Consider the following 98,599-nt stretch of genomic DNA (forward strand, 5'->3'; position numbering starts at 1 on the left):
AACTGGGATCCGCAGCTTCTTTTCAATAATGCCGGCTTCAAACGAGGGAGCTCCAGGATTTTCCCAGGGCTCAACGGGCCGATGTCCCAGCTGCTAAAGAGTATTGTCGACGAAGACGAAGTCTACGATCACCCGGTTCTTCTGCCCGAGGTTAAACGGTCTGGTCCGATGCGCTCGGCTATCGGTCCAGCAAGGGTGCCAGCAGTGCACACATGCCGCGCCAGTGCGAACCCTCCCAGTAAATCCGTTGGCAGGCGTCGCAGCGCAGAAAGCGCGAATAGAGGGCTCCAACCCGTGGAGGCACCTTCAGCCGGGCCAGGTCGGGGCTGATCTCGTGCAGCGGCAGGTTGCAATGCAGGCACAGGCTGAATGGCCGCGCGCTACGCGCCAGGTCGAGGCGCTCATACAATTCGCGCAGCTGCAGCGACGGTTTCAGGGCATGCACGTAACAGCCGTGGCTGATGATCCGCCGCTTGAGCAGCTCGCGGTCGCGGGTTAGCACGATGCGTCCTTGCTGCGCAGCGATCTCAGCGATCTCGCCATCCTCGAAGCCATTGTCGTAGAGGGTGTCGAAGCCGCTCATGCGCAGCAGACTGGCCAGCCCGCCCAGGTGTGCATCAGCGACGAAGCGCAGCACCCGTAAAGGTTGTGCTCGAACCTTTAGCAGCGGGCTGATGTCCAGCGCTTCGAACTTGGGATATACCGCCAGCCGGTCATCGTCGAAGATCATCCGCTCGAAGCCCACCGACTCGCCGTTTAGCAACACCAGTTCGACCTCAGTGTGCGGTATCCCGAGCGCCTCGATCATGTGCTTGACGGTCGCCCCCTGCGCGCACTTGCAGGTGAATGACTGCCGCCGCCGTTCGGCCGGCAGGAAATCGTTGAGCTCCTCGTAGAAGCGGAAAGTTGCACTGGTCATGCTGAACAGTATGGCTCTTTTGGGGCCGCTGCGTGGTCCGGAGGGAGCAAGCTCCCTCGCCACAGGAATGCGTTTGATGCGGGATTACTCAGGGGCTCCAGACCACCAGGATCAAAAGAGCGCGGCATGTGTATCGCAGTGTATCCAGAGCCGCTGTACAGATGCTGATGTACAAATGCCCCTCGATCCGGATACATCCGGGATACACGGATGCAGTCAAATAACCTGGCCTTAGCGAGAAAGCAAACGCACCTCGCACCACGGCTTACCGCCCTGGTGGCATGACCCTAAACGGCCTCACCGCACACCGTATCCGGAGTAATAACCATGTCCCGTCTCTCGAACAAATCCCGTATTGGCCTGATGGCTGTTTCGCTGGTTGGCTGCATGAACCTCGCGTCGTCCGCTTTCGCTGCTGAAGCACTGCCTCAAGGCTACCAACTCGCCGCAGCGGAAAAGACCAGTGAAGGCAAGTGTGGCGAAGGCAAGTGCGGTGCCAGCGAAACCGGCGCCAAGGCTGGTGAAGGCAAGTGTGGCGAAGGCAAGTGCGGCGCCAGTGAAACCGGCGCCAAGGTCACCAAGGCTGGTGAAGGCAAGTGCGGTGAAGGCAAATGCGGCGACGCTTCCTTTGCACGTACAGACACCGATCACGACGGCCGTGTTTCCCTGAAAGAATTGCTGGCTGTGGCCCCGAAAGGCGGTGAGGAATTCAAGGCGATGGATACCAACAACGACGGCTTCCTCTCTGAAGGCGAGGTCTACAAATTCCGCACTAACCAGTTCACCTCCAATGGCAAGAAAGTGCCGACCGAGCTGTTCACTAAAATGAGCAAAGCGCAGAACTGATAGCGGGTACTGCCGACTGCTACGACGCCGGTGTGGCGAGATAGAGTTTTCCCTATCTCGCCACACCGGCGTTTATTTGTTATTCAAAGGAATGCTCAAGCAAGGATCAGGGGTGACTCAGGCAGGCTGCAGGTTTTGCCGGGAATGCCTCGCCGGCGGCCTTGTCGCAGACGCTGATGACAATGGAAGGCGTCATTGCCTTTACTGCTCAGACCGTCAATCGCGATGCCGAACTCCTGCAACGTCGCAAGGCTGCGCGGCAGAACCTGCCCCTTGAGGAAGCTACTGAAGTGGTCCAACTCAATCTAGAGCAAACTCCACGACACCCCGACATACACGCCCAAACCTTCACCCGGCGTAGATCGTGCTGCGTCCAGCCCTTTGTCGTCATAGCCCGGAGTGACGGTGACGGCATAGTGCTTGTCAGTCAGATTGCGTATATCCAGCCAGGTCTGCCAGTCGCCCTTGACCGCGTTGTAACCCAGAGTCGCGCCGAACAGCGTATAGGGATCGGCGTAATAGCTGTTGGCGTAATCCACCGCAACTTTGGACACCCACTGCGTGTTGAGCGCGGCGAAAAAGCCTTGCGGCCAGTCGTAGCGCAGCTCGCCCTGGTTGTAGTGCATCGGCAGGCCCGGCAGACGGTTGTCACCGAAGCGGTCGTCATCGCGGTAGTGGAAATCACTGAAGGTGTAGCTCTGGCGCAGGCTCAGTTGGCCGCCATCGTCCCGCGACCACAGGGTGCTTTGCAGGCTGGCTTCCACGCCCTGGTGCACGGTGGGGCTGGCGTTGAGCTCGTAAGGCGTGGTGGCGGTGGCGTCGGGGAGCACCGAGAGCAACTCGTGGCGCACTTGGGCGAAGTACCAGGCCAGGCTCCATTGCCCCATCGCGCTGTCGCCACGGCCGCCAATTTCCAGGGTGGTCGCGGTCTGGTTTTGCAGCTTGATCGGGTCGCGCTGCGCACCTGTGGCGACGCCACTGCCTGCCGGGAATCGAATGTTGGAACTGTAGATCAGCGACCAAGGGTGTGGCGCTTCGACCGAGCGGCTGAGATTGCCGAACAGTTGCAAATCAGGCGTCAATTGATAGCGCAAGCCTAAACGTGGGGCGTAGTCCCAGTCGTTCAGGCTGGTCTTGCCGCCTCCTTGCGGATAGGTCACGGCACTTTCGCGGCGGGTGTAGATCGCGGCAAGACCGGTCGTCAGCCACAGGTCGTTGGCAATCTCCAGGTCGTTGCTTATATGCAGGACGGTGTCCGAGCCCTGATAGGTGAAATTGCGAATGTGTGTGCCTGGCGTGTAGCGGGCGGTGTTGCCGGTGGGGATGCGCACCCATTCACTCGCGCCGGCATTGGGCAGGTGCTTGGTCACTCGCAGGCCCAGAGTACTGCGGCTTTCCATACCCCAGAGTGTGTCGCGACGCTTGTAGTCGAACGTGCCGCTGACATCCGTGTACGCGACCTTCAGGCGGTTGGGCCCCTCGCGCAAGTCCATGGGATAGTCGTGGTAGACAAGGCCGGTCTGGATGCTCGAATCGTCATCGATATAGTAAGTGGTCTTGTTGCCGATGAAGGTACTGCCCGGCTGCTCGCGGCTGTCATCCCGCGACACGTAAGCGGGGTTGGCCGCCCGTGAGTCGTGCTCGATGGAGCGCTTGGTCACCCGCCCGGCGAGCTCGTTGTCGGTCTGGCGATAGCGCAGGTAGAAACGCGTTTCCAGGTTCGGGTTGAAGCGATAACCGAAGTTCGCGATGACGCCCTGGCTCTCGCTGGCGGTGTGGTCCTGGTAGCCATCGGAACTCGCGTCGGTCATGGACACGTAGTAATCGAAATCGCCCAGCACCTGACCGGAGCTGACCTGGCGTTGCTGATAACCGTGGCTGCCCATGGCGTAGCGCACCTGCAACCGCGGTGCGTTGTAGCCGGTGTGGCTGACGTAATCGATCGCGCCACCCAAGGCCAGGGCGCCCCGGTCGAAACCGTTGGCGCCGCGCAGCACTTCCACGTGGTCGAGCCACAGCGGTTCCAGCAATTCGTAGGGCGTGCCGCCCGGGCCGGTCAGCGGCAGACCGTCGAGCATGCTGTACAAACCCGAAGCATGGGCGCCTGGTGCACGGTTGATCCCCGACCCGCGGATCGAGATTTTTACTCCTTCGTTACCCGCAGACTGGGCATAGACGCCCGGCTGATACGCCAGCACATCCTGGTTGCTGGCCACGCGGCCCTGCAAGGGGCGGCGCAGATCAACCACATTGGTCCCACCGGGCACTTCGGCAAGGCGGGCTTCGGCGTCCTCGACTGACGCGTCTTCGCCGCTCCGGTCCTCAGCCCCGATCAGCACTTGTCCGAGCTCCAGGCCCTGGGCTTCGGCAACGGGCGGACAGACAAGGGCCAAGCCCAGCAGCGCAGCGGGCAAGGATTTGGGCGAGGGCATTGAGAAACTCCAGACGGACAGGAACGGGCAGTGAAGAACTGCGACGCATAGAAGAACGAAGGAAACACATGGCAATTTTGTTTTTTGGCCAGGAAACGGGGAGGGCAGGATTCTCCTGCTATCCCGTCATGCGTCGTTGCAGAAATGCGCGCCCCGCGCACATGACCGTACGCCTAGTTTCTGCACTCGGCTAACACCACCTGGCAAGTATCCGGCGTGCCACCGGAGCGGCCGGCATAGCGAATGCAGTTATTCAGGGATTTCTGGCGCGCCATGTTCAAGGTGTCCCCCCAAGCGAGGCCGCCCTCACCGGAAGTGGGCAGCGCTTTGGCATAACAGCTTGAGCCAGCGTTTGAGACCGAATAGCGAGGAGTGGGCGATTTACCTGAACATCCCGCCAGCAACGCGAGGTTGATGGCGAGCAGTGAAGGCAGGATCCATGACGAGCATTGACGTGCTGTTTTTCCGGTCATGGCGTTTACCTGCAAGAGGCGGCTAGCAGCGTGTGTGTAGTCGTGTACTTATCAGATTAGACGGTGGGCTGAGGTTGCGAGCCAAGGGCCGCGACTCCTCACCCACCGCTCGTCGTCGAGACGTCAAATAATCTTCGACACCTTGGGCCTGCCAGACCGGCCCGGCCTATTTCCTGCGGGCCCGACTGACCCTGAGCATGCCGGGTCTGGGACGCACGCGCCCCAACTGTTACTGGTTTTGGCACTTCCGACACCATCGCATACGACGTATAGTTTCAGTCTTGCAAGACTGGCCAAAGAGAATGTCCATGAAAACTACCGACAAGACAGCCGCCCTCGACCTGAAGCTTTCCGAATTCCTGTGCTTTGCGGTCTATTCCTCCAACCTCGCCTTCGGCAAGGCTTACAAGCCAATGCTCGAACGGCTGGGACTGACCTATACGCAATACATCACTCTCGTTGCGTTGTGGGAAGAAGACAATCAGACCGTTGGCAGTCTCGGCGAAAAGCTTTTTCTTGAATCCAACACCCTCACGCCAATCCTGAAGAAGCTGGAAGCGATGGGTTATCTGCTGCGCCAGCGCGACCCGGAAGATGAACGCCAGGTGCGGATCAGCCTCACAAAAGAAGGGCGAAAACTGCGTGAAGGCCTCACGGAAGATGGTTTCCCGCAAACCGGTCTTGACCCTGACGATTTCGTGCAAATGCAGAAGGCAATCGTGAAACTACGGGGCAATCTCATCCGTTCGACGAAAAACAGGGAATAAAACATCTGTAGCGGGCTCAAGCCAGCAGTTTGGTGATCCACCGGGCCTGCCGGGCGACGTCCTGCATCTTCTCCTCGGGCACGGCCTGCCGCGCTCGGGCGAAGTGGGTCAGGGTCTGCTGCTTATGACGCAGGATGCGCTGCCACTTGACCAGAAACGCGGGGCTGCGTTTCTTCATCTGCAGCGGGCCGAAGTACAGCTCCTCGGGGGTGTACATCACCGACCCTGTGCGCTCGGCGACGATGATCTCGTAGTCGAAGCGGTTTTCCCGCAGCACCTCCTCGAAGAGGATTCGGTAGCCATTTTCCATCAGCCATTGACGCAGTGGTTGCTCGCCGCCGTTGGGCTGCAGGATCAGGCGCTCCTGGCCGCTCAGGCGCGTCTTGCCGCTGTCGAGGATATCGCGGATGGTCTCGCCGCCCATGCCACAGATGCTGATCGCCGTGATTCCGTCTGCCGGCTCGATCGCCGCCAGGCCATTGCCCAGGCGCACGGTGATCCGCCGGTCCAGGCCGTTCTCGCGCACGGTGCGCTCGGCCGAGCGGAACGGCGTCTCTGCCACTTCGCCGGCCACCGCCGCCGCGATGGCGCCACGGCGCATCAACGCCACCGGCAGGTAACCGTGATCCGAGCCGATATCGGCCAGGCGCGCACCTGCTGGCACCTGCGCCGCCACGCGCTCCAGGCGCATGGACAATGTCTGTTCGTTCAACTGCCGCCCCTTTTCACCACGAACGTCCGGCACCTTTGGCCGGATCGGGACGCGATTCTGCCGAGCTACGCCGTGCATTACAAATGCCTGCTATCGGACCGTTAACCTTTACGCAACTGTGCCGGACTCACGCCAAGGCGTTGCTTGAAGGCAGTCGCCATGTGCGCCTGGGAGTTGAAACCGCAGGAGAGGGCGATCTCCGACAGGCTGGCGGTTGAATCGCGCAGTCGGGCACGGGCCTTGGCGAGGCGTCGGTCGATCAGGTAGCTGTGCGGGCTTTTGCCCGTCGCGTTCTTGAATGCCCGCATGAAATAGCCTTCGGACAATTCAAGCAATCCTGCCATCGCCTGCACACTGAGCGGGCCCTCAAGGCCAGCGTCAATGAACTCATCGAGCAGGCGCATACGGCGGTGGGTGATAGAACCCTGGAGCGGTACCGACAACGCGTCGTGCCCCTTCGCCCGTTCAGCCAGGGCAAGTGCCCAGGCTTCCCAATCGTCATCCACCGAGGCATTCAACAGCACGCTGCGCATTCGTCGCGCGAGGCTCATGGCCTGCGGATCAATACGATTGTTGAAGGCACGATCGCCCATCCATTCCATACCTTCGGTGTGTATGACCCGCAGGTACTCACCGCCGCTGGATGACTCGGACAACACGTCGCAACCGGCCGGTACGAACGCCAGGCTATTGGGCGTGGCGACGAAGGGGTGCACCCGGTCGCTGCCGATCGCGTGCAGGCCGCGCTGGCTGTCGAAGGCAAAACCGATCGCCGCATGGGTCGCTATATATCGGGCGGTGTAGGCGCAGCCGGGCAACAATTCGATCGCCCAGGGGCCGGCCTCGACACGGCGGATCGGTTCAGAAACGAGCGATGGCTGCTGACGGTTTCGATGGCTCATGAACACCATAGTAGTGAAGAGGGCGCACAAAAGTCAGGTCGGTTTTTTGAAAGCCAGCGCAGTGCACCCCTTCCTAGACTGGGAAAAACCTCAGGGAAGCTGCTTCATGAACAGACTGACTCGCGACGATATCGAACAAGCCGCTCGCCACGTATACCAGGTCATGCCCGCCACCGCCCAGTACCCTTGGCCATTGCTGGCGGAGCGGCTGGGTTGCACGGTGTGGGTCAAACATGAAAACCACACGCCGACGGGCGCTTTCAAGGTGCGCGGCGGCATTACCTTCATGCACTGGCTCAAACGCGAGCACCCGGACGTGAAGGGCATTGTTTCAGCGACCCGCGGCAACCATGGCCAGAGTCTGGCGCTGGCGGCAAGCGCGCTGGGTTTGCGGGCGTTGATCGTCGTGCCGGAAGGCAATTCGCCGGAAAAGAACAATGCCATGCGCGGCTTCGGCGGCGAAGTGGTTGAGTACGGCCGCGATTTCGATGAAGCCCGTGAAGAAGCTGCACGTCTGGCACAAGCGCATGGCCTGTACCTGGTGCCGCCATTCCACACCGAGTTGGTCAAAGGCGTGGCCACGTATGCGCTGGAACTGTTCCAGGCGGCGCCGAACCTGGATACCGTCTACGTACCGATTGGCTGTGGCTCGGGGATTTGCGCGGTGATCGCCGCCCGCGACGCGCTGGGCTTGAACACCCAAGTGGTGGGTGTGGTTTCCACAGAGGCTGCGGCTGCAAAGTTATCGTTTGAGGCGGGTGCCCTGTGCGAAACCGCCTCGGCGAATACCTTTGCCGACGGCCTCGCCGTGCGCAAGCCAGTTCCCGAGGCTTTCGCCATCTACGGGGCAGCGGCGGCGCGAATCGTATCCGTCAGCGACAGCCAGATAGCCGAGGCTATGCGCATCTATTACACCGATACCCACAACCTCGCTGAAGGGGCAGGTGCGGCGGCCCTGGCAGCACTTATTCAGGAGCGTGAAACCATGGAGGGCAAAAGGGTCGGGGTGATTCTGTCTGGGGGGAATGTCGACCGAGGGGTGTATGCGAGCGTGATTGCCTCAGGCCCTCATGCGTGAATGGATGCCTGTATCCCACAAATGCGAGGCATCTGTGTCTATCGAGAATGTCGCTGGATGGCTACGGTCTACAGACACTCTTTGATTGATGAGGCAACCATGGATCTGACGGCTGTTCCCTTTGGTACGACCGATTGGTCGACTGTCGAAGCTGTCCAGCATGCCGGACAAACGGGTACCGCCTGGTGGCGAACCTGCCAGTTTGGGTCGACCCGCGTGCGGATGGTTGAATACAGTCCCGGCTATCTGGCCGATCACTGGTGCTGGAGAGGTCATATCCTGTTGTGCCTGGAAGGCGAGTTGCACACGGAACTGGAGGATGGTCGCCAGTTCACGCTCACCGCCGGGATGAGCTATCAAGTGGGTAGCAACGCTGAGGGGCATCGATCGTTCAGCACCACGGGTGCCAGGTTATTCATTGTGGATTGATTCCGGGACTGACCTTTTCGACCCATGGCAGCCTTTTGTGGAAGCCAGGAACGCACTACTCACAGGCATCAATTACAGCTTTCCTGGCGCGTTTGATTTGCAGCTTGATGTCAGTCGTTATTCGCTGTTTTGTGACTTGCTGTTCGAGAAACAGCTGACTCTCCTGGTTTTTCAACTCTGCATCGGCTGCCGCTTCCTGCGCCTCCAGCTCGGCGGCGTGTGCCTCTATGACGGCTTCCACCTCGGCATTATTTTTTGCCGTATCCAACGCCCTGACCAATTTGCCGACCTCAGTATTCTCGGCCTCTGCCAACGCTTCGACAGACAGCCCGGCAACCATCGCCCGGGCTTGGATTTCCAGGTTTTTCATATGCTCCTGTGCAATCTTGCACACGGTATCCTTTCGCTCGCTCTCGATAGACGTCCAGGCCATAAACTCATGCGTCGTCATGATAATCACCGAGATAACGATGGCGGCCCCAATCAATTCGCCTCTCACGTTTCGCAACCTCAACCGCCAAGGGGAACAGAGTTTTCTTGAGTGATTACCCAAGTCCATTCGAGGAATTTAAAGCGTAGCAGGGCTTAGGGCTCTGAAAAGTATGAGAGGGATACCTTGCCATGGGCCTGTTGTTCGAGGGTGACAGGGTTCGTTTCGAGGGCGCGCAGCCCGGCAGCGGAATTTGAACTCCCGATCCAGGGGCTGACTCCAGTGTTTTCAAACAGCCTGGACCCGTAGCTGTTATCGAGACTGCGGCCAGTGATCCTCAATGTCATGCCATGGCGCCTTGGACGTCGCCTCGACATGCTTCTGTTTGTCGCTGGTAAAGGGCGTGTCCAGCGTACCGAGGGCTATGGATATCCAACCGGAGTATTCGCCCTGGCTATTTGACCAGAAGAGCGACGAACCGCAGCGAGTGCAAAACTGGCGCTCGACAGATTCAGAGGACGAGTAAGACTGGATCTCATCGTCACCCCGTACCAGAACAAAGTCGCCACGCAACACACTGCCGTAGCTCGCAAATGCGGCGCCATGGCTTTTGCGGCATTGGCTGCAATGGCAGTGCGAAACTGCTTTGGGGCGTGACCGCAGCTGGTATTGGACGGCACCGCAAAGGCAGCTGCCCTGCAACGTATCAGTCATTTTTAGTGGCGATCCACTGATGAGGGGACGGCACTTTAAGCGGTGGGCAGATGCAGTGTCGAGCGACTGCTCAAGGCGATTGTTCCCCGGTGCAAGAGATCGCTTTTGCCCGAAAGCACGCGCCTGACGTTTCCCTGTCTACTATCGCCCCAATTGCTCCACCAACTCAGGCGTCACGTAATGCGGCCCGTCGAACAGGTAGAGCGGGTAACCGTCATAGGCGGCCAACTGCGGTTTGAGCTCGGCGGCGGTGGCGGAACGGAATCCGCCACCGAAGTTGGGGCGGAAGGCTTCGACGATGATCCGCACCCGGTCTTTGCCCAGACGCTGGCGCAAGGCGTCGGCGTAGGTTCGGGCGACGGGTGCGGTGCGGGCGTAGACACCGACGCCATCCTGGAAAAACACGCCAATGTCATTTGGCAGCCACTGCTTGAGCCATTCGGCGGTGGCGGCGGGGCCGATATTGGCGCCGTCGTAAACGCTGATCCACAAGGGTCGCGGCAGCTTGGCGAGCAGGGCAGGCAGTTCTTTGGCGCGTGTCCAGCTGGGGTCGACTTCAGCAGGGAAATACCAGCCGGTGACGTGCAGCGGCGTCGGCAGTTTGGCGATGCGTTCCGAGACTTTAGCCAGTTGCTCGATGTTGTCCCGCGAGCGATTTTCGCTGAAGTAACCCGCCAGGCCGAGGATCACATCTTGCGCCCACGGCGCCTTGGCGATACGCGCCCAGTCGGGCAGCACTGGCACGCTGGGCAGGCCGGTACCGGGAACAAATGCCTGATCGTCGACGACGGTCCATTGCACCAGCAGTTCACGTGCACCGAGTTTTTCCCAGTGGCCTTTGATGCCGACCGTCTTGTTGTCCGGCTGCCAGACGATGCCGACAATCCCCGGGCTCAGGGCCTTGTTAGTCATGTAGAGCATGCTGATTCCTGCGCTGAGGGTGACGGCAAACAACAGCGCTGCCACGGTTGCGCGGCTGGCGGTGTAGCCAAAAATATTCACGGCAGTGCCTTGTTGATGCGTTGATGCCATTGGCTCAGTGAGGTGACGCCCTTGGCGTTCCAGTTGGCAGTCGCATCGGGGCCAAGGTGGAACTGCCCCTCATTGAATTGCCAGACGATCACTTGCGGCTTGTGTTGGGCAAAATCCGCCGACTCCAGGTATTGCAGCAGCGTAGCCCACGGGCCGACATCGCCGGGGTTCCAGGTCAGTGCGACGGGGCGGTCCAGGGCATTGGAGAGCTTCTGGGTAAAACCCAGGTAAGGCTGGACAAAGCTGTTACCAATGACTTGCACCGGTGCCGGCGCGTCATCGATCAGCAAATCGTTTTCTGCCTGATGGCGAACGGTGTAGATGTCGCGGCCAATCGCCTTGCGTTTGATTGCCGGCAGAAAGTTGCTCGCCAGGTCGCCGAACGCGCGGCGGTCGAACCACTGGCCCAGTGCGGCGCCACTACCGGGTTCGCCTTGTAGCCGGTAGCGTTTGGTAATCAGTTGCGCCGTGGCGTCGGCGGTGTTTTCGGCGCTCCAGGCGGTCCAGTGATAGTCGGCGCGGTAAAACGCGGTTTGTTTGCCTTGCTCGGTGTTTTGCAGGATGGGCTTGATGTTCAGCGTGCTCAGGCCGGCGCGAGAGAGGTCACTTTGCAAGTGGTCGTAACGCTGCATCACCGCCGCGCTGATCGGTTGATCGGCGGGCAGGCGCTGGGCATAGAACGGCGCTTTCATCGGCACCACCAGCACGACCAGCCCGATGTGTTCGCGTTCGAGTTGTTGCTGGAGTTCCTTGACCAGCGCAATGTTGCGGGCAGTGCCGGTGTTGTCGACCTTGCTCAGGCTTTCCCAGGCCGGGAACAGCCACCCGCCGTTGCCCGTGATCACTGCCGATGACGCTTGAACGGCCGTGCCCGAAAGGCTCAGCAGCAGACCCGCAATCACGGTGGAAACTGCCCGGCGAGGGGTAAAGCGATCGTGCTTGAAAGGAGAGGTCATGGCGCGGTCTGGTCCACAAGGCCAATCAATCGTGGCGCCTGGCCGGAGCCGATCAGGAACAGGCTGTAACGGTCGCCGGCCTTGAAGGGTTCCAGCTTCAACGGCAGGCTTTTGTGCTCGTTGCAGCTGGCAACCAGCGTCGCCTGCACCGGGTTGATCGTGCGCTGGGCTTGTCCGTTGAACGGCACCTGACTGAATACCGGAGCGCCATTGGCCAATTGGACGTTGGCCTTTTCGCAACCGCTGCCCAGGTTGTACACGTTGAGTTCGGCGCGCAGGTCTTTACCGCGCTGGGGCGGGTCGATCACCAGGCGTGGTGCACGTGCCGGATCGCTGTCGAGAATCAGCGTGACCCACGCACTTTTGGGTGCGCTCAGGCCCTGTATCTGGCGACCATTGACGGTGACCTGCAACGGCTGCCGCGAGTCGACGACCTGAAAGGGACTGGCCACTGTACTCGGGGCGGAGAGGGTGAGGCTCAGGCCTTGGCCTACCTGTACCTGCATGGCCGTGTCGGATGGATTGACCACCCGCAACCATGCCGAACCCTCGGGCAATTTTGGCGCGTACAACTGGGCAATTTCGGGAGCGGCCTGGGCCCACGACGGGAACAGGCCTAGGCCCAGCCACAAACAAATTCGAACGTTCATGCAAGTCCTCAATAGGAATAAGTCAGGCGACCGAATACGCCTTGAGCGCGGTCATCGCCCAACACCTTCACGCGGTATTGCAGGGAAAAATCCACGTAGGAGCGTGGGGCGTTGTACGTGTCCTCGCGGAACCAGTAGCGGACGTTATTGCCGACACCCACGCCCCCGGCCTTGCCGGACGATGATTCGGTGCTGCCGTCGGCATCGGTCCCGCTGTTCATTTTCGAGTCGTAATCGAACGCGGCCACCACATGGGGGAAACTGACCCAGCGCGAACCCGCGCCGCCAATGGCGTAGCTGCGACCGACCTGCCATTCGCTGTTGAAATAGTCCCGCGAGTCGTTGATGTAATGACCGCCTTCAGCGAAGAACTGCGAGGTCCACCAGCTGGAGGCATCGACCCGTAGATCGGTGCCCACGCTTGCGCCATAACCCAGGCGCACCAGCCAGTCACCATCGACGTCCGATGATCCAATCGGGAATGTGCGTTCGACGGCGGCCATCACGTTCAGCGACGTGAACGGTTTGACCCGGGCTCCGACGGCGCCTTGCAGCGCGTCGAAACCGGTATCCGAATCGCCGTTCTTGCTCCACAGCGTGTCGGTGACGCGGCCGTAGAGTTCGACAAAGCGAGCGTTGCGATAACCCAAAGGGCGCCAGGACAGTTCGGTGCTGTTTTGCAGGCTGTCATTGCTGCTGCTGCCGCTACTGGGCGCTGAACTCAGGCCACTGCTGGAATTGTTGCCGCGATAGCTGGTGGTGCTGGTCAAGCCGATCCTGCGCGACACATCGCCCACCGCTCGGCGGGTGTCGAACAGCTGCTGCGCAGGCATGTCCAGATCACCGGACGCTTGCGCATCGATGACGCGTTTGAAGTAGGCGACGGCTTGCTCGTCGTCATTGACCCGCATGGCGTTATAGGCCGCGTCCTGCGTGGCTGTCGGCGTGAGTCGGGTGACGGCGTCGGACTTGCGAAATGACGCGTGTGCACCGTCGTCATCGCCGGCCTGGACCGACAAATAAGCGATCTGCAAATCGCTCATCGACTCCAGTTCGCCGGTGTCCCGCGCTTGTTGCAATCGTTCGCGCGCGGTCCGGCGCTGGCCGATGGCGGCATACAGGCTGGCCTCTTCGTAAGCGGGCAAACTGCCCAGCGCCAAGGCTTGGGTAAAGTCCTGACGTGCACCGGAATCGTCGCCCGATTGCTGACGCAGGCGACCGCGTTGGGCCAACAGTTGGGCGTCATCGCCGGTGATCTTCAGGCCTTCGCTGGCCGCCGCGATGGCTTCGGGCACACGTTTCTGTTCGCTCAGAGCACTGACCAGCAGACGTCGGTAAGCCGGATTCTGCGGCGCGCGGCGAATGGCTTCACTTGCCAGTGCACCCGCTGTTGCCGGGTCTTTGCGAGCCAGCGCTGCGTAGGCCTGCCCGGCCATCTCGGTTCCGCCGTCACGCTGGTTGCCCGGCCAGATATCGCAGACCAGGCCGAACGCGGTTTCCTGACAGTTCAAGGCCGGTGCCGGGAAGCGGGCCACAGCGTTTGAGCCGTTGACTTTCTGTCGCAACGCCATGCGAGCGGCGGTGCGTCGGCGGGCCACTTCACCGTTGTCATCGTCGGCCAGCGGCTGCAGATGATCGAGCGCTTGTTGCGGCTCGCCGTGGGCCAGTGCGGTGTCGGCGGCGAAGAAACGAATGTCGCGGGTTTCTGTTGCCAGCAGGCCATCGATGGCCAGGGCATGATTCAGGTCCGCCTGGGCCGCCTGGGTTTTGCCCTGTCGATCAAGGGCATAACTGCGCAGAATCCACGGAGCGATTTCCCCATCGTCCTGGGCCAACGCGCCTGACGCGGCCAGCTCGGCGCCACGGTAGTCGTTGGCAGCGAGCAGGGCACTGATCAGCAGTTGCTGATTGGCGCCGATTTCCGGCGCCCAGGCCACGGCTTTCCTGGCCTGGTCCACGGCCAGCTGCACATGGCCTTGCTCCAGGGCGCGATACCCCGCAACCGCCAGTGGCGCCGCCAGTTGCCGACGAATCGCTTCGCGGCGCATCAGCAACGTATCGTCGTTCGGGAACACTGCCAGGGCCTGGATGGTAGCCTGATCTGCGTCTTGCAGATGTTGCTGGCGCTGCAAGGACTCGATCAGCAGCAGTCGATAATCCATGCGTTTGGGTGCCTGCGCGATAGCGTTACGTGCCGCTTGAGCCGCCGCGCCGAAGTCATCGCGATCATAGGCCTTGAAGGCTTTTGCCGCGGCACCGAAGCCGGGGGTCTGTCGGGACTGCGGATAGCGCTTGGGATGGTCACGCAATTCCTTGTCGCGCTGGGCCAGCGTAATCAGCGTATTCAGGCGCGTGATGTCGGCGCGCTGACGCAAGGCTTCGCGGGCCTTGGCGATGGCCAGGTCATAGTCTTTACGCTCATAGGCGCTGTACGCCTCGTTGGCGGTGACATAGGCCGGGCCGGTCAGTGGCAGCGGCAATGTTTCGCCGTGCACAAGCGCGGGCAGCAGGCTCAGCCCCGTGGCCATGAGGGTCAACAAGGGGCGGTTCATGCCGGAAGCTCCGCAGGGTAATGGCTGTGCTGACGTGCCACGGCCTTTTCGATGGTGGCGCGAGACAACACGCCGCTGTCGACCAGATAGTCGCCGATGCGTCCGTGACGCTGCGGGCGGTACTGCAGCATGGCGCGGTTGAACTCGTCGCGATCCAGCAGGCCCATTTCTATCAGCAGGTCACCCAGCAGTGGCGCGCGGGCATCCGGCACGGCCTGGCCATCGCGCACGTTCAGTTGACGCAACTGCGCAACGATTTCGCTTTCCCGGGCAATCAGCTGCACCGGTTCGCTACCCAATACCTCGCTGACCTGTTGCAGGCCGGCAGCCGGCAACGGGCTGGCAACGGCAACTTGTGCGCGGCCGTCGGCATTCAAGCCAAGCGGCACGACGCGCCAGCGCAGGGCGAATTCATCGTCCAGGGTCAGGGTCGACGACTGCGCCTTGCCGGCCACATCGAACACCCGCGGCAGATCGTTCTGGAAGGCGATGGCTTCCGCCAGTGTCTCGTCATCCAGCCAACCGTTGCTGAGCAAAATCCGCCCCAATGGCATGTGCCGGGTTTTCTGTTCGGTGAGGGCGCTTTGCAGATCGGTTTCGTTGATCGCCTGCCAGGACAGCAACACGCTGCCCAGCTTGCGCGGTGCGGCCGCGACCAGGTCGGTGGACGGGAAGTCGTGCATGGTCTTGTCCCACACCAGTTTGCGGTTCATCACCTTGCCGACGATGAACATGCGCCACGCGCGGGAGGCGGCCATGAAGTTGACGAAGTTGCCCACGACCATGCGCGGGATCGACAGCAAGCCATGCTGCCAGCCGTACAGCACGGTGGTGAAATAGCAGCGGTGGGCGATACGCCAGGCCAACGCAATACCGTTGGCCAGCAGCAGGTATTTGATGAAACCGTTGGTCTCGAACGGCGTCGGGAAACTCACGTCCCACAGCCCGCTCTGGCGCAGGATGATCAGGCCCAGCAGTTGCACCAGAATCACATAGGCGATGATGCTGACGAACGCGGTCACCACGCCTTTGCGGTCGCGGAACAGCAAATAGCGGTTGGCCAGCGAGCCGTTCCAGCCCATTTGTTCCCAGCCTTGCAGGCCGATGCCCAGCGTCCAGCGAGCTTTCTGGCGAAAAGCGGTGCGAAAGGTATCGGGAAAGAATTCGCGCACGCACAACGGCATCTTCAGGGTCGATTCGTAAGGCTTGCGAAACCAGGATTTGCGCAGCACGCGAAACTGCACCGGGAAACGCACGAAGATCGCGTTCATGCCGACCTTGGCCAGGCGTGCGCCAACGTCGTAGTCCTCGGTGAGGCTGTCGGTGTTGAATGGCTGGTTCTGGGTTTCCCCGGCCAGCACACGCAGGGCGCGATGGGAGAAACAGGTCCCGACCCCGGCGGACGGCACGGTATCGGTCATGCTTTCACGCACCACCAGATCCTTGCCGTGCCATTCGGCGAATTCATCCATGTAGGTGCCGGCCACCCATTCGTACCAGTTGCGCTCCAGTGACACCACGGGCAACTGAATCATGTCCTTGCGCGGCAGCAGGTAGTTGAACAGGCGCAATTCCATCGGGTGCAGCACGTCTTCGCTGTCGTGCAGAACCACGCCGGCGAAGGTCATGCCGTGGGTTTTTTCGTGCAGGAAGATCGCCTGAATCACCCAGTTCAGGCAGTCAGCCTTGCAGGTCGGCCCGGCATGCGGGACTTCCACGCGATGCAGTTGCTTGTAGCGCCGACGCATGCGCTCCACTTCATCGATGGTGCGCTGGTCGTTGATGTAGGTGCCGACGAAGACCACATAGTTCTGGTAATCCAGGGTCGACACCATGTTCTCGATCATCGGCGCGATGACGTCGTATTCCAGCCAGGCCGGGACCATGATTGCCAGCGGCTGTTCGTCCCGGGCCATCAATTGCTCGGCGGTCAGCGGCCGGTATTTTCGGTCCACGGTGAACTTGCGAAACAGACGGCGAGACCAGTACCACAGGTCAATGAACAGATCGTCCAGGCTGGAGATCAGGATCAGTATCGCGACCACGATGGTCGAGATCTCCAGGAAGCTGTAGTAGTGGGCCAACCAGTAGGGCCAATAAAGCGACGTCATCGAAGGGTTCCGTTACTGGCGATTGCGACGGGCGTTTCGGCCAGCCAGCAACAGGATGAGAACCAACAGGATGCCACCCGGAATCAGCCACAACAGCGACGGCGTGCGCCAGGCGTCGAGACCCTTGGGTTCATCGTTGTCGATCAATTGGCTGCCGCTCGGGTCCTGGGTGTCGAAGGTGGTCAGTGCACCGTTGTCACCGAGGATCGCCACGTCGCCGCGGGCCAGCAGAATCGGTTTGGCGAAGCGTGGCGAGTCAGTGCCCAGCGGTCGATAGACCAGACCGTGCTGTCCGCCGGCATTGACCACTTGCAACGAGGTCAGGTGGTTGAGGGGATGCACGTCCAGCAGCACCTGATCCTTGTGATTGATGCGCAGGCGACCCTGCTCATCCGCTTTTACCGATTCCTTGCTGTCCATGATCGGCAGCTCGAAGGCGAGGAAGGCTTTGTCCGGCGTGACCGATATCTTTGGATCGGCACTGACTTTCAGTTGTGCCCGCAGTGGCGAGACCCCGGCGCCGTCGGCCACCGAAATCACTTGCGGCAAGCTGCTTGCCGGGTGGTCGAGGTAGGCCTGGGGTACGAGGATTTGCGTGTCCATGGCAAAGCGCGCGGCCATGCCGGAGAAGTCATCACCCAGGGCCGTTTTATCCAGCACGATGTGGCTGGTCGGCAGCACCGAGACCGGGAAGGCTTGTGGCGTTTCCAGGCAGCGGTCACTCACTGGCTGGCGCTGGAACGACACGCGCAAGACGTTCGTTGCACCCACCGCATATCGCGGGATACGCGCTTCGATACGTTGCATTTCACCGTTGGCCACGAGCTGTTGCGCGCCAATCAGATAGTCGTTGAGAAACAGCGAGGCCACCGGGGCGGTGTCCGAGGCGCCCGGCGCGGCAGACACATCGATCACAGCCTTGACTGGCAAGCGGCCGTCATAGGCCACGCTGCCCAGAGGGAATGAAGTGCTCCAGTCGGATTTGGCCAGCACGTCGATAGCGCCAGGATTACCGCCCAGGCGCGACAAGGCCACACGGCCGTCGGCGCTCAATGGCAACTGAGCTTCGCTGACCGTCAATTGGCGGCTGCGTGCCAGTGTGTTCCAGGCGGAACTGAACAAGGCCAAGGCCTTGCCGGTGGCTTGCGGCGCGATCATCAGCACCGGGCGTGTGCCCAGTAGCGCCAGGCGCACGTTGTCAGTACCGGTGGCGGCCAGACCTGCGTTGATATGCCGCTCACGCCACTGTGTCAGCGCGTTGGCTGCCGTGGCGTCAAGACCTTGAATCTGGCTCTGCAGCGCGTCCAGAGATGCATTGACGGCCTTGAGCAGTTGCGGGTCGTTGATGGCCAGGTCCGCCTGGACGTTCGGCGTCTGGCCCAGCATCAGCAGGGCGCCGATTTGTGCAGCGTCTGCCAGCGTGTGCGAGCCTTTGCCGTTGAGGCTGGCGAATGCCGGAATGCTCAGCAACTCAGCCGGAATACGCAGGCCGCTGAGGTCAACGCTGTCTTGAATGGCAGGGAAGGGCAGGATGCGGCCGTGCTTGCCGATCCGCTCCAGCGCCACCCCGAGGCGCCACGCCGCATCGTAGCTTTCGGCGGACAAGGTGCCGGACGCGACCATGATGCCCGGTTTGCCCGGCAATGCCGTCCACGCGGCGCCAACGTCCTGCAACTGGCTGGCGTCGTAGCTGTAGGTGAGGCGCGTGTCCGGTTCGATACGCAACACGTTGCCGATGGCGCGTTCGTCTTCGCACAACACGCGGGACACGATGGACGACCAGGCAATGCCCAGGCGCAACGAGCCGCTGTCCCGCGGTTTTTTGTCCACGCCCAGCGTGGTGCTGGCATCGCCCTGAGGTTCGCTGAGCCCTTCGGCGCGCACCGGATAACCGTCCAGCGACAGCAGCAGCGTGTTGCGGCCGCCTTCACCATTGAGATAGCTGGCGTTGAAATTCAGGGTGGCCTCCGTCAGCGGCACACCCGCCGGCACAGGCAGATACAGCTCGCGACGGGCATCGGTGGAGCCGAGGATGATCGGCGCGTCGATCCCCAGATCGCTCAAACGCACCACACGCTCCTGGCGAGTGTCGGCGTTGAGCCGGTTGATCGCCTGGGTGAGCGGGCTGTCCGCGGCCAAGGCAAAGGTCGGCATGAGCGCGAGCAGGCTCACGCCACAGGCAAGGGCGCTGAGCGCGCCCGTATGGATGGCAACGGAAGACTTCATTCAGGTAGATCTCGAGCTGATAAGGGGAGGAGCGGTTCGGTTTAAAGAGAGGTGTTGGCCTAATGTCGATCTGTAGGGGCGAGCTTGCTGGCGATGGTCGTTAACGATGGCGCATATCTACTGGCCGAACGCGGCGTTCTTGAGTCCATCGCGAGCAAGCTCGCTCCTACAGTTCCCAGGGATCCGGGCAGCGCAGGGACCACGATGAAATCATCGACCGGGCGCCCCATCAGGGCGTCGACGATGCGCGCACTGGCCTTGCCATCGCCGTAAGGGTTGGCTGCCAGAGAGCATCGCCGCCACAGCAGATCGTCATCGAACAGCGCGTTGACGCCGGCGATGATCGAGTCCGGCGAGGTGCCAACCAGGCGAACCGTGCCCGCCGCTACCGCTTCCGGGCGTTCCGTTACGTCACGCATGACCAGCACCGGTTTGCCCAGTGACGGCGCTTCTTCCTGCACGCCACCGGAGTCAGTGAGGATCACGTGGGCGCGTTGCATCAGGCGCACGAAGGCCAGGTAATCCAGCGGCTTGATCAGGTGCACGTTGGGCAGGTCGCCCAGTTGCTCGGTGATCGGGCCGATGACATTGGGGTTCAAATGCACCGGATAGACGATCTGGATATCCGCACGCCGGGCCAGATGACTCAGGGCCTTGCAGATATCCAGGAAGCCTTCGCCGAAGTTTTCCCGACGATGCCCTGTGACCAGCAAGACTTTGCGGCCGCTCTGCAGGTACGAAAACTGCTGGTCCAGACTGGCACGCAAGTCGGCGTCCTGCTCAATGCGTTGCGCAGTCATCTGCAACGCGTCGATCACCGTATTGCCGGTCACGAAGGTGCGACCCTGCAGGCGTTCGTCGAGCAGGTTCTGGCGCGACTCGAGGGTCGGCGCGAACAACATGTCTGCACCCAGGTCGATGCAGCGACGGTTCATTTCTTCCGGCCACGGGCTGTAGATGTCCCCGGTTCGCAGCCCGGCCTCCACGTGGCCGACCGGAATGCGTCGATGAAATGCCGCCATCGCGGCGACCATGGCCGAGGTGGTGTCGCCATGCACCAGCACCCGGTCCGGGCGGACCCGTTCCAGCACTGGGTCAATCGCGGCGTATAACGCCGCGGTCAGCGAGTTGAGCGTCTGGTGCGGCGTCATCACATCAAGGGTGCAATCAGCCTTGAGGTCGAACAGATCCAGCACCTGTTTCAGCATGCTTTGATGCTGGCCGGTGACGCAGATCTGCGAATCAATGCCCGGCTCCGCGGCAAGGGCTTTGACTAACGGCGCCATCTTGATGGCTTCCGGACGGGTCCCGAAGATCGAAAGGATTTTAATCTTTTGGCGAGCGATGATGCCTTCCTCGCGCAGTTTTAGTGCGCAACACAACAGCGGCCCAGTTTTATTGGAACTTGAGCAAGCTAGCGGTAATTGGATTTAATTAAGGTCGGGTCATCGGCGTGCGAAGTGAATTGATGTTCACTTCAGGTGAGAGAGTGCGTTGCCTGGAGCCCGGATCGCCGAATTATTAGCATCGAAGAACAGTATTTAAAAGTGTTATATATATTTTTTTATTAAATTCAAAAGTTTGAAACTTTTGAAATTGTGGTCGGTCTTTTATAGTTTTTCGATATTTCAGCACAGTTATTGTTGATTATTTTAGTAAGTGTAAGGCGATGATTTAAAAGTATTTATTTAAAATGGTAGTCCGTTCGTCGGGGCGTATGAATTATCCCGACTGTATAAGGGTCGGGGCCGTGCTGTAAGTCAGCGGCCTTCTGGAGTATAGCGGGTAATAGTCACTTAAGTGACGCCTGTATATTGTCATGGCGTAATAATTTTTATGGATGATTCGTAAGTGTTTTATAAATGTCCTGCTTCAATTGGCAGGGTAAGTGTTTTGGTCGCCGGAATAAAACCTGGGTAATTACTTCGCTTTCCAGTGACCACCGCCCGACTCGCAATCGATCTTCACCTGGCTCAAGTGCTCGGCGTCGTAGTAATACGTCGTCACTTGGGCATTGTCGGGAATGTTGAGCGACTTGGCATTCTTGTCCTTACTGGTGGAATGAGGGTTGGCCAGCGACTCCTGAGTCAAGGTCGCAATACAGGTGGCTTGATAATGCTCGTCGCACTGGTCGACCTTTTTCCTGGTGCTGGTCGTCATTTCCTTGCTTTCATTGCTGCAGGACCAATCGATGGAATTTACCGGCATGCCTTCGTACTCATAACAGCTATGGGATTCGACTACAGGCACGGAAGGGCTTTGGGAGCGGGTCAGTACGTCGCAGCCTTCAGCGAAAACCAAGGTAGGGCCTAGGCTGGCGATCAGAAGCAGAACTCTACTGTTCATCGGGATTTCCTCTCCAGTGGCGCCTTGCCGGATCAGGGGTCAGCGCTGATAAAGTTTCGAAAACACGATGGCGCGAGGGGTTCAATTCGTTTTTGATCGGCGACAGGCTGTCACTGCAAAAAGTCTCGAATCGCTTGAATGGTCTGCGTGGGCGCTTCTTCCATCAGCCAATGTCCTGCTCCTGGAATCACTACTTCCGTGACCTTGTCCGCCGCGTTGCGCATGACGATGGCTTCGTTGTTGCCAAAGGATTTTTCCCCACCGATCGCCAGCACCGGCATGGTCAAGCGCGTCTTCATCGACGCTTCGTTGTCCAGCGCGTCCTGACGAATGCTGCGGAACTGCGCGAACGCCGCATGCATCGCGCCGGGTCGTGCGTAGAGTCTGGCGTAGTGCTGACGGGTTGCCTCGTCGACCTTGGTGGGGTCGCCGGCAAACTCGTTCCAGAAGCGATCCAGGTAGACGCGCTCACGCCCGGCCACCAGGCGCTCGGCATCCGGGCCACCGAAGTCGAAGTGCCACAGCATCGGTGACCGCACGATATCGTTCCACGGCGGGATGCCCGGCACGGGCGCATCCATCACCACCAGGCGATCGGTTTGCTGCGGATAACGCGAGGCGTAGGCGAAGGCGACCATGGTGCCGATGTCGTGGCCGATGACCACCGAGTGTTCGATACCCAACGAGGCCAACACCGCACGCACATCACCCGCTTGCGTCTTCTTGTCGTAACCGCTTTCTGGGATCGACGACAAACCCATGCCGCGCAGGTCCGGCACCACGACGGTGTGATCCCTGGACAGGTCGGCAGCCAGTGGCGCCCACATGTCGCCAGTGTCGCCGAAGCCGTGCAACAGCACCACAGCGGGACCCTTGCCGCCGATGCGGACATGGATTTTCGCGCCTTCTACCGGGATGTCCTGAGTGCGGAAGGAAGTGGGGAAGGGAGGCACGCCGGCATGGGATGGAAGGCTTAGCGCAAGAAGCAGGGTAGCCGTCAGCATAGTGCGAATCATGGCGCTGTCTCCAGATGAACCGATTGGAGGAGCGTAGCCCGTTTTGCGATATCCTGAGGTACCAGAGTCCCTGTCCGTTAACGCAACCGAGTGCCACACACCTTGATCGAACGACGCCAATTCAGCGGAGGCATGAAGGGGAAGAATCTTCGCTATCTGAACGATAACCCCGGCGAGCCTGTTCAAATGACACGGACAGGCTTTTTGCTGCTCGAACATTTCTCGCTGCCTGCTTTTACCCAGGCGCTGGATACGATCGTCACCGCGAATCTGCTACGACCCAAACTGTTTTCGTCCCGCACGTTCGGCTTGAACGACGGGGAAGTCGTCAGCGATCTGGGGCTGGTCATTCGCCCGGATGCGCGCATCGATTGTTCGGTGATTCACGACCTCGATCTGCTGGTCATTTGCGGTGGCTACCGAACCGAGTTGAAAGCGACTGATGAGTTGATCAGCCTGTTGAGAGCGGCCGCCGACCAAGGTGTCAGCCTGGCTGGATTGTGGAATGGCGCATGGTTCCTCGGGATCGCCGGTTTGCTCGACGGTTACCGTTGCGCGATTCACCCCGAACATCGCCCTGCGCTCGCGGAAATTGCCAAGGCCACGCACGTCACCAGCGAGCCTTTTGTCATCGACCGGGACCGGCTCACGGCGTCCAGTCCGTCAGGGGCTTTCCACATGGCGCTGGACTGGATCAAGGGCTTGCACGACAAGGCGCTCGTCGAGGGTATTGAAGACATCCTCGCGTTCGAAGAGTCCCGCTACCGGCGCATCAAACCGACGGAAAATGTCTGTGTGAGCGCTCCCTTGCGCGAGGTGGTGAAGCTGATGGACGCCAACCTCGAAGAGCCGCTGGAGCTGGAACAACTGGCGGTCTATGCAGGGCGTTCTCGTCGACAGCTGGAGCGTTTGTTCAAGGAGCAACTCGGTACCACGCCACAGCGCTATTACATGGAGCTGCGGATTACCGAGGCGCGTCGACTGCTCCAGCACACGGAGCTGTCCCAGGTGGATGTGCTGGTGGCGTGTGGCTTTGTGTCGCCGAGTCATTTCAGCAAGTGCTATAGCTCGTATTTCGGGTACAGGCCGTCGAAGGAAACGCGGCTGGTCAAGTAAGCCTGTAGGAGCGAGCTTGCTCGCGATGGACTTCAGAGCACCGCGTTTAGTCAGATAACACGCGTTTTCGTTAACGACCATCGCGAGCAAGCTCGCTCCTACATAGGCCTATATCGTTACGACATGCGTTGTCGTACGACTATATGATTCCCTAAATGCCCACTGACACTCACCGACGGCTGAATGCTGTCAGGCACCGTAGTCTGCGCCGTTTGGCGAAAATTTCATTTTCAGCGGCGCGCAATGTCGAGACGAACGGCAATTTTCCAGATTGACAGCCGGGTAGGGGACTCGCTATAAAAGGCGAAGTTGTACGATGACATACGATGTTACATCCCTAAAAACAAAAACCGGTTCCCATCATGAATTCAATCCGCTTTCTCGCCTCCCTGCATGGCGCTTCTTATGGGCCGGTCCTGACTGCCTGTCCGTGCGCATTGTCTGTGACAGCTGCGCCAACCCCCTGATTACACGTGCTACTCGTCTGACGCGAGCCGCTGAGCGGCGTGCTGCGTGTAAGAAGTGATCTCGCTTGAAACCGAGAGATCATCACCATAATCCAATAATAAAGTGATGCCATGAATCTGAACGAGCCCATCAATGCGCAACGTGTCGGCCAGGCCGTCGGTAAATACCGCTGGACGATCTGCGCACTGTTGTTTTTTGCCACCACCGTCAACTACCTGGACCGTCAGGTGCTCAGTCTGTTGGCGCCGGATCTGTCGACGCAATTTGGCTGGAGCAACAGCGACTACGCCAACATCGCGTCCGTGTTCCAGTTTGTGTACGCGATTTCCATGCTGTTTGCGGGCCGTTTCGTCGACAAGATCGGCACGAAGAAGGCCTACATCATCGCGATCAGTATCTGGTCGACCGGCGCCATGATGCATGCTTTTTCAGTGCCGATGGGCGAGGGCATCGCAGCGGTGTGTGGCGCGTTCGGACTGGCCGTCATCCCGGTGTCGATCGCAGGCTTCATGCTGTCGCGCGCCGTGCTGGCGATCGGCGAAGCGGGTAACTTTCCGATCGCGATCAAGGCCACTGCCGAATACTTCCCGAAGAAGGAGCGCTCCTTCGCCACCGGCATCTTCAACTCTGGCGCCAACGTCGGTGCGATCCTGGCGCCGATCTGCGTACCGCTGATTGCTGGCCTGTGGGGTTGGGAAGCGGCATTCATCGTGATCGGCATGCTGGGCTTCGTCTGGGTGACCGTGTGGATTGCGCTGTACGAGAAACCAGAAAAGCAAAAACGTCTCTCGGCGCAGGAACTGGCCTACATCCGCAGTGATGCTCAAGTGGTCGTCACCCCGAAACCGGACGTCGCTGATAAAAAAGTATCGTGGTTCAAGTTGCTGACCTACCGTCAGACTTGGGCTTTTGCCTTCGGCAAATTCATGACTGACGGCGTGTGGTGGTTCTTCCTGTTCTGGCTTCCGACGTATCTTTCGGCGCAATACGGCATGAAAGGCCAGGCCATCGTGTGGCCGCTGGCCGTGTTGTACAGCATGACCATGGTGGGCAGCATTGGCGGTGGCTGGTTTCCCAGCTATTTCATGGCGCGTGGCGACGCGCCGTATGACGGTCGTATGAAAGCCATGCTGGTGATCGCTTTCTTCCCGCTGCTGGTACTGCTGGCGCAACCTTTCGGTTACATCAGTTTCTGGGTGCCGGTGCTGTTGATCGGCATAGGCGCGTCGGCGCATCAGGCGTGGTCGTGCAACATCTTCACCACCGTGTCCGACATGTTCCCGCAAAAATCCATCGCTTCGGTGGTCGGTATTGGCGGCCTGGCCGGCGGTATGGGCGGTGTAGCGATGACCAAAGTGGGCGGCTGGGTGTTCGACTACTACAAATCGATCAACGACATTCACACCGGCTACATGATCATGTTCGCCATCTGTGCGGTGGCTTATCTGGTGGCGTGGAGCGTGATGAAACTGCTGGTGCCACGCCATAAGGAAATCACCGACCTGTAAACGGTGGGCCCGACGAGGTTGAACCGGCACGCAACGTGGGTGGTTGCGGTCAGCGGTTCAATGTCGTCGGGCTTCGGCAATCAATGTACCGGGGTGTGTAAGCAAGTCATCAGCGGTTTGTCTGACTGTCGGTGCACGTTTTTTGCCGTTCCCAGGCCAGTTTGATTGCGTCAATGCTCGGCACAAATCGGGACATGTGCCGAATCCCCACGACCGGAATCTTGCGGCTGCCAATGGTTGCAGTGAAGCCATAAGTCGCTCGGTACGAAGACGAGTCAACGTGATCCAGTGCTTCCCCGTTCCCGAATCTCTCCCACAAAATCTTCGCCGCCGAGGGGCTTCCCAGGCCGTTGCTGTAAGCAATGATCAACTCGGGCTCCGCGAGCGACACTGTCACCCGTTCGAAAAAATCCATTGATTTGCGTGTCAGCGATTCCAGACTCGCCGCGGACGATTGCCGCGCAACTTTTTGTATGGACGCTGCATCAGCCGAGCACAGCAGCAACGCATTGGTATAGAGGGTGTCGCGCCAGTCAAAACCAAGCTTGGCAGGCAACTCGGTCAATCGCCGGGGCAGGGGCGTCGAACCCCAGCCGCCTTTCAGGCCATGGGCGACATTGGAAAACTCGGGTTGCTCGTAGCCTGCGTGTACCGCGCCGGCATTGGTGTGGATGTCGTCGGCGAGGGAGCCGTTGAAGCCGATCACGATCAGACGCTTGCGGCTGGGCGGTGCGGCGAGCAATTCGAAGGCGCAGTCGAAGGGACGGGCTGCGAAACCACCGATGCCGAGGTCCTCGAGGACTTCAAGCATATAGTTGCGGGTTTTTAACGGCACAGGTCAGTCCGGTTGGGGATAGCAGCAAAAGGAATCGGCACCCGAGAAAAGCCCAGGTTTTTTGCAGTGGGTCGCAAACTACCGGCCATGCGCAACCGCCGCCAGTTGCTCGGTATCGACGCGCACAAAAATGGAGTCCCCGACAGCCGTGAGCACATCCCCCGCGTAGACCTCGCAGATGACGCGGGTTTTGCGTCCGACTTCACCTTCGACTTTCGCACGCAGGGTCAACGGGACGCCCATTGGCGTCGGCTTGATGAACTTGATGCCCAGGTTGCCAGTGACGCAGTTGATGCGCGGGAGGCTGGCGACTTCGCGGTTTTCCATGCGGTAGTGATAGGCCATCGCCGTCCAGTTCGAATGGCAGTCAACCAGCATCGCGATCAAACCGCCGTAAACCAGATCCGGCCAACCACAATACTTGGCTTCCGGCATGTGCTCGGCGATGACATGCTCGCCGTCCTCATGCCAGAAGCTCTTGATCTGCAGCCCGTGCGGATTGCTGCCGCCGCAGCCGTAACAAACGCCGTCAGGCGCGGCGGTGTCTTGCAGGGAAGTGTCGAGCGTAGGCATACCTGGGTCATCCTCAAGAATGTGAACCGGACCGGGCGGATTTTAACGCTGAACCGATAACGATGGGGGCTGTCATTGCCTCTCCGGCTCGGGCGTCAGATCATTCCCCGGTGAACGCTCTTCATGGCTGGATCGTGTCGGGGGCAGAACAATAGGCTTTAATAGACAGTGGCTCTTCATGTAATGCCCCGGCTCATCGTTCTGCAAAAGTAGCCGATAGCAGTGTATGCAAAGTACTTTTTTCAACGACAGGCGGGAATCCATGCCGAACAGTTTCGCCTCCAATAACCCTTCTTCCTCCCGTCGTTCCAGCGTGGTCCTGGCTCGCGCCTCGCTCTTCAAGTTTGTGGGTCTATTGGCAGGCGTGTTTTTACTGGCCAGCTATTCACTCGTTTACCTTGCAAATGATCTAGACCGGGCGGAGGAGGCTGAAAGCGCGTTCTACACGAAGAAGGCCATCCAGTCTCTGGAAAAATCGCTGCGCTCAACCGTCAAGGATTACGCATTCTGGGGCGACGCCTACAGGCACCTGCATGCCAAAGTGGACCCTGACTGGGCCTTCGTACGACAGAACGTCGGAGCAACGCTTTACGCGGATTTCGGGATCCAGGGGCTGTTTGTCGTCAACGACCTCGATCGCACCGTTTACTCTGTGGTCAAGGGTGAGCTGAAATCCGTAGAAGTCACGGAGTGGCTCAAGCAGTCCATCGCCGGGGTTCTTGATAAGGCGCGTGCAGGAGCGGAAACAGAGACGCCGACAACAGCCTTCATCAATGTGGGGGGAGTGCCCGCCCTCGTCGCGGCAGCAGCCATCACGCCGGGAACCGATCCGACAGTGGTGCCTGATGACCGGCCACCTTCAGTGCTGGTTTTCGTCGATGTATTGAACAGCGCCAAGCTGCAGATGATCGGCGACGATTTCGGGGTCGATCGCCTGCACCTCGCCACCTCTAGTGAAATGGACACTGCGTCGCTCCTTCCTCTGGGCGATGACGGTTCGGCCGGCAGCCTGCAGTGGAGTCCGCAAAGACCAGGCCTGCGGTTGTTGGGAATAGGGTTGCCCTTGATCGGCGTTGCTGCGTTGCTGGTGTGCCTGATGACGTGGGTCATTTTGCGTCGCACGACGGCGGGTGCGCTGGCACTTGACGCCAGCTATGCATCACTGCAAGGCAGTCAGGATGCCCTTGCCACCAGCGAATCACGCTTTCGCGACGTCGTTGAAGCCAGCTCGGACTGGGTATGGGAAATCGATCCCGAATGGCATTTCACCTATTTGTCAGAACGATTCGAAGACGTGACGGGGCTCTCCAGAGAGGCCTGGATTGGTGCGGTGATCGATGATCTGCTGAGCACCGAACTGGGCACGCTGGCTCAGTGGCTCAGCATCCCGAACCGTCGTCCGGATATCAGTATTCAGTGCCGATACGTCGATACCGAAGGCCAGGATCGAATCACTCGTCTTTCGGCTCGAAAAATGGCGGGGGGAGGGTTCCGGGGGACTGCGACGGATGTGACCGAGGAAGTCGAAGCCCGTCGGCGTATCGAATTCCTCTCACAGCATGACGCCTTGACCGGACTGCCGAACAGAACCCGTCTTCAAGAGTTTCTCGACGGCAAACTCAAGGCATTGCCGACGATAGACCAGCCGCTGGTGATGCTCAGCCTGGACCTGGATCGTTTCAAACCGGTGAATGACTTGCTCGGGCATGCTGCAGGTGATGTGGTCCTTAATGAAGTATCGGGGCGCCTGGCAGACTGCGTGCGCCATGGCGACCTGGTTGCTCGGGTCGGCGGGGATGAGTTTGTATTGATCCTGACCGACGTGAGCTCCCAGGACGAAGTCGAGACACTCTGTCGCCGCTTGATCGAGTCCGTCGAGCAGCCAATAACGATCGATGAGCAGGAGGTGTTCATCAGCGCCAGTGTTGGCATCGCGATGGCACCTCATGACGCCTGCGAGGCGACCGAACTGCTTCGCTATGCGGATATCGCACTGTACGAAGCCAAGGCCGGAGGGCGCAACACCTGGCGCTTTTATGCCGGCGACATGAACGCCAGGATCATAGAGCGCCGTCGACTGGAAAGTGACCTGCGCTTTGCGATCAAACATGGAGAGCTGCGGCTGCATTTCCAGCCACGCTATCGTATCGCTGACGGTCAGATGGTGGGGGCCGAAGCGCTGGTCCGGTGGCAACATCCTGAGCGCGGTTTGATACCACCCGACACGTTCATTCCGATTGCCGAGGAATCCGGACTGATACTTTCCCTGAGCAACTGGGTTCTCGATACCGCGTGCCGCTGCGCCGCACGGTGGCCGGAAAATTTGTTCGTATCCGTCAACCTGTCACCGACCGAATTCAAACAAGGCAATCTGGTCGAGCGCATTCAGAAAACACTCGCCGACTCGGGAATCAACCCTGCCCGTGTAGAGCTGGAGATTACCGAAAGCGTCATGCTTGAAGACGCCACCGGTGCAGTTGAGGTGATGCGTACGCTCAAACGCCTTGGCGTTCGGATATCAATGGACGACTTTGGAACGGGGTATTCATCGCTGAGCTACCTTCGTGCATTCCCGTTCGACGGCTTGAAAATTGACCGCAGCTTTTTGAACCGGCTGGCCGATAGCGAGGATGACAAGGCGATCATCCGGGCTATCGTTGGCCTGGGACGTGCGTTATCGCTGACCGTCACGGCTGAGGGCATTGAAACGGCCGACCACCTGAAATTGCTGAAGGCGGTATCGTGCGATGAAGGTCAAGGCTATTTCCTGAGCCGGCCGCTGGATATTGTGGCTTTCAATGAGTTGGTAGGCCTCGTCGAAGAAGTTCGTTAGAGGCCGGCTACCCACCCTGAACAACGGTCGTTCATCCCTGGACGGTTTCCGCAAGTCTGGCGATCACCTTGATCTCGAACTGGAAACCATACAGCCACGTAACGCCAATCCCGGTCAGCGTCGGGTGCGGCGCGTTGCCCCAGAACTCCGGCACGATCTTCCAGATCGTTTCGAACGTCGATTCGGGATCGACGACGAAGACGGTGACATCAATCACGTCGTCGAAGGTACAACCGGCCGCGACCAGGATCGCGTTCAGGTTGGTGAAGGCGAGCCGGACCTGATTCTCCAGGTCCGGCTCGGGCGATCCATCCTCCCTGCTGCCGACTTGCCCGGACACGAACAGAAAGCCATTGGAGCGAATTGCCGGCGAGTAGCGATTTCGCTCGTAAAGTGCCTGGCGTCCGCTCGGAAAAACCACATCACGCGTTGTCATAAAAGACCTCCATCAAAGGGCCAAAGCCGACCCGAACCTAACGTTGAAGGGACTGTAAGGACTTGCGCCGGGGCGATAAACGAGCAACCTTGGTGATCACTGTTTGGGAAACCCAAACAATCTGATCGACACAAGGGGCGGCGATGGACCGTTTTGATGCGATGCAGGCCTTCGCGCGGGTGGTGGAGGCGGGCAGCTTCACCAAGGCTGCAGAAACCCTGCACATGAGCAAAACCACCGTGACTCAACTGGTGCAGCAACTGGAAGCGCGATTGCGCGTCAAGTTGCTCAACCGCACGACCCGCAAAGTCAACGTCACCGCCGATGGCGCCGTTTATTACGAGCGGGTGATCAAACTGCTGGCCGACATCGACGACGCGGAAACCAGTCTGTCCGGCGCCTCGGCATTGCCCCGGGGCCGGCTGCGAGTCGATGTGCCGAGCCCGCTGGCGAGCATGATTCTGATGCCGGCATTGCCCGCGTTTTACGCGCGATATCCGGACATCCAGATCGACATGGGCGTGAGTGATCGCATCGTCGACATGATCGACGAGAACGTCGATTGCGTGGTGCGCGGTGGTGAACTCACGGATCAGTCGCTGATGGCCCGGCGCGTCGCTGACCTGCCGCTCGGCGTATTTGCAGCACCGAGCTATCTGGCTCGGGTCGGCACGCCCTCGCATCCGCGTGAGCTGGAAGAGTCGGATCACCGAATCGTCGGTTTCCTGTGGGCGCGCACCGGCAAACCGCTGCCCTATGCGATGCACAATCACAGTGAAAGTGTGCAGGTCAAAGGTCGCTATGTGTTGGCTGTCGACGATGGCAATGCCTACCTTGCGGCGGGTCTGGCCGGGCTGGGCGTACTCTGGTTGCCGAAGTACATGTCCAAAACCTTTGAGGCGAGCGGCCAGTTGGTGCCGCTGTTCGAAGACTGGCACCTCGATACGATGCCGCTTTACGTGGCGTTTCCGCCGAACCGGCATATCAGCCTCAAGTTGCGCGTGTTCATCGATTGGGTCGTGGAGGTGATGGCACACCATGCGCCGGTGGGCGAGCGAAATGCTTTCGAATCAAAGGCCTGATACGCCACTGAAGGCGCGCGCGGTGTCAGCCGGCGCGCCCGTCAGTCATTTGCTGGCGTCGAGCACGACGCGGTAACGCGCCTTGCCGCTGCGCAGATGCTCGATGGCTTCGTTGACCCGGCTCATGTGGAAGTGCTCGACCTGCGGCAGGATCTGATGCCGTGCGCAGAATTCCAGCATGGTCGCCGTAGTAGCGGGCGAACCGACCGGTGAGGCGGACAGGCTCTTCTGTTGGGGGATCAGGTTGAACACGTGCACGGGAATCGCGCCGGGCACGATGCCGACAAAATGCAGGCGACCCTTGCCGCGCAGGGTGCCGAGCATGGACGGCCAGTCGAGGTCGGCGTTGGCGGTGATCAGGAGAAAATCCAGGGTTCCAGCGATGGCTTTCAGCGCAGCGCTGTCGGTCGAGGCGACGACGTTGTGTGCGCCCAGACGCTTGGCTTCGTCCTGCTTGCCCAGTGACGAAGTGAAGGCCGTGACTTCGCAGCCCCAGGCATTGAGAAAGCGCAATGCCAAGTGGCCTAGACCGCCGATGCCCACCACACCGACCCGGTCAGTCGGCTTGACGTCAAATTCCATCAGCGGGTTGAACACCGTCGAGCCGGCGCAGAACAGAGGGCCGGCCATGGCGGGATCAAGGCCGTCCGGTATTGCCAGCGCCCAGGCCCAGTGCGAACGCACGCGGTCGGCAAAGCCGCCGTTGCTGCCAATGATGGTGGGTTGGGCCGTGCCACACAGGTGATGGGAACCGCCGATACACGAAGAGCAATGCATGCAACTGCCCTTGTACCAGCCGATGCCCACCCGTTGCCCCGTTTCGAGACCGCGTACCTGTGCACCCATTCGCACGATACGGCCGACCACCTCATGGCCGGGGATAAACGGGTATTGGCTGATGCCCCAATCGTTATCGATCAGCGACTGGTCGGAGTGGCAGACGCCGCAATATTCCACGGCCACTTCCACTTCCTCTTCTCCCAATGGGCCGGGATCGTAGCTGTAGCGCTCCAGCGGCGCGCCGGCCGCCGTTGCGGCCCAGCCAGTGAAGGACGTGAGTTCGGTGTCATCGCTCATGGGAAACCTCCAGGTCAGGAGACAGGGATTTGGCTACTTGGCTGTCGCGGCGCAGACAGAAAAGTGTAGCGTAACGCTGACCGTCGTCTCGTCTGCCGACAGAGTGCCAACCTCAACGTGGCGGGCCTGACGACGCAGGCGATTCATGAAGGCATTCGGATGCTTTTGCTGATGATCGCCGAACATTGATGACACCGAGCAGAGCATCGCGGCCCTTCAAAATTATCGGCGCCGCCGGCCAACCTGCACTAACGTTCATGCAGTCGTCGCGAACTGGAACTACGCTGCATGTTTTGCTCGGCCACCGATGAATTCCGCGCCATCTCATTGAGGATTTTCGGGGCACGATGTAAAGCTCGTCTAGATCCTGCGGAGCATACGGATAATGCACGATCTTCGCCCAGACCCAACGCTCAGTCTGAAGTACTCTGCCGAACGCCCGATATTCCTGGACTTCCTGCAGCAGGCGAAGCGTTCGCCTGATGCAATCGCCGTCATCGCTCAAGAGGCGACGTGCAGCTATCGACAACTTGAAGCGATAAGCCGGGGCATTGCGTCTTCCCTGATCAGAGAGGGCGCTAAACCATCCGACCGGGTTGTTATTGTTTCGAGTCGTTGTGTGGGGCTGGTCTATGCAATGCTCGGAGCGTCGCGTGCCGGATTGATGTTCACGGTGGCCGACGTCGCCTACCCGCCAGCGCGTATAGGGCAAATCATTCGGGCGCTCGAGCCTTCCTTCGTGCTGGTGTGCGGCGAGGCGACTGTCGAACTCGAGCGTGAACGCCTTGCGTCAAATCCGCGGGTCGTTCAAATACCGGAATGTCCCGCCGATGTCCTGCAGGCATTCGCCTGTGATCAAACGAGCTTGCCTGAAGTCGACCCGGCCGATCCGGCCTATGTCACCTTCACCTCCGGCAGCACGGGTGAGCCGAAGGGGATTGTGACCCATCACGCGCCTTTGGTTCACTTCATTGAATGGCATACCGAGTGCCATAAGTTATCGCAAGACGATCGCTTTTCCTTGCTGTCCGGTCTGGGCCACGACCCGGTATACCGTGATGTGTTTACGCCGCTGTCCATTGGCGCGAAAGTTGTTGTTCCGGCCCAGTCAATCGTCATTGACCCTTTTGCTCTGGCTGCGTGGATACAAGAGAACGAAATATCCATTATTCATCTGACCCCTCCGCTGGGGAAACTCATTGAGACAGGAGCCAAACCTCGCAAAATTGAATTAGGCACCCTGAGATATCTGTTCTGGGGCGGAGAAGCATTAAGTCATACGCTGTACAAACAAATACGCGTTGTTGCGCCAAATGCCGTGAGCGTGAACTTCTACGGCACGACGGAAACGCCACAGGCGATGGCGTACCATCCTGTCGATCCTGAAGCCGATAACGGAAAAATTCCGCTGGGCAAGGGGATTGAAGGCGCACAACTGCTGGTCGTGAATAAATCAAATCAGCTGGTCAGTGTGGGGGAAGCCGGAGAAATACTGATACGCAGCCCTTATTTGTCGTTGGGTTACTGGAATGACACATCGCAAACCCGAGAAAAGTTTGTGGTGAACCCGTTTACGAATGCCGAGCACGATATTTGTTATAAAACCGGTGACCTTGGCACTTATCTTATCGATGGCAGTGTCAGCTTCCTGGGGCGAGGTGACAGTCAGGTCAAGATTCGCGGCCATCGAATCGAACTGACTGAAATCGAAGGCGCACTGTCACGGCATCCCCGAATCAAGCAGTGCGTGGTGCTCGCCAACCATGCCACGTCGCTCGCCAGGCTGGTTGCCTACTGCGTTGCGACAACGCCGGTTTCATCGAGTGAATTGCGTGACCATGTCGGCAAGGAACTCCCCGACTATATGGTGCCGGCGTTGTTCGTCTTCCTGGATGCCATTCCACTCACACCGAACGGAAAAATAGACAGGCGCGCGTTACCCTCGGTTGATAAGGACGCGTCGATGAGTTCGAGCCAGGACCTGTCACCGCTGGCGGCCGCATGGTCGGAAATACTCGAAGTCCCGCGTATAGATTCAAATTTGTCGTTCGTAGAGCTGGGAGGGGATTCACTCTCGTTTGTACAAGCTTCCATGGCACTTGAAGCGCTGATTGGCCATCTCCCGGATCAGTGGGAAATGATACCGGTACGCCAATTGTGTGAGCTGAGCCATAAAACCCGGCCTTCCCGGTTATCACTTCGGGCAATGGAAGTTCCTGTTCTTCTTCGCGTCATGTCCATTTTGCTCATTGTTATCGGGCATCTTGATCTTTTTTCAAAATTTCTGATTGCCGGCGAGACCAAGGTGTTGTTTGTCGTGTCCGGCATCAGCCTCGCAAGGTTTCAACTTCAGGCCATCAATGAGCGCGGTAACGCGCGTACACTTTTAAAGTCCATTATCAGTATCGCGATACCCACAATCCTGTATGCCATGTTAGTCCAGATGGTCTTCGACAGGGTTCACTGGCAAACGGTGCTGCTTGTTTCGAACTGGTTTCCAGAAAGTGTCGTAGGCAACTTTACCTATTGGTATGTCGAAGTTCTTCTGCAAATGATCCTGATCATTGGATTCGCCCTGTCGTTCGAGCGAATCAGAAAATGGATCATGTCAAATCCGTTTCAACATCTGGTCATGGCCGCCTGCGTATTGGCAGTGGCGGATATTCTGATTGATGCCTATCTGTTTGATGCTGAGGCACTCTATGAAAGAGTGCCGCAGCACTATCTTGCGATCATGGTGCTCGGGATGGCCATTCACTACGCCAATTCGACCTTCCAGAAATGGGTCGTCAGTGCGGTGACCGTCATTGTGCTGGGCGGGCAGGATCTTCTGGTGGTCTATGGACCGCACGAACTGGACATCAGAGGATATACCGATATCGCCGTGCCTGCCGTTCTCGCGGTGATCTGGATCAAATCCGTTCTGGTGCCTGGCATGATCGCGCGAGGGCTCGCCTCGATAGCCTCGTCAACGCTGTATATCTATCTGACGCATTTCCAGTTTCAGTCCCTGGCCCGTCACATCGTTGATGTGCCGGCGCTCGCGGTGGTCATTGCCATAGTCGGTGGTGTCGGGGTTGCTTATGCCTGGAACAAGTTCGTTCGAATTGTCTTGATGCGCTGGTACAGGGGAAAGAAGAAAACCAGTGCGGATACGGTCGAGCGAGTGGCGTGAATGCATCTGGAATTCGATATTCCATGCATTCAGGTGCCGATTGATTTGCAACGCAACGATGATTGAACGTCACTCGGTTTGTTCGGGTTCTTTTGCAAAAACAGTTTTTTGGTACGCGTTGTAAGAAAGCAATCTGTTTTTAATGGTATTGAATTCATTGCCAAGAACGGATTGAGGTGATTTTTCTTGTGGATCGTCTTCGAGATTATATTTTGTCATGGTGTCTGGGCTGTATTCATATATGTATTTGTGGGGATATTCAACGAGTGCTGATGACAACTCGTCAAAAAAAGTCGACATGAAAAATACTCGCTTCCCTTGTTCTCTCAATAAACTGACGCCTTGTATGTTGAGAGAGGAATCAGTCACTCCAAAAAAGTCAGCGATTGTTGGTACGATGTCAGTCTGGTGGCTTGTCGTTGATGTGTTCTTGGATAATACCTTGCCATTTGCCCAGAATATTAAAGGCACCGCGACTTCCTCTTCGTGCATGGAAGAGTTGTGAATAAACAGTCCGTGCTCCCCAAAAGATTCTCCATGATCACCAACAAACACAAATAACGTTGAGTTCAAGATGCCTGATGTGTCGAATTTATCCAGCATTTCACCTATCAGGGTGTCTGTTTTCATTATGCATTCTTCGTATCTTTCTATCGTTGTTTGTGAGGTTGAATGGGGCGTGCAGTTGTAGGGGTAATGCGCTGCGAATGGAAAATACAGCGCAATGAATCCTTTGCCTTTATGGGTGATGTCTTTCAGGTGCGAAACACTTGACGAGAATAGATGTTCATCACTTTCTCCGAAGCTGCTTTGGTGGTGATTTTTAACTGGGCTGATGTCAGAAACTACATACGCGTTCGGTACGCCTACAGATTTTAAAAAACCATCCATGTTTTCAAACTGTAGGAATAATGAGCTGAATGCGACGGCTTCCATGTTTTTTTTATTTTTTAATTCATGAATTATGCTGGGCTGATACAGTTTCATCGCCTCTTTTATTTCGATATCCGGGTATGCATGCAGTCCGGTAAGTATTGAGTAATAACCTTTGGACGAATGTGGGACGGACACATACGATTTGGAAAGCATTCCTTCTCGGGAAAGTTTTGCAAATACGGGGTATTTTTCACCAGTGTTTACACCGGCACCAAAAATACTGTTCCATCGGACCGATTCCAGGACAATCACTACCAGGTTGTTAAAGTCTGGAGTGGGCTGGGGGTTTAGCTTTTGAATCTCGTTGATTGCTGATAGAGGGTAAGCTGGTTGTTCGAATTCCAGTTGGGTTACAGCTTGAGTGGAATTTAAAGAGATGATGCTTTTAAAAGCAGCAATCAAAGGGTTTGTGAAAATATTTGTATTCAGGTCGTAGCGAGCGTCTTTCGTAAAAATTGACCACAAAAACAGGGTTGCCAGGAATGATATAAACAGTGTCCTGTGTTTGGTGTTCTCTTCTATGATTGCTTTTTGATGTTTGTGTGTTTTATAGGTGACCAATCCAACTAGAAGCCAGGTTGTCAGGTAAGCAAGGAAGAGAATAAATACAATGAATCGAAAGGTTAATCCAAAGCCAGAGATCTGTTTGAAAAATATTTCTGCTCCTGAGATTAAATCACTGGCATTTTGCAAACTGTAATTTATTAGTGAAAAATCCAAAGGCTTGAGCCATAGTTCTCGAACCCTCATGTCCAATAGAAGGCATAACAAGATAACCCCTGAGGCAATACTCAGCACGTAAAAATAGAATTTATTCTTGCTTAGTGTGCTTGTTATTATCAGGTATATGATCGCGCAAAGGATCAGGTCTTGTAACAGAAACAAAAAAATACTGGACACCCCGGTATCAATCCATCTCTTGGAAAAAAACTCTATCAAAATAATTTTTGGTACAAGAAAAATAGAAACAGCGAGAAGAGCGGTTATGTTTAGTAAATAGGCTCTTTTCCACATATCGTTCTGCCCCTGAGTTCGTAGAACACGTGCAACGTCGAAACGAGGGGCAGGCAGGAAGTCAGTACCGGCAGGTTCCTCATGACATCAACTTAAGCACCCAGTCTTTGTTTGGGCAAGAAAACCCGGAATTTGAGTGAGCAGTGGTATCGGGGCTCGCATCGGCCCTTACGAAGGGCTTGGGCCCGAGCCAGATTTTTTCGCCTTTTGCGTCGGGACGCATCATGAGGGGCTCGCGCAACCATTCGTTTAATCAATAACCACCATCAATAAACGCAAGTTCTGTTTTTCCGGCAACGGAGGAGGATAGCCACATACCGAATTCGCCTCCGAAGGAACCTGCGCGATGAGAATCTCTACCTTGCTGGCCCTTGTCGCCGTATTGACTGGCAGCGCTGCCGCCACCGTACCGGCCTACGCCGCTGACCAGACCTGCCACTTCTTGCCGGTCGCCGACAGCGCAGCCAGCCTGAAGCCAGCCCAAACGGTGGGCGTGCTGTACAGCGAAAACACCCTAAACACCCTCGAATACCTTGAGCAGTACCACTCGGTTGCGCTGAACGGCGCGAAGAACCCGGCGCTGGATTCACGCATCAGCAACGCTTTCGTAAAAAGCTCCGATCCAAAACTGGCAATCAACTGGCTGATGGGGTCGTTGCACAAGGAATTTGCCTCGGTGACCGTCTACGACAACCTCGATGCCGTAGTGCAAGCGCACCCGGACGTGGTGGTGATGCTGGACACCTACAGCCGTCTGGTGTCGAAGCGCAACAACCAGGTTGAAGCGCGGTTCATGGCGAAATTCTACGACTCGAACCTGCAATACATCGGCAAGGCCGAAGGCGCCCGCGCACAACAACTGTCTTCGGTGTGGGTGCATGGCAAGGCAGCGCCGGAAATCGCCGCGCAGATCGACCAGCAAACCGAGCTGCAAGTGAACGCGTTGAAACAGTTCGACGCCTCGCTGAAGGCGCTGGTGACTTCGGGCACTGTGGCGCAAGTCGCGAGCAACTGACGGTTGTCCATCGCCGCGCCGATTGTGTTTGCGCCTGGGTTTGGCTAATCTCGCACAAACCCGCAAACTCAGGCGTAAACATGCATGATCATTCGGCGGCCGAGCTTCCTCAATTGCGCCGGCAAAAAATCCTCCTGATCCTCGAGCGTGACGGCAAGGTCATGGCTTCCGAGTTGAGCCAGCATTTCGCAGTCTCCGAAGACACCATCCGCCGCGATCTGTCGGAACTGGCCACGGCCGGTCTGGTGCAGCGCGTACACGGCGGGGCGCTGCCTCGGCCCAAGGATACGGGCAAGGACTACTTTACCCGGGTCAGCGAAACCGATGAGGTGAAAACCCGCTTGGCGCAGCTCGCGGCAGGCCGGGTGGAGAATGGCCAGATCGTGATGTTCGATTCCGGCAGCACCACGCTGCAGATCGCGCGTTCGTTGCCGTCGGACATTTCCATCACGGCGATCACGACCTCGCCAATGACCGCAATTACCCTCGCCGAATACAAAGGCATCAAAGTGATTCTGGCGGGTGGGCAACTCAACCTGGCGACGATGTCGGTCAGCGGTCACGAGACCGTGCGCCTGCTGCAGGGCATCAAGGCCGACGTGCTGTTCACCGGGGTCTGCGCGATTCACCCGGAAGTCGGCATCAGCTCACTGCATTTCGACGAGGTGCCCGTGAAACAGGCGCTGATAGACAGTGCTTCGCAAGTGATCGCCGTCACCACAGCGGACAAACTGGGCGCGGTGGAGCCGTTCGTGGTCGCGCCGTGCAACCGCATTCATACACTGATCACTGAGCGTCATGTGGCGTCGGGCGATGTCGGGGATTATCGGAAACTGGGGATTGAGGTGGTTCAGGCGGACACCTGATGACGACACAACGCCACCATTCTCAGCCGCCAGTGACCGGTGGGAAAAAGGCGATCTCGTCAAAGTCTTCGACGGCCTGATCCAGTCGGCACAAGTCCTGGTTCACCGCACACATCAGGTTGATCTCACTGAAAATGTCTGCCCAGACACCGCCGCGCGCGATCAGCCGTTGGCGGATGTCATCGACAGTGTTGAGCGAAGCATCCAGCAGCAGTTTTTCACCGCCAAGGTTCAACTGCTCGCGATAGCGTGCGAAGTAACTGACAAGAATCATTGCGCGTCCTCCAGATTGAATTGCCCTGACCGGCCGCCCTGTTTGCTGAGCAAACGGATGTCGCCAATGACCATGCCGCGGTCGACGGCTTTGCACATGTCGTAGATGGTCAGCGCGGCGACGCTGGCGGCGGTCAGCGCTTCAAGCTCTACGCCTGTCTGGCCTTCGAGGCGGCAGGTGCTGACGATTTTCACGCTGTCGGGCTCGCAGACCTTGAGTTCGATTTGAATCGAACTGAGCAACAAGGCATGGCATAGCGGAATCAGTTCATGGGTTTTTTTCGCCGCCATGATGCCGGCGATGCGGGCGACAGCGAACACATCCCCCTTGGGGTGCCCATCCGTCTGAATCAGCTTCAAGGTCTCCGGACGCATGCGCACCCACGCCTGAGCCTTGGCTTCGCGTTGGGTCAGCGACTTGTCACTGACGTCGACCATGTTCGCGCGGCCCTGGTTGTCGATATGCGTCAATCGGTCGGGTGGGGTATTCAGAAGGTCTGTCATGAGCGACACACCTGATCGAAATGCGGTTGCGGCACGGGTGTGTTTTCGTCCGTTAGTTCAGTGGTTTGTTCAACTTTGCACAACATGATTAAAACCCGCAGCACTGGATTAAGTTCAGGCTACGGATATTCAATTATGGCGTCCAATCGCTTGTTCTGATCCCGTGATTGGTGCTGTCGATCAACGCGTGCGCAAGTTGTTTATCAGGCTACTCATGAACATCAATTAGTTACGTTGAATAACAACCGGGCTTCGGCAAAACATTTCTCGGCGATGGCCGAGCGCGGTTCGGTTTTGCGCATGACCAGGCCCAGCGGCGCGAGAACGCTGGCATCTGGCAGGTCGATGAACGCCAGGTTTTCGATCGGCTCTTCCAGCCCGCTGTGCAGCGGCATGATCGAGCAGCAGAAGCCTTCGTGAATCGCCTGGAGCAACTGGTAGGTCGAGTCGCTTTCCAGGATCGGCTGCGGGTTGAGTCCACGACTGCGGAAGCTCAGGTCGATGGATTTGCGGTAGTGCATGCCATTGCTGATCATCCCCAGCGGCAGTTCGGCGGCGTCCTCCCAACTCATTTCAGTGCCTTCGAAATGGAAGTGACGCGTGTCGTACAGCAGGCCGACGCGTGTCTCGCCGATTTCGAAAAACTCGAAATAATTGGGGTTCACGTGATCCAGGTAGCAGACGCCCAAGTCCAGTTGGTTGTTGCCAAGGCCTTCGATGATCTGGTCCGAGCTCATCGAGGACAGGCTGAACTTGAGCTCGGGAAAGCTGTGGGAAAGGCCCTTGATGTAGCTGACCGGATTGAAACTGCTGAGCGGCACCAGGCCCATTCGCAGGTTGCCGACCAGTTGGCCACGGCAGGCAGCCGCTTCGGCGAACAGCCCGTCATGGGCCGCCAGCAGCGTCCTGGCCCACGCCAGCACGCGCTCGCCAGCCTCGGTAAAACCTTCAAAACGCTGGCCGCGTTTGACCAGCACCAGGTCCAGTTCATCCTCCAGATTACGCAGACGCATGGACAGGGTGGGCTGGGTGATGTGGCAACGCGCGGCGGCTTGCCCGAAGTGACGGGTCTGCTCCAGTGCAATCAGAAACTTGAGTTGTTTGATGTCCACGATGGCACCTGCCGAGAGGGAATGGGGTGTAAGTAGTAGCGTAGGTGCGAAGGGCGCACAGGCTTGGCAGTTAACGTTATGAGCAGACGATCTCACCGTCTCTGTGTTCAGTCCAATCAGTAATATTTAATGAGTCATCGGCGGGCTCTATCAATGAAGTAAACAATAGTCGAAATGCGTGATAGAGGCGCTCGATAAGTTGGTTGGTTAGAGTGATTAGACAGTGGTTGTATAAGCACTTTAGTCTCTGAAGGTTATTTAATTAATGCCTGCCGGAGAACCTTATGAGTGTGAAATCGGATGCACTGTTTGTCCCTTTGAATATTGCCGTGCTGACCGTCAGCGATACCCGGGAATATGCCAACGACACGTCCGGGCAATTGCTGGTCAGTCGTTTGCTGGAAGCCGGCCACACCCTCAGCGAGCGCAATCTGTTGAAGGACGACCTGTACAAGATTCGCGCCCAGGTGGCGACCTGGATCGCCGATGAAGGGATTCAAGTGGTGCTGATTACCGGCGGCACCGGCTTCACGGGCCGCGACAGTACGCCCGAGGCAGTTGCGTGTTTGCTGGACAAACAGATTGACGGTTTTGGTGAGTTGTTCCGGGCAATCTCCATTCTCGACATCGGCACGTCCACAGTACAGAGTCGGGCATTGGCCGGGCTGGCCAACGGGACGCTGGTGTGCTGCCTGCCGGGGTCGACCGGTGCCTGCCGAACCGCGTGGGAAGGCATCCTTGCCGAGCAGCTGGACGCACGTCACAGGCCATGCAACTTCGTACCGCACCTCAAACCGGTGCAGGCGTGCGGGCCTCGGGGATGACTTCATCAGCGCTGATGCCCGTGGAGGAAGCCATTGCCAGACTGCTGGCGATGGCCGAGGCGCAACGACTGCATGACAGCGAGCCGGTCCAGTTGAATGCGGCCCGGCACCGCGTGCTGGCCAATGATCTGGTGGCTGATCTGGACCTTCCGCCGTGGCCCAATAGCGCCATGGATGGTTATGCGTTGAATGTTCACGGCTGGAGCGGGCAACCTTTAGCCGTGTCGCAACAGATTTTTGCCGGCCGCGCCCCCGACGCCTTGTTGCCGGGAACCTGCGCTCGAACCTTCACCGGTGCGCCTGTGCCGGAGGGCGCCAACTGCGTTGAGATGCAAGAGAACGTCGAGGTTCTGGCGGACGGTCAGATACGCTTCAAGCAGCCGTTGACGGCGGGCCAGAATATTCGACCGCAAGGCCAGGAGAATCGGGTGGGCCAGGTTTTGTTGCTGGCGGGTACACGGTTGGGACCGTTCGAACTGGCGGTGGCCGCGGCTCAGGGCATGACCCATGTCGATGTGGTGCGACGGCCACGGGTCGCGCTGCTTTCCACCGGCGATGAACTGGTGGAACCAGGCACGCCGCTGAAGCCCGGCGGCATTTACAACAGCAACCGGACGTTGTTGAGCCACTGGCTGGAAGCACTGGGCTGCGAGGTCATTGATGCCGGGATTCTCCCTGACCAATCACGGCAGACCCGGCTCAAGCTTGAACAGTTGCAGCACGCCGCCGATTTGATTCTGACGACTGGCGGCGTGTCCGCCGGTGATGCCGACTGCCTTGGGCAAGTGTTGCGCGAATGCGGCCGGCCGCTGTTGTGGAAGCTGTCGATCAAACCGGGCAAACCACTGACCGTCGGCCATTTTGGCACGGTGCCGGTGATCGGCCTGCCAGGCAACCCGACTTCGGCGCTGGTGACCTTCGGGTTATTGGCCCGGGCCTACCTGCTGCGGATTCAGGGTGTGGAAGACGTCACGCCATTGAGCTTTGCGGTGAGCGCCGGGTTCGACTGGCCGAAGGCCGGAAGCCGGCAGGAGTACCTGCGGGTCAAACTGGAAGCAGGCCATGCCGTGCTCTATCCGAACCAGAGTTCAGGCGTGTTGCTGGGCGCGTCATGGGCGGATGGACTGGCTGAGATTGCGCAAGGTTGCACGCTGAAGGTCGGTGATCCGGTGCGGTTCATCCCCTTCAGCGAATTGTTCTAGAGCGAGTCGCCCCCCCCTCACCGCTGGGTGAGGGGAGCGTCTCGATCACTCAAGCACGAAATCAACGGGCTCCAGCACCGGAGGAAACTGCGTCACCCCAAGCGCCGACAGGACATCACGTTCGATGATGCGCACCAAGGCATCGGTGGGCAGGTCATTTTCGTCACGACCGAACGGGTCTTCCAGCTCATCGCCGATCGCATCCAGACCGAAAAACGTGTAGCTGACAATGGCCGTGAAAATCGGTGTCAGCCAGCCCAACGGTTCGGCCATGGCAAAGGGCAGCAGGATGCAGAAAAGGTAGATGGTCCTGTGCAGCAACAGCGTGTAGGGAAACGGCAGTGGTGTGTGTTTGATCCTTTCGCAAACGGCCTGGGCCTGGGTCAGGCGGGTCAAATGACTGGCCATGAGCGTATAGCGCCATTCACTGATTGCGCCCGATTCGCTGAGCGTCGAACACTGCTGAGCGACTTGAAGCAAAATTTGCCCACTCAAGTCGGCGGCATTGTTCCTGGGTATCGGGTCGAGCCAGTCACCGCTGGCCGCCAGTTCGTTCTCCGAGCGCAGTTTCGCGTTGAGCGCATGGGCGAAGCCGCACAGGTTGCTGAGGATTTTGTGCCGTTCGCCGGCGTCCTTGACGATCTGGGTTTCGCGAATCATCGAACGAATGTCGACGATCACATCCCCCCACGCCTTGCGTGCTTCATACCAGCGGTCATAACAGGCGTTGTTGCGAAAGCTCATGAAGATCGACAGCGACAAGCCCAACAGGGTGAATGGTGTTGCACTGACCTTGGAGAAATAAGTGGGGTGCAGGGTTTCGATCAGCACGATGGCCGAGGCGAGCAACGTCACCATCAGGCTGCGCCAGGCAATGCGTTTGGCGATCGAACCCTTGAGTGAAGTCAGGACGCCGATCAGGTTGGGTTTGGGTCTCACGATCATGGTTTTCAGCCGCCCGTCATGTTCATGAAGCGAACCACCTGGACGTCATCGTTCACTTCGAAATTGTGCCGATAAGGCTTGAGCTTCATCGCCTCGATAATGGCTTTTTCCAGGCGTTCGGGCTGGCCGGGATGGGCGCGCAACACCGCCTTGAGATCGACGGAATGCTCGTTGCCCAGGCACAGCAGCAGTCGACCTTCCACGGTCAGCCGCACTCGGTTGCAGGTGCCGCAAAAGTTGTGGCTATGGGGGGAAATGAACCCCAGGCGAATCTGCGGTGCCTCGGCCAGACGCCAGTAGCGGGAAGGGCCTTGGGTCGACTCGGCGGAGTCAATCAAAGTGTAGCGCTCGGCAATCCGTTCACGTACCTGGGCGCTGGAATAAAACGATTCCGCGCGGCTGTGCTCATGGATGGTGCCCAAGGGCATTTCTTCGATGAATGAAATGTCTAGCTGGCGGTCGATGGCGAAGCTCACCAGATCGTTGATCTCGTGATCGTTGCGGCCCTTCATGACCACGCAGTTGAGTTTGGTGTTGCGAAACCCGGCTGCGTTGGCGGCGTCGATGCCTTTGATGACCTGCGCCAGGTCGCCGGTGCGCGTCAGCTCGCGAAAGCGCTGCGGGTCCAGGCAGTCGAGGCTGATGTTCAGTCGCTTGACCCCGGCGTCAAACAACGGCTTGGCCAGTTTGCTCAACTGCGAACCATTGGTGGTCATGCACAATTCGCGCAGGCCGGGCAGGGCAGCGATTCGTTGGCACAGTTGCACCACGCCCGGACGAATCAGCGGTTCGCCGCCGGTCAGGCGGATTTTGCGCGTTCCCAGCGCCACGAAGCTTTCGGCTACCTCGTAGATTTCTTCCAGGGTCAGGATCCGTTGGCGGGGCAGAAACTGCATGTCTTCGGCCATGCAGTACACGCAACGGAAATCACAACGATCGGTGACGGACATCCGTAGATAGTCCACACGCCGGGAGAACCCATCGATCAAGACTCGCTCTGACATGACAGCCTCGCTTGGCGGTTTCGGTGGTAATGACCCGCGCACTTTGTGATGGAAATTCCGTCGTCATGCGGAATGGATTGCGGTCTCGCTATTCTGTAGGAGCCGGCTTGCTGGCGATGGCGTCAGTGAAATCGCCATCGCCAGCAAGCCGGCTCCTACAAATTCGTCACAGTCCCGTTATTGGTCCGTTAATTTGCGACATGGACGGAGGTGTGAAGCGCAGGCTAAGAGCAACTTGATAAGGCGTCCAATCACTATTAATGACCGGGTGATCGATGGGCTCTATGACGAACTTTCTTAAACCGTTAAAGTTGCGGGTCAAATACTCAAGCTATTGATATTTAATGAATAAATCCCGTGATAGATGTCTTCGATAATGTGGTCATTAATAGCGATTAGACAATATTTCAACCCCGTTCATATTCTTGCTCCGTACTTTGAAAAGCCTGTGTGCATTGTCACGGAGAAGCATCATGTCTCAAGTCGACCGTTACAAACCTTACAAGGGCGCCGCTGCCGGTTGGGGGGCGCTGATCGCCGTCACCAAAAACTGGCTCGGCAGTGAGAACGCCCTGAAAAACATCCGCGCCATGCTCAAGACCAACCAGAACGGTGGCTTTGACTGCCCGGGTTGCGCCTGGGGGGAGTCGCCGGAAAACGGCATGGTCAAGTTCTGCGAAAACGGCGCCAAGGCAGTCAATTGGGAAGCGACCGGTCGCCTGGTGAACCCGGCTTTTTTCAACAAATACACCGTGTCGACGCTTTCCGAGCAAAGCGATTACTGGCTCGAGTATCAAGGTCGGCTCACCCACCCGATGCGCTACGACGCACAGTCGGACCGTTACGTGGAAACCACCTGGGACGAGGCGTTTGCCCTGATTGCCCGACACCTTAATGCGCTGGAGTCGCCGGATCAGGCCGAGTTCTACACCTCGGGCCGGGCCAGTAACGAGGCAGCTTTTCTGTACCAGTTGTTCGTACGGGCCTACGGCACCAACAATTTCCCGGACTGCTCCAACATGTGCCATGAAGCCAGCGCGGTCAGCATGATCGAAAGCCTGGGCGTGGGCAAAGGCACCGTGGTGTTCGATGACCTGGAGCATGCCGACGCGATTTTCGTCATCGGCCAGAACCCCGGCACCAACCATCCGCGGATGCTTGAACCGCTGCGCGAAGCGGTGAAGCGCGGGGCGCAGGTGATTTGCATCAACCCGCTCAAAGAGCGCGGACTGGAGCGCTTCCAACATCCGCAGCACCCGATCGAGATGTTGCTGAACGGCTCCGAGCCGACCAACACCGCCTACTTCCGCCCGGCACTCGGCGGAGACATGGCGGTGATGCGCGGCATGGTCAAATTCCTCCTGCAGTGGGAGCGCGAAGCCCAGGCCAGCGGTGGTGAACCGGTGTTTGACCACGCCTTCATCGCTGAACATACCTCGGGGTTGGATACTTACCTGGCCGAAGTCGATGCCACCAACTGGGCGCACATCGAGGAACAGTCCGGCATGAGCCTGGCGGATATCGAACTCGCCGCGCGCATGTACGCCAAAGCCAACGCCGTGATCATGTGCTGGGCGATGGGCCTGACCCAGCACACGCACTCGGTGCCGATGCTGCAGGAAGTCATCAACCTGATGCTGCTGCGCGGCAACGTCGGCCGTCCCGGTGCCGGCCTGTCGCCGGTGCGCGGTCACAGTAACGTGCAAGGCGACCGGACCATGGGCATCAACGAACTGGCGCCGGTCGAGCTGCTGGATGCACTGGAAAAACGCTTTTCGTTCAAGCCGCCGCGCGAACACGGCCACAACACCGTGATGGCGATCTCGGCGATGGAGCAGGGCCGTTCGAAAGTGTTTATCGCCCTGGGCGGCAACTTCGCTCAAGCCACGCCGGACACCCCGCGCACTCACGATGCTCTGCGCAAATGCGACCTCACCGTGCACATCGCCACCAAACTCAACCGCAGCCATTTGGTGACCGGACAGGAAGCGCTGATTTTGCCGTGCCTGGGTCGCACCGACATCGACCTGCAGGCCGAGGGACCGCAAGGTGTCACCGTGGAAGACACCTTCAGCATGATCCACATCTCCCATGGCCAGCTGAAACCCAAGTCGGCGCACCTGCGTTCGGAGCCGGCGATCATTGCCGGGATCGCTGCCGCCACGTTGGGCAAGCATCCGATCGACTGGAACTGGGCCATCGGTGACTACGGTCGCATCCGCAACATGATTGCCGACACCATCCCGGGCTTCGAAGACTTCAATCGACGGTTGCTGCACCCGGGCGGTTTCCACATGCCGAACACCGCTTCGAATCGTGTCTGGAAAACCGCGACCGGCAAAGCGCAGTTCACCCCGAGTGCGTTGCCGGCGCATTTGATCAGCGAAGGTGTGCGCAACCTGGCAGAGAAACCGGATCTGATCCTGCAAACCATGCGCTCCCACGATCAATACAACACCACGCTGTACGGTCTGGATGATCGCTATCGCGGGGTTTACGGCATGCGCGACGTGGTGTTCGTCAACGAGCAGGACATCCGCAAACTCGGTTTCGAGCCGGGGCAGAAGGTCGATCTGGTGTCGCTCTGGGACGACGACCGCGAGCGTCGTGTCAGCGGCTTTACCCTGATCGCTTACGACATTCCGCCGGGGCAAGCCGCGGCTTACTACCCGGAAACCAATCCATTGGTTCCGCTGGAAAGCTACGGTGACCGTACGTTCACGCCGACCTCCAAGTTCGTCGCCATCCGGCTCGAACAGGCAGGCGCCAGCAACGTGATCATGTCTTCCATCGCGTAGTTCAAACCGGAGCGGCGCTCCGGTTTCACCCTTTCGACATTAGTTGGCTGTGGGCCGCAAGGCCCGACGGTGGCCCGGCTGTGTGCCGTTTTTAACCCAGCCTCGATGAGGATATTCATCATGTTCAACCTGGAGGCACTGGACCTGGCGCGAATTCAATTCGCGTTCACGGTTTCGTTCCATATCATCTTTCCTGCCATCACCATTGGCCTGGCGAGTTTTCTCGCCGTGCTCGAAGGGCTTTGGCTCAAGACCCACAACGACACCTATCGCGACCTCTACCATTTCTGGTCGAAGATCTTTGCCGTCAACTTCGGCATGGGCGTGGTGTCCGGCCTGGTCATGGCGTATGAGTTCGGCACCAACTGGAGTCGCTTTTCCGACTTCGCCGGCAGCATCACCGGTCCGTTGCTGACCTATGAGGTGCTCACGGCGTTCTTCCTTGAGGCTGGCTTCCTCGGAGTCATGCTGTTCGGCTGGAACCGGGTAGGGCGCGGGCTGCACTTTTTTGCCACGGTGATGGTGGCGATCGGCACATTGATTTCGACCTTCTGGATTCTGGCGTCGAACAGCTGGATGCAAACGCCGCAAGGTTTCCAGATCGTCGATGGTCGGGTGATGCCGATGGATTGGCTGGCGATTGTGTTCAATCCGTCGTTCCCGTACCGGTTGGCGCACATGGCGATTGCCGCGTTCGTCGCTACCGCGTTTTTCGTTGGCTCGTCGGCGGCGTGGCATTTGCTGCGCGGCAATGACACCCGCCAGGTGCGCAAAATGCTCTCGATGGCGCTGTGGATGGCGTTGATCGTGGCGCCGATTCAGGCGGTGGTGGGTGATGCTCACGGCTTGAACACGCTGGAGCATCAACCGGCGAAAATCGCCGCGATTGAAGGGCACTGGGAGAACGCCGACAACGGGCCAACGCCGTTGGTGCTGTTCGGCCTGCCGGACATGCAGGCCGAAAAAACCCGCTACGCCGTGGAAATCCCCTACCTGGGCAGCCTGATCCTGACCCACAGCCTGGACAAACAGATTCCGGCGCTCAAAAGCTTTGCGAAAGAGGACCGCCCCAACGCGACGATTATCTTCTGGAGTTTTCGCGTGATGGCGGGCCTTGGCATGTTGATGATTCTGGCCGGTCTGCTCGGGCTCGCGTTGCGTCGCAGCGGTGGCCTCTATCGGCATCGCGGCTTCCTGCGATTTGTGATGTGGATGGGGCCAAGCGGCCTGGTCGCGATGCTCGCCGGGTGGATCACCACCGAAGTGGGCCGCCAGCCATGGGTGGTGTACGGATTGTTGCGCACGGCCGACGCGGCTTCTCACCATTCGGTGGCGCAGATGAGCGTCTCGTTGGCGCTGTTCGTGGTCATCTACTTTTCGGTGTTCACGGTGGGCATCGGCTACATGATGAAACTGGTGCGCAAAGGGCCGCAGCCGCATCACGAGCATGCCGCGGGGAACACTTTCGGTCAGGTCGTCACGCCACGTCGACCGCTGTCCGCCGACGCCGAAAACCTCGACACCGACGCCCGCGTCAATTGAAGAAGAGGAATTGAGTCATGGGTATTCAAGGTATCGATCTCTCGCTGATCTGGGGCGTGATCATCGCCTTCGGCGTGATGATGTACGTGATCATGGACGGTTTCGATCTGGGGTTGGGCATCCTGTTCCCGTTGATCCCGGATGAACGGGAGCGCGATGTGATGATGAACACCGTGGCACCGGTCTGGGATGGCAACGAGACCTGGCTGGTGCTGGGTGGCGCGGCGCTGTACGGCGCGTTTCCGCTGGCGTATTCGGTGATTCTGGAGGCGCTGTACCTGCCGCTGATATTGATGCTGTGCGGGCTGATTTTTCGCGGTGTCGCGTTTGAGTTTCGCTTCAAGGCCAGCCCGCAAAAGCGTCACATCTGGGACCTGGCGTTTATCGGTGGCTCGCTGTTGGCGACGTTCGCCCAAGGCGTGGTGATCGGTGCTTACATCGCCGGCATCCCGGTGGTTGATCGACAGTTCGCCGGTGGCACGCTGGACTGGCTGGCACCGTTCCCGTTGTTCTGCGGGGTGGGGTTGATCGTCGCTTATGCGCTGCTGGGCAGCACCTGGTTGCTGGTCAAGACCGAAGGCATGCTCGAATCGCGGATGCGCCTGTTCACGCGTCCGTTGGCCTGGTTGCTGTTGGCGGTGATCGGCGTGATCTGTATCTGGACACCGATCCTGCACCCGGACATCGCGACGCGCTGGTTTTCCCACGCTCACCTGGTCGTGTTCGGGGGCCTGGCGCTATTGGCCGCGCTCGCGTTCTTCGGCTTGCTCAGCACCTTGCGCCGGCGCCACACCCACTGGCCTTTTGTTTTTACGCTGGCGCTGGTGTTCCTGGGGTACATCGGTCTGGCGTTCAGTATCTGGCCGAACATCGTGCCGCCCTCCATCAGCTTGTGGGCCGCGGCTTCGCCACCCACCAGTCAGTTGTTCATCCTGATCGGGGCCTTGTTCATTCTGCCGATCATCCTGATGTACACCGTCTGGAGTTACTACGTGTTCCGCGGCAAAGTGAGGATCGGCGATGGCTACCATTAAACCGCGACAATCAGAACCCGCGCGCTGGTATCGGCGCCTCGGCTGGCTGGTGCTGATCTGGCTGGGCAGTGTGCTGGCGTTGGGCGTCGTGGCGGGGGCCTTGCGATTGTTGATGCATGCGGCGGGGATGAACTCGCACTGACCCTTTAAAGAAACAACCCGGATCGCTGTCATGGCGGTCCGGGTTTTTTGCTGTTGCCGGCGCGCGTTTACGGCGTACCGAACATCGCCGTCCAGTAAATCCCCGAATCACTCTTCGGGTCCACCGCATATGCCGCGCCCAGCTCCTGGTATTGCGGGTTCATCAGGTTGGCGCAGTGACCGGGGCTGGCGACCCAGCCATCGACCACCTTGCGCACGGTGTCTTGCCCGGCCGCGATGTTCTCACCGATCTGCTGGCCGCCGTAACCCGCCAGTTCTGCCCGATCACCCGGCGTGCGGCCATCGCGATCCTTGTGGTCGAAATAGTTGTTGTTGGCCATCGACCGCGAATGGGTCTCGGCGGCCGTCGCCAATAGGGCGTTCCAGGTCAGCGGCGTGGCGGCGGCGAAGGATTGCGTGCCGCACTGGCGCGGCCGACCACGTGCGACATTGAGCTCGGCCAGCAGTTTCTGGCCTTCGGCCTGCCAGTCGCCCAGGCGTGCACTCAACAGTGGACGGGCCAGCACAATGCGCCATTCACGGTCCTGGCGGCTGACTCCAATGTCGACGAATTGCGGGTCCAGCACGATCTGGCAAAAGCTCTCCTGGATCGCTTTCATCGCCGAGGCCGCATCACGCGGCCCGGACAGGCTGATCGCCTGCACATTCTTCATCGGATAATTCGCGGCGACCATGGCCTGTTGCAGATTGACCATGCTGGTGGCGGACAACGCCAGCCGCGGATCAACTGCCAGCGGCGGCAGTTCCGCCGATACCTCACCCGCGCAACGCTGCACCTGGCTGCGGTAGTCGTTGATCGAATCGATCAGTTGTTTCTCGTCAGCCGCCAGCGCCTTCGCGGCGAACAGCAAGCCCAATGACAACGTGGCAAGACGCAAAACGGTTGACAGTACACGCATGGAAATCTCCCTTGATCTGACTGCGCCCATGATGCGCGATGACACCCCCGTGAGCGCAATGCCTTTTCGCGCCGAAATACAGGTTGTTGGCCGTCTGTCGGAATGAATTCTGGCAACTACAATCAAGCCATGTCGCCCGAAAGACGTGCTGTACGTCGACATTTTGTTGCTTGAATCCAGTCCACTCAGAAGGGTCGATCATGCGATTAATCCGGATAGCAATCTGCTGTGCAATCACGCTACTCGGCGGCCAGGCATTGGCGACTGAACAGGAACAAAAAAAGGAAGTGGCCGAAAACAAGGCCGAAGTGCTGGAACAGAAAGCGGCGGAGAAGGGCACCGATCTGCCGGTGCCCAAGTCCGAAGCGATTACCACCTCCGAAGTGCAGGCCGTCGATCCGGCCGGTGCGTCACCGCTGGATGATGCAATCACTTGCCTGGCGCGCTCGATCTACTGGGAAGCCAAAGGCAAATCGTCCGCCGACATGGAAGCCGTCGCCAGCGTGGTCATGAATCGCCTGGGTCATGAGGGCTTTCCTGACACGGTGTGCGCGGTGGTCAAACAGGGTTCTGAAACGAAGAACTGCCAGTTTTCCTGGTGGTGCGACGGGCGTTCCGATCAGGTCCAGGAAGAAACCCAGTACGCGATCGCCAAGGAGATCGCGCGCAAGGCGCTCAACAAGCAGCTCAATGATCGAACCAACGGCGCGATGTATTTTCACGACCGCAATGTGAAACCCGATTGGGCCACGAAGTACATCAAGACCACTGAGACCAGCATGTTTCTTTTCTATAAACCCAAGGGTGGAGAGGCTCACTGACGGGTGTCATCTGGATGTCATCGAGCCCATGTAAACATTCCTGCAAACCGTCTTGAACGTTCAGCGGACCTGCGTCGGCTGACAGATGAATTTTGCAAGGAAGACTTCAATGAAAGGAGACGCCTCCCTGTTTGCAGCCATTGACCTGGGCTCCAACGCGTTTCGCATGATGATCGGCCAGTCGGTCAAGCGGAACCAGCAACTGGTGATCCAGGAAGTGAAGACCCTGCGTGAGCCGGTTCGGTTGGCGGAGGGGTTACAGGGCGGCGCACTGGACGAAATGGCGCTGGATCGCGGATGGCAGGCACTCGCGCGATTTGGCAAAAAGCTGCGTGGCTTCGAGCCCGGTCGTGTGCGGGCGGTGGCCACCAGTGCGGTGCGCGAAGCTGACAATGCCCAGCTGTTTCTGGCCAGCGCCGAACGGCACCTGGGTTTCCGCATTGATGTGATATCCGGGCATGAAGAAGCCCGATTGGTATACGCCGGCGTGGCCCATACGGTGCCCGGCATCGAGCGCAAGCGACTGGTTATCGACATCGGCGGCGGCTCCACGGAATTGATTCTGGGGCAGGGCGCTCAACCGCTGTTGACCGAGAGCATCGCCATCGGCAGCGGCACCTTTGGTGCGCGCTACTTTCAAGGCGGCCGCATCACCGCTCCGGCGCTGCTGGAGGCCGAGCGTGTCGCCACACTGCAGTTCGAACGCGTGGCACGCCGTTATCGCACGCTGGGCTGGCAGCAGGTCATCGGTTCTTCAGGCACCGCACGCATGCTGGCCAAAGTCCTCAAGGCCAACGACTTGAACGACGATGGCCACAGCGGTATCACCTACAGCGGCCTGCTGCGCCTGTCGTTGCGCCTGCTGGAAGTGGGGCACGTCAAACAGCTCAGGCTGGCCGGTCTGCAGAGTCATCGCCTGAGCATCCTGCCGGGCGGACTGGTGCTGATGCTGGCGGCGTTCAAGGTCTTTGGCGTTTCGCACATGACACCGTCCGAGCCCGGCTTGCGGTTCGGCGTGTTGCACGGGTTGATGACCAGGCACTAGCGCCTGCAGGATGCCTGAGCGTCCGTTCGACATTGGCCGAAACCTACCACTTATTGTCTCGTAAGCCCGTGCGCTTCAATTCCAGCCCGCTGCACACTCCTTGCCAGGCACAGGATCCCTCCTGTGCATTCAGGGAGAAACCCGATGCCCCACAAAGGAAGCTGCCTCTGCGGACAGATCACCTATGAGATCCGCGGTGAATTGACCGATATCCTCAACTGCCACTGCTCGATGTGCCGCAAACTTCACGCCTCGGCTTTCCGTACCCGTGCAAAGGTGCTGACGAAGGATTGGGTGACGTTGAGCGGGGCTGGACTGCTGACGTTTTACGAGTCGTCGCCCGGTGAGAGAAAAGGCTTTTGCTCGGTCTGTGGATCGAGTCTCTACACGAAGTTCGATGCCAATCCGCAAGTACTGGGTTTTCCGCTGGGTACGCTGGACAGCGACCCCGGCGCGGCGGCGACGCGTCATGTGTTTGTCGCGAGCAAGGCGCCATGGTTCGAGATCACGGATGAGTTGCCACAGCTCGCCGAGTATTGATCTGACTGACGTTTCGTCGGCTCGCGGATACATTTGCGAGGTATTTTCAGACCGGGTGGAGGTGACAGGCGTACAGTGCAAGCTCGGCTGGCCGGAAACCTGTTATGCCACCTTAAAGGTCAAGGGAGGTTGCCACCCGTGCACCAGATCGGTCTCATCGTTTATCCCGAATTTCAGGTATTGGGCCTGGCCATGTGTGCGGCTTTCGAAATGGCCAACGGTGCCGTCGACACGCCGATGTACAACATTACTTTGCTGTCCGAGCACGGCGGCACCGTGCCGACCTCTGCGGGTTTCGGCGTGGAGACCACGGCGTTCGACCCTCGTCCCTTCGACACGCTGCTGGTGATGGGCGACAACCTGATCCGTCCCGTCTCGCCCGGCATGGTGGAGTTTTTGCGCAGCGCCAGTCGGACCACTCGACGCCTGGGTTCCATTTGCACCGGTGCCATCGCGCTGGCCGAAGCCGGTTTGCTGGATGGCCGGCGGGCGACCACGCACTGGTGTCATGCGCCGGCATTGCAGCGGGCATACCCGAAAGTGAAGGTGGAAGAAGACCGGATCTTCATCAACGACGGTAACGTCTGGACCGCGGCGGGCATGAGCGCGTGCGTCGATCTCGCGCTGGCGCTGGTTGAAAATGATCTGGGCGCAGACGTAGCGCGGCGTGTGGCCCGGCAATTGGTGGTTTACCACCGACGTACGGGCGGGCAGTCGCAATTTTCGGTGATGCTCGAACTGGAGCCCAAGACTGACCGCATCCAGTCTGCGCTGATCTATGCCAAGCAGAACCTGAAGTCCGAGCTGTCGGTGGAGGCGCTGGCCAGCGCGGCCAACCTCAGCCCGCGACAGTTCAGTCGTGTGTTCCATGCCGAAACGGGTCAATCACCCGCCAAGGCTATCGAGAACCTGCGGGTGGAGGCCGCGCGTCTGATGATGGAAACCGGCCGGCATGCCATTGATGTGGTGGCGACAGAGACCGGTTTTGGTGATCGGGAACGTATGCGCAGAGCGTTCATTCGCGCCTTCGGCCAACCGCCGCAAGTCATTCAGCGCGCCAATAGGAACTGAACTGTAGGAGCTGGCTTGCTAGCGATGGCGATTTCACGTGCGACATCGTCGGAACGCCGAAAGCCGGCTCCTACCAGGTATCTGCATGGCTTAAAAGGTGGTGTATTCGACATTTAAGTCAGAATATTATTGCCGTAATTTGTATCTCGTAGAAACCCATTCCCCAACGAGATTACCGCCATGACCATCGTCAAAGCCGCCGCCGTCCAGATCGCTCCTGTGCTCTACAGCCGTGAAGGCACTGTAGAAAAGGTCGTCGACAAAATCCGTGAACTCGGCGAGAAGGGCGTGCAGTTCGCCGTTTTCCCGGAAACCATTGTGCCGTACTACCCGTATTTTTCCTTTGTGCAGGCCCCGTTCAAAATGGGCGCCGAGCATTACAAGTTGCTGGACCAGGCCGTTGTAGTGCCTTCCGCAACCACCGATGCGATCGGTAAAGCCGCGAAGGAAGCCAATATGGTGGTGTCCATCGGCGTCAACGAACGCGATGGCAGCACCCTCTACAACACTCAGTTGCTGTTCGATGCGGACGGCACCCTGATTCAGGCACGGCGCAAGATTTCGCCGACCTATCACGAACGCATGATCTGGGGCATGGGCGACGGTTCCGGCCTGCGCGCCACCGACAGCGCCGTTGGCCGAATCGGCCAACTGGCCTGCTGGGAACATTACAACCCGCTGGCGCGTTACGCCTTGATCGAAGACGGTGAACAGATTCACGCCTCAATGTACCCGGGGTCATTTGCCGGCCCGCTGTTCACCCGCCAGATGGAAGTCAGCATCCGCATGCACGCGCTGGAGTCGGCGTGCTTCGTGGTGAACTCGACGGCCTGGTTGTACCCGGAACAGCAGGCGCAAATCATGGCCGACACCGGCTGCGAGATCGGTCCTATCTCCGGCGGTTGCTACACCGCGATCATCGATCCGCAAGGTGAGGTCGTCGGTGCACTGACCGAAGGTGAAGGCGAAGTCATTGCTGACATCGACTTGTTTCAGATCGAAATGCGCAAGCGCCAGATGGATGGCCGCGGTCACTACAGCCGCCCGGAAATCCTGAGCCTCAACATCGACCGCACGCCCCATCGCCATGTGCATGAACGCAACGCTCAACCGACGCTGGCTGGCACTTCACAAGCTGAAGAAGTGTGATCACGGCTTGCCGGCGAAGGCGTCGTTGAAATCGCCTTCACTGGCAAGCCATGCTCCTACGGTTCGGGGAGGTGGATCGAGATCGAGGGCAGACGCCAATCCTGTAGGAACACGGCTTGCCGGCGAAGGCGTCGTTGAAATCGTCTTCGCTGGCAAGCCATGCTCCTACGAAAAGCGGTCAGGTCTTACAGTTCCATACCCAGGAAGATCAACGTATTGCCATGGGCCTCGGCCGCTGCACGCTGGTTGTAGCTGTCGCGATGCGAGCAATTGAAGCCATGTTCGGCTTCCGGGTATACGACGATTTCCACGTTATCGTTGTTGTCGAAGCGCTCGGCGATTTTCTCGACGGCTTCCAGCGGAATGTGGCTGTCCTGTTCACCGAAATGCATCAGCAGCGGCACTTCGATCTCATCGGCACGGTCGAGTTGGTTCTGGATGCCGCCGCCGTAATAGGCGATGGCCACGTCCACCAGGCCGTTGGCGGCGGTGTGGTACGAGAGCAGGCCGCCAAAGCAGTAACCGATGGAAGCGATCCCGCCGTCCAGGCCCGGGTGGGCTTTCAGGGCGTCGATGGCCAGCTCGATGTCCTTTTGCGCCTTGCCGACATCGGTGGCGTTCATCAACTCGACTGCGCGTTTCCAGCCGGCTTCGTCGTAGGTCAGTTCGATACGGTGGCCGCTGCGCCAGAACAGGTCCGGCGCGATCACCAGGTAGCCGTCGGCGGCGTATTGCTCGGCGACGGAGCGGATGTGTTCGTTGACGCCGAAGATCTCCTGGATCAGCACGATACCCGGGCCTTTCCGAGTATGCGGAATGGCCAGGTAAGCGCCGAATTTACCTTCGGCGCTGTCGATCTCGATCCATTGGGTGGTCACGCTCATGGTGGCTCCTGTCTACGCAAGTGAGGTGGGAGGTGCAGCATGCCACATTAACATTTCAGCGATTGTTGCGACGCCAGAAGAATCGGGCCAGCAACGTATCGAGGCTGAGCTTGCCGGCACCCGAGAGCAACAGCGGCATCAGGGCGGCGAGGTAGATCAACGGCAGTTTGAAATTGCCGAACCCCTTGTTGCTGATGGCATAGCCCTGGGCAAGCTCACTCAATGTAGACCAATCGGCCGGCCAGTGAACGGCTGCGGTCGCCACGATAGTCACCACGATCAGCACGACGGCGGAAATCCGTGTGCCCAGTCCGACGAAAATGGCGAGGGCGCAGATCAGTTCGGCCCACATCGACAGCTCCCAGTTCAGCGCGGCCGGCACGTGATCGAAGGGAAACGGGAAGCGGTCCTGGATGTCGGCGAACCAGTTTTCGCCATTCCACTTTTCAAGGCCCGACTCGAAAAACTCCCAGGCGATGAACAACCGCAAGGTCAGAGGGGCGAGCCAGCTACCGGCACGATCAAGGTTCAGGTGCAGGCCTTTCACGGCCGACGAGATTGCAGCGTTCATGGACTTGGTCTCCGTTCAGTCAGGGATGCGGGGCTCGCGGCCCCGCGCAGGGGTTACTCGCTGGCGCCGCACTTGCCTTCGCCGCATTTGCCTTCAGCCGGTTTTTCAGCGGTGTCCGCGTGGGCCTGGCTGTAGCCGTGGGTCAGTTGTTTCATGCTGAACGCTTCGGACTCGGAAGCCGACGCGACGTTGGACAGGGCCAGGCCACCCGCAATGATCAGGCCGAGGGTCAGGGAAGCAGTCGAGAGCTTGAACATGGTGATACTCCGTAGCATTGAGTGAGTTGAGCGCTTTGATCGGCTGAGCCAATCGACAGGCACATTTCATCAATCGGGTGTATCTGCGATGTGTCTTCGGGGTGGGGTTATATGGCTGCGGTGTGTCAAGGTCGGGGTTGTACACACTCTGATACGTAACCCCTGAAGTTTTTCCGGTCCTCCACAAAATCCTGTAGGAGCCGGCTTGCTGGCGAAGGCGTCCGTTTTGGCGATAAATGTGTCGACTGACCCACCGCCATCGCCAGCAAGCCGGCTCCTACAGTCGCATTCCAATTCACAACTGTGATCCGCTGCCGACCGCCAGCGTCTAGCGTCAGTGTCCCCGCAATCCCATGGGGCGAGACTTCGGAACCCGGCATGCAAGCGCTGTTGAACGAGATCCTTGACGCAGTTCGTCCCCTGATTGGCCAGGGCAAGGTGGCTGACTACATTCCCGCCCTCGGCACCGTGCCGGCCAACCAGTTGGGTATTGCGGTGTATGGCAATGATGGCGAACTGTTTTGCGCCGGCGATGCCCATACGCCGTTCTCCGTGCAGAGTATTTCCAAGGTCTTCAGCCTGGTGCAGGCCATCGACCATTCTGGCGAAGCCATTTGGCAACGCCTGGGCCACGAGCCTTCCGGCCAGCCGTTCAATTCGCTGGTGCAACTGGAGTTCGAGCGCGGACGCCCGCGCAATCCGTTCATCAACGCTGGCGCGCTGGTGATTTGCGACATCAACCAATCGCGTTTTGCCGCCCCGGCGTTATCGATGCGTGATTTCGTCCGGCGTCTGTCGGGCAACCCGCAGGTGATGGTGGACGGCAAGGTCGCCGAGTCCGAATACCAGCACCGTGCGCGCAACGCCGCCATGGCCTACCTGATGCAATCCTTCGGCAACTTTCATAATGATGTCGAAGCGGTGTTGCGCAGCTATTTCAGCCATTGCGCCCTGCGCATGAACTGCGTGGACCTGGCCCGGGCGTTCTGCTTCCTGGCCAACGATGGTTTCTGCAAACACAGCGGCGAGCAGATCCTCAGCGCTCGCCAGACCCAGCAGGTCAATTCGATCATGGCCACCAGCGGCCTCTACGACGAGGCGGGCAACTTCGCCTATCGCGTCGGCCTGCCCGGCAAGAGCGGCGTGGGCGGCGGGATCGTCGCGGTGGTGCCGGGGCAGTTCACGGTGTGCGTCTGGTCGCCGGAACTGAACAGCGCCGGCAACTCACTTGCAGGCATGGCGGCGCTGGAGTTGCTGAGCCAGCGGATTGGCTGGTCAGTGTTTTGAGCGATTCGAGCGGGTGGGGTTAATGACGCTCCAGGAAATTTGCTATACATTTTCCGACCGCCCCTTGCATGGTGAAACCGTTTCATGTCTCTCGCGCTCGAACGTCTAATCGCTGGCACGCCAATTCCTTTCGCTGGTAACCGCGTCACTGTGGTCAGCCCCGAACTGGCCTTGCGCTTTCAGCCCGGGGACCACCTGCTGGTGGAGCAAGTCAGCGGTGAGTTGCTGCTGATTCCCGTTGCGGACCAGAAAGCGGCGGCGGTAGCGATCGAGCGGGCCGAAGCGGCATTTACGGCGATGTCCGCCGTACCGGATCAGGCGATCAGTGAGTTCTTTGATTGCTTTGCCCGGCGCCTTGAAGATCAGGACTGCTGGGACTTGATCGAGGCTGCCAACCTCGCCGACATCGAGTGGGCCAAGTCTCGTGGACGCTCGACCACGCGGTTGCTGGCCGATGAGCGCATGCGCCGCGACATGATCGCGGGCCTCAGGGCCTGGCGCGATGCGTCGGCCACGCGTGGCAAAGTGATCAGTTGCGTCGAGCATGACGGCTGGAAAGTCGAGCAGGTGGTTTCGCCGCTGGGTATTGTCGCCTTCGTCTTCGAAGGCCGGCCGAATGTCTTTGCCGACGCCGCTGGCGTGTTGCGTACCGGCAACACCGCTGTGCTGCGCATCGGCAGCGACGCCCTGGGCACGGCGAAAGCCATCGTCACCCATGCGTTGAACCCGGCATTGAGCGACGCCGGTTTGCCGGTAGGCGCGGTGTCGCTGGTGGAAAGCGTCAATCACGCCGCCGGTTGGGCGATGTTCGCCGACCGGCGCCTGTCGCTGGCGGTGGCCCGTGGTTCGGGGCGTGCCGTCAGTCAATTGGGCAGCATTGCGCAGCAGGCCGGCACCGCCGTCAGCCTGCATGGCACCGGTGGCGCCTGGCTGATCGCCGACAAGGACGCCGACGCCCAGCGCTTTGCTGCCGTCGTGCGCAATTCCCTGGACCGCAAAGTCTGCAACACCCTGAACGTCTGCCTGATTCACCGCGACCGCGCCGCCGAACTGGTGCCGCTGTTTCTGCACGCCCTGAAACAGGCCGGTGCCGCTCGGGAGGAAGGCTGCAAGCTGCACATCGTCGAGGGCAGCCAGCCGTTCGTGCCTTACGATTGGAGGAACGCAACGGTCGAGGTCTGCCGCGCCGAAGGTTATCAAACAGAAGCCTTGGTCGAACCACTGCCCGAAGATCAATTGGGCCGCGAGTGGGAATGGGAAGAAACCCCGGAAGTCAGCCTGAAGATCGTCGACGACCTGGACAGCGCCATCGCCTTGTTCAACCGCTACAGCCCGCAATTCACCGTGTCGTTGATCAGTGAAAATGCCGAGGCCCAGGACCGTTTCTACAACGCGGTCAACGCGCCGTTTGTCGGCAACGGCATCACCCGTTGGGTCGACGGTCAATACGCGCTGAACAAGCCCGAACTGGGGCTTTCGAACTGGGAGAGCGGCCGCCTGTTCGCTCGCAGTGCGATTCTCTCGGGAGATGGTGTGTTCACGATTCGCAGTCGCATGACGCAGACCGATCTGTCGGTCAAACGCTGAGTACCCCCGACCGCAGGCGCAGGCCGCACTATAATTTAGGGTGTCTGCGTCTGTGTTTCGAAAGAGGGGCCGTCATGAAAAATCATTCCTTAGAGCATTACTCTCATCAACTGGGAATAATCGCGCACGACGCGTGGCTGACTGCTCGGGTGAAGTCGGCCCTGGCGTTGGCCGATCCTCCCCTTAGTCTGCAAGTCCATGTCAAAACACTTGCAGGAACGGTGGTGTTGAGTGGTCGCGTCAATACCCATAAACAGTGTGAGCAGGCCGTTGCGCTGGCCCGCACGGTGAATGGTGTCAATGAAATCGATGCCAGGGAATTACTGACTCACGTGTTCACGCCCGGAAGCGTTCCAACACCGCCGAACGCCGAGGAAAACCCGGAGATCCGGCCATCATCGTCAGGCAAGCCGGACGACAAATGAAGCTGGATGCAGCGCTTCCGTGAACCGGGGGCGCTGCATCGGGTGCCGACATGGATCAAGCCGCTTCCATCGCTTTGCCGTTCATGGCGCAGGTGGTCGGGTGTTCGACCAACGACACGAACGTGCGGCTGTTGGCATCCAGCGCATCGATCGAGCCGGTTTCAATGTCGTAGACCCAACCGTGCAGGTTCAGCAGGCCTTTTTCCTGAGCCAGCCGCACACTCGGGTGGGTCTGGATGTTGGCCAGCTGGGCAATCACGTTTTCCCGTACCATCGAACTCACTTTCGCCGCGTCGCTGGCGTGAGACCGGGATTCGTTGATCACTTTCGCTGACTCGGCGTGTTGCAACCAGGCGCTGACGGCGGGCAGGTGGTCCATGCATTTGCACGAAGCGACGGCGGTCATGGCGCCACAGTCCGAATGGCCGCAGATCACGATGTCGGTGACCCCCAGTACGGCAACCGCGTATTCGACCGTGGCCGATACACCGCCCGGGTGCGGGCTGTAGGAGGGCACGATATTGCCGGCGTTACGGATCACGAACAGTTCGCCGGGTTCTTGCTGGGTCAGCAGTTCCGGCACGACACGACTGTCGGAACAGGTGATGAACAACGTGCCGGGGTGTTGCGTAGTGGCCAGGTGTTTGAACAGGTCGGTGCGTTGCGGAAAGGCTTCCTTCTGGAACTTCAAAAAACCTTCGATGAGCGTTTTCATTGCAATGTCCTCATGAGTGAGTCGGGTTTGGCCCGCACAACGGTGCGGGCCGATATCCACTTAGAAAGGACGCAGTGGCAGGAATTTGCCGTCGAGGGTGATCACGGCTCGGGAGCCGCCTTCCGGGTCTTCGACTTTCTTCATGTCGAGCTTGAAGTTGATCGCGCTGATGATGCCGTCGCCGAATTGTTCATGAACCAGGGCTTTCAAGGTGGTGCCGTAAATCTGGATCATTTCGTAAAAGCGGTAGATGGTCGGGTCGGTCGGGACACCCGAGAGGCTGCCGCGCAGCGGGATGATCTGCAGACGGTTAACGGTGTCGGCGTCCAGGTCGAGTTTTTCGCCAATCACTTTGGCGGCGGCTTCCGGCAGTGGATGTTGACCGAGCAGGGCGGCGGTGACGTAGGCGAGGCCAAGGCCGGTGCCGTCGGTCAGGTCCTGCCAGGACAGGTTTTTACGCGCCTTGGCGTCGAGGATCGACGTGGTCAGGGCCAGACTCGGGTCGTTGTAAGCGTGGGACTGTTGCATGGGGTTTCTCCTGTCGGCGTGGTGTTGCTTGGGTGTGAAGCCATCTTCTGCCGATTGATTCATAGCGTCCAAGATCGATCTACAATGCGTTGCATAAGTCCTGCCTATAGGTTGAATCCTGATGCTGCTCCGACATTTGCGTTATTTGCTGGCTGTCGCCGACCACGGCGGTTTCACCCGTGCTGCCGAAGCGTTGCACGTGTCACAGCCAACCTTGTCGCAACAGATCCGCCAACTGGAAGAGACCCTGGGGGTGAGTCTGTTCGACCGCACCTCGCGCACGGTCAAGCCGACTGACGCGGGCGAGGCCTACATCGAGTGCGCAAGGCGGGTACTGGTGGAGCTGGAGGCGGGCAAACGGGCGCTGCATGACGTGAAGGATTTGTCCCGCGGAACGTTGCGGCTCGCGATGACGCCGACCTTCATGGCGTATCTGGTCGGGCCGTTGGTGCGCGACTACGTGGCGCGGTATCCGAACATCCACCTGCAGATTTTCGAGCTGTCGATGGATGACATCGAAGCCGGGCTGCTGGATGACTCACTGGACATCGCCATTGCGTTCAATGAGGTCAGGAGTGCCGACATCGAGTCGATCCCGGCCTTTACCGAGACGCTGGGGGTGATGGTGGGGCGGGATCATCCGTTGTATGAAAGCCCTGTCGCGTTATCCGCTGAAGCCGTGGCTCAGCTGGAGTTTGCGTTACTGGCGCCGGACTTCGTCACCCGCACCCGTATCGATGAGTACTTCGCTCAAGAGCAGATCACGCCAAAAGTGGTGATCGAGGTGAACTCGGTGAGCACGTTACTGGAAGTCATCCGGCACACGGCCATCGCCACCATCCTTCCGGAGGCCATCGCGACTCAGGAGCGCGCGTTGCACAGGATTCCTTTGCAGGGTGAGGCCCCCAAACGCGGGGCTGCGCTGCTGCGGCGCAAAAACAATTATCACAGTGCGGCGTCGGTGGCCTTTATGGAACTGGTATCGGGAGCAGCCGAATCGTCGAGCTCAGTCATCCACTGACTCGCACACACCATTGGGGGCCTTGCCGATGGAGGTCACGGTCACCGAGTCGTCATCGGCCAGGACGATGGACAGCGTAATGCCGGAGCCCTTGGCTTCGAAGCGGCGATCGTTGATGGCTTTGGTTTCGGCTTCCTTGTTGTTGATCAGCACCGGCCCGTCCTGATCCGCCTGGACGAGGAACTTGCCGGGGCACTCCACCACGAAGGACGGGACGCCCGTGACGCTGTTAGCCTGAGCAGCACTCGTCGTCAGCAGCAACAGCAGGAGTTTCAGGTTGATTTTCATCGCAAGTCTCCAGAGACCAACAGCGGATACGTTTAACGATAGCTTTGTTTGGCACAGTGGAGACAAACAAAAAGGCCCCGCTCGAATATTCGAGCGGGGCCTTTTTATTGTGTTGGATTATCAGTAGAACCGGTCAATCACCCGAACTTCATTCTGGTTCTGCATCGAGGCCCAGGCCTGTTTCAGCGTTTGCAGAACATTGCCGATGAAGTCCTTGTCGGCTGCGGCTTTCTTGCCGACATAGCCTTGGCCGCGACGGTACATCTTCAGTCGGGCCAGCAGGTTCTGGTTGTTCTGGTCGAACTCGGCTTCATGGGCATGCGGCGACAGGCAGTCGATATGCACCTGGCCCGACTTGCTGATCCACAGGATATGGCTGTCGTGGCTGTCTTTTTGCGCAGCGAACATACGAGCCAGTTCATCGATGGTGGGTTGATTGTTCAGATTCATATAAAGCCCCTTGACCATTTGGTGATCTTTCAAAGTTGATTCGCTAATACAGGTAGCCCATCGGTTAGTTGATCCCTGGCACCGAAACCAGGACGTCAGCGGTCGGCCGTCGAAATGACGGGGTCTCGCGTCTGTTGCATGTAGTCGTGTTGAATAACTGCTACGCAATAGCGTCACAACGAAGAGAAGCAGCGATAACCTTCGGGCCACTACCGACGTTTTCAGGGTCGGCCACAAGCTTCATGAGGATTGATCGCCAGCGCTTCTCGTCCTTGTACTGGACGTTCGGGCCAGGTCAGCTTCTTCAATCTGCCTTGTGGGCAGCGTGTATCCGGGAAAAACAGCTCGGCGGTCAGACGAGCTTGCTCAAACATGTTGCCGTACTCCCGATCGGGGAGATGTCTGCATCATGCAAGGGCAAATCGGAGGCGTCAACGGTTTTGTAGTGATTATTTTCAAGCACTACATATTGTCGGACAAAGCTGTTTGGAATGAGAAAGCGGAACCGGAAAGCGTCACTCAGGACGATGGGGGGGTGTGCTTTGGAAGCGGTAAAAGGTGCAGGGGAAATCGTTCACCGGCTGCTGATGCCGTGTGTACTCACCGCCGGTGAGATCGTCAATCACGCTCGCCCAGAACAAACGCGCGGGCTGATTGGCGTCGATGTGCAAAATCTGCCATTGACCGGGGAGCTGGCTCAAGAGGGTGGAAGCGACAAACGTCGCGACACCTTGGCCACGAAAGCGGCGGCTGATGAACAGATAGCCAATGTTGTACTCGGCCCCGGGAAGGTGGGTGTGATCGTCCACGGTCACGAAACCGGCCAGTTCCCCATCGACCTTGATCAGAAAGGGGCGGGTGGCAGGGTTTCGCCAGTAATCCTGTTGGTCCTGGATATTGAAGAAACCATTTGCGCCGAGTTTCAGTGGCAGCCATTCACTGAAGTCGTGCAGATAGAACTGCATCAGGTTTTCAATGGTTTCCAGTTCATCACGCTGTGCGGCGTGCAGTTCAATCGAGGGCATGCGGGGCGCTCCTGATGTCACCGGTTCTGATGAACAGTAGACCATCGCTCGATCACGCCTTGCTTGCCGGTTTTGCCGCGCGCTTGCTAGCGGTCGCGGGTTTGCGCTTGGTCGGTTTGCGTTTGTTTTTCCATGGCGCGGCACTGCGCCCGGCAGGGCTTGCGGGGCCGCTGATGGTCAGGCTGAGGCCGGCACAGCGGGCAACCTGCTTGCTCATCCACGCGGCTTGTTTGGTGACGAACTCTTCCAGGCTCATTTCGCCGCTTTGCACCATGTCCAGCGCCTGTTCCCAGATCGCCGTGGTGCCCGGATCGGCAATGGCGCGTGGCACCGCATCGATCAGACTGAAAGCGGCCGGCGTCGCGGCCAGGGCCTTGCCGTTCTTGATCAGGTAACCACGGTCAAGCAAGCCCTGAATGATCGAGGCGCGGGTGGCTTCGGTGCCGATCCCGGTGGTGTCCTTGAGCTTTTGCTTGAGCAGTGGATCTTCCACCAGTTTGGCGACGTTCTTCATCGCCTTGATCAGGTCACCTTCAGTGAAGGGTTTGGGCGGTTGGGTCCAGAGGTCCTTGAGCTTCACGTCGTCCACCGCGCATTCACGACCTTCAGTCAGTGTCGGCAATGTTTGCGGCACCGGTGCTTCGCGGCCCTTGGCCGGAGCGAGGGCCTCGGGCAGGGCGCGCTTCCAGCCAGGTTCGATGATCTGCTTTCCGACGGCGCGCAAGGCTTCACCGGCACAGTCGAAGTCGGCCTGGGTCCGGTCGTATTCATGATTGGGCAGAAACTGCGCCAGATAGCGCGCCCGGATCAGGGTGTAGACCGCGCGCTGCTTGCCCGCCAGCCGATCAAGGTTTTTTGCCGCGGCAGTGGGGATGATGCCGTGGTGAGCGCTGACTTTCGCATCGTTCCACGCCCGTGAGCGTCGCTGGGGCTCCAGGTGATCCTGCAAGGCGTTGAGGGCCGGATCAGCCTGCCTCAACGCTGCCAGAATACCTGGCGCTTCGCTGTGTTGACTGACCGGCAGGTAGCCACAATCGCTGCGCGGATAGGTAATCACCTTGTGGGTTTCGTAAAGCGCCTGGGCGATATCGAGTGTTTCCTGAGCGCCGAGGCCAAGTTTCTTCGAGCAGACCTCCTGCAAGGTGCCCAGATCGAACGGCAACGGTGCCACTTCTCGCATCCGCTCGGTGCGCAGCCTGATCACCCGGGCACTCGCCGCGCTGCCAATGGCTGCCGCCGCGTGTTGCGCCAGCGTCTGGTTGAGGCAGCGATCCTGATCGTCACACGCGTCGGAGGCTGCACGCCACTGGGCGGTGAATGCGGTGCCATCGTGCAGCAGTTGCACGTCGATGGCCCAGTAAGCCACCGGGACGAAATCGGCAATGCTACGGTCGCGATCCACCACCAGCCGCAGGGTCGGCGTTTGCACCCGGCCGACCGGCAACACACCCTGATAACCGGACTGGCGCCCCAACAGCGTGAACAACCGGCTCATGTTCATCCCGATCAGCCAGTCGGCCCGTGAGCGGCCCAGTGCCGAATGATAAAGGCTGAACGTCTCCGCTCCCGGTTTCAGTGCCGCCAGCGCCTTGCGGATCGACGCATCGTCCAGCGCCGACAGCCACAACCGCTGGATCGGTCCGCGATAACGGCAATGCTCCACCAGTTCCCGGGCGATCATTTCGCCCTCACGGTCGGCATCGGTGGCGATCACCAGGTCATCAGCCTCGCCGAGCAAGCGCTTGACGGCTTTGTATTGACTGGCAGTGCGCGGTTTGACGGTCATTTTCCATTTGTCCGGAATGATCGGCAGATCCGCCAGCACCCAGCGCTTGTAGCGTGCGTCATAGGCATCCGGCGGTGCGGTTTCCAGCAGATGGCCGATGCACCAGGTCACTGTGACGTCCGTTCCCAGCCAGCAGCCGTCGCCGCGACGCCGGGCGCCGAGCACGGCCGCAATGTCTTTGGCCTGGGAAGGTTTTTCACAGAGGTACAACCGCATAACCACCATCGTTCATCAGCTGCCGGGAGGTGCACAGAATGGCGGCTGATGAGCGATGGAGCAATCTTTATCTGTATGGATGTACAGCTCGTGCATTTCGATTCATTGCAACGGCGTCAATCATCCCCCTGCAGGAGCGAGCTTGCTCGCGATGACCGACAGAGCGCCGCGGTTCGTCATGTGCCCCGCATTATCGTTCACGTCCATCGCGAGCAGGCTCGCACACATCAGTAGTTCAGGTTAACCACCGGCTGCGCGAGTCTGGCGCCGGGTGCCAGTCGAAGAATGGTCAGCAAAACACTGGTGATGATGTTGATGTCATTGTCGAACCCACCGTGAGAAGTGTCCGCCTTGACGCCCGCGCCGTAGTTCATCTTTGGTTCGTTGAAAATATGCAGGGTTTGCGCGAATGCGTCTGGCAGCCCGCGACCGGTTGTGGCGAAACCGCTCGGAATGCTGTTGCCCCAGTAAAAGCGGTTCCATTGTTCGGTCATGTTTCGGGCCGCAATGTTCCATACCGCCAGATCGGGGTCGCTGAAGTTCTGGCAGTTCCCGTCGAGGCTGCTGGCCATGCCCAGCAGTGGCATGCGTTGCAGTTCTTCATAAGCCCGGGAAACCAGGTAGAGCAGTGATTTGTGGTAGGCGCCAATGACGTTATCCGTCTGTTCGCGCTGGTCGGACATCAGGTAAATATGGAAGTCCTTGCGCTTGAGCCCGCCGTCTTCGATGACTTTGCGGTAGGTCTGGTTAGCGAAATCGAGGGTGCACGCCGGGGCCATCAGCGTCGATGTCTCGGTCGGCAACGTTCGGGCCCACAACAGGCGGATCAAGTGGCCGTTGATCAACGAGCCGGCAGAATGACCAATCAGGTGCAGCTCGACTTTTTTCGGGCCCAGGTCGTCGACCAGTTTTTTCAGGTTGTCTGCCATCTCCACCAAGCCCCGCGGAGTGAAACCCGTAACGGCAGCGGCTTCGGCGTTCTGCTTCATCTGGCTCCACTGATCGCCACCGAGTTTTTTGGTCGCCAGCTCGACCGTGCGATCAAGGCCTTCTACGGTTTTGTCCTTGATCAGCTTCAATACGTCGCTGACGCCGCCGGCATCAAACACGCCCGGCAGGGTGTCCTGGATGATATCCGCCAATGTTTCCAGCGCTCCGGTGCGCCAGGTCACGAACAGTGGATAGATTCCGTTTTCGAGGAAGTAGGGCGCCATCGCGCAAATCCGGTTGATGGAGTCCTGTTCGGAGTTGAGCCCGCCATGGGCCACAATGGCGATGCGTAATACGGCAGGTTTGCTGGACGCGGGCAGTTTCTCGAACCAGGTGCGTGGCGCTTCGTAGACGATCCGTTTGACTCCCGCCCGGACGTTTTCCACGTCCGTCAGTCGGGGGCCGATGCTGCCGTTGTTTTCCATGACGATGGTCAGGCCGTACGCCTGATCCTTGGTCAGCAGCGCGGGCCCTTTGCGTTCTGAATCGCGGGTGCTGGCGGTGAACAACGAAAAGCCCTCGCGCTTGGCGATGGAGCTCGTCAGGGCGTTGCGAAACGGTGATTGCACATCGGCCCAGGCACGTGACGTGCGCGAGTTTTGGGAGAGCCCGCCATGTTCGATCGGTACGCCGAGGGCCACGGTCCAGGCATCGGTACCGTTGGCCAGCCAGTCTTCGAACGTCAGGATGGCGAACCCCGAAAATCCCCAGTCGGTCGACCAGGAGTTCTGCACGATGAAGCCTTGACTGGTGTAGCCGATCAAGGCAAAGGCATGACCGCCCTGATTGTTTGCCGAGCACTTGATCACAGGCAGTTGCGACATGCTTTCGAACGCCGCCACCGGGCTTTTTCTGCCTTTGGGTCGCATCAGCGCCCAGCCCTGATGCACATTGGCTGAGACGTAAAGCGCACCGGCTTCGTACAGCGCCGCCATCATCGCGGTGACATCGTCCTTCTCGACGCGGTAGTAAACCCCCAGCGGCCGGGTCACGGCATCGGCGGCCCAATTCTCGGCCGGCGCCTCGAACGCCGGGGCCGAACCATCAGGCTTGACGGTGTAGGGCCACAGTTCCTGCGCGCAGACGCCATGTTTGTGCCAGCCTTTCAACGCGCCCCGGCAGCTCGACCCCGAGTAATCCTCGCCGGGCCATTCGTCATACAGTTTGGCCAGATGATAGAGCTGGCGCGGGCTGGTTTTGGTAGACGCGCGGTCCCGTCGCCACAACAGAAAGTTGACCACCGCCGCCAGGCCAAACCCGGTGCACGCGCCTTCGCTGCCCTGGAACAGCACCATGTCTCTGGCCAGATACCCCGAGAGTTCGGCGGCGATGTCTTTGTCGGCGGGCCAGGAGGGCGGTAACGATTGAATGCGTGGAGTGAACAGGCGATCACGCAGATCGAGGCGATCGGGGCGTGCATCGAGGGTGATGATCGTTTGATCGAGGGAAAATCGACTGGCCGGCATGTTGGTGACCCTCAGGTTTCTGAGACTCGAACCCCCACACCACGACGACCTGACTGCGAAGCAGGGATGTCAACGGTGCTATTGATCGTAGACGATATTTCGGTGCAGTTGAGCCGTTGGTCTATTCGCGGGCTACAGACGGATAACCGTCAGGGTTCCCCCGTTCGGCTGTGAAGGCGTCGTGATGACGAAATCTGGGTTATACCTGACACAGTTGTGTTCTCAAGTGTTGGGGCCGCTGCGCAACCCGTCGCGGACATCGGATCGCCGCATCGCACGCTCCTGCAGGTTTATCATCGTCCCGAGGAACGCATTTCATGAAAAGCTCCGGTCCCAGTCCTGTCATCACCATCGCCGAGCAACCCGGCACCCTGCTGGTGAAGTTTCACGATATTCAGGTGGCCGCGTCCACCCGCGCGCTGGTGCTGCTGGAGGCCAATTACCCTCCGGTGTATTACGTCCCGCGGGAGGACATCGACGAGCAATATTTTGCCCGCACCGATCACACGAGCTATTGCCCTTACAAGGGTGACGCGAGCTATTTCAGCCTGCAGGTTACGGGGCATGAGGGGGCCAATGCAGCCTGGAGCTATGAAAACCCGAAGGTGTCGGTAGAGCAGATCAAAGGTTACGTGGCGTTCTATCCCGATCAAGTCACGTTCGAGATTCTGAAAAACGTCGAATGATGGAAAACGCCCTGCAGTGACAGGGCGTTTTTACGATCAGGCTTTCAGCTCACGAACCGCCTGCACCAGCGTGGATTCATCGATCTGAGCAATCGACGTCACCCCGGTCAACGTCATCGCCACGCGCATCTCTTTAGCGAAAATATCCAGCATGTTTTCCACCCCGCGTTGACCGTCGGCGGCCAGCGCGTACGCCATGGAACGCCCCAGCAACACGCCTTTCGCGCCCAGCGCCAGCATCCGCACGACATCGAGACCCGAACGGATTCCCGAGTCGACCAGCACCGTCAGGTCATTGCCCACCGCTTGCATGATCGGCGGGAGTGCCTTGGTGGTGGAGAGCACGCCGTCCAGCTGTCGCCCGCCGTGGTTCGACACCACAATGCCGTCCGCGCCAAAGCTGACCGCGTCCCGCGCATCCTGAGGGTCAAGGATGCCCTTGATGATCATCGGGCCTTGCCAGAAATCGCGAATCCACTCCAGATCGCTCCAGCTGATCGAAGGGTCGAAGTTGTTGGCCAGCCAGCCCATGTAGTCTTCGAGGGTGACGGCTTTGCCGAGGTACTTGGAGATGTTGCCCAGGTCGTGCGGGCGCCCCATGAGGCCGACGTTGAAGGCCCAGTCGGGTCTGGTCATGGCCTGCAAGATTCTTCGCGAAGACGCAAAAGGCCCGGACATGCCCGAGTGTGCGTCCCGGTAGCGCGCGCCGGGCGTAGGCATGTCGACGGTGAACACCAGATTTTTCACCCCGGCGGCCTTGGCTCGCTCCAGGGCATTTTTCATGAAGCCTCTGTCTTTCAGCACATACAGCTGAAACCAGATGGATTGTCGGGTTTGGGTCGCCACTTCCTCGATCGAGCACACCGAGACCGTTGAAAGGCACAGGGGGATGCCTTTGTTTTGTGCGGCTTTGACCGCCTGCACTTCACCGCGACGGGCGAACATGCCTGTCAGGCCGACCGGCGCGAGGATGATCGGCATTGCCAGGGGCTGGTCGAAGAGGGTGGTTTCAAGGCTCAGGGTTTCGACGTTTTTCAGGATGCGCTGGCGCAGGCTGATGCCTGTCAGGTCGGCGCTGTTGGCCCTCAGGGTGTGCTCTGCATAAGCGCCGCCGTCGATGTAATCGAACAGGAATCGAGGGAGTTTGCGGCGGGCTGCCTCGCGGTAGTCGGATGCGGATGAAATGATCATGGTGCCTCGGTCGGGTGAGTGGCGGGGCGATGGGGGCGTGGGGTCAGAGTAGCGAAAACGGCTCGCGTTTGCGGTAATTCTGTTCACTTGAGTAATCGGATAGCGGTTTGATCTCGCGGATGTTCGCGTTCCCCTGTAGGAGCTGGCTTGCTAGCGATGGACGTCCAGACACCACGTTCATTCAGACAGCACGCGTTATCGTCAACGACCATCGCTGGCAAGCCAGCTCCCACAGGGGAACGCGAATGCTTCAAACGACAGGTCGGCCCGAAGGCCGCCTCGGGTGCTGTGGCGGTAGTCGCGCCCCCTCGAGAGGCCGAGCGGAGGTTCTGCGCAGTGGGCAACCCGGCGACGGATGCCGGGTCAGCCGCCCCCAGCCATGGATGGCCGATGGCGGCGGGCCCTCGGAGCAGGGCCGGAAGGAGGGCATGCCGAGCCTTAGCGAGGCACCGAACGAAATGTATGGTCAGCCCATCTTCTGCCCCCCATTCACTTGACCATACCCCATTCAAACCCGAACTCAGTTGGTATCCAGATCCACGTTCTTGGTCTCACGCAAACAGATCATCCCCACCACCAGGCTCACCGCAGTAATCACCACCGGGTACCAAAGCCCGTAGAAAATGTCCCCGGTATACACCACCAACGCAAACGACACCGTCGGCAGAAACCCGCCAAACCAGCCATTCCCGATGTGATAAGGCAGGGACATCGATGTATAGCGGATGCGCGTCGGGAACAGTTCGACCATCAGCGCCGCCAGCGGGCCATAGCACATGGCGGAAATGATGATCAGTGCAACGATCAACGCCACGATCATCGGCTTGTTGATCAGCTGAGTGTCAGCCTGTGAAGGATACCCGGCCAGCGTCACCGCACCACGCAGCGCCGCTTCGTCATAGCCATCGATTTTCACCTCGCCGACGCTGACCTGCACGCCGCTGCCAGCCGGGGCCGCTTCACTGGTGTAAGGCAAGCCCTGTTTCACCAGGAAGGTTTTGACCTTGTCGCACGGGCTGTCAAATTTCGCCTTGCCCACCGGATCGAACTGGAACGTGCAGGTGGCCGGATCGGCCAGCACGATGATCGGTGCCTGACGGCTGGCCTGGTCGATGGCCGGATTGGCGTAATGAGCCAGGGTCTTGAAGATCGGGAAGTACAGCGCGGTAGCCAGCAACAGACCGATCATCAACACCGGTTTGCGCCCGACCTTATCCGACAGCCAACCGAAGAAAATGAAGAACGGCGCGCCGATGATCACGCTGACGATCAACAGGCTGTTGGCCAGTGCCGGGTCCATTTTCAGGAACTGGGTGAGGAAGAACAGCACATAAAACTGCGCCGCATAAAACGTCACTGCTTGCCCGGCGTTGATGCTGAACAGGGCGATCAATACGACTTTGAGGTTTTCCCATTTGCCGAAGGAATCGCGCAGCGGCGACTTGCAGAGCTTGCCTTCCTCTTTCATTTTCACGAACGCGGGTGATTCGTGCAGGCTCAGGCGAATCCAGGTCGAGATGCCCAGCAGCACGATCGAAAACAGAAACGGAATCCGCCAGCCCCAGACTTCGAACTGGTCCCCGGTGAAATAACGGCAACCCAGCACCACGAGTAACGACAGCAGCAAGCCGAGGGTTGCAGTGGATTGAATCCAGCTGGTGTGGAAACCGCGTTTGCCGATGGGCGCGTGTTCCGCGACATAAGTTGCAGCGCCGCCATATTCACCGCCCAGGGCCAGGCCCTGAAGCATGCGTAACACCACCAGAATGATCGGCGCGGCAATGCCGATGCTTGCGTAGGTCGGCAGCAGCCCGACGCAGAACGTCGCGACACCCATGAGAACGATGGTCGCGAGGAAGGTATATTTACGCCCGATCATGTCCCCCAACCGACCGAACACCAGCGCACCGAAGGGCCGCACGATGAAACCGGCGGCGAACGCCATCAGCGCAAAGATGAACGCGGTGGTGTCGTTGACCCCGGCGAAAAACTGTTTACTGATGACCGCCGCGAGGGCGCCGTAGAGGAAGAAGTCATACCACTCGAACACCGTCCCGAGTGACGACGCGAAAATGACTTTGCGGGTATCGCTGCTCGTGTCGACGCTGCGTGTTATCTCCAGAGGCTGTACATGTTCTGACATATCGGTATCCCTCACAGTGATTGTTTTTGTTGTTCCACTGCCGGCGCCTGCCTTGTGGGCGGGTGCCGCTACTGCGATGCATCGGGGTGTAACCCTTGTTGCAGGAGCCGACTTGCTGACGATGTCGGCGTGTCTGGCGACTCTGATGCTGGCTGATCGGTCGCTATCGCCAGCAAGCCGGCTCCTACAATGTCTGGATTGTGAGTTCAGGTATTTGTCGCCAGTTCCATTGGCGGTGTCAGGCTCCTTGAGGGGGGATTGAGGATGAGTTGCGCCGCTTTCTCGGCAATCATCAGCGTAGGCGAACAGGTGTTGCCCGAGGTGATGCGCGGCATGATCGACGCATCGGCGATGCGCAGGCCGGCGATGCCATGGACTTTGAGCTGCGCATCGACCACCGCGTCGGCGTCGTTGCCCATGCGGCAGGTGCCGACCGGATGGAAAATCGTCGTGCCGATGCGGGCGGCGGCTTCGTGCAGTTCTTCTTCGCTCTGCAGGCTGTCACCGGGCAGGTATTCCACCGGTTTGAATGCTTGCAGGGCGGGGGCGGAAACGATGCGCCGGGTCAGGCGTATGGCGTCGGCCGCGACGCGCAAGTCTTCCGGGTGGCTCAAATAATTGGGTTGAATCAGCGGAGCTTCCTGCGGATCGGTCGAACGAATGTCGATTCGGCCACGGCTTTGCGGGCGCAAATCGCAGACCGACGCGGTGAAGGCGGGGAAGGCGTGCAAGGGCTCGCCGAAACGTTCCAGCGACAAGGGTTGCACGTGGTATTCGAGGTTCGCCGAGGTCTGTTCCGGCCCCGACCGGGCAAACGCACCGAGCTGACTCGGCGCCATCGACAGCGGTCCGCTGCGGTCGTAGAGGTAACGCAAACCCATGCCCATCTTGCCCCAGACGCTGCCGGCGATCTGGTTCAGGGTCCGGGCGTTTTCCAGTTTGTAGATCAGCCGCAGTTGCAGGTGATCCTGCAGATTGCCGCCCACGCCGGCCAGCTCATGGACCACGCCGATCCCCAGTTTTTCCAGGAGCGGGCGAGGGCCGATGCCGGAGCGTTGCAGGATGGTCGGCGAACCGACGGCGCCTGCGCAGAGGATGATTTCCTTGCGCGCCTTGAAGGTTTTCGCCTGGCCTTGCCAGCGCGTGCTGACCGCCGAGGCGCGACCGTTTTCCAGCAGCACGCGGTCTACTTCGACGTCCGTCAGCACGGTGAGATTGGCCCGATGGCGGACCGGTTTGAGAAACGCCTTGGCCGCATTCCAGCGAATCCCGGCTTTCTGGTTGACCTGGAAGTAGCCGCAACCTTCGTTGTCGCCCTGGTTGAAGTCGTCGATGCTGGCGATGCCGCGTTGTTCGGCGGCGCTGCGGAAAGCATCGAGAATCGGCCATGAAAGACGCTGGCGCTCGATCCGCCATTCGCCGGCGGCACCGTGAAACGCCGAGTCGCCGGCAAAGTGATTTTCGCTTTTCTTGAACAGCGGCAGGACGTCGTTCCAGCTCCAGCCGGGATTGCCCTCAGTGGCCCAGCCATCGTAGTCGCGGGCCTGGCCGCGCATGTAGATCATGCCGTTGATCGAGGAACAGCCGCCGAGCACCTTGCCGCGTGGGTAACTCAGGGCGCGACCTTGCAGGCCGGGTTGCGCCTCGGTCTTGAAGCACCAGTCGGTGCGCGGGTTGCCGATGCAGAACAGGTAACCCACGGGGATGTGAATCCATGCGTAGTTATCGCGGCCGCCGGCTTCAAGCAGCAGTACCCGGTGTTGCGGGTTGGCCGATAACCGATTGGCCAGCAAACAACCGGCCGGTCCGGCCCCGACCACGATGTAGTCGTATTCATCAAGGGAAGTCTGCATCCCTGACCTCGTATTGTTGTTCTTGTTGTGGGTCATCCTAGTTGTTAGCTTTCGTCAAAAGAATGTTAGTTTTTGCGCAGCCGCTGTGCGTTTTTAAACAGCGTAGCCCTGAGGACGGTTCATGTTCGACTGGAATGACCTGCGGTTTTTTCTCGAATTGCAGCGCAGCGGGCGTTTGCTCACTGCTGCCCGCCGTTTGAACACCACCCACGCGACAGTGGCCCGGCACATCGAGGCCATCGAAAAGAGCCTCGGCACGGCGCTGTTCATCCAGCACGCCCAAGGCTACGAGATGACCCCGGCCGGCGAAGCGTTGCTCAAACACGCCGAGGCGATGGAAAACGTGGCGCTGTTGGCGCAGGAAGAAATCACCCAATCGACGGCGCCGCTGGGCAAGATTCGCGTCGGCGTAACGGAAGGGCTGGGCATCATGTTCCTCGCCAGCCGCATGAACGGGCTGTTCGAACGCTACCCGGGGCTGGAAGTGGAACTGGTGGCGGTGCCACGGTTTGTCAGCATTCTCAACCGCGAAGCCGAGATCAGCATTCATCTGGAGCGGCCGTCCGCCGACATGCTGGTCACGCGCAAGCTCACCGACTATCGCCTGGCGCTGTATGCCAGCCAGGCTTATCTCGACAGGTCGCCACCGCTGCGCAGCCGCGAAGACCTCGGTCGGCATGCCTGGATCGGTTATGTCGACGATTTGCTGTTCAGCCAGGAACTGATGTTCCTCAACAGCTTCTGTCGCAACCCGCAGGTGGTCTTCCACAGCACCAGCGTGATCGCCCAGCAACAGGCGGCGCGCTCGGGCCTGGGGATCGCGGTGTTGCCGTGCTACATGGCCAGTGCCGATCCAGAGCTGGTGCCGTTGTTGCCGGATGAAAGCATCCAGCGCAGCTACTGGATCAGCACCCGTCGCGAGCTGCACAAATCCGTGCGGCTGCGGGTGTTGTGGGATTACGTGGTGGAATTGTGTGAGCGCGAGCAATCTTTACTGCTGGGCCAGAACCCCTTGTAGGAGCCGGCTTGCTGGCGATGGGCCTTTGAATCCAGCATCAATTCTCAGAACGCTATCGCCAGCAAGCCGGCTCCTACAGGGGGCCGCGTTTCAGGGGAGGATTTCGAAGGCAGTGCTGGCCAGCCGTTCGCCGTTCACCATTACGTGCACTGCATGTTTGCCGGCGTAATGCTTGCGAGTCGTGAGTTCCTTGATGTGCTGACCTCGGGCGATGAGTTCGTACGCTTTGCCGGGCAATGTCAGCGCCTTGAGCTTGAAGACCTTCGCAGAAGTGCTGCCGTTGGCCTTGACGTAATCGATGGCGTAATCGATCACCAGTCGCTGGCTGTTCTCGACCGTGGATTTAACGGTAAAGGACAAGGTGATTTTCTCGCCCAGCGCAATCACCGCCGGTTCGACTTTCACGTCCATGATCTCGACCTCGGGCTTGCCACCCGCGCCAATGATCGCCAGTGCTCGCGGGTTGCCCTGTTTGATCAGGCTGCGAAGGGCGTGCCTGGCGATCCACGCGGTGTGCCTGTTGTCCAGCGACCAGCCTTCGATCAGGTCCAGCACCCATTCGGGATGGTCCTTGGTGATGTCGTTCAAGTGGTTGGCCACCGACTTGCGCACATAGAGGCTGTCGTCGGCCTTGAGGTTGTCGAGAATGGCGGCGGCGAGGGTCGGGTCTGCCTGGATCTGCTCCAGTCGAAATGACCACGGCAGACGCGGGCGGCAGCCTTCGCTGGCCAGACGCCGTACGTGTTCGTTTTCGTCCAGCGACCACTCGTGCATCACCGCCAGCGCGCGCTCGAAGTCGCTGCGCAGGAAATAGCGGATCGCGAATTCAGCTGAGCCGAAGGTGGTGAAGTATTTGAGCGCATCCATCGAGTGTTCGAACGCGTGGCCGCCATAGGTCGCGACGTAATGGGGCAGCGAGATGCTGACGAAGCCGCTGTTCAGGCGCGGGGCGAGGGCGCGCAGAACCTCGAGCGACGCTTCATAACTCAACGGCAGGACCGCGTGCAGGCACTCGCTGACCCGGGCCATGCGCTGCATGATCGACAACTCGGCAAGCCCGTCGTTGGCCATTTTCAGGAAGGACCTGGCGTTGAACTCGGGGTAGACCGCGGTCATCTCGGTGGCGATGTGCTGGAGGCGCTCGGCGTTGAAGATTTCCTTGAGGGCAGGGGCGGGTTGGTCAGCGGCCATTGTGGATTCCTTGAAGTCGTTATTTATTCAGATACACCGCGTTATCGTTCTTCGCGAGCAAGCCCGCTCCCACAGGGGAATACATTTCAACGGTGGGAGCGGGCTTGCTCGCGAAGAGGCCCTCACATTCACCTCAACTCTTGCTGGATTCTTCTTCCAGCTGATCCGACTCAAACAGCTTCGCCAGTTCCGCCCTGGCTTCCTGCGCGGTCTGCAACACCTTCGCCGCATCGTCATACACCGCGTGCTGTGCTTCCAGCACCTGTTCATCGTGATGCTTGAAGCGCTTGATCCGCGCATCGGCCTGGGCCTGGGTCAGCCCCAGTCCTACCAACGTGCGCCGGCTCATTTCCAGACTCGAATAATAGGTTTCCCGAATCGCTTCCGCCCCCAGGTCTACCAACCGGTGCACATGCTGGCGGTTACGGGCGCGGGCGATGATCTTGATGTGCGGATACAGCCTGTGCACCACCTCGGCGGTCTTGATGTTGGTGTCCGGGTCATCGGTGGCGATGATGAAATATTCCGCCTGCTCGACCTTGGCCGCGCTGAGGATTTCCGGGCGCATCGGGTCACCGTAGAACACCGGCACGCCGCCGAAGCTGCGCGACAGTTCGATGGTTTCCACCGAGGTGTCGAGGGCCACGAACTTGATGTTTTGCGCGCGCAGGATACGGGCGACGATCTGCCCCATCCGGCCCATGCCGGCGATCACTACGCGGGGGCTGTCGGTGTCGATCTCGCGGAATTTCTCCGGCACCACCACCGGCTGCACCTTCGGGCTGACCAGTCGTGCGCAGATCAGCAACAACAGCGGCGTCACGGCCATGGACAGCGTGATCGTCAGTACCAGCAGGTCATACAGGCGTGGCTCGAACAAGCCCTGATCCCGGCCGATCTTGAACACCACGAACGCGAATTCACCACCGGCAGCGAGCACGATGCCGAGGCGAATCGCACTGACCTTGCCCAGGCCACCAGCCAGTCGGCCCACCACAAACAGCAGCGGCAGCTTGATGGCGATCAGCAGCAGCGTCAGCCCCAGCACCGTGATCGGCGCGCTGAGCAGCAAACTCAGGTTCGCGCCCATGCCGACGCTGATGAAAAACAGTCCCAGCAGCAAACCCTTGAAGGGTTCGATCTGTGCTTCCAGCTCGTGGCGATACTCGGAGTCCGCCAGCAGCAAACCGGCGAGGAACGCGCCCAACGCCATCGAAACGCCCACCAGATCCATCAGCCACGCCGTGCCGATTACCACCAGCAACGCGGTGGCGGTGGAGACTTCCGGCAAACCGGTCCTGGCCACCACGCGGAACACCGGTCGCAGCAGATAGCGACCGCCAATGACCACCACCGCAATGCTGCCCAATACCCGCAAGCCGTGGTTCAAATCCTCGGCCGCGCTGCTGGTGTGATCGCCGCCCGCCAGCAGTGGCACCATGGCGATCAGCGGGATCGCGGCGATGTCCTGGAACAACAGAATGGCAAAAGCCAGGCGCCCATGAGGACTGGTCAGCTCTTTGCGCTCAGCCAGACTTTGCAAGCCAAACGCAGTGGACGACAAGGCCAGGCCCAGGCCGAGTACGATCGCGCTGTTCAGCGATTGTCCAAACACGAACAGCGCCACCACGCCAATCACCGAACCGGTCAGCAGCACCTGCGCCAGGCCGACGCCAAACACCGATTTACGCATCACCCACAAGCGCCGTGGCGACAGCTCAAGACCAATGATGAACAGCAGCAACACCACGCCGAGTTCGGAAATATGGCTGACGCTTTGCGGGTTGCCGATCAGGCCCAACACCGACGGCCCGATAATCACGCCGGCAAACAGATAGCCCAGCACCGCCCCCAGTTGCAGGCGCTTGGCCAAAGGAACGGTGAGCACCGCCGCGAACAGAAACACGACAGCGGCTTGCAACAGGTTGCCTTCATGGGGCATGGGGAAAACTCCAGAACTCGGTACGGCGGGGGGCACAAGGATAAAGGCTGCGATGGCAGGCGTCAGCCCGGTTGGCAATGATTGTATGAATGGCGCGTCGTTGCGTACTTCGCACGCAACAAAAAGGAATGTTTTTTTTCACCCGCAGTCGGACTTCAGTTACCACGACATTACTGGAGATTCACTCATGAACAGCAAGACCCTTATCGCCAGCCTCGCCCTCGTCGCAGGCATCGCCGGTATCAGCCCGATGGTTCAAGCCGATGAACCCCAAAAAACCGTCCAGCCCGGTGTCAACAACACCCGCGAACTGGTGGTCGGCGACCGTGCCCCGGATGTTTACCAGCGCAGCGAGAAGGCCATCGGCAACTGGAAGGCGAAGGGCCTGAGAGCACCGAAGGAACAGGCGCAGTGGGTGCAGATCAATGGCAAGTACATGATGGTGATGATCACCAACGGTACGATCATGGATATCACGCCGGTGGAGCGTTAGGCCGCCAGTGCCACCATTAAGGGGTCACTCAACCCGACTATGACTCAACGTCTGCTCACCCAACCGATACTGATTATTCCCGCTGCGCTTGGCCTCATACATCGCCAGGTCGGCAATATGAATCAAGCGGTCCATGCTCGGCGCATGGTCCGGGAACACCGCGACGCCCAGGCTGGTGCCGATGTGGCGTTGGTCGGTGCCGATGGTCACGGGGGGTGAGAGTTCGACGAAGATTTTCTGGCAGATGCTGCGGGCTTCGTCTTGCAGACTGCTGCCTTGAGGCAGGCCCTGGAGGATGATCACGAATTCGTCGCCGCCGATGCGGGCGACGGTGTCGGTTGAGCGCAGGATCTTTTTCAGGCGTGTGGCGGTGGTGACAAGGACGCGGTCACCGGCGGCATGGCCGTAATGGTCGTTGATGGCCTTGAAACCGTTGAGGTCGACGAACACCAGTGCCACTCGGGTAGCAGTGATTCGGGCCTGCTCCAGCGCCTTGGACAGGCGTTCTTCGAGCACCAGACGATTGGGCAGGCCAGTCAACGGGTCGAAATGAGCCAAGTGCTGCAAGTAGCTGGCGGAGGCTTTTTCTTCGGTGATGTCGCGGACCACGCCCATCATCTTGATCGTTTGATCGTGGTCGTTTTTAACGACATTGCCGGTCTCGCGCAACCAGCGGATGGTGCCGTCAGGCCAGATGACCCGGTATTCCTCGTCATGGTTTTCACCGGTTTCCAGGCAGCGCAGCTCACCGGCCCGCACCTTGATCCGGTCGTCCGGGTGCACGCAGGCGCAAAACAAGGCGTAGGAGGGCGTTACTTCGCCGACCTTGAAGCCGAACATGCCGTAGATCGCGTCCGACCAGTAGAGCCGGTCAGTGTCGACATCCCAGTCCCAGGTGCCGATACGGGCGAAGTACTGGCTGCGCTTGAAGCGTTCAGCGTCGCTGTCCTGATGGATAGTCTGCCGATCCGACAGACTGGCAATCAGCGCCCGATGTTCGGCCAGCTGCTTGCGCAGCAAACGCTCGCGGCAGATCAGCACGATGATCAGGGCAAGCACCAGGGTGCCGAGGGCTGCGCTGGTCCAGACGAAGTTCATTCAAGGGTTGCCATCATGGCGAGCCATCATTACGGAAAGTGTGCGTATGGTAGTTCACACGCCTGCGTTATGGCACTTGTCGCCTTAAAGAACTTCTCCTTTGTCCCACAAATGCACCAATTCCCCCGGCGCTTTGTCCTCGGGCACTTTCAGCACCAGCCGGTCGTCCTGTTCATTGAGGCGGTAGCGCACTTCGATTTGATAGAAGCGCTGATCGCCCTGGCCGGAAGATTCGCGAGTCAGGGGCAGACAACCCTCCAGCAACGTGCAAATACGCGTGCGCTGATCGGGATCACATTGCGCGAATTCGATTTCACGGGGGCGGGTCAGCGTGTGGAGCATCGCGAAACCGCCCTGGCGGGAAAGACTGACAACAGCTTCATCGCCCAATGCTGGCAGCTTTTTCATGAACCCTCCTGACTCGGTTTGACACCCACTTCGGCCCATCCGTGCTCTACCGCTCGGGCTTCGTCGGTGCCGAAACGGTTGCGAGCGTGGGCAACGGTCAGTTGCGCGAATTGCTCGAATGTCGCATCGCCGCCCAAACGTTTGTCGCACAACGTGTCGTACCAGATGCGCCCGGCCTTGTCCCAGGCAAAGCCGCCCAGGGCTTGCGCCACCAGAAAAAACGCCCGGTTGGGAATGCCGGAATTGATGTGCACGCCGCCATTGTCTTCCTGGGTGATGACGAATTTGCGCATATGGTCCGGTTGCGGGTCCTTGCCGAGCAACGGATCGTCGTAAGCCGTGCCTGGATGAGCCATCGAACGCAAACCGACGCCCTTGATGCGAGGCGTCAGCAGGTCGGCGCCGATCAGCCAGTCCGCCTCCGCGGCCGTCTGACCCAGCACGCGTTGCTTGATCAGCACCCCGAAAACATCCGATACCGACTCATTTAGTGCCCCGGACTGGCCGGCGTAGACCAGGCCAGCTTCGCTTTCGATCACACCATGAGTCAGCTCGTGCCCGATCACATCCAGCGAGCGGGTGAAACGCTCGAAGATCTCGCCGTCACCATCCCCGAAGACCATTTGCGCGCCGTTCCAGAATGCGTTTTCGTAATCCTGGCCGTAATGCACACTGCCAATCAGCGCAAAACCCCGATTGTCGATGGAGTCGCGACCCAGCACCTTCCAGAAAAAATCATGACTGGCGCCCATTGCATCGTACGCCTCATCAACCGCGGGGTCGCCCGTTGCTGGCTGGCCTTCCAGGCGCGCAGGCATTCCCGGCAGAAGCATTTTGCCTTGCGCATCATGAATGCTGCGCCGGACCTGGCCGGGTTGAAACGAAGTGGGCAGGATCGCCGCCGCGGCAGAAGGCGCGGGTGAGCCCGGGGTGTGCCGAAGCGTGCGCACGTGGGTCAGCGTGACCAGCGCGCTGGCGCGCTGATGCTCGGACCCGTGGGCGATGATTCGGTTGAGAATGTAAGGCGGGATGAAACTGCGCAATGATCGTGGGTCGGTCATCAGAGCATCCTTTACTGAGCACGAGGTCGATACTCATGTGAGCAGGCGTCAGGGGCTTCGGTTCCATGGATTGCCTTCGGCGCCGAATTCTGCGAAAACCTCCGTCCGCGCCCCGGACCCGGGCGACCGTAAACGAGTAGAAACATGAACGACGAACTGCAAATCATCGACATCGAGCCGGGCGACGGCAAAGCCGCCGTCAAAGGTGCACTGATCACCACCCAGTATCGCGGCTGGCTGGAAGACGGTACCGAATTCGATTCCTCCTACAGCCGAGGCAAGCCTTTCCAGTGTGTGATCGGTACAGGGAGGGTCATCAAGGGGTGGGACCAGGGCATCATGGGCATGCAGGTCGGCGGTAAGCGCAAGTTGCTGGTGCCGGCGCACCTGGCCTATGGCGAGCGCACCATGGGCAAGATCACGCCACATTCGAACCTGATATTCGAGATTGAATTGCTGGAAGTGCTGACGCGGGATGATTGATTGCCGCATCGGCGGACGAATGCGTCGTTTGACAGGGCGCCATCGCCAGCAAGCCGGCTCCTACAGCACAGAACGCTGCAGGAGCCGGCTTGCTGGTGATAAACGATAACGCCGTCAACCTGGCATGCGCTAACCCTGAAACGTCTCTCGATAGGCATACAACCCCGGCGTCCCGCCTGTCATCACGAACAACACGTTGTCACCGTCACGGAAACGACCTTGCCTCAGATCAGCCAACAGGCCCGCAAACGCTTTGCCGGAGTACACCGGGTCGATCAGCAGACCTTCTGCGCGCGCCATCAGGCGCACGGCGTCTTGCGTGGCCTGGGTCGGCAGGCCGTAACCCTCGCCTAACTGACTGCCGTCAATCACGATGTCCTCGGGCCGTACGAGGGCGTTTCTGCCCAGTAAAGCCAGGGTGTCCTGGGTCAGTTTCAGGGTTCGGGTCGCGGACGAATCGCGATCCGATAATACCGAGTAAGACTTGACGACCGATGTGCCTCGGCCCAGCAACTGGAAGCCGGTCGCGAGCCCGGCGTGGGTGCCGGCGCTGCCGTTGGGCACCACGATCTGGTGGAAGGTGAGACCGAGCGCCGTCTCCTGCTCTGCGATTTCCGCCGCGCATCGCGCGTAGCCGAGAGCGCCCAGAGGGGTTGAGCCACCCATGGAAATCACCAGCACCTTGCGTCCCGATTCCCGTAGTTGCGCCGCCCGATTCTCGGCCAGGGTGAGTGAGTCGGTGCCTGCGGCAAGCACTTGCAGCTGTGCACCAAACAACTGGTCCAGCAGCACGTTACCGTTGAGTTCGTAATCCACCTCGGATTTGGGGACCGAGCGGGTGAGGATCAATTCGCAGTCGATGCCCAGACGCGCGCAAACCGCCGCGGTCAGACGCGCATGGTTGGACTGAACGCCGCCCACGGTAATGATCGTATCGATGCCGGCCTTTTGCGCTGCACCGATGTGGAATTCGAGTTTGCGCAGTTTGTTTCCGCCACCGCCCAGCAACATGTGATCGTCGCGCTTGAGATACAGGCGGATACTCCGGGGTTGCAGGCCCAACAGCTGTTCGAGACGCTCGGCGCGCTGAATGGGCGTTGGGCCTTGCAGGAGGTCTGCTCGCGAAAAGCACTCAGGGACTTGTCCAGTTGGGTTTGCATCGATGGCGCCTCGCTGACTGATATCACCCTGACTCTATGGAGAAAGTCCTCCGTGATAAACGCATGGCCAGTCATTTCACCTTTAACGCCATGTAACTAATAGCGTGCCCTTTATGAGAACTGCGGAATCCGGCCGTTGAGGGAAGGGCGGTAGTGCCAGGTCAATCGGTCCAGTGCGGGTCTCAACGCCAGAATCTGCGTCAACGTGGCACTGGCGATGTTCATGGCGAGCGTCTGGCCCGGGCATTGATGACGCCCTGCACCAAAGGTGAAACTGCGCCGCTGCGCACGTTCGAACAGGAACGTGTCAGGCTGGTCATTGAGTTGCGGGTCACGATTGGCCGAGGCCAGCAGCACCAGAATCACATCGCCGGGCTGCAGGCTCACAGCATCGATTTCACAGGGTGCGGCGACGAACCGGCGGGTGTTTTGCACCGATGGATCGAAACGCTGGGCTTCGGCCACCAAGTCGTCAATGTTGATCGAATCGTTCAGCCACTGCGGGTTTCGAATCAACGCCGACAACGCGTTACCGATCAGGCCGGCGGTGGCTTCATAGGTCTGGGAGAGCAGGCCGATGAGATTGGCGATCATTGCATCGCTGTCGGAGGATGTCCCCCCAAACCGCTGGCGAATACCGGCGAGCAGGGTGCTTTGATTGTCCGGATCATCCAGTAACTCAATGAAATAGCCGCTCAACTGTTCCGCCGCCACATGGGCTGCGTCCAGTTGCGTCTGATCGCTGAGGGGCGACAGGCATGCGACAAAATCCGCGGTCAGCTCACTGACGACCCGGCCCTGTGCAGGCGTGAACCCCAGCAGCGCCGCCACCACGCAAGTCGGGCCACGGAACATCGCCTTGTGCAGTCCATCAATGTGCGGGCTGATCAATCGCGCGCTGACCAGCGCAGTGATCTCATCCCTGTCGATCATCGCCAGCCCTGGCTCAATGGCCGACCTCGGGCAACGCTGGCGTTCGCCTTCATTCATCCGCATCAACTGACTGAAGACTTTACCGGCCACACCGCGGGCAATCACCTTGGGCACGGGCTCATGAGCCGGCCGCACATGGCAGTCGGCATGCGCGAGCACCGCAGCGACAACCTTGGCGCTGCAGGCTACCCAAAGTTTCAATCCTTCGTGGAAAACCAGCCCGCCTTGAGCGCGCAATTGCGCGTAATAAGGATAAGGGTCGTCATGAGTCGCAGCGATGATCGGGTCCATGGGTCGCAGCCTTGATCGTGATTGAAAAAGTGTTGCTACTATCTCCAGTCCGAAAGGCCCTTGATTCGTCCGGGAACGAAATATGAACGTAGAACCACACGACATCGGCGTTTCTCAAGTGGCCGCAGCGATTGCGGAACCGGCCCGTACCAGAATCCTCTGCTCATTGATGGACGGCCACGCTCGCACCAGTACCGAGCTGGCGGCGATTGCCGAGGTCAGCGCTTCCACCGCCAGCGCGCACCTGGCCAAACTCAAGGAACTGGCGCTGTTGCGCCTGCATGTCCAGGGCCGCCATCGCTATTACAGCCTGGCGGACAAGCGCGTAGCCCAGGCACTGGAAGCATTGATGGTGATCGGCCAGAACACGGCGCCGACCTTCAACTCGCGCACGCCAGACCGTCTGCAATTTGCCCGTACGTGCTATGACCATATGGCCGGCACACTGGCCGTGTTACTGCATGACCGGCTGCTGGAAAAAGGCTGGTTGCTGGAAACCGACGAGCAGGCCTATCGGCTGAGCGACAGTGGCGAGCAGTTATTCGAAGGATTGGGGATCGAGGTCAAGGACCTGAACACGTTGCGCCGCCGCTTCGCCTGCCCCTGCCTGGACTGGAGCATGCGCCGGCCGCATCTGGGCGGTTCGTTGGGGGCGGCGTTGCTGCAAACGGCGATCAAGCGCCAATGGGTGACTCAAGACCTGGACAGCCGCGCGCTGGCGTTAACGGCAACGGGGCGAAAGGAACTCAGCAGCCGGTTTGCCGTTGAACTGCCGGTGCAGGTCACGACAGCACAGCCCGCGTCCACCGAGAGCAAGCGCCGCGCGATCGCCAGTTCTGCGCCTTAGCGACTGGCCGAGGCCATCAGCACACCGAAACCGGCGAAGGTCACGCCCGAGACTTTCGCCGCCAGCCAGGAACCTTTCGGGCTCGATAACCAGCCTTTGGCGGCATTGGCGAGCAAGGCATAGCTGCCATGCACCAGGACAACCAGTACGGCATAGGAGGCAACGAGCTTGAAGAACTGGGTGGAGAATTGCGCCGAGGTGTCGATGAATTGCGGGAACACCGCCAGAAAGAAAAACACAGCTTTGGGGTTCAAGAACTGGATGGAAGCCGCTTCAAGGAAGCGATAGCCCGGACTTGAGGGGCGCGTTTCAAGCAGCGTGCTGAAACGATCCGAGCGCCAGTTTTTGTAACCCAGGTACAACAAATAGGCGGCCCCTGCGTATTTCAATGCGGTAAAGGCGTTGGCGGAGGTGCTGAGGATCAGGCCGACACTGGTGGCGCTGATGGTGGCGACGACAAACGCCCCCGACGCGATCCCCAGAATGCCCGGCACCGCCCCTGTCCATCCGTGGCGCACCGCGTTGGAAAGGGTCAGCACCACGCCAGGCCCCGGGCTCAAAATGGCCAGGGCAGCAAACAGTAGAAAGAGTCCGTAGCTGTTCATGTCTTGCTCCGTCAGGTGGTGCTGGCAGATTGGCGCGACGACGTGGGCGTGACAAACACTTTAAATGCAGCGCATAGGTGACTAAATTAGACGCATGACTAATCAACTACCGCCGCTTAATGCTGTTCGCGCCTTCGCCGTTGCGGCTCGTCATCAGAGTTTCAGCCTGGCGGCCGAGGAGCTGCATGTCAGTCACAGTGCCGTCAGCCGACATGTCAAATTGCTTGAGGAACACTTGGGGGTGCTGCTGTTCGAACGGCGTGTCCGTCAATCGGCGCTGACACCGGCCGGTCAGCGCTTTTATGAGCAAGTCAGTGCCGGGCTGGCGCAGATCGCCAACGCCGCCGCTGCGCTCAAGCAACATGCCTCACTGCCGACCGTAAAGATCAATGTCCGTCCCTCCTTTGCCATGCTCTGGCTGATGCCCAGGCTGGAGGATTTCATTGCGCAGCACCCGGACATCAAGCCGCAGGTGATTACCCAGACCCAGGCCCCGGATCATGCACGCGACGGGTTTGACATTGTCATACGCCGTGGTCGTGACGATTGGGCTCCGGCGATTGAGGCGCGAGCCCTCTTCGAAGACGAACTGATGCTGGTCGCGGCACCGTCGCTAATCCAGCGCCTGGCCCTTGAAGACCTCACGTCCCTGGGCCGGCACACGTTACTGACCGCTAAGGCGCGTCGCGAAGACTGGCACAATTGGGCCCTGCACTTTGGTCAAAACCAGTCAGCCACTCAGGTCACCCGGCAGTTTGATCACATGCACCTGGTGCTTGAGGCCGCCGTGGATGGACAGGGCATTGCCTTGTGCCCGACCTCTTTGCTGGGCACCCACCTTTCGAGCGGTCGCCTGATTTGCCCGTTGCCCGAGTTGCGAATGCCATTGCCGCGTTATTTCTACGGTGTTGTGCCGGATGTGACGGCGCAGACACGGGTATTTGTTGAATGGTTGTTTGCCCGGCTTGAAAAGGATGCCGGTCAGGTAGGAGGTGGATCGCAAGGTGATTCGCCTGCAAATGTCCGGTGCTGAAAAACGACCGGCCAACAAAAAGCCCACCCGACGCATTCGCGAGGGGTGGGCTTTTTTAGTGCCTGAAGCGCTGGATCAAACCTTGACGATCCAGCCTGCTGGCGCTTCGATCTCGCCAGTCTGTACGCCCGTCAGCTCTTTGTAGAGCTTCTGGGTAACCGGGCCGACTTCGGTTTCGCTGTGGAACACATGCAGGTGGTCGTTGTAGCTGATGCCGCCGATCGGGGTGATCACGGCAGCCGTGCCGCAAGCGCCGGCTTCCTTGAAATCGGACAGCTTGTCGATGAACACGTCACCTTCAACCACTTCCAGGCCCAGACGCGTCTTGGCCAGTTCGATCAACGACAGACGGGTGATGCCCGGCAGTACCGACGGCGAGTTCGGGGTCACGAACTTGTTGTCGTGGGTGATCCCGAAGAAGTTGGCCGAGCCGACTTCCTCGATTTTGGTGTGGGTCATCGGGTCCAGGTAGATGCAGTCGGCGAAATGCGCTTTCTTGGCCTGGGAGCCGGGCATCAGGCTGGCGGCGTAGTTGCCACCGACCTTGGCCGCGCCGGTGCCTTGTGGGGCGGCACGGTCGTAGCTGGAGATCAGGAAGTTGTGCGGGGTCAGGCCACCCTTGAAGTAAGCGCCGACCGGAATGCAGAAGATCGAGAAGATGAATTCCGGTGCGGTACGCACGCCGATGTTGTCACCCACGCCGATCACGAACGGGCGCAGGTACAGCGCGCCGCCGGTGCCGTACGGCGGGATGAAACGCTCGTTGGCACGGACCACGTCCTTGCAGGCTTCGATGAACTGCTCGGTGGACACCTGTGGCATCAGCAGGCGTGCGCAGCTGCGTTGCATGCGTGCAGCGTTCTGGTCCGGGCGGAACAGGTTGATCGAGCCGTCCTTGCAACGATAGGCCTTCAGGCCTTCGAAGCACTGCTGGCCATAGTGAAGGGCTGTGGAGCCTTCGCTGATGTGCAGCACATTGTCTTCGGTCAGGGTGCCTTTGTCCCACTCGCCATTACGCCAGTGCGACAGATAGCGCTTGTCTGTCTTGATGTAATCAAAACCCAGCTTGTCCCAATTGATGCTTTCGTTACCCATGACACCCTCTATCACTTAACAACCGCCGAAACGGTTCAAGGCTTCTGACGTTTTTTGGATGGGGACAACAATACTTCATTCCGGGCCCATTTCGCAGCCCGGACTATCGGGTGATTGGCATATAAATGCTGTCGCCCTTGAGAATTCGCGAGCAAGCCGGCTCCCACATTCGATCTCTGTTTGCCCTGGAGCCTGCAAACACCGCAGATCCAGTGTGGGAGCGGGCTTGCTCGCGAAGGGGCCGCCACTATCGCCATCAATCTCCCGGAATCACATATGCAGTGCATGCCCCAAAGCACGCAAAGCCGCTTCCTGAACCGCTTCACCGAGCGTCGGATGGGCATGGATGGTGCCGGCAATGTCTTCCAGCCGCGCACCCATTTCCAGGCTCTGGCCAAACGCGGTCGACAACTCCGAAACACCTACACCGACCGCCTGCCAACCGACAATCACATGATTGTCCCGGCGAGCGACGACCCGCACGAAGCCGCTTTTCGATTCCAGCGTCATCGCCCGGCCATTGGCGGCGAACGGGAAGCTCGAAACGATGCAGTCCAGACCCGCCGCCTTGACGTCGTCCGGGGTCTTGCCGACCACTACCAGTTCCGGGTCGGTGAAGCACACGGCCGCGATAGCGGTAGGGTTGAATTCGCGGGTTTTACCGCTGATCAACTCGGCGACCATCTCGCCCTGAGCCATGGCCCGGTGCGCAAGCATCGGTTCGCCGCTCAGGTCGCCGATGGCGTAGACGTGGCGCATGCTGGTCTGGCAACGGTTGTCGATCTTGATCGCCGAGCCGTTCATGTCCAGATTCAGTGCTTCGAGATTCCAGCCCTGAGTGTTCGGTTTACGGCCCACAGCCACCAGAACCTGATCGGTTTCCAGGTTAAGGGCGTCGCCGTTCGGGTCGATAATCTGCAATGTATTGCTATTAGAATCAAAGCCTTGGACGCTATGCTTCAAGTAAAGCTTCACGCCGAGTTTTTTCAATTCATCGTGAACAGGCTGGGTCAGTTCGGCGTCGTAGGCTGGCAGGATTCGATCCTGCGCCTCGACCACGCTGACGTCGGCACCGAGCTTGCGATAGGCAATCCCCAGCTCCAGACCGATGTAGCCGCCACCGACCACGACCAGCCGTTTCGGCACCGACGTCGGCGCCAGGGCTTCGGTAGAGGAGATGATCGGCCCGCCAATCGGCAGCATCGGCAGGTTCACGCTTTTCGAACCGGTGGCCAGCACCAGGTGTTCGCATTGAATGCGCGTGTCGCCAACTTCTACGGTTTTACCGTCAATGACTGTCGCAAATCCTTGAATAACCTGAACTTTGTTTTTCTTCAGCAGCGCCGCAACACCCGTGGTCAGGCGATCGACGATGCCGTCCTTCCACTCGACGCTTTTGCTGATATCGAGGGTCGGCGCCGAGACGCTGATGCCCAACGCAGAATGTTTGCTGTGGTGTTGCGTCTGGTGGAACTGCTCGGCAACGTGGATCAACGCTTTCGACGGAATGCAGCCGATGTTCAGGCACGTTCCGCCCAGCGATTCGCCTTCCACCAGAATGGTCGAGATGCCCAACTGACCGGCACGAATCGCCGTCACATAACCGCCAGGACCGCCGCCGATGATCAGCAGCGTGGTGTTCAAAATCTGCATGCCTTACTCCACAAACAAGGTAGCGGGTTGTTCGAGCAAGCCACGAACGGCCTGGATGAATTGCGCCGCGTCCATGCCATCGACCACGCGGTGATCGAAGGAGCTGGAGAGGTTCATCATCTTGCGAATCACGATCTGGCCTTTGACCACCATCGGGCGTTCGACGATTTTGTTGACGCCGACGATCGCCACTTCAGGCAGGTTCAGCACCGGGGTGCTGACGATTCCGCCCAATGCGCCGAGGCTGGTCAGGGTGATGCTCGAGCCGGACAACTCATCGCGGCTGGCCTTGCCGTTACGCGCGGCGTTGGCCAAACGGGAGATTTCGGCGGCGTTGTCCCACAGACTGCGGGCTTCGGCGTGGCGCACTACCGGCACCATCAAACCGATGTCGGCTTGAGTGGCGATGCCCACATGCACCGCGCCAAGGCGGGTGATGACCTGGGCTTCGTCGTCGTAACGGGCGTTGATCTGCGGGAAGTCACGCAGGGCGACGACCAGGGCACGGACCAAAAATGGCAACAGGGTCAGCTTGCCACGGGTCGCGCCGTGTTTTTCGTTCAGGTGCGCACGCAGTTCTTCCACGGCCGTGACGTCGATTTCCTCGACATAACTGAAGTGGGCGGCACGCTGAGTGGCGTCTTGCATACGCTGGGCTATCTTGCGACGCATGCCGATGACCGGGATTTGTTCTTCATCATTACGCTGAGCGTATGCGGCGGTGGCGGTCGATGCATTCGACTGACCTTGCGCCAGATAGGCGTCGAGGTCTTCGTGCAGCACGCGACCGGCAGGGCCGGTGCCACGCACCAGACGCAACTGGATGCCGAGATCAAGTGCATGTTTGCGCACGGCCGGGGACGCCAACGGGCGTTCATCGGCTTCGCGAGCCACCATCGGGCCTTGGCATACGGCTGCTCGTGGCGCCGCAGCAGGGGCTGGTTTGCTTTCCACAATGGCTTCGACTTTCGGCGACGGTGATTCTTTCACAGCGGCAACCGCAGGCTGAGCCGACTCTTTAACGTTGCCCGCGCCTTCGACTTCGATGCTGATCAGGATGCTGCCGACCGCCATGACTTCGCCGGGCACGCCGCCCAGCGCAATGACCTTGCCATGCACTGGCGAAGGGATGTCGACCATCGCCTTGTCGGTCATCACATCGGCCAGCACCTGATCCTCGACGACCATGTCGCCGACCTTGACGTGCCACGCCGACAGTTCAACTTCTGCAATGCCTTCACCGATGTCCGGCATTTTAATAACGTGCGTGCCCATTCAGACCTCCATAACCCGTTTCAAAGCCGCGCCCACACGGGTCGGACCAGGGAAATACGCCCACTCTTGCGCGTGCGGGTAGGGTGTGTCCCAACCGGTGACGCGTTCGATCGGCGCTTCCAGGTGGTGGAAGCAGTGCTCTTGCACCAGGGCGACCAGTTCGGCGCCAAAACCGCAAGTGCGAGTCGCTTCGTGAACGACCACGCAACGGCCGGTTTTCTTCACCGACTTGACGATGGTGTCCAGGTCCAGTGGCCACAGGCTGCGCAGGTCGATGACTTCAGCGTCGATCCCGGTTTCTTCCGCCGCGACTTGCGACACATAAACGGTGGTGCCGTAGGTCAGGATGGTCACGTCCTTGCCGGGACGGGTGATGGCGGCGACGTCCAGCGGCACGGTGTAGTAACCGTCCGGCACTTGCGCAGCCGGGTGTTTCGACCATGGGGTGACCGGGCGTTCGTGGTGACCATCGAACGGACCGTTGTACAGGCGTTTCGGCTCGAGGAAGATCACCGGGTCATCGTTTTCGATGGAGGCGATCAGCAAGCCTTTGGCGTCGTACGGGTTGGACGGCATGACCGTGCGCAAGCCGCAGACCTGGGTGAACATCGCCTCGATGCTCTGGCTGTGAGTCTGCCCACCGTAGATGCCGCCGCCGCAAGGCATGCGCAGGGTCATCGGTGCGGTGAACTCGCCGGCCGAGCGATAACGCAGGCGGGCGGCTTCGGAAATGATCTGGTCCGACGCCGGGTAGACGTAATCGGCGAACTGGATCTCGGCCACCGGGCGCAAACCGTAAGCGCCCATGCCCACGGCAACACCAACGATGCCGCTTTCGGAGATCGGCGCGTCGAATACGCGGGACGTGCCGTACTTGTTCTGCAGGCCTTCGGTGCAGCGGAACACACCACCGAAATAGCCCACGTCCTGGCCGAACACCACGACGTTGTCGTCACGCTCAAGCATCACATCCATGGCCGAGCGCAGGGCCTGGATCATGGTCATGGTGGTCGTGGTCATGGCGGTTTCCGGTTGAATATTGTTGTTGTGATCGTTCATGTCAGATCCCCAACTCTTGACGCTGGCGCTTCAAGTGCTCCGGCATCTCTTTATAAACGTCTTCGAACATGGTCGCGGCGCTCGGAATCTGGCCGCCGGCGAGGGTGCCGTACTGCTCGGCTTCTTTTTGCGCGGCGATGACTTCAGCTTCCAGTTCGGCGCTGACGGCGACGTGTTCCTCTTCGGACCAGTGGCCGATTTTCACCAGGTGCTGCTTCAGGCGCGCAATCGGATCGCCCAACGGGAAGTGGCTCCAGTCGTCGGCAGGACGGTATTTGGACGGATCATCGGATGTCGAGTGCGGGCCGGCGCGGTAGGTGACCCATTCGATCATGGTCGGGCCAAGGTTGCGGCGGGCGCGCTCGGCGGCCCAGGCGGAAGCGGCGTAGACCGCATAGAAATCGTTACCGTCGACGCGCAGGGAGGCGATGCCGCAACCGACGCCACGACCGGCGAACGTAGTGGCTTCACCACCGGCAATCGCCTGGAAGGTGGAGATGGCCCATTGGTTGTTGACCACGTTGAGGATTACCGGAGCGCGGTACACGTGGGCGAAGGTCAGGGCGGTGTGGAAGTCCGACTCGGCAGTGGCGCCGTCGCCGATCCAGGCCGAGGCGATTTTGGTGTCGCCCTTGATCGCCGAGGCCATGCCCCAGCCGACAGCCTGGACGAATTGGGTGGCGAGGTTACCGGAAATGGTGAAGAAACCGGCTTCCTTGACCGAGTACATGATGGGCAACTGACGGCCCTTGAGCGGATCGCGCTCGTTGGACAGCAACTGGCAGATCAGGTCCACCAGCGGCACTTCACGCGCCATCAGGATGCTTTGCTGGCGGTAGGTCGGAAAGCACATGTCGTCGATGTTCAACGCCAAGGCCTGGGCGCTGCCGATGGCTTCTTCGCCAAGGCTTTGCATGTAGAACGACATTTTTTTCTGACGCTGGGCGACCACCATGCGGTTGTCGTAGATCCGCGTCTTGAGCATGGCGCGCATGCCCTTACGCAGGATTTCTACCGGTACGCCTTCGGCCCAAGGACCCAGGGCATTGCCCTGATCGTCGAGCACACGAATCAAGCCGCTGGCCAGATCGGCCGTGTCGGCGGGTTCAACGTCGATTGGGGGTTTGCGCACCGTGCCGGCATCGGTCAGATGCAGGTAGGAGAAGTCGGTTTTACAGCCTGGACGGCCCGAGGGTTCAGGGACGTGCAGACGCAGCGGTTCGTACGCTTGGTTCATGGCTTCTACGCTCGATCTTGTGAATTTCTTGTAGTGAGCTGACTGTCATTTCTCTGTGGAGAAAATCTTGTCCTACAACAATCATAGGCCCGGCCAAGAAGAATATTTCTCTCTGTTTCGTTGCGCTTGAGATCATTTGAGGATAAAAAATCTTCATAAACATAAAAAACAGGTGGTTTTGTCTCATGCGCAAACTGGACCGTACCGATATCGGCATTTTGAACAGCCTTCAGGAGAACGCTCGCATCACCAATGCCGACCTTGCGCGCTCGGTGAACCTGTCGCCGACGCCGTGCTTCAACCGGGTCAAGGCGATGGAAGAATTGGGCCTGATTCGCGAGCAAGTGACGCTGCTGGATGCCGATCTGCTGGGGCTGCATGTGAACGTGTTCATTCACGTCAGCCTGGAAAAACAGGTGGAGGAGGCGTTGCACCATTTCGAGGAAGCGATCTCGGATCGCCCTGAAGTGATGGAGTGCTACTTGATGGCGGGGGATCCGGATTATCTGATCCGGGTGCTGGTGCCGACCATTCAGTCGCTGGAGCGTTTCATGATGGACTTCCTGACCAAAGTCCCCGGCGTGGCCAACATCCGCTCAAGCTTTGCGCTCAAACAGGTGCGTTACAAAACGGCGTTGCCGTTGCCGGCGAATGGATTGACTCTGTCGAATTGACCTGCCAACCCCTTCAACACCACAAAACCTGTAGGAGCCGGCTTGCTGGCGATGGCGTTTGTGAGATCGCTATCGCCAGCAAGCCGGCTCCTACAGGAGTCAGAGTTTGTTCAGAGGGATCTTCAGGTACGTGACGCCGTTCTCCTCGGCCGGTGGAAAATTCCCCGCTCGCACGTTCACCTGGATCGCCGGCAGCAGGAGCGTCGGCATGCCCAACCCCGCATCACGCTGAGTGCGCATCGCAACGAACGCTGCTTCATCGATACCGTCATGGACGTGAATATTGCTTTTGCGCTGCTCGCCAACCGTTGCCATACACCGGGATTCGCGGCCTTCGGGCGGGTAATCGTGGCAGACGTAGAGACTCACGCTGGCCGGAAAGGCCAGCAACTTCTGGATCGAGGCAAACAGCTGATTGGCATTGCCGCCGGGAAAGTCGCAGCGCGCGGTGCCGACGTCAGGCATGAACAGCGTGTCGCCCACCAGAATCACATGACTGCCGATCAGGTAAGCCATGTCCGCCGGCGTATGACCGGGTACATGCAGGGCCGTGGCCTTGAGGTTACCGATCATGAACGATTCGTCCGGGGCAAACAGGTGATCGAACTGCGAGCCGTCCACCGCAAATTCCGGTTCAAGGTTGAACAGGCTTTTGAATACCCGTTGAACCTTGTTGATCGACTGGCCAATCGCAATCCTGCCGCCCAGTTCCCGGCGCAAATAAGGCGCGGCGGACAGGTGATCGGCATGGGCGTGGGTTTCCAGCAGCCATTGCACGCGCAGGCGGTGTTCGCGGACGAAGGCGATGATTTTATCCGCCTGGGTGGTGGCGGTGCGCCCGGCAGCCGGGTCGTAATCAAGTACCGGGTCGACGATCGCACACTGGGCGCCGTCGGCTTCGTAGATCACGTAACTGTAGGTCGACGAGGCAGGGTCGAGGAAGGCTTCAATCAAGGCTGGCATGGTGGCTGATTCTTTTGGGACAGGCCTTGAGGGTAGTGTCATTTTCCCTGTGCTGACCAGCCCTGCGATCATTCAATTGATGTAAAAAGTTGCGCGGGATCTATCCTGTCAGTCATCGATACCGGGCGTTCCCGGCTTTTTTCATGGATTACGAGCGTTCTATGTTACTGGCAAGTTTTTTTGGTTTGGCCATGGGCCTGGTCCTCGGATTGACCGGTGCCGGTGGTGGCATTCTCGCTGTCCCGGCCCTGGTGCTGGGGTTGGGTCTGACCATGACTCAGGCGGCACCCGTCGCCTTGTTTGCGGTGGGAAGCGCGGCGGCGGTCGGGGCGATTGACGGGTTGCGCCATGGTCTGGTGCGTTACCGCGCAGCGCTGTTGATTGCATTGCTGGGGGCGATTTTTACCCCGGTCGGCATCTACTTCGCCCACCAGTTACCGGAAAAGATCCTGATGATTCTGTTCAGCCTGCTGATGGTCATGGTGGCCTGGCGGATGCTGCGCCGCGAGCGCCAGGACGAAGGCCCGAGCGATCACGGGCACGCCAGCTGGGGCCAGAAAAACTGCATGCTCGATCAACAGACCGGACGCTTTTCCTGGACCGCCAAATGCACCGCAACCCTGGCGGCGCTCGGCGCGGTGACCGGCGTTGTTTCCGGGTTGCTCGGGGTCGGCGGCGGGTTTCTGATCGTCCCGGCGTTCAAGCAACTGACCGATGTGCAGATGCGCGGGATTGTGGCGACGTCCCTGATGGTGATCAGTCTGATTTCCGCCATCGGCGTGATCGGTGCGTTTCATGCCGGGGTGCGGATCGATGGCCTGGGCGTGTCGTTCATCATCGCAAGCGTGGTCGGCATGATCATTGGCCGACAGCTTTGTGCCCGGGTCCCGGCCAGGGCCCTGCAGATCGGCTTCGCCAGCGTCTGCGTCGTGGTCGCTGCCTACATGCTGTTCAGAGCCGGCGTCTAACCGTCTTACACCTTAAGTTCCGGGCCCTCGTCGCGGCCCGGTCTTACGTCGAACTTGCTGCACTCCACCGGCCACGCCAAAGCACTTCAAAACCACCTCCAAGGCAGCGTATGACGCCGCCGGTCAGCTTTCGATAATCGCCTCCGACATCCAGTCCCCCGCTGCGGAGCGCGTCATGCACAACAATAAGAATTTCAAGCATCGTTACTTGCCAGCTTTGATCGCCAGTCTGTCGACCCTCGGTGTGAGCTCGATTGCCGAAGCCGAGATCATGCTGTACGACAAGGACCAGACCACATTTTCCACCGACGGCTACATCAACGCGTTTTATGTGAACAGCGATGTGGACCGTGCCGGTGAGCAATACGATCGTCGCCAGGCACGGGTCAAAATGGGTTTTCTGCCCAACTACCTCGGCTTCAACATGAGTAAACAGGTCGATGACCTCAAGCTCGGCGCCCGGTCCTCGTTCTGGGTGACCATCAACGACAGCGAAACCAACGGCACCGACACGGCCATTGATGTGCGGCAGTTCTATGGCACGGTGGCCAACCCGGAATGGGGCGAAGTGCTGATCGGCAAGGACTTCGGCCTGTTTGCCCGTTCCAACATCCTGCTGGATGAATTGCTCGCCGGTTACGGTCAGGTCAGCGATACCCTGGGGCTGGTGGATGGTGGCGGGGTGTCGTTCGGCAACATTGGCAGCGGTTATCCGTATCCGTTTCCGACCTCGCAGATCACCTACCGTACCCCGGTGATGGACGGCTTGCGGGTGGCGGTGGGGATCATGGACCCGGTGGACACCAACGACAGCAGCCCGACGGGCAAGGCGTATCAGGAGAACCCGCGGACCGAGAGCGAGATCACCTATCAGTTCGACGTCGCCGGAGCGAAGATTTACAGCTGGGTCAACGGCAGCTACCAGACTTCGGACAATACCGACGCTACGGTTCAATCCGTCACGTCCAAAGGTGTCGGGTACGGCGTTCAAGCGAAAATGGGCGGGTTGTCACTGACCGGTTCCGGCTTCCAGGCCAAGGGCATCAACCCGTTCTTCACCAACAACGCCGGCGAACCGACGTTGCGCAACGTCGACAGTGACGGTTACCTGTTGCAGGGCTCCTACAAACTGGGGAAAAACCGCCTGGCCTTGTCCTACGGCAAGACCAAGGACGACGGCAACGGCGTGGTCGGCAGCGGCGCGGACTACGAGACTCGCGGCATTGCGCTGTTTCATGACGTCAACGACAACCTGAAGCTGGTGGCCGAGTACAACCAGTTCGAAATCAATGG

At 59.4% G+C, this 98,599-nt stretch carries 88 protein-coding genes and 2 pseudogenes; 35 read left to right on the forward strand and 55 right to left on the reverse strand.

The genetic code is table 11. The features are described from left to right. Positions 1-178: 178 nt before the first annotated feature. Positions 179-919, reverse strand: a complete 741-nt coding sequence (locus PMI01S_RS19060) for a Mut7-C RNAse domain-containing protein (protein ID WP_084321638.1) — start codon at positions 917-919, stop codon at positions 179-181. Between the two features lie 327 nt (positions 920-1,246). Here PMI01S_RS19060 and PMI01S_RS19065 point away from each other — a divergent pair, with 327 nt between their 5' ends. After that, positions 1,247-1,765: an HvfA family oxazolone/thioamide-modified RiPP metallophore gene (locus tag PMI01S_RS19065; RefSeq protein WP_084321639.1), complete on the forward strand. Its 519-nt coding sequence runs from the start codon at positions 1,247-1,249 to the stop codon at positions 1,763-1,765. Positions 1,766-1,904: 139 nt separating this feature from the next. Here PMI01S_RS19065 and PMI01S_RS19070 read toward each other — a convergent pair. The 3 genes and pseudogenes from PMI01S_RS19070 to PMI01S_RS19080 form a co-directional block, all read right to left on the reverse strand. Beyond that, positions 1,905-2,049: pseudogene (locus PMI01S_RS19070) on the reverse strand (arsenate reductase ArsC); the annotation flags it as partial. Between the two features lie 21 nt (positions 2,050-2,070). Continuing rightward, positions 2,071-4,197 (reverse strand): TonB-dependent receptor family protein, encoded by a 2,127-nt coding sequence (locus PMI01S_RS19075; RefSeq protein WP_084321640.1) that lies wholly within the window; start codon positions 4,195-4,197, stop codon positions 2,071-2,073. A gap of 173 nt (positions 4,198-4,370) precedes the next feature. After that, positions 4,371-4,670 carry a hypothetical protein gene (locus tag PMI01S_RS19080; protein ID WP_084321641.1) on the reverse strand — a complete coding sequence of 100 codons (300 nt, stop codon included), beginning with the start codon at positions 4,668-4,670 and terminating at the stop codon, positions 4,371-4,373. 308 nt (positions 4,671-4,978) lie between these two features. On the opposite strand from PMI01S_RS19080, the gene PMI01S_RS19085 reads away from it, so the two are divergent. Continuing rightward, a complete protein-coding gene (locus PMI01S_RS19085) occupies positions 4,979-5,437 on the forward strand; it encodes a MarR family winged helix-turn-helix transcriptional regulator (protein ID WP_084321642.1) in 459 nt (152 codons plus the stop codon). A gap of 16 nt (positions 5,438-5,453) precedes the next feature. On the opposite strand, the gene PMI01S_RS19090 is transcribed toward PMI01S_RS19085, so the two are convergent. Both PMI01S_RS19090 and PMI01S_RS19095 read right to left on the reverse strand, forming a co-directional pair. Beyond that, on the reverse strand, positions 5,454-6,149 hold the full coding sequence (locus PMI01S_RS19090; RefSeq protein ID WP_304362841.1) for a tRNA (adenine(22)-N(1))-methyltransferase: 696 nt from the start codon (positions 6,147-6,149) through the stop codon (positions 5,454-5,456). Between the two features lie 101 nt (positions 6,150-6,250). Further along, entirely contained in the window at positions 6,251-7,060 is an 810-nt protein-coding gene (locus PMI01S_RS19095; RefSeq protein WP_084321644.1) for a helix-turn-helix transcriptional regulator, read from the reverse strand. A gap of 97 nt (positions 7,061-7,157) precedes the next feature. Here PMI01S_RS19095 and PMI01S_RS19100 point away from each other — a divergent pair, with 97 nt between their 5' ends. Continuing rightward, positions 7,158-8,129, forward strand: a complete 972-nt coding sequence (locus PMI01S_RS19100; RefSeq protein ID WP_084321645.1) for a threonine dehydratase — start codon at positions 7,158-7,160, stop codon at positions 8,127-8,129. A gap of 99 nt (positions 8,130-8,228) precedes the next feature. After that, positions 8,229-8,558, forward strand: a complete 330-nt coding sequence (locus PMI01S_RS19105; protein ID WP_084321721.1) for a DHCW motif cupin fold protein — start codon at positions 8,229-8,231, stop codon at positions 8,556-8,558. Positions 8,559-8,613: 55 nt separating this feature from the next. Here the strand turns inward: PMI01S_RS19105 and PMI01S_RS31725 are convergent, their stop codons facing one another. The 11 genes from PMI01S_RS31725 to PMI01S_RS19160 form a co-directional block, all read right to left on the reverse strand. Then, on the reverse strand, positions 8,614-9,057 hold the full coding sequence (locus PMI01S_RS31725; RefSeq protein WP_167362927.1) for a hypothetical protein: 444 nt from the start codon (positions 9,055-9,057) through the stop codon (positions 8,614-8,616). 243 nt (positions 9,058-9,300) lie between these two features. Beyond that, complete coding sequence (locus PMI01S_RS19115; protein WP_084321646.1) at positions 9,301-9,702, reverse strand: GFA family protein; 402 nt, start codon at positions 9,700-9,702, stop codon at positions 9,301-9,303. 141 nt (positions 9,703-9,843) lie between these two features. Continuing rightward, positions 9,844-10,704: an alpha-amylase family protein gene (locus PMI01S_RS19120; RefSeq protein ID WP_371850929.1), complete on the reverse strand. Its 861-nt coding sequence runs from the start codon at positions 10,702-10,704 to the stop codon at positions 9,844-9,846. Further along, entirely contained in the window at positions 10,701-11,690 is a 990-nt protein-coding gene (locus PMI01S_RS19125) for an alginate O-acetyltransferase AlgX-related protein (protein WP_084321648.1), read from the reverse strand. The genes PMI01S_RS19120 and PMI01S_RS19125 overlap by 4 nt, the downstream gene beginning before the upstream one ends. Beyond that, entirely contained in the window at positions 11,687-12,340 is a 654-nt protein-coding gene (locus PMI01S_RS19130) for an alginate O-acetyltransferase AlgF (protein ID WP_084321649.1), read from the reverse strand. Before PMI01S_RS19130 ends, PMI01S_RS19125 begins: the two co-directional genes overlap by 4 nt. A gap of 8 nt (positions 12,341-12,348) precedes the next feature. Next, positions 12,349-14,892, reverse strand: coding sequence for a bacteriophage N4 adsorption protein A (locus PMI01S_RS19135; RefSeq protein WP_084321650.1), 2,544 nt, complete (start codon positions 14,890-14,892; stop codon positions 12,349-12,351). Then, on the reverse strand, positions 14,889-17,003 hold the full coding sequence (locus tag PMI01S_RS19140; RefSeq protein ID WP_084321651.1) for a glycosyl transferase family protein: 2,115 nt from the start codon (positions 17,001-17,003) through the stop codon (positions 14,889-14,891). The genes PMI01S_RS19135 and PMI01S_RS19140 overlap by 4 nt, the downstream gene beginning before the upstream one ends. A 12-nt stretch (positions 17,004-17,015) precedes the next feature. After that, on the reverse strand, positions 17,016-19,229 hold the full coding sequence (locus PMI01S_RS19145; protein WP_084321652.1) for a hypothetical protein: 2,214 nt from the start codon (positions 19,227-19,229) through the stop codon (positions 17,016-17,018). A gap of 59 nt (positions 19,230-19,288) precedes the next feature. Further along, positions 19,289-20,515, reverse strand: coding sequence for a non-hydrolyzing UDP-N-acetylglucosamine 2-epimerase (wecB, locus tag PMI01S_RS19150; RefSeq protein WP_235864423.1), 1,227 nt, complete (start codon positions 20,513-20,515; stop codon positions 19,289-19,291). Positions 20,516-21,149: 634 nt separating this feature from the next. Then, positions 21,150-21,575 carry a hypothetical protein gene (locus tag PMI01S_RS19155; protein ID WP_084321653.1) on the reverse strand — a complete coding sequence of 142 codons (426 nt, stop codon included), beginning with the start codon at positions 21,573-21,575 and terminating at the stop codon, positions 21,150-21,152. A gap of 110 nt (positions 21,576-21,685) precedes the next feature. Further along, positions 21,686-22,591 (reverse strand): alpha/beta fold hydrolase, encoded by a 906-nt coding sequence (locus tag PMI01S_RS19160; protein ID WP_084321654.1) that lies wholly within the window; start codon positions 22,589-22,591, stop codon positions 21,686-21,688. A 102-nt stretch (positions 22,592-22,693) separates the two neighbouring features. Between PMI01S_RS19160 and souR the strand changes: the two genes are divergently transcribed. Both souR and PMI01S_RS19170 read left to right on the forward strand, forming a co-directional pair. After that, on the forward strand, positions 22,694-23,707 hold the full coding sequence (gene souR, locus PMI01S_RS19165) for a transcriptional regulator SouR (protein WP_174602677.1): 1,014 nt from the start codon (positions 22,694-22,696) through the stop codon (positions 23,705-23,707). A 578-nt stretch (positions 23,708-24,285) separates the two neighbouring features. Beyond that, entirely contained in the window at positions 24,286-25,683 is a 1,398-nt protein-coding gene (locus PMI01S_RS19170; RefSeq protein WP_084321656.1) for an MFS transporter, read from the forward strand. 109 nt (positions 25,684-25,792) lie between these two features. Here the strand turns inward: PMI01S_RS19170 and PMI01S_RS19175 are convergent, their stop codons facing one another. Then, on the reverse strand, positions 25,793-26,518 hold the full coding sequence (locus PMI01S_RS19175; RefSeq protein WP_208603346.1) for a hypothetical protein: 726 nt from the start codon (positions 26,516-26,518) through the stop codon (positions 25,793-25,795). A gap of 78 nt (positions 26,519-26,596) precedes the next feature. Continuing rightward, positions 26,597-27,091, reverse strand: coding sequence for a PaaI family thioesterase (locus PMI01S_RS19180; RefSeq protein WP_084321657.1), 495 nt, complete (start codon positions 27,089-27,091; stop codon positions 26,597-26,599). Positions 27,092-27,353: 262 nt separating this feature from the next. On the opposite strand from PMI01S_RS19180, the gene PMI01S_RS19185 reads away from it, so the two are divergent. Beyond that, complete coding sequence (locus PMI01S_RS19185) at positions 27,354-29,924, forward strand: bifunctional diguanylate cyclase/phosphodiesterase (RefSeq protein WP_084321658.1); 2,571 nt, start codon at positions 27,354-27,356, stop codon at positions 29,922-29,924. Positions 29,925-29,955: 31 nt separating this feature from the next. On the opposite strand, the gene PMI01S_RS19190 is transcribed toward PMI01S_RS19185, so the two are convergent. Then, positions 29,956-30,360 (reverse strand): RidA family protein, encoded by a 405-nt coding sequence (locus PMI01S_RS19190; protein WP_084321659.1) that lies wholly within the window; start codon positions 30,358-30,360, stop codon positions 29,956-29,958. A gap of 143 nt (positions 30,361-30,503) precedes the next feature. Here PMI01S_RS19190 and PMI01S_RS19195 point away from each other — a divergent pair, with 143 nt between their 5' ends. Next, entirely contained in the window at positions 30,504-31,442 is a 939-nt protein-coding gene (locus PMI01S_RS19195) for a LysR family transcriptional regulator (protein WP_084321660.1), read from the forward strand. 45 nt (positions 31,443-31,487) lie between these two features. Here the strand turns inward: PMI01S_RS19195 and ahr are convergent, their stop codons facing one another. After that, positions 31,488-32,519, reverse strand: a complete 1,032-nt coding sequence (ahr, locus tag PMI01S_RS19200; RefSeq protein ID WP_084321661.1) for an NADPH-dependent aldehyde reductase Ahr — start codon at positions 32,517-32,519, stop codon at positions 31,488-31,490. 385 nt (positions 32,520-32,904) lie between these two features. Here ahr and PMI01S_RS19205 point away from each other — a divergent pair, with 385 nt between their 5' ends. Beyond that, the gene (locus PMI01S_RS19205) at positions 32,905-35,694 is read left to right on the forward strand and encodes an amino acid adenylation domain-containing protein (RefSeq protein ID WP_084321662.1); all 2,790 of its coding nucleotides are present in this window, start codon (positions 32,905-32,907) and stop codon (positions 35,692-35,694) included. A gap of 69 nt (positions 35,695-35,763) precedes the next feature. Here PMI01S_RS19205 and PMI01S_RS19210 read toward each other — a convergent pair whose 3' ends face one another. Continuing rightward, positions 35,764-37,644, reverse strand: a complete 1,881-nt coding sequence (locus tag PMI01S_RS19210; RefSeq protein WP_084321663.1) for an LTA synthase family protein — start codon at positions 37,642-37,644, stop codon at positions 35,764-35,766. A gap of 346 nt (positions 37,645-37,990) precedes the next feature. Here PMI01S_RS19210 and PMI01S_RS19215 point away from each other — a divergent pair, with 346 nt between their 5' ends. Together PMI01S_RS19215 and PMI01S_RS19220 are read left to right on the forward strand one after the other, a co-directional pair. After that, entirely contained in the window at positions 37,991-38,659 is a 669-nt protein-coding gene (locus tag PMI01S_RS19215; RefSeq protein WP_084321664.1) for an ATPase, read from the forward strand. 80 nt (positions 38,660-38,739) lie between these two features. Beyond that, a complete protein-coding gene (locus PMI01S_RS19220) occupies positions 38,740-39,525 on the forward strand; it encodes a DeoR/GlpR family DNA-binding transcription regulator (protein WP_084321665.1) in 786 nt (261 codons plus the stop codon). 22 nt (positions 39,526-39,547) lie between these two features. On the opposite strand, the gene PMI01S_RS19225 is transcribed toward PMI01S_RS19220, so the two are convergent. The 3 genes from PMI01S_RS19225 to PMI01S_RS19235 form a co-directional block, all read right to left on the reverse strand. Further along, entirely contained in the window at positions 39,548-39,799 is a 252-nt protein-coding gene (locus PMI01S_RS19225) for a MoaD/ThiS family protein (protein ID WP_084321666.1), read from the reverse strand. After that, the gene (moaC, locus tag PMI01S_RS19230; RefSeq protein ID WP_084321667.1) at positions 39,796-40,302 is read right to left on the reverse strand and encodes a cyclic pyranopterin monophosphate synthase MoaC; all 507 of its coding nucleotides are present in this window, start codon (positions 40,300-40,302) and stop codon (positions 39,796-39,798) included. The genes PMI01S_RS19225 and moaC overlap by 4 nt, the downstream gene beginning before the upstream one ends. 221 nt (positions 40,303-40,523) lie before the next feature. Then, positions 40,524-41,414 carry a LysR family transcriptional regulator gene (locus PMI01S_RS19235; RefSeq protein WP_084321668.1) on the reverse strand — a complete coding sequence of 297 codons (891 nt, stop codon included), beginning with the start codon at positions 41,412-41,414 and terminating at the stop codon, positions 40,524-40,526. Between the two features lie 284 nt (positions 41,415-41,698). Between PMI01S_RS19235 and moaB the strand changes: the two genes are divergently transcribed. Continuing rightward, a complete protein-coding gene (gene moaB, locus PMI01S_RS19240) occupies positions 41,699-42,238 on the forward strand; it encodes a molybdenum cofactor biosynthesis protein B (protein ID WP_084321669.1) in 540 nt (179 codons plus the stop codon). After that, positions 42,235-43,440, forward strand: a complete 1,206-nt coding sequence (locus PMI01S_RS19245) for a molybdopterin molybdotransferase MoeA (protein ID WP_084321670.1) — start codon at positions 42,235-42,237, stop codon at positions 43,438-43,440. Before moaB ends, PMI01S_RS19245 begins: the two co-directional genes overlap by 4 nt. Positions 43,441-43,485: 45 nt before the next feature. Here the strand turns inward: PMI01S_RS19245 and PMI01S_RS19250 are convergent, their stop codons facing one another. After that, positions 43,486-44,385 carry a bestrophin family protein gene (locus PMI01S_RS19250; RefSeq protein ID WP_084321671.1) on the reverse strand — a complete coding sequence of 300 codons (900 nt, stop codon included), beginning with the start codon at positions 44,383-44,385 and terminating at the stop codon, positions 43,486-43,488. Between the two features lie 5 nt (positions 44,386-44,390). Then, a complete protein-coding gene (gene moaA / locus PMI01S_RS19255) occupies positions 44,391-45,389 on the reverse strand; it encodes a GTP 3',8-cyclase MoaA (RefSeq protein ID WP_084321672.1) in 999 nt (332 codons plus the stop codon). Between the two features lie 473 nt (positions 45,390-45,862). Here moaA and PMI01S_RS19260 point away from each other — a divergent pair, with 473 nt between their 5' ends. The 4 genes from PMI01S_RS19260 to PMI01S_RS19275 all read left to right on the forward strand — a co-directional run bounded on the left by PMI01S_RS19260 (position 45,863) and on the right by PMI01S_RS19275 (position 50,905). Continuing rightward, the gene (locus PMI01S_RS19260) at positions 45,863-48,187 is read left to right on the forward strand and encodes an FdhF/YdeP family oxidoreductase (protein ID WP_084321673.1); all 2,325 of its coding nucleotides are present in this window, start codon (positions 45,863-45,865) and stop codon (positions 48,185-48,187) included. A gap of 120 nt (positions 48,188-48,307) precedes the next feature. After that, complete coding sequence (locus PMI01S_RS19265; RefSeq protein ID WP_084321674.1) at positions 48,308-49,729, forward strand: cytochrome ubiquinol oxidase subunit I; 1,422 nt, start codon at positions 48,308-48,310, stop codon at positions 49,727-49,729. 17 nt (positions 49,730-49,746) lie between these two features. After that, a complete protein-coding gene (cydB, locus tag PMI01S_RS19270) occupies positions 49,747-50,763 on the forward strand; it encodes a cytochrome d ubiquinol oxidase subunit II (RefSeq protein ID WP_084321675.1) in 1,017 nt (338 codons plus the stop codon). After that, entirely contained in the window at positions 50,750-50,905 is a 156-nt protein-coding gene (locus tag PMI01S_RS19275) for a DUF2474 domain-containing protein (protein WP_084321676.1), read from the forward strand. The genes cydB and PMI01S_RS19275 overlap by 14 nt, the downstream gene beginning before the upstream one ends. Positions 50,906-50,972: 67 nt before the next feature. Here the strand turns inward: PMI01S_RS19275 and PMI01S_RS19280 are convergent, their stop codons facing one another. Beyond that, a complete protein-coding gene (locus PMI01S_RS19280; protein WP_084321677.1) occupies positions 50,973-51,824 on the reverse strand; it encodes a CAP domain-containing protein in 852 nt (283 codons plus the stop codon). 200 nt (positions 51,825-52,024) lie between these two features. On the opposite strand from PMI01S_RS19280, the gene PMI01S_RS19285 reads away from it, so the two are divergent. The 5 genes from PMI01S_RS19285 to PMI01S_RS19305 all read left to right on the forward strand — a co-directional run bounded on the left by PMI01S_RS19285 (position 52,025) and on the right by PMI01S_RS19305 (position 56,450). Then, the gene (locus tag PMI01S_RS19285) at positions 52,025-52,645 is read left to right on the forward strand and encodes a cell wall hydrolase (RefSeq protein ID WP_084321678.1); all 621 of its coding nucleotides are present in this window, start codon (positions 52,025-52,027) and stop codon (positions 52,643-52,645) included. 109 nt (positions 52,646-52,754) lie between these two features. Beyond that, positions 52,755-53,690, forward strand: coding sequence for a Ppx/GppA phosphatase family protein (locus PMI01S_RS19290; RefSeq protein ID WP_084321679.1), 936 nt, complete (start codon positions 52,755-52,757; stop codon positions 53,688-53,690). A 144-nt stretch (positions 53,691-53,834) separates the two neighbouring features. Then, positions 53,835-54,230 carry a GFA family protein gene (locus PMI01S_RS19295; protein ID WP_084321680.1) on the forward strand — a complete coding sequence of 132 codons (396 nt, stop codon included), beginning with the start codon at positions 53,835-53,837 and terminating at the stop codon, positions 54,228-54,230. Positions 54,231-54,368: 138 nt separating this feature from the next. Then, the gene (locus PMI01S_RS19300; protein WP_084321681.1) at positions 54,369-55,301 is read left to right on the forward strand and encodes a GlxA family transcriptional regulator; all 933 of its coding nucleotides are present in this window, start codon (positions 54,369-54,371) and stop codon (positions 55,299-55,301) included. 180 nt (positions 55,302-55,481) lie between these two features. Further along, complete coding sequence (locus PMI01S_RS19305) at positions 55,482-56,450, forward strand: nitrilase-related carbon-nitrogen hydrolase (protein ID WP_084321682.1); 969 nt, start codon at positions 55,482-55,484, stop codon at positions 56,448-56,450. A 185-nt stretch (positions 56,451-56,635) separates the two neighbouring features. Here PMI01S_RS19305 and PMI01S_RS19310 read toward each other — a convergent pair whose 3' ends face one another. Genes PMI01S_RS19310 through PMI01S_RS19320 form a run of 3 tightly spaced genes read right to left on the reverse strand, consistent with a single transcriptional unit; the run spans position 56,636 to position 58,162 of the window. After that, positions 56,636-57,334, reverse strand: a complete 699-nt coding sequence (locus PMI01S_RS19310; protein WP_084321683.1) for a dienelactone hydrolase family protein — start codon at positions 57,332-57,334, stop codon at positions 56,636-56,638. 55 nt (positions 57,335-57,389) lie between these two features. After that, entirely contained in the window at positions 57,390-57,905 is a 516-nt protein-coding gene (locus PMI01S_RS19315) for an HvfX family Cu-binding RiPP maturation protein (RefSeq protein WP_084321684.1), read from the reverse strand. A 53-nt stretch (positions 57,906-57,958) separates the two neighbouring features. Then, positions 57,959-58,162: an HvfA family oxazolone/thioamide-modified RiPP metallophore gene (locus PMI01S_RS19320; protein ID WP_084321685.1), complete on the reverse strand. Its 204-nt coding sequence runs from the start codon at positions 58,160-58,162 to the stop codon at positions 57,959-57,961. A gap of 378 nt (positions 58,163-58,540) precedes the next feature. Here PMI01S_RS19320 and glsB point away from each other — a divergent pair, with 378 nt between their 5' ends. The 3 genes from glsB to PMI01S_RS19335 all read left to right on the forward strand — a co-directional run bounded on the left by glsB (position 58,541) and on the right by PMI01S_RS19335 (position 61,461). Then, positions 58,541-59,449 carry a glutaminase B gene (glsB, locus tag PMI01S_RS19325; RefSeq protein ID WP_084321686.1) on the forward strand — a complete coding sequence of 303 codons (909 nt, stop codon included), beginning with the start codon at positions 58,541-58,543 and terminating at the stop codon, positions 59,447-59,449. A gap of 84 nt (positions 59,450-59,533) precedes the next feature. Next, positions 59,534-61,036: an aldehyde dehydrogenase family protein gene (locus tag PMI01S_RS19330; RefSeq protein ID WP_084321687.1), complete on the forward strand. Its 1,503-nt coding sequence runs from the start codon at positions 59,534-59,536 to the stop codon at positions 61,034-61,036. A gap of 74 nt (positions 61,037-61,110) precedes the next feature. Continuing rightward, entirely contained in the window at positions 61,111-61,461 is a 351-nt protein-coding gene (locus PMI01S_RS19335; RefSeq protein WP_084321688.1) for a BON domain-containing protein, read from the forward strand. Between the two features lie 55 nt (positions 61,462-61,516). Here the strand turns inward: PMI01S_RS19335 and PMI01S_RS19340 are convergent, their stop codons facing one another. After that, the gene (locus tag PMI01S_RS19340; protein ID WP_084321689.1) at positions 61,517-62,176 is read right to left on the reverse strand and encodes a carbonic anhydrase; all 660 of its coding nucleotides are present in this window, start codon (positions 62,174-62,176) and stop codon (positions 61,517-61,519) included. 60 nt (positions 62,177-62,236) lie between these two features. Then, the gene (gene cynS, locus PMI01S_RS19345; protein ID WP_084321690.1) at positions 62,237-62,704 is read right to left on the reverse strand and encodes a cyanase; all 468 of its coding nucleotides are present in this window, start codon (positions 62,702-62,704) and stop codon (positions 62,237-62,239) included. A gap of 121 nt (positions 62,705-62,825) precedes the next feature. Here cynS and cynR point away from each other — a divergent pair, with 121 nt between their 5' ends. After that, positions 62,826-63,725, forward strand: a complete 900-nt coding sequence (gene cynR, locus PMI01S_RS19350; RefSeq protein ID WP_084321691.1) for a transcriptional regulator CynR — start codon at positions 62,826-62,828, stop codon at positions 63,723-63,725. Here cynR and PMI01S_RS19355 read toward each other — a convergent pair. From PMI01S_RS19355 to PMI01S_RS19380, 5 genes are all read right to left on the reverse strand, one after another. Then, positions 63,711-64,013: a hypothetical protein gene (locus tag PMI01S_RS19355; RefSeq protein ID WP_084321692.1), complete on the reverse strand. Its 303-nt coding sequence runs from the start codon at positions 64,011-64,013 to the stop codon at positions 63,711-63,713. The genes cynR and PMI01S_RS19355 overlap by 15 nt on opposite strands. Positions 64,014-64,133: 120 nt before the next feature. Beyond that, positions 64,134-64,463, reverse strand: coding sequence for a hypothetical protein (locus PMI01S_RS19360; RefSeq protein ID WP_031319009.1), 330 nt, complete (start codon positions 64,461-64,463; stop codon positions 64,134-64,136). A 515-nt stretch (positions 64,464-64,978) separates the two neighbouring features. Continuing rightward, positions 64,979-65,488 (reverse strand): GNAT family N-acetyltransferase, encoded by a 510-nt coding sequence (locus PMI01S_RS19370; protein WP_084321694.1) that lies wholly within the window; start codon positions 65,486-65,488, stop codon positions 64,979-64,981. Between the two features lie 52 nt (positions 65,489-65,540). Continuing rightward, positions 65,541-67,490 (reverse strand): DNA topoisomerase III, encoded by a 1,950-nt coding sequence (locus tag PMI01S_RS19375; protein ID WP_084321695.1) that lies wholly within the window; start codon positions 67,488-67,490, stop codon positions 65,541-65,543. A 227-nt stretch (positions 67,491-67,717) separates the two neighbouring features. Next, a complete protein-coding gene (locus PMI01S_RS19380) occupies positions 67,718-69,946 on the reverse strand; it encodes a C1 family peptidase (RefSeq protein ID WP_084321696.1) in 2,229 nt (742 codons plus the stop codon). Between the two features lie 317 nt (positions 69,947-70,263). Here PMI01S_RS19380 and PMI01S_RS19385 point away from each other — a divergent pair, with 317 nt between their 5' ends. Beyond that, positions 70,264-70,632, forward strand: coding sequence for a DUF427 domain-containing protein (locus tag PMI01S_RS19385; protein ID WP_084321697.1), 369 nt, complete (start codon positions 70,264-70,266; stop codon positions 70,630-70,632). Positions 70,633-70,668: 36 nt separating this feature from the next. Here PMI01S_RS19385 and lldD read toward each other — a convergent pair whose 3' ends face one another. From lldD to PMI01S_RS19405, 3 genes are all read right to left on the reverse strand, one after another. Then, positions 70,669-71,823 (reverse strand): FMN-dependent L-lactate dehydrogenase LldD, encoded by a 1,155-nt coding sequence (gene lldD / locus PMI01S_RS19390; RefSeq protein ID WP_084321698.1) that lies wholly within the window; start codon positions 71,821-71,823, stop codon positions 70,669-70,671. 520 nt (positions 71,824-72,343) lie between these two features. Continuing rightward, a complete protein-coding gene (locus PMI01S_RS19400; RefSeq protein ID WP_084321699.1) occupies positions 72,344-73,966 on the reverse strand; it encodes an MFS transporter in 1,623 nt (540 codons plus the stop codon). 206 nt (positions 73,967-74,172) lie between these two features. Continuing rightward, complete coding sequence (locus PMI01S_RS19405) at positions 74,173-75,819, reverse strand: GMC family oxidoreductase (protein ID WP_084321700.1); 1,647 nt, start codon at positions 75,817-75,819, stop codon at positions 74,173-74,175. A gap of 121 nt (positions 75,820-75,940) precedes the next feature. On the opposite strand from PMI01S_RS19405, the gene PMI01S_RS19410 reads away from it, so the two are divergent. Further along, positions 75,941-76,837 (forward strand): LysR family transcriptional regulator, encoded by an 897-nt coding sequence (locus PMI01S_RS19410; protein WP_084321701.1) that lies wholly within the window; start codon positions 75,941-75,943, stop codon positions 76,835-76,837. A 90-nt stretch (positions 76,838-76,927) separates the two neighbouring features. Here PMI01S_RS19410 and PMI01S_RS19415 read toward each other — a convergent pair whose 3' ends face one another. Together PMI01S_RS19415 and PMI01S_RS19420 are read right to left on the reverse strand one after the other, a co-directional pair. After that, positions 76,928-78,028, reverse strand: a complete 1,101-nt coding sequence (locus tag PMI01S_RS19415) for a DNA alkylation repair protein (RefSeq protein ID WP_084321702.1) — start codon at positions 78,026-78,028, stop codon at positions 76,928-76,930. A gap of 133 nt (positions 78,029-78,161) precedes the next feature. Continuing rightward, positions 78,162-79,970 (reverse strand): monovalent cation:proton antiporter-2 (CPA2) family protein, encoded by a 1,809-nt coding sequence (locus PMI01S_RS19420; RefSeq protein ID WP_084321703.1) that lies wholly within the window; start codon positions 79,968-79,970, stop codon positions 78,162-78,164. A 187-nt stretch (positions 79,971-80,157) separates the two neighbouring features. Here PMI01S_RS19420 and PMI01S_RS19425 point away from each other — a divergent pair, with 187 nt between their 5' ends. Further along, positions 80,158-80,463, forward strand: a complete 306-nt coding sequence (locus PMI01S_RS19425; RefSeq protein ID WP_084321704.1) for an RcnB family protein — start codon at positions 80,158-80,160, stop codon at positions 80,461-80,463. A 24-nt stretch (positions 80,464-80,487) separates the two neighbouring features. Here the strand turns inward: PMI01S_RS19425 and PMI01S_RS19430 are convergent, their stop codons facing one another. The 3 genes from PMI01S_RS19430 to PMI01S_RS19440 form a co-directional block, all read right to left on the reverse strand. Then, positions 80,488-81,561, reverse strand: a complete 1,074-nt coding sequence (locus tag PMI01S_RS19430; RefSeq protein WP_084321705.1) for a diguanylate cyclase domain-containing protein — start codon at positions 81,559-81,561, stop codon at positions 80,488-80,490. 84 nt (positions 81,562-81,645) lie between these two features. After that, positions 81,646-81,969 (reverse strand): protealysin inhibitor emfourin, encoded by a 324-nt coding sequence (locus tag PMI01S_RS19435; RefSeq protein ID WP_084321706.1) that lies wholly within the window; start codon positions 81,967-81,969, stop codon positions 81,646-81,648. Continuing rightward, entirely contained in the window at positions 81,966-83,030 is a 1,065-nt protein-coding gene (locus PMI01S_RS19440; protein ID WP_084321707.1) for a M4 family metallopeptidase, read from the reverse strand. Before PMI01S_RS19440 ends, PMI01S_RS19435 begins: the two co-directional genes overlap by 4 nt. Before the next feature lie 144 nt (positions 83,031-83,174). Between PMI01S_RS19440 and PMI01S_RS19445 the strand changes: the two genes are divergently transcribed. Beyond that, on the forward strand, positions 83,175-83,513 hold the full coding sequence (locus PMI01S_RS19445; RefSeq protein ID WP_084321708.1) for an FKBP-type peptidyl-prolyl cis-trans isomerase: 339 nt from the start codon (positions 83,175-83,177) through the stop codon (positions 83,511-83,513). Between the two features lie 129 nt (positions 83,514-83,642). On the opposite strand, the pseudogene PMI01S_RS19450 reads toward PMI01S_RS19445, so the two are convergent. Both PMI01S_RS19450 and PMI01S_RS19455 read right to left on the reverse strand, forming a co-directional pair. Then, a pseudogene (locus PMI01S_RS19450) lies at positions 83,643-84,673 on the reverse strand (D-cysteine desulfhydrase family protein). Positions 84,674-84,784: 111 nt separating this feature from the next. Further along, a complete protein-coding gene (locus tag PMI01S_RS19455; RefSeq protein WP_084321709.1) occupies positions 84,785-85,897 on the reverse strand; it encodes a cytochrome P450 in 1,113 nt (370 codons plus the stop codon). Between the two features lie 82 nt (positions 85,898-85,979). Here PMI01S_RS19455 and PMI01S_RS19460 point away from each other — a divergent pair, with 82 nt between their 5' ends. Continuing rightward, entirely contained in the window at positions 85,980-86,744 is a 765-nt protein-coding gene (locus PMI01S_RS19460; protein WP_084321710.1) for an ArsR/SmtB family transcription factor, read from the forward strand. Here the strand turns inward: PMI01S_RS19460 and PMI01S_RS19465 are convergent. Further along, positions 86,741-87,349 (reverse strand): LysE family translocator, encoded by a 609-nt coding sequence (locus tag PMI01S_RS19465; RefSeq protein WP_084321711.1) that lies wholly within the window; start codon positions 87,347-87,349, stop codon positions 86,741-86,743. The genes PMI01S_RS19460 and PMI01S_RS19465 overlap by 4 nt on opposite strands. 94 nt (positions 87,350-87,443) lie before the next feature. Here PMI01S_RS19465 and PMI01S_RS19470 point away from each other — a divergent pair, with 94 nt between their 5' ends. Further along, complete coding sequence (locus PMI01S_RS19470; protein WP_084321712.1) at positions 87,444-88,382, forward strand: LysR substrate-binding domain-containing protein; 939 nt, start codon at positions 87,444-87,446, stop codon at positions 88,380-88,382. A gap of 75 nt (positions 88,383-88,457) precedes the next feature. Here the strand turns inward: PMI01S_RS19470 and PMI01S_RS19475 are convergent, their stop codons facing one another. The 5 genes from PMI01S_RS19475 to PMI01S_RS19495 all read right to left on the reverse strand — a co-directional run bounded on the left by PMI01S_RS19475 (position 88,458) and on the right by PMI01S_RS19495 (position 94,701). Then, a complete protein-coding gene (locus PMI01S_RS19475) occupies positions 88,458-89,477 on the reverse strand; it encodes a branched-chain amino acid aminotransferase (RefSeq protein WP_017339477.1) in 1,020 nt (339 codons plus the stop codon). Positions 89,478-89,747: 270 nt separating this feature from the next. Further along, a complete protein-coding gene (lpdA, locus tag PMI01S_RS19480; protein WP_084321713.1) occupies positions 89,748-91,130 on the reverse strand; it encodes a dihydrolipoyl dehydrogenase in 1,383 nt (460 codons plus the stop codon). A 3-nt stretch (positions 91,131-91,133) separates the two neighbouring features. Further along, positions 91,134-92,405 carry a dihydrolipoamide acetyltransferase family protein gene (locus tag PMI01S_RS19485; protein ID WP_084321714.1) on the reverse strand — a complete coding sequence of 424 codons (1,272 nt, stop codon included), beginning with the start codon at positions 92,403-92,405 and terminating at the stop codon, positions 91,134-91,136. After that, positions 92,406-93,464 carry an alpha-ketoacid dehydrogenase subunit beta gene (locus PMI01S_RS19490; RefSeq protein WP_084321715.1) on the reverse strand — a complete coding sequence of 353 codons (1,059 nt, stop codon included), beginning with the start codon at positions 93,462-93,464 and terminating at the stop codon, positions 92,406-92,408. 1 nt (position 93,465) lies between these two features. Next, positions 93,466-94,701 (reverse strand): 3-methyl-2-oxobutanoate dehydrogenase (2-methylpropanoyl-transferring) subunit alpha, encoded by a 1,236-nt coding sequence (locus PMI01S_RS19495; RefSeq protein ID WP_084321716.1) that lies wholly within the window; start codon positions 94,699-94,701, stop codon positions 93,466-93,468. 185 nt (positions 94,702-94,886) lie between these two features. Here PMI01S_RS19495 and bkdR point away from each other — a divergent pair, with 185 nt between their 5' ends. Continuing rightward, entirely contained in the window at positions 94,887-95,375 is a 489-nt protein-coding gene (bkdR, locus tag PMI01S_RS19500; protein ID WP_084321717.1) for a Bkd operon transcriptional regulator BkdR, read from the forward strand. 99 nt (positions 95,376-95,474) lie between these two features. Here the strand turns inward: bkdR and PMI01S_RS19505 are convergent, their stop codons facing one another. Further along, on the reverse strand, positions 95,475-96,338 hold the full coding sequence (locus PMI01S_RS19505; RefSeq protein WP_084321718.1) for an MBL fold metallo-hydrolase: 864 nt from the start codon (positions 96,336-96,338) through the stop codon (positions 95,475-95,477). A 161-nt stretch (positions 96,339-96,499) separates the two neighbouring features. On the opposite strand from PMI01S_RS19505, the gene PMI01S_RS19510 reads away from it, so the two are divergent. Then, the gene (locus PMI01S_RS19510; protein WP_084321719.1) at positions 96,500-97,306 is read left to right on the forward strand and encodes a sulfite exporter TauE/SafE family protein; all 807 of its coding nucleotides are present in this window, start codon (positions 96,500-96,502) and stop codon (positions 97,304-97,306) included. Between the two features lie 175 nt (positions 97,307-97,481). Then, on the forward strand, positions 97,482-98,599 hold a 1,118-nt coding region (locus PMI01S_RS19515), incomplete at its 3' end, for a porin (protein WP_084321720.1).

The sequence above is a fragment of the Pseudomonas migulae NBRC 103157 genome, from assembly GCF_002091715.1.
Taxonomy (GTDB): Bacteria; Pseudomonadota; Gammaproteobacteria; order Pseudomonadales; family Pseudomonadaceae; genus Aquipseudomonas; species Aquipseudomonas migulae_A.

What these genes read in the sequence shown, in the direction of transcription:
- PMI01S_RS19100 (WP_084321645.1), top strand. Translation starts at nt 7,158, where the DNA reads ATGAACAGACTGACTCGCGACGATATCGAACAAGCCGCTCGCCACGTA.
- PMI01S_RS19115 (WP_084321646.1), bottom strand. Translation starts at nt 9,702, where the DNA reads ATGACTGATACGTTGCAGGGCAGCTGCCTTTGCGGTGCCGTCCAATAC.
- PMI01S_RS19340 (WP_084321689.1), bottom strand. Translation starts at nt 62,176, where the DNA reads ATGAAAACGCTCATCGAAGGTTTTTTGAAGTTCCAGAAGGAAGCCTTT.
- PMI01S_RS19470 (WP_084321712.1), top strand. Translation starts at nt 87,444, where the DNA reads ATGACTAATCAACTACCGCCGCTTAATGCTGTTCGCGCCTTCGCCGTT.
- PMI01S_RS19445 (WP_084321708.1), top strand. Translation starts at nt 83,175, where the DNA reads ATGAACGACGAACTGCAAATCATCGACATCGAGCCGGGCGACGGCAAA.
- PMI01S_RS19295 (WP_084321680.1), top strand. Translation starts at nt 53,835, where the DNA reads ATGCCCCACAAAGGAAGCTGCCTCTGCGGACAGATCACCTATGAGATC.
- PMI01S_RS19280 (WP_084321677.1), bottom strand. Translation starts at nt 51,824, where the DNA reads ATGCGTGTACTGTCAACCGTTTTGCGTCTTGCCACGTTGTCATTGGGC.
- PMI01S_RS19210 (WP_084321663.1), bottom strand. Translation starts at nt 37,644, where the DNA reads ATGTGGAAAAGAGCCTATTTACTAAACATAACCGCTCTTCTCGCTGTT.
- PMI01S_RS19250 (WP_084321671.1), bottom strand. Translation starts at nt 44,385, where the DNA reads ATGATCGTGAGACCCAAACCCAACCTGATCGGCGTCCTGACTTCACTC.
- moaA (WP_084321672.1), bottom strand. Translation starts at nt 45,389, where the DNA reads ATGTCAGAGCGAGTCTTGATCGATGGGTTCTCCCGGCGTGTGGACTAT.
- PMI01S_RS19180 (WP_084321657.1), bottom strand. Translation starts at nt 27,091, where the DNA reads ATGCCTACGCTCGACACTTCCCTGCAAGACACCGCCGCGCCTGACGGC.
- PMI01S_RS19265 (WP_084321674.1), top strand. Translation starts at nt 48,308, where the DNA reads ATGTTCAACCTGGAGGCACTGGACCTGGCGCGAATTCAATTCGCGTTC.
- PMI01S_RS19460 (WP_084321710.1), top strand. Translation starts at nt 85,980, where the DNA reads ATGAACGTAGAACCACACGACATCGGCGTTTCTCAAGTGGCCGCAGCG.
- wecB (WP_235864423.1), bottom strand. Translation starts at nt 20,515, where the DNA reads ATGGCGCCGTTAGTCAAAGCCCTTGCCGCGGAGCCGGGCATTGATTCG.
- PMI01S_RS19485 (WP_084321714.1), bottom strand. Translation starts at nt 92,405, where the DNA reads ATGGGCACGCACGTTATTAAAATGCCGGACATCGGTGAAGGCATTGCA.
- PMI01S_RS19435 (WP_084321706.1), bottom strand. Translation starts at nt 81,969, where the DNA reads ATGAAAAAGCTGCCAGCATTGGGCGATGAAGCTGTTGTCAGTCTTTCC.
- PMI01S_RS19215 (WP_084321664.1), top strand. Translation starts at nt 37,991, where the DNA reads ATGAGAATCTCTACCTTGCTGGCCCTTGTCGCCGTATTGACTGGCAGC.
- PMI01S_RS19465 (WP_084321711.1), bottom strand. Translation starts at nt 87,349, where the DNA reads ATGAACAGCTACGGACTCTTTCTACTGTTTGCTGCCCTGGCCATTTTG.
- PMI01S_RS19305 (WP_084321682.1), top strand. Translation starts at nt 55,482, where the DNA reads ATGACCATCGTCAAAGCCGCCGCCGTCCAGATCGCTCCTGTGCTCTAC.
- PMI01S_RS19095 (WP_084321644.1), bottom strand. Translation starts at nt 7,060, where the DNA reads ATGGTGTTCATGAGCCATCGAAACCGTCAGCAGCCATCGCTCGTTTCT.
- moaB (WP_084321669.1), top strand. Translation starts at nt 41,699, where the DNA reads ATGAGTGTGAAATCGGATGCACTGTTTGTCCCTTTGAATATTGCCGTG.
- ahr (WP_084321661.1), bottom strand. Translation starts at nt 32,519, where the DNA reads ATGAGCGATGACACCGAACTCACGTCCTTCACTGGCTGGGCCGCAACG.
- PMI01S_RS19310 (WP_084321683.1), bottom strand. Translation starts at nt 57,334, where the DNA reads ATGAGCGTGACCACCCAATGGATCGAGATCGACAGCGCCGAAGGTAAA.
- moaC (WP_084321667.1), bottom strand. Translation starts at nt 40,302, where the DNA reads ATGACAGACCTTCTGAATACCCCACCCGACCGATTGACGCATATCGAC.
- PMI01S_RS19105 (WP_084321721.1), top strand. Translation starts at nt 8,229, where the DNA reads ATGGATCTGACGGCTGTTCCCTTTGGTACGACCGATTGGTCGACTGTC.
- PMI01S_RS19335 (WP_084321688.1), top strand. Translation starts at nt 61,111, where the DNA reads ATGAAAAATCATTCCTTAGAGCATTACTCTCATCAACTGGGAATAATC.
- PMI01S_RS19245 (WP_084321670.1), top strand. Translation starts at nt 42,235, where the DNA reads ATGACTTCATCAGCGCTGATGCCCGTGGAGGAAGCCATTGCCAGACTG.
- PMI01S_RS19330 (WP_084321687.1), top strand. Translation starts at nt 59,534, where the DNA reads ATGTCTCTCGCGCTCGAACGTCTAATCGCTGGCACGCCAATTCCTTTC.
- PMI01S_RS19160 (WP_084321654.1), bottom strand. Translation starts at nt 22,591, where the DNA reads ATGATTCGCACTATGCTGACGGCTACCCTGCTTCTTGCGCTAAGCCTT.
- lpdA (WP_084321713.1), bottom strand. Translation starts at nt 91,130, where the DNA reads ATGCAGATTTTGAACACCACGCTGCTGATCATCGGCGGCGGTCCTGGC.
- PMI01S_RS19080 (WP_084321641.1), bottom strand. Translation starts at nt 4,670, where the DNA reads ATGACCGGAAAAACAGCACGTCAATGCTCGTCATGGATCCTGCCTTCA.
- bkdR (WP_084321717.1), top strand. Translation starts at nt 94,887, where the DNA reads ATGCGCAAACTGGACCGTACCGATATCGGCATTTTGAACAGCCTTCAG.
- PMI01S_RS19420 (WP_084321703.1), bottom strand. Translation starts at nt 79,970, where the DNA reads ATGCCCCATGAAGGCAACCTGTTGCAAGCCGCTGTCGTGTTTCTGTTC.
- PMI01S_RS19260 (WP_084321673.1), top strand. Translation starts at nt 45,863, where the DNA reads ATGTCTCAAGTCGACCGTTACAAACCTTACAAGGGCGCCGCTGCCGGT.
- PMI01S_RS19355 (WP_084321692.1), bottom strand. Translation starts at nt 64,013, where the DNA reads ATGAAAATCAACCTGAAACTCCTGCTGTTGCTGCTGACGACGAGTGCT.
- PMI01S_RS19510 (WP_084321719.1), top strand. Translation starts at nt 96,500, where the DNA reads ATGTTACTGGCAAGTTTTTTTGGTTTGGCCATGGGCCTGGTCCTCGGA.
- PMI01S_RS19075 (WP_084321640.1), bottom strand. Translation starts at nt 4,197, where the DNA reads ATGCCCTCGCCCAAATCCTTGCCCGCTGCGCTGCTGGGCTTGGCCCTT.
- PMI01S_RS19195 (WP_084321660.1), top strand. Translation starts at nt 30,504, where the DNA reads ATGGACCGTTTTGATGCGATGCAGGCCTTCGCGCGGGTGGTGGAGGCG.
- PMI01S_RS19140 (WP_084321651.1), bottom strand. Translation starts at nt 17,003, where the DNA reads ATGACGTCGCTTTATTGGCCCTACTGGTTGGCCCACTACTACAGCTTC.
- glsB (WP_084321686.1), top strand. Translation starts at nt 58,541, where the DNA reads ATGCAAGCGCTGTTGAACGAGATCCTTGACGCAGTTCGTCCCCTGATT.
- PMI01S_RS19410 (WP_084321701.1), top strand. Translation starts at nt 75,941, where the DNA reads ATGTTCGACTGGAATGACCTGCGGTTTTTTCTCGAATTGCAGCGCAGC.
- PMI01S_RS19085 (WP_084321642.1), top strand. Translation starts at nt 4,979, where the DNA reads ATGAAAACTACCGACAAGACAGCCGCCCTCGACCTGAAGCTTTCCGAA.
- PMI01S_RS19370 (WP_084321694.1), bottom strand. Translation starts at nt 65,488, where the DNA reads ATGCCCTCGATTGAACTGCACGCCGCACAGCGTGATGAACTGGAAACC.
- PMI01S_RS19490 (WP_084321715.1), bottom strand. Translation starts at nt 93,464, where the DNA reads ATGAACGATCACAACAACAATATTCAACCGGAAACCGCCATGACCACG.
- PMI01S_RS19495 (WP_084321716.1), bottom strand. Translation starts at nt 94,701, where the DNA reads ATGAACCAAGCGTACGAACCGCTGCGTCTGCACGTCCCTGAACCCTCG.
- PMI01S_RS19455 (WP_084321709.1), bottom strand. Translation starts at nt 85,897, where the DNA reads ATGGACCCGATCATCGCTGCGACTCATGACGACCCTTATCCTTATTAC.
- PMI01S_RS19405 (WP_084321700.1), bottom strand. Translation starts at nt 75,819, where the DNA reads ATGCAGACTTCCCTTGATGAATACGACTACATCGTGGTCGGGGCCGGA.
- PMI01S_RS19425 (WP_084321704.1), top strand. Translation starts at nt 80,158, where the DNA reads ATGAACAGCAAGACCCTTATCGCCAGCCTCGCCCTCGTCGCAGGCATC.
- PMI01S_RS19135 (WP_084321650.1), bottom strand. Translation starts at nt 14,892, where the DNA reads ATGAACCGCCCCTTGTTGACCCTCATGGCCACGGGGCTGAGCCTGCTG.
- PMI01S_RS19170 (WP_084321656.1), top strand. Translation starts at nt 24,286, where the DNA reads ATGAATCTGAACGAGCCCATCAATGCGCAACGTGTCGGCCAGGCCGTC.
- PMI01S_RS19205 (WP_084321662.1), top strand. Translation starts at nt 32,905, where the DNA reads ATGCACGATCTTCGCCCAGACCCAACGCTCAGTCTGAAGTACTCTGCC.
- PMI01S_RS19225 (WP_084321666.1), bottom strand. Translation starts at nt 39,799, where the DNA reads ATGATTCTTGTCAGTTACTTCGCACGCTATCGCGAGCAGTTGAACCTT.
- PMI01S_RS19475 (WP_017339477.1), bottom strand. Translation starts at nt 89,477, where the DNA reads ATGGGTAACGAAAGCATCAATTGGGACAAGCTGGGTTTTGATTACATC.
- cynS (WP_084321690.1), bottom strand. Translation starts at nt 62,704, where the DNA reads ATGCAACAGTCCCACGCTTACAACGACCCGAGTCTGGCCCTGACCACG.
- PMI01S_RS19320 (WP_084321685.1), bottom strand. Translation starts at nt 58,162, where the DNA reads ATGTTCAAGCTCTCGACTGCTTCCCTGACCCTCGGCCTGATCATTGCG.
- PMI01S_RS19400 (WP_084321699.1), bottom strand. Translation starts at nt 73,966, where the DNA reads ATGTCAGAACATGTACAGCCTCTGGAGATAACACGCAGCGTCGACACG.
- PMI01S_RS19380 (WP_084321696.1), bottom strand. Translation starts at nt 69,946, where the DNA reads ATGCCGGCCAGTCGATTTTCCCTCGATCAAACGATCATCACCCTCGAT.
- PMI01S_RS19415 (WP_084321702.1), bottom strand. Translation starts at nt 78,028, where the DNA reads ATGGCCGCTGACCAACCCGCCCCTGCCCTCAAGGAAATCTTCAACGCC.
- PMI01S_RS19285 (WP_084321678.1), top strand. Translation starts at nt 52,025, where the DNA reads ATGCGATTAATCCGGATAGCAATCTGCTGTGCAATCACGCTACTCGGC.
- lldD (WP_084321698.1), bottom strand. Translation starts at nt 71,823, where the DNA reads ATGATCATTTCATCCGCATCCGACTACCGCGAGGCAGCCCGCCGCAAA.
- PMI01S_RS19440 (WP_084321707.1), bottom strand. Translation starts at nt 83,030, where the DNA reads ATGACCGACCCACGATCATTGCGCAGTTTCATCCCGCCTTACATTCTC.
- PMI01S_RS19155 (WP_084321653.1), bottom strand. Translation starts at nt 21,575, where the DNA reads ATGAACAGTAGAGTTCTGCTTCTGATCGCCAGCCTAGGCCCTACCTTG.
- PMI01S_RS19360 (WP_031319009.1), bottom strand. Translation starts at nt 64,463, where the DNA reads ATGAATCTGAACAATCAACCCACCATCGATGAACTGGCTCGTATGTTC.
- PMI01S_RS19430 (WP_084321705.1), bottom strand. Translation starts at nt 81,561, where the DNA reads ATGAACTTCGTCTGGACCAGCGCAGCCCTCGGCACCCTGGTGCTTGCC.
- PMI01S_RS19065 (WP_084321639.1), top strand. Translation starts at nt 1,247, where the DNA reads ATGTCCCGTCTCTCGAACAAATCCCGTATTGGCCTGATGGCTGTTTCG.
- PMI01S_RS19375 (WP_084321695.1), bottom strand. Translation starts at nt 67,490, where the DNA reads ATGCGGTTGTACCTCTGTGAAAAACCTTCCCAGGCCAAAGACATTGCG.
- PMI01S_RS19290 (WP_084321679.1), top strand. Translation starts at nt 52,755, where the DNA reads ATGAAAGGAGACGCCTCCCTGTTTGCAGCCATTGACCTGGGCTCCAAC.
- PMI01S_RS19145 (WP_084321652.1), bottom strand. Translation starts at nt 19,229, where the DNA reads ATGAAGTCTTCCGTTGCCATCCATACGGGCGCGCTCAGCGCCCTTGCC.
- PMI01S_RS19220 (WP_084321665.1), top strand. Translation starts at nt 38,740, where the DNA reads ATGCATGATCATTCGGCGGCCGAGCTTCCTCAATTGCGCCGGCAAAAA.
- PMI01S_RS19505 (WP_084321718.1), bottom strand. Translation starts at nt 96,338, where the DNA reads ATGCCAGCCTTGATTGAAGCCTTCCTCGACCCTGCCTCGTCGACCTAC.
- cynR (WP_084321691.1), top strand. Translation starts at nt 62,826, where the DNA reads ATGCTGCTCCGACATTTGCGTTATTTGCTGGCTGTCGCCGACCACGGC.
- PMI01S_RS19275 (WP_084321676.1), top strand. Translation starts at nt 50,750, where the DNA reads ATGGCTACCATTAAACCGCGACAATCAGAACCCGCGCGCTGGTATCGG.
- PMI01S_RS19385 (WP_084321697.1), top strand. Translation starts at nt 70,264, where the DNA reads ATGAAAAGCTCCGGTCCCAGTCCTGTCATCACCATCGCCGAGCAACCC.
- PMI01S_RS19190 (WP_084321659.1), bottom strand. Translation starts at nt 30,360, where the DNA reads ATGACAACGCGTGATGTGGTTTTTCCGAGCGGACGCCAGGCACTTTAC.
- cydB (WP_084321675.1), top strand. Translation starts at nt 49,747, where the DNA reads ATGGGTATTCAAGGTATCGATCTCTCGCTGATCTGGGGCGTGATCATC.
- PMI01S_RS19125 (WP_084321648.1), bottom strand. Translation starts at nt 11,690, where the DNA reads ATGACCTCTCCTTTCAAGCACGATCGCTTTACCCCTCGCCGGGCAGTT.
- PMI01S_RS19130 (WP_084321649.1), bottom strand. Translation starts at nt 12,340, where the DNA reads ATGAACGTTCGAATTTGTTTGTGGCTGGGCCTAGGCCTGTTCCCGTCG.
- PMI01S_RS19315 (WP_084321684.1), bottom strand. Translation starts at nt 57,905, where the DNA reads ATGAACGCTGCAATCTCGTCGGCCGTGAAAGGCCTGCACCTGAACCTT.
- PMI01S_RS19060 (WP_084321638.1), bottom strand. Translation starts at nt 919, where the DNA reads ATGACCAGTGCAACTTTCCGCTTCTACGAGGAGCTCAACGATTTCCTG.
- PMI01S_RS19185 (WP_084321658.1), top strand. Translation starts at nt 27,354, where the DNA reads ATGCCGAACAGTTTCGCCTCCAATAACCCTTCTTCCTCCCGTCGTTCC.